Origin of the sequence: Methanolinea mesophila (assembly GCF_017873855.1) — an archaeon.
Lineage (GTDB): Archaea > Halobacteriota > Methanomicrobia > Methanomicrobiales > Methanospirillaceae > Methanolinea_B > Methanolinea_B mesophila.
Genome location: NZ_JAGGKR010000002.1, coordinates 1 through 115,343, shown reverse-complemented (window position 1 = coordinate 115,343; position 115,343 = coordinate 1). Strand labels below are relative to the sequence as shown.

Here is a 115,343-nt window from a genome sequence, read left to right as displayed (position 1 = left end):
GCACACGTTCCGTGGCCGAATATATTTCGATATATTGAAGTGTTCACTGCCGATTAGTACCTAGCAAGGGGATGAGGATGCACTGTTCAAAATGCGGGAAAGAGACTGAGGGTTCGGGGAAATATTGCCAGTGGTGCGGTGCCGAGCTGGTACGACCGCCGCGCCCGCTGCTGCACCATAAGGCCACGATTCAGACCGAGCGGTTCTCGGGACTGGGAAGGAGGTTCGTTGCGTTCATCGTGGACCTTCTGTTCCTCCTGCTGATCGACCTCTTTCTTATCGGAGTGCTCGGTCTTTCGGAGGGGATCAGGATGGTGTACCAGTATTCCCGCCACCTACCCATGACCGATCGTTACGGGGAGGTGGTCCATGCGGTCGTCCCGTTCCAGGTGATCGTGGCGTTCTTCATCCTGATCATCATCGTCCCCTGGATTTACTATGCGTATCTTGAAAGCTCGAGGAACCAGGCAACCCTCGGGAAGATGGCGCTCAGGATCGCGGTCACGGACGGCGAGGGGAACCGGATCACCTTCTCCCGGGCGACCCTGCGTCACTTCGCAAAAATCCTCGTCTTCCTGACCCTCTTTATCGGGTACATAATTCTCCAGTTCACAAAGTGCAAGCAGGCGCTCCAGGACATGGCGGCCGGAACGCTCATGTTCGTTCAGGAATAGAAAATCCGAAACCTTATTCTTTTTTTTCTATAAATCCTGTCGGCGCACAATTACCGGGTAAATCAGCAAAAAAAGAATGTTCGACGGGAGAACAGCGGGGTCTCTCCGGATTCCGTTATGGGAAAAGGTACCGGTGACTACTGGGAAGAAGAAAATCAGTCGTACTTCCCTTTAAGCCCGGCCCACCCGGAAAAGCCGCAGTAAATGCATCCGACTCCGTCGCAGTGCCTGCAACGGGTGGCCGGGGCCCGGACCAGCACGTGCCCGGTCTTATCACAGTAGAGACAGCCTGCTCCCTCGCAATGACAGCATTGTACCTTGACATACGAGGTCTCGTCCTTCGAGGTCATTGCTCAAGTGTGAGACCCGCTGAACGGTAAACCATTCTATTTGAACAGCTGCCCGCCAGGCAGAGTTAGTCCTTCCGGGGAGCTGTTCCGGGAGAACCGGGTCGATATTCTGACGTGGCTCTCCGAAGGGTACCGCGGGCAACGCTCCCTGCCCACTGCGATAATCCGCGGGGCCCTGATCGGGGCAGGGGTCTCCCCGCCGGGTTCAGCCAGAACAGGTTATTCCCCGCCGCTGGCATCGGGCGACGGGCCTGCAGAATCAAGTTCAGGGGCCGGATGCTTTTTGTCCCGCATCCGAAGGAGCCGTGATACGACAGACTACGGGACTCCAAGTGAGGCGGTCAATGTTTCCGCACGAGTTCACCGGAGGACCGCGCCATGATCCGCCTGGTCCACGGCTTCCCTGTATCGGGTCAGGACGCCCGACACCTGCCTCAGTTTCGGGACGAAGGTTTTTCTCCTCTTTTCGAGATCCGCGGGATCCACTTCGAGCATGAGGCTCTTGGCGAAAAGGTCCACACTGATCGGGTCCCCCTCCTTCACGAGCCCGAGAGGGCCGCCCACCGCCGCCTCGGGTGCGATGTGCCCGATACAGGGGCCGCGGGTTCCTCCCGAGAACCTCCCGTCGGTGAGGAGCACCACCTTCGAGTACCCGAGACCCATGAGGGCCGATGTCGGGGAGAGCATCTCGGGCATTCCGGGCGCTCCCTTCGGTCCCTCGAACCGGACGATCACCACGTCCCCCTCCCGGATATCCCGGGAAAGGATGGCGTTCATCGCCCCCTCTTCGCTATCAAAGACCCGTGCCGGCCCCTTGTGCCGCCACATATCCTTCGGTACCGCGGCGCACTTCACCACCGCACCGTCGGGGGCGAGGGACCCGCGGAGGATCTTCAACCCTCCTGCCGCGCTGACCGGTGAGTCGAGGGGCCGGATAACCTCGTCGTCCTGCACCCGGGATTCCGCAGCGATCTCCAGGATGTCCTTCCCGGATACCGTGACTGACGGTGAGAGCATCGGTTGTAACCGGGAGAGAACCGCCGGGATCCCGCCCGCCCTGTGGAGGGCGAGCATGGAATGGACCCCCGATGGCTGCATGTGGCTGAGATGGGGTACGGTGTCGCTTATCCTGTCGAAGGAGCCAAGGTTCAAAGGAACTTCCGCTTCGCGGGCAATCGCCATCAGGTGGAGGACGGTGTTGGTCGAGCCTCCCAGCGCCATGTCCACCCGAATCGCATTTTCGAGGCCGGGGAGAGTGATGATTCTCCGGGGGGTGATCCCGCCCCGTACCAGGTCCATCACCTTCTCCCCGGACTCCCGGGCGATGCGGAGTTTCGATGCGTCCACCGCGGGAGAGGCGGCGCACCCCGGGAGGGACATTCCCATTGCCTCGGTCATGCAGGCCATGGTGTTCGCGGTGTAAAGGCCCTGGCAGGACCCGCACCCGGGCATGGCGCAGGTTTCCAGGTCGCAGAGTTCCGCCTCGGTCATGGAACCCGCGGCTACTTTTCCTACCCCTTCGAAGACGTCGATCAGGGAGAGATCCTTTCCCTGCCGGAAGCCGGGAAGCATCGGGCCCCCGGTCACCACGATTGAGGGGATGTCCATCCTGGCTGCGGCCATCAGCATTCCCGGCACGATCTTGTCGCAGGTTCCCACGCAGACCATCCCGTCGAACCGGTGGGCCTGGACCATGAGCTCGATCGAATCGGCGATGTTCTCACGGGAGGGGAGCGAGTAACGCATCCCCTGGTGGCCCATCGCGATCCCGTCGCATATCCCGATCACCCCGAACTCGAACGGCACACCTCCCGCGGCGGCAATCCCCTCCCGGACCTTCTGCGAAAGGGCACGAAGGTGGATGTGCCCCGGCACGATATCGTTCCAGGCGTTCGCGATCCCTATGAACGGCCGCCCCATCTCCTGCTCGGTAACCCCGAGAGACCGGAGCAGCGACCTGTTCGGCGCTCTCTGGTATCCCTGTTTTGCCTCGTCGCTCCTCATAGGTTCACCATTAACATGTACAGTCACGCCTGTTCTTTATCATCTTGGCGCCCCGGCGCCCGTCCGGCGCTTCACATTTGCCGGGCATGTAGTAAGCAGGCTGGCGACCATTTTCTCCCTGTAAAGGAAGAGCGCGATGAGATTGACACGCATTCCCTGGTGCTTCCTCATTCGGTGACGATAGGCCTCCTGTGTTCCCCGGCTGCCGGCCGGGATGTGGAGGTACTTCACCGCGCATTCGAGAACATCCTCACCAGGCCCGGTAATATCCTCCACTCCACCCCCCCTTCCGGATCTCGTTCCTGACAGGAGAGCCGCCCGGATCAAATGCCGCGCTCGTCACGAGGGTGCTCGATCAGGGCAGTACAATCCCGCTCGCGACCCCGGGCGTGACAGGGAGATCGAGGCTCGGACTTATGATCGGCGGAAATCTTCTGCGGCGAGGATCAGCGAATGTGCGAACTCGGAAGAAAAGTAGGAGTGAGTGTAATTTCCCACGGAGCGGTGTTCGTACAACCCGTCCAGGCACCCGAAGATGCCTCTTCCGCGGGTGAGCCTGATAGAGAATCTTGCATCGGGGGAGGGGTGGATCCTGGAATAGTGGAACTCGTGTCCCTTCACCGGGAGACCGGCCGGGATGAACCCCGCACCGGTCCAGGTCCCCTCTGTGTATCCCAGTCCCTGGATCCCCTCCGTCATCTCTGCCGCTGCCGGAAGAATCCCTGTCATCCGGTGTGAGGTCCCCGGCCCTGCCACGAGCTCCTCGCACAGGTAGAGCAAACCTCCGCACTCGGCGTAGACAGGGAGACCGTCCGCGGCACGGGTGCGGATTTCCCTGGTGCAGGGTGCGCACGACAGCGCTCCGGCATGGAGCTCCGGATACCCTCCACCCAGGTACACCGCGTCGACCTCCGGGAGCGGGTCCCGGATCGGTGAGAAGAAGATCAGGTCCGCACCCGCAGCAGCAAGGCAGTCCAGGTTGTCCTGGTAGTAGAAGCAGAACGCCTCGTCCCGTGCGACTCCGATGCGGATCCTCTCCCCTTTTTTCATACCCCCGGGATACCGGATCCGGTTTCCCCCGGGTACAGGGGGGGCACTCCCCGCCAGCGCCAGGATACGGTCTAGATCGCAGCCTTCTCGCACGAGTGCCCCCACCCCGGTATGGTCCGTGACCTCGTGCGCCATCTTCAGCCCGAGGTGCCGGCTCTCCAGGTCAGCACGGCGGTCCCGGCGGACGAACCCCAGTGCGGTGGTCTCGAGCCCCGCTTCTATCAGCAACCGGTGGCGTGGGCTCCCTACACGGTTGAAGATCACTCCACCGAGTATAATGCCCGGGTCGTAGCTGAAGTACCCCCGGACCAGGGCGTGGGCGCTCCGCGACATGCCCTTCACATCTACCACCAGGGCGCCAGGTGCGGAAAGGAGCGCCATCACCTGGGCAGTGCTCGCGAATCCGGTCCCGTCCAGGCCGTCGAACATCCCCATGACCCCTTCGATCACCGCGATATCCGCCCCGGCGCATGCGCGGGCAAACGTTTTCCGGACACCGTTCTCCCCCATCATGAACGGGTCCAGGTTACGGGATACCCGCCCGCAGATCGCGGTGTGAAACCCGGGATCGATGAAGTCCGGGCCGACCTTGAAAGGCTGCACGGAAAGACCGCGTTCCACCAGGACCTGCATGAGGCCCCGGGCGATGGTGGTCTTCCCGCACCCGCTGTGGGTGCCGGCGATGACGATACGGGGGATGCGGTCGGGGGCGATCATGTATGATGATCAATCGTTTCCGGGGAGGTATAATGGTCTCTGCCATCCGGAGACCCGTCCTCCGATACACATTGCCTCCACATCCGCCTCGCGTGAAGGAATCCGACGCCAGGCCGCTACCGCCCGCCGATGCATATACCTGTCAGCCATCCCGAAAAAGACCTTGAAACAACGGCTACGTTCAGTCACTCAACGTCCATCGGATTTTTGGTACAGGCAGACGGATGCAGTGCCGGTGCCTCCGGTTCTGCCACGCCACCGGCACACAGGTGATCGAACGACAGGTGGGAACTTCCCGCCAGGGTTATTATACTGCACATACTCCATGGGATGGAGCAACGATGACGGGACAGAAACCTGTACCGGAAAGGGACCGGGTCGTCGAGGCGGTGATCCGCCTCTTTGTCGCAACGGACCGCAGAGACTGGAACGGCGTGCAGAATTGTTTTGCAGATGCTGTGTTCTTCGATATGACCTCGCTCGGCGGAGGCGTCCCTTCTACGGAGTCCCCCGGTGCAATCGCGGACGGTTGGAAAGAAGGGTTAAAAGACGTGCCCGCCCTCCATCACCAGGTCGGAAATTTCCTGGTGACTCTGGGGGAACGCGAGGCCAGGGTCTTTTGTTACGGGATCGCGATTCATTACCTGGCGGAAGGCAGCGGAGGAAAGGTGAGGACCTTTGTCGGCGAGTACGACTTTCAGCTCGAGGAGGCTGAAGGAGAATGGAAGATCACGCTCATGGTCTATCGCTCGAAATTCGTGATCGAGCCGTGAAATCTCCCCGGAACGTTTCCGGGATGCGGGGAGAAAGAGGCCCGTGTGACTACCCTGCGATGGCGTGCCGGGCTGCCGGATAGCACTTTCCATTGATCCCGTTTCGGTCTGACACGAAAAAAAAGCGACCCGGCAGGTAAATGCATCCTCACCCGCTCGCGGGGCAGAGGACCCCGACCCCGGGGACGTCCTGCCCCCACCCTTACTCTTCAAACCTGAAAATGCCGTGCCAGGTTCGATACGATACCGTCCGGGAGGAGAAACTACTGTGAAATTACTATCCCCTGTGGCATCTTCTCAATAAAAGGAGATCCGGTACCTACCCGATCCCCCACTGTGAAAGGGTGGTACGGGAGGGGTCGATGTCGGCCCACTCCCATCCCAGAGCTTCGATGATCCGGGTGATGGGCTGCTTGATCGTCTTGTCGAGCATCAGCTCCCAGTCGACCTGGAACTCCGCCGGGACCTGGTCGCCGTACTCGAAGCAGAGGACGTCCGTCTTGGGGTACTTCGAGGTGACATTCCGGATGTACACTCGTTTCGGCTTTGACCCTTTTGAAAATTCCATCCCCAGCTGGAGATTGGCATACTTCGCGCCCCGGATATGAGCGTCGTCCGTCTGGTAATCGTGGAGCTGCTTCCCGATGCCACCGGGAATGCCGATCTCGTCGAGGGAGAATTTCCCGGTGCGGTAACTCCTGATGATCTCTCCCAGGTACTCTTTCACCGGCGCATACCCCGCACCCTTCAGGATCATCTCGATCACCTTCTGCTGCACCTGCTTGGTGATCGGGGGGTAGTCGCTCCTTCGGAGTTCGAAGCCGACGATATCGATCTGGTCCACGTCGGCCCCCTCCTTCCAGACCAGGTGGCCGGCGTACCGCTTCTTCTTCCCGGCCTGGAAAAACCGGCGATAGACCTTCTCGAACTTGATGGAAAAGTAATGCGACCCGGCATTCAGCTCGTTCCGGGCGAAATCTCCGTAACTCTCGTTCAGTTGCGCCTCGATCGCCCGTGCGGTGGCGATGATCTCCGGCATAGGCCCCTCCGGTACGACCACCATGCATGAGTCGGTGTCCCCGTAAATGACGTGGTATCCGAGCCCCTCGATTACGTTCCGGGTATGCTCGATGATCGCCCTTCCCACCGAGGTGATCGCAGCCCCGATCTCCCGGTCGTAGAGCCGGAACCTCGCATAACCCGAGACCCCGTAGTAGGTGTTCATGATCACTTTCAGCACGTTCTGCTGCAGGTCGTAGAGCACGTACTCCTCGGACCCGAACGGGAATGTGTTACGGAGCGCCTTCTTCTGGTCCCGTTCCACCAGCAGCTCGGAAATAATGCTCCTGGTGAGTCCGTCGGGGTGTTGTCTGAACCGGACACCGTTCGGGGCACGGTACTCCCCCGAGGGGTCCTTTGTCTCCGGGGATGCGTTGATGGTCATCATTGCCATGGGATAGAGGGATTTTAAGTCCAGCACCACCACGTTCTCCTTCAACCCGAGGCTCGGGTCGAACACCGTGGCCCCCTCGAACTCGCTCCCCTGCGCAAAGCCTTTCGAAGGAAGGACAAAGTGCCCGTGTGCCTTCCGGAGGACAAAGATATCGATCACCGACGAGGAGTTCAGGGTCCGGTCGAGGGGGCAGCCCACGTACCGCGCAATCTCCCGGTAGAACTCGATGATCCTGTTTTTTTTGTTGATTGCGACGCAGAGTTCCACGTCTTTATAGTTGTATTCCACCAGGAGGCAGGGGTCCTCCCGCCAGAGGTCGCTGATCTTTCCCCGGTAGCGCACCTTCGAGTCCCCCACTTCTTTCTCCGCCACCGCGTCGAGGCGGTACGACTCCAGTTGCGAGCCGTGCATCTTCTTATACGCCTGGAGGAGATCGAAGAGCCCCCGGCCCCGGAGCGCGTTCCGTTCTGTCTGTCCCTCGAGACGGGAGAGCTGCACGGGAGAGAGGCCCAGCTGCTCCATCCTCCGGGTGATGTACGGGAGGTCGAAGTCGGTCAGGTTCCAGCCGCTGATTATGTCGGGATCCCGGGACCTGATGTACTCCGCGAACCCCTTCATCATCTCTTTCTCGGTGGTATAGGTGTGGATCGCGTGGGTCCCGGGCAGGAAACAGCCGTTCTTCTTCGGGGCCATCCCGGAAAAGACCGTGAGGTCGCAGTTCTCCCGGGGAGAATATATGAAGCTCGCGTAGTCGTCGCAGAACGAGTCGTGGGAGGTGATGCAGATGATCGCGTCGCGTTCGGGTTCCGGGAATCCCCGTTCGTCCTCGCACTCAATATCGATCATGCATATCCGGGCGGGATAATTCACCCCCGAGGGTTCCAGTTCACCGTACTCCGCGATGCTCCCCGGGGCCTTTACCCCCCCGGTGAGGCCGGTATCGATCATAAAGCGGGTTGCGAAAGGGATGTCCGCCTCGAAATGATGATACCGGTCCCGAACCTCGCGGACATCGGTGGGTCTGCCGGTATAGAGCCTGCGCAGCCTGTCGCCCCGGATGGAAAGATATTCCTTTACGGTCTCCACCTCCACCTGTGCCGGGTGCCGCATGGTGTCCGCCTGGGTGAGCGGGACATAAAAATAGGGGCGGAAGTCGGTGACCACGAGGTGATGCGCAGCGCCTTCGCGATCCCGGCCGAAGACATGAATTACCGGACCCTCGGGGGTATTCGAGTACTCCACCTGGTTTATGGCGATCTCGATCCCCGGTTCCCCGCATCCCGGAGCTCCGGTACCGGGCTCCTCACTTATGTCGTCCCCTGCATGCTTCCCGTCCATCAGTTCAGTGCCCGATATGTGCGGCAAGGTCCCGCACGAACCCCGCGGCAGCATCGAAGTGCTCCCGCTCCCATGTGTCCAGATCCCATTCCTTTATCGAGCAAATCCCTTCCCGCCCGATCTCCGCGGGTACGCCCAGCGAACATCCGGAGACGCCGTACTCTCCTTCAAGCACGCATGAACACGGGATAATCCGCCGCTCGTCGAGGATTATGCTTCTCATCAGCCCTGCGATATGGTACGCGGGCCCGAAGACCGTCCCGCCCTTGCCCTGGATCACTTCCATGCTCGCCCCACGCAGTCCTGCCAGGATCTCTTCCCTGACGGCAATGTCCACCGGCGCGTCCAGACGGGAGAAGAGTGGCACCTGATATTCCCCGTGGTCGCCGAGGACCCAGGGGTCCCCGGAAATGCCCTTCTTTTTCAGCGCGATCCCGAAACGGGCGCTGTCGAGCTGCCCGCCGAATCCGATGCACCGCGATGGTTCAAAGCCGTTCTTCCTGCACAGGTACAGGTTGTTCGCGTCCATGGGATTCGTGACCGTGATGAGGACCCCGGTGAACTTGTTCAATGCCAGACTGCATTCATCGGCGACCGGGATATTTGCTGAGAGAAGGTCGGCGCGGGTCTTGACCTCGGGCGTGCGGGGGATGCCTGCTGAAAAGACGCAGACGTCCGCATCGCGTGCAGCCCGCCAGTCCGTGCTTATCTCGATATCGAGCCCGGTATGCTGGATGTCGAGCACCTGGGCGCGAAGGAAAGGCTTTGCTGCATCATACATCACCATCCGGTCGATCAAGCCGGACATTGCTGCAAGGTACGCGACCTCCCCGCCGATCTTTCCGGTGCCGAGCACTGCGAGGGTAACCATATCACTACTATACGAGCGCACAGAATAAATAATTACAATTACGTCCATCTTTTTCTCGAATGGTGAGTCTTTTGCCTGGCCCGGTGCGGGCGGGCGGCGTGGACCTGAAGAACCACCTTATCCTGGCCGCCGGCGTGCTCGGTACTACGGGCGCATCCCTTCAGAGAGTGCTGTCGCTCGGGGCGGGCGGGGTGGTGACCAAGTCCATCGGGCCCTTCCCGAACGAGGGTCACGCAGGGCCGTGCCTGGTGGTAATGGAAGGAGGGATCCTGAACGCCATGGGGCTTCCGAACCCCTCGTCTGATTTCGTGGACGAGCTTGTCCCCCTGCAGGGCGAACCGGTGGTGGTGAGCGTGTACGGCGGGAGTCCTGAAGAGTTCGCCACGGTCGCAGGGTGGTTCGCCGGGAAGGCACGCGGGGTAGAACTGAACCTGAGCTGCCCGCACGCCGCGGGCTATGGGGCAGCCCTGGGGGCCGATCCTCGGCTGGTCGAAGCGTGCACCAGGGCGGTGGCGGACCTCGGCATACCGGTGTGGGTCAAGCTGACCCCGAACGTGACCGATATCACCGCGTGCGGAATTGCAGCGGAGCGCGGAGGTGCCCGGGCCCTGGTGGCCATCAATACCGTGAAAGCCATGAGGATCTCCACCGGGATGCGCCGCCCGGTCCTCGGCAACAGGTTCGGCGGGCTCTCGGGGAGGAGCATTTTCCCTATCGCGGTCAGGTGCGTATACGAGCTGTATGAGGCCTGTTCCATCCCCATTATCGGATGCGGGGGGGTTTCATCGGCCGGCGATGTGATAGAGATGATGATGGCCGGTGCTACCGCGGTCCAGATCGGGAGCGCAGTGCACTCGGACCTCAGGGTCTTCGAACGAATCGCGGGAGAACTCTATTCACCGGACGGCGAACCATCCGCGGAACTGGTGGGGTGCGCCCATGTCTGAACTGCTCCCCACGGTTACGGTAATCACCAGGGTTATCCGGGAGACGCCGGGGATTACCACCCTGGTATTCGACCGGGAGATGGTCTTTAACCCCGGCCAGTTCGTCATGGTCTGGGTTCCCGGCCGTGATGAGGTCCCCATGGCACTCTCCACGGGCACCTCCATAACCGTCCAGGAAGTCGGCGATGCAACGAGGGAGCTCTGTGCCCTCAGCGAAGGAGCGAAGATCGGAATCCGGGGCCCGTTCGGGAACGGGTTCTCCCCCCGGGGGAGAACGCTCGCGGTCGCAGGAGGAGTGGGTGCGGCACCCCTTCTCTCCTGTGCCCTGAAGGGAAAGGTCGAAACCTTCCTACTCGGAGCCCGCACCGCGAGCGAACTCCTCTTTTGCGACCGTCTCGAAGAGTGCACCGAACTCGCGACCGCCACCGACGACGGGAGCGCGGGTCATCACGGCCGGGTGGGGGATCTCATGGCCGGCCGTGACCTCCATGGTTACCAGTCGATACTCGTCTGCGGCCCGGAACGGATGATGGAGGCGGTATTTCACACGCTCAGGCAGGAAGGGATCTCAGCGAGAGGGCAGTTCTCCCTGCACCGTTATATGAAATGCGGGGTGGGGGTATGCGGCTCCTGCTGCATGGATCCCGGGGGTTTGCGCGTATGCAAAGACGGTCCTGTATTCCCCGGAGATCGGTTAAACGGAGGTGAATTCGGAAAATATGCGAGGGACGCTTCCGGAAGGAAGAAGAATGTCTGACGAAATCCGGGCTTTAAAATCATTCTCCTTATCCCTTCACTCATTGATTTTCTCTATAAATCAGTTATTATCCATATAAACCCCGAAAATCAATTAGAAAATTATTAATAACACCAGAAAGGATTTTAATTTTGAACCTATACGAAAAGTGAATTAATAGGTTACTGGTATAGGTCGGACATTTGAGAGAGGTGTGTAAAAAATGGTATTTCATCCTCCGGTCGCTATCGTCGCGAAAGCTGGCGATGCCGGAAAATACAAGGTAGGGCTTCCTGCCTGGAATATGCTCCTGCGTGGATTCATGGCCGGGGCGTACATCGCTATGGGAGGTGCACTTGCAACCGTCTGCAGTACCGGTATTCAGGCAGCTGATGCCACTCTGCGTTTCGGAACCGCAAGCGCAGGGTTCTCGCAGCTCATTACGGGAGCCGTCTTCCCCGTCGGGCTTATTATCATCGTGCTCACCGGAGCAGAACTCTTCACTGGTGACGCGATGCTTGCCCCGATGGCAGCGTTCATCCACAAGATCAGCTGGGCTTCAATCATCAACCTCTGGGTATGGGTATATATCGGAAACCTGATCGGGTCTATCGTCTACGCCTACATCATGGCCTACGGACCGTTCAGCACCTGGGATGCAGCCGGAGCCGTAACCGTATCGGCATTCGGAACAAGGGCGATCGCAATAGCCGGCGCAAAGGTCAGCTATGTGAGCCTTGCCGCTCAGTGGTCCGCATTCCTGAAGGCAATCGGGTGCAACTGGCTGGTTAACCTTGCAGTGCTTCTCGGTATCTGTGCCGACGACCTCATCGGTAAGTTCTTCGGGATCTGGTTCCCGATCATGGCCTTCGTTTCCTCGGGATTCGAGCACTGTGTCGCGAACATGTACTTCATTCCTGCCGGTCTCTTTACCCAGGCATTCATCACCGACCCGACCAAGATAAACGCCGGGCTGACCTGGGTCACGATGTGGACAAACAACATCATCGTTGTGACCATCGGCAACATCGTCGGCGGATTGCTCTTCGTGGGTGTCCTCTACTGGGTAGCCTTCCGGAAGGAAATCGCCGCACTCAAGTAACTGGGATTGAATGAGAATTGGAAAAGTCGAGGTAAAGGTCTCCATCGTCGCGGTTGCGGTGGTGGCGGTCTTCGCCATCTTTTTAGCATACGCATATTTCGTGAGCGGAGATTCCCGGATCCTGTTATGGGGTGTCCCGACGCTGGTTCTGCTCTTCGTGATACCGATCGGTCTCAATTACATGAGCCAGAGCGAATATGCCGCGGTAAGGCCCGAGTATGAACGTGAAGCACGGCCTGTCCGCATCAAGATGATCAATCTGAACATGGTCGGCGAACCCGTAAGGATCGAGGGTGTCGTCGAGAAGATCAGGTTCCAGTTCCTGAACAGGCCATCCTATATCGTCGCAGACCGGAGTGGCGAGATATCGGTGAAGTTATTCACCCAGCCCGAAGAGAAGATCAAGGTGGGCGATGTTGTGGAAGTCCTAGGAATGGTCATCAAGCGGTATATCGCGACAGGAGACGCGGTAGTAAACGGTGTCTCCATAAAAAAGATCAATAAAACGATCGAAACGAAAAAGAAAATACAGGGTGAAAAATAGTTTCCCCTGCATTATTCCCTTCGAATCCGGAAATCTGTTCTTTTTGCTGAAATTACCCGGAACATCGTACTCTTCCCGGATCTCCCGGAATTTTCAGGTGACTGCCCGGAACGCACCGGACGAGGGTTTCGCCAGGGGGTGTACAGTCATTTCACACAAAGTACGATATGCGATACCCGAAGTTTCTAGGAACGCCGGTAACGTGCCCGAAATTTCAGGAGTCATATTCGGACAGGGACTGTGCGGGCGTTACGATCGCTAACTCTTATACTCCGGTTGCGATATTAGTATGGTGAATTCATGTCGAAAAGGGCTGTAGATGCGGTATTTCAGGGTATGTTCCTCTTCACCGACCTCCGGGTCATGCTCCGGGAGACCGCCCCCGCTCACACGCTCGACCCTTCCGGACGGGAGAACGCGGAGAAGATCCTGGCAAAGATAGAGACCCAGGTCAGGATCCTCCGGGAGGAACTGCTCAAATGAAGTGTGCAGGACCGATCGATGTCCGGGATGTGGACGAGTCCTCCATCAATATCGATCCTATCCAGGTAGGCGGAAGGCTGACCGCCGAGGCAATGAAGGCTGTGATCGCCTATGGGGACGGGTATTCGGTTTGCGATAACTGCCGTAAACCGTTCCGCCTCGACCAGATAAAAACCCCCCCGGTCGACCAATTTCATAACGACCTGGCAGCATTCCTGAACATGGACGTCGCCCGGGTAGTCCCCGGGGCACGGAGGGGGTTCCAGGCGGTGGCCGGTACCTACGTGAAAAAAGGAGACCCTGTGCTGATCACCGCACTCTCGCACTATACCGAGGTTCTTGCGGTCGAGGGAAACGGCGGTGTGCTCCGGGAGATCCCGGGAAGAGAGAACATCATCACCGCGGACGCCGCGGCGTCCACCATAGAAGAAGTGAATAGAGAGTTCGGCCGGCCTCCGGTGCTGCTCTTCCTCGACCATTTCGATTACCAGTACGGCAACGAACACCAGGTGAAGGAGATCATCCGGGTTGCACACCGGTATGACATCCCGGTACTCTACAACGGGGCCTATACCGTGGGGATCATGCCTGTCGACGGGAAAGCGTTGGGTGCAGACTTTGTGGTGGGATCGGGGCACAAGAGTATGGCGGCTCCCGCCCCGTCAGGAGTCCTTGCGACCACCGGGGAGCGGGCAGAAGAGGTATTCCGCACCACGATGACGAAGACCGACAAGACCGGCCGTACGTTCGGGGTGAAGGAAGTGGAGATGATGGGCTGCACCCTGATGGGGGTCACCCTGATCGGGATGATGGCCTCATTCCCCCGTGTCCGGGAACGGGTCACAAGGTGGGAGCAGGAACTCGCCAACGGAAACCTGGTCGTAGAGGCGCTCCGTTCTATCAGGGGCACGAAGATCAGGTCGGAGTTCCCCCGGAAGCATACCCTGACCCGGGTGGACTCACTGGACTCTTTCGACAAGGTTGCACAGACTCACAAAAAGAGAGGGTTTTTCTTCTCCAGCGCCCTGAAAGACCGGGGTATCGCGGGGATTATCCCGGGAGCGACCAAAGTGTGGAAATACAATACATACGGGATGACCAGGGCCCAGGCCGAGTACCTCGCCAGGTCATTCACGGAGATCGCAGAAGAGAACGGGTTGACGGTCGGGTGAGCGGCCTTTCAGTCGGCCGGTCCGGAGAGAGAGACCCCGACGAACCGCTCCACGACCCATTCGTTCCGGACCTCGGGGTGGAACATCACTCCCCACCACGGTCGTTCCCTGGAGAGGAACGCCTGGATACAACACCCCGACCCTGCGAGTTCCGTGCATCCCGGCGGCAGGGTCACCCCGAAGTTGTGGAGTTCATAGGCAGGGAATATCCTTTCATCACCGAGAACCACGTCCTTTTGTGTGACCTTCACCTCCGTCATACCTATTTCCGGTGCCCGTACCACTTCTCCTCCGAGCAGGCGGGCAAGCACCTGCATCCCGGCGCAGATGCCGAGAACGGGGATGCGGGAGCGTTCGAGCCAGCAGAACCGATCCGGATGCTCCAGGTACGAATTGTCTTTCAACGCGGTACCACAGAGTATTATCCCTGAAATCCCGGTCGGGAGGGAATCCAGGTCTGAATAGTGGATTGTCTCCGCTTCACCCCCGCTTTTTTCCACTATCCGGCGGATCGGACTTACGAACTCAGGAAAGGAGAGGGATCCTTCCCGAAAGCAGAGGTCGAGGAGGAGGATCATGACCCCCCCCGGGCGGCCAGGGCACCATGGAACGAGGCGTTGCGGGGAGTATTCTCTCGCGATATTGAGGTTCCGGCCACACGGGTGAACGCACGGGGAAAACACGGGATATTCATTTATCCTCCAGCTCCGCCCGCGTCACCCGGATGACCCCATTGTGATTCGCATACTCGGGGGCGGCCTCGTAAATCCTGATCCTCTTTCTAAAGAAGGGAGCATCGAGGACCAGTGTCTCGAACTCTCCTCCTTCCCCGGTCAGCGAGACCCTCCATTTCCCGGAGATTGCACGCAGTTCGTCGATCACTTCCCGGGTAATCTCCCTCCCGAGCCATGTCTCGTCAAAAGGGGCTGCAAAGACCCCCGCTATGATCACCCGGAACCCTTCCGTAAAAAGCGATTCCATGTACTTCTCCTGGTCGGTATGCCAGAGCGGATTGAAGCACCAGAGGTCCAGGCTGTTGCAGATCTTCTGGACTCTTGTCGCCTGGTACACTGACAGGATGGCCCCCGTCACCACCCCCTCGATCCCGTACCGCTCCACTGCACACTCCAGAGCGCGTTCAAGATCCTCGAGCTCGTTTTCCTTCTCCCCGGCCGTCTCCACCTCGACCAGGGGAAGGCCGGCCGCTTCGGCCTGGAGCGGAACCAGGTGAACGTTCGGGGTGTGGAACATGTAACTCTCGGGGTTCGCCGACCGGATACTGATCAGGCATGCCACCTCCTCCTCCCTCATGGCACATCCGCAGGCGTAGAGCGAGTCCTTCCCTCCCGAGCAGAGCACCCCGAGTTTCATGCAGTCCTCACGCCTCATCTCCGGTTCGTATCCGCGCCTGCGGCACAGGAGTCAGGAATCCGGATCGCGAACTTCTCCTGCTCCCGCGGTGTCCGGCGATCCTGATGCGGTGCGAACCGGCGTGGTATACTACTTGTTCCCCGATGGTTATTTAAATACGGACCAATATCCTGATGAAGCAGGCCGGAAGGGCCCACCGCCCGCATCAGCTCCGGTTCTGCCGTTAAAAAAGAGGTTTGGGGTTATGGAAACGATCAAGGTCAGTTCAGGCGCATTCGAATCCGGTGAGCAGATCCCAGGCGAGTACACCTGCAGCGGGAAGAATATCTCGCCGCCCCTTTCCTGGTCGGACGTTCCGCCCGGGACGAAAAGCATCGTGATCATTCTTGAAGACCCGGATTCTTCCGGCGGGATCTTTTCACACTGGATACTCTACAATATCCCTCCGGATCACCGGGATCTCATGCCGGGGGTCGAGAGAAAGCCAGTGCTCATGGACGGCAGCCGGCACGGGCTGAACAACTATGGGAAGATGGAGTACGGCGGCCCCTGCCCTCCTCCCGGGAACCCGCACCGCTACTTCTTCCGGATCTTCGCGCTGGATACCGTGCTCGCCCTTCGGGCACCTGTGACCAGGAAGGTGATCGAAGATGCCATGGCAGGGCACGTGCTCGCGAAAGGTGAACTGATGGGGAAGTTCAGGAGATAGGATCATGACCGGAATATCCCAAGCACCCGGAGTTTCATGACAGAGATGAATCGCACCGAAACTGCGACATTCGCCGCGGGATGCTTCTGGGGCGTCGAAGCCTCGTTCCGCCAGATAAAGGGGGTTATCTCCACCCGGGTAGGGTATACGGGGGGGACAAAGGAGCATCCTACCTACGAGCAGGTGTGCTCGCATACTACGGGACACGCGGAAGCAGTGGAGATCGTGTTCGACCCGACGGTCGTCACCTACACCCGGCTGCTCGACGTGTTCTGGTCGATACATGACCCGACCCAGATGAACCGCCAGGGGCCGGATATCGGCAGCAATTACCGGTCGGCAATCTTCTATCACTCCGGGGAGCAGAAGGAGAAGGCCGGAGAGTCGCTGAAGAGGCAGCAGGACTCGCCGAGATTTGCGGGAAAGAAGATCGTGACCCAGATCGTCCCGGCCACCACCTTCTGGCCGGCGGAGGAATACCACCAGCAATTTTTCGAGAAGAGGGGTATGAAAGGTGGAGGGTGCCATATCTGAACCCCCTCTGACATGATTAATTTTGAAAAAATTACCGCGTGATCCCCCAGGACGCCCCGAATCACGTATATTCGTTCCTCTCACCGATTGTTTCCCGGCGCCGGACCGGAGCGAGGGCGGTCCTCCCTCCATTTTCAGTGTTCTCCCACGGTTCGGATCATCCGCCGGTTTACTTTCACGCTGCATTCGGCCCAGCCTGTTGAATCACTCAGTGCAATACCTGTGCATGGAACAGGACCCGCCCCCGGTCAGGTGCCCGTGCTGCGGCTCGGCATATACCTCGCCACAGAGAGGTTCTGATATGTGGGAGTGCCACCATGACCTCTGCCGGGCGGTCTTCCCGGTCCTTCCTCCATATCGGTACCGCGAAAGAGGTCAGATGGCGATCGTCGCCGAGGAAGAGCCGCCGTACTTCCCGGTAACCAGGCGTGTGGCTGATAAGCCCTGAATCAATATCCTGAAAATTTTTCCGCCGGCCTGTGGTGTGTGATCCGCACCTCCATTTGTATCGCGCCTTCGTGTGTCGCCGGCCTTCGATGAATTGGGCCCCTCATAACATCACAATCATGACCAGGACGAATATTCAGGCGGCCTATTTAAATTAGAAGAGAATCCGGGATATTTCAGACAATAATTTAAATACTTTTGCCCCAAATATTATATATCCCTCCAAAATCCTCTCTTCACTACTCAGGACTATGGCGGGAAGAGCCGGATCATCGTCCGGCACCCGGGCCGTGAATCTTCTCGCTGACCGGCCCGGTTTTTCATCGTGATTATGACCGTGTATCCGGGTCTGCATGCCGTTATGCCACGCCGCCATATCCTGTATACTCACGGCATTCATCCGAAACCTGAGGCAACCCCCCCTTGAAAGACCAGGAGGAGGGTCAGTTCAACGCTATGGGATGTATCGGGCCTTATGATGATCCAAGATAAAATAACGCACCTATACCGCTCACCCGCCCCTTCCCTCCTTTTTCGCGCACCAGAGGACAATACAGGTCCATGATATGTCCAGGATCTGATACGTCGATAGATGCTGAGCGATTCCAGCCGGGAGTCCACTTATTTTAAATATCGCGTTGTGAGTTGCCACAGCAGCGGGCAAATCCTTCCCAAACGTCACGATAAGAGGATTTCAGCAAACCAAAAAAATGTAAAAATTGTCGAGACGAATCAGGCGGCCACCATATAGGGTCGCATCATCTCGTTATCCTCGTGATCGAGGATGTGGCAGTGCCACACATATCCTGGTCCCGTCGTGGGATCGAACGGATACGCATTGCCGTCCTGCTGGGCCCACCGAATCCTGATTATGGTCACTTCACCGGGGTTCATCTGGACGGTATCCTTCCATCCTGTCTCGCTCGGGAGAGGCCCACTCGGACTTCCCTGCAGGTAGGGCGTAAGGTTGGGGACGTTGATCGTGGGGTGGCTGAGCGGTGGCTCCCCGTTGAGCGCAATCCAGTCGGTCTGGTAGGCATCGACGTTGAACGCCTGTCGGCTCACCAGCTGGAACTGCACCAGGTGGAGGTGGATGGGGTGGGTATCCATGGTCGGATTCACTATCATCCACTCTTCAGTGGTTCCCTGTACGGGGAGTTCGGAGACCGGGGCCATCCACTTCTGGCCGTCAAGGAGGATCTCCAGCGGGTTGTCGCCCGGATCGACGACTTCCTGGAGGGTCAGGATCCTGGTATTGACCGGGGACGGCAGATTGGGGAACGACCCCGTCAGAGTGGGGTTCAGTTCCGCCGGCAATACCGGCATCCCGGGCCCTGCGTTCGCGGTGACCGTGAACTGGATTATCTGTCCGGTCGTGGTAGGGTCTACAGGGTCCCCGGACGGATAGGGGGTACGGGCGTTATTCGTGAGAACCACGGTGGTTCCCGGGGCCAGGTTCGAGAAATCTATCAGGATGTCGGCACGTTCGCCAGGGGCAATCGTGAGTTCGGAGAGTTCTGCCGCGGTCTTGAGGTACCCGCCGTCGCTCCCAATCTGGGTGAAGTTCATCCCGTTCGAAAGGGAGAGCGTATAGAACCTGGCATTCGAGCCGTCGAGGAGGCGGAACCTGTATGCCGCACGGTCCACGTTCATGTTCGGCCATACCTTGCCGTTGACCATGATGGTATCACCGAAGAACTCGGGGTTCCAGTAGGGGTGCACGTCGGGAACGTTCCCCTCCGATGGGAAGAATATGGAACCGTCCGTGAGGAATGTCCGGTCCTGGATTGCAAGGGGCACCTCGTATTTACCCTGGGGCAGGATCGCCCCGACGGGGTCCGCCTCGTCCCGCAGCAGGTAGAACCCGGCAAGACCGGACATTACGTTGATGCGGGTGATGCCGAGTGCATGGTCATGGTACCAGAGCGTAGTTGGCTGCTGGCTGTCGGGATAGACGTATACCGCGGAATTTAGATCCGTCGGTTCCTCGGTCCGGTAGTCCATTCCGTGAATGCCGGTCGAGGTAAACCATTGTTCCGGCCCCCCGTCAGATGTGGACTGGACCTCGGCACCATGAAGGTGGGTTACCAGCGGGACCGGGTACTGGGCCTGCTCGTATCCTGGCGGGTAGAGATTAAACGGCGGGAGCGGGTGTGCCATCTGATTCGGGTTTGCCCAGTGGATCGTAGGGTCGACGGCGAACAGATGCGGCTCGGTAATCTGGTTTTCCCATTTTACCGTTATTGGGGAACCCTTTTCTGCTTCAAATGTCGGCCCCGGGGAGTTGCTGATAAACCCAAGGGACTGGCCTGTCACCGCATCCTTCGTCTGCCCGCCGTATCCCCAGACCTCGGAGGCGGGGAGCGGAGAAGGCAGGATCTGCTGGGTAAAACTCGACATGGTCACATCATATTTTCCATCCTCGCCCGGGACATAGACCGGTGGTGGACCATCGATCTGGTTCACCCATTTGGGAATGCTGTGGGGGTCGAGTGGTTGGGGAGGGACCGGTGCCGGGTTGATGACCTCGATAACCCGCGAGGCCGTATCAGTCCTGTCCGCCCCGGTCACGGTGAGGCTCACGGTAAAGTTCCCCGGTGTATTGTAGGTATGGACCACGTTCTTCTCGGCCGGGTTGGTGACCTCCTGGAACTGCCCGTCGCCGAAAATCCAGAACCAGCGTTCAGGTTCGCCTATGGTGTTGTCCGTGAACCGTACGGTGAGCGGGACCGTCCCCCGTTCGGGCATGGCGGTAAAGTGCGCTGCAAGCGGGCTGGTAACGACGATGGTCTTCGAGGTCGCACTGGTGCCCGAGAGCCCGGTCACGGTGAGGGTAACGGTGTAATTCCCAGCCACGGGGTAGTTGTGGATCGGGTTCCTGCTCGTGGAGATCGTACCGTCACCGAACTGCCATGTCCACCTGATAGGCCGGTCCGTTGACATATCGATGAATGCAACCGAGAGCGGTGCGGTGTTATCGGGGTTGCTGGTGGTGTAGGTGAATGCCGCCTGCAACCCTTCCTGCACGTTTATGTACCTGTTCTTGGTCTCGGTGCTCAGCCCAGACGGGTTGGCTGCAATCAACTGGACGCTGTAGGTCCCGGCCTGGGTATAGACATGGACCGGGTTCTGCTCGGTGGACATTCCTCCGTCACCGAAGCTCCAGGTCCAGTTGGTCGGGTCACCGGTGGACTGGTCCAGGAACTGGACGGCGAGCGGGGACATCCCCGCGGTGGTGTTGGCGGTAAACGCCGCGACCGGCAGCGACCTGACAGTTATCAGACCGTATTTGGTGAGCGTGTCGGTTCCCGCCGGATTGAGGACGGTCAGGCTGACATTATACACACCTGCCTTTGTGTAGAGGTGATAGGGGTTCTGCTGTATGGAGAAGCTGCCGTCACCGAACTTCCAGGTCCACTTGGTCGGGTTGCCGTCCGAGGTATCGGTGAAGTGGACCAGGAGCGGTGCCGTGCCATCGGTGGGCGCCGCGGTGAAGTTGGCAATCGGCCGGGTCACCACGGTGATGTAGTCGTACTTTGTAAGGGTATCGGAGCCGCCCGCGTTGAACACGGTGAGTGTGACGTTGTAGACTCCCGGTGCGTTGTAGGTGTGGATCGGGTTCTGCTCGTAGATACCTGCGAGCGTGCCGTCGCCGAAGTCCCAGACCCAGACCGTGGGGCCGTTCAGCGAGTCATCCGTAAACTGTACCGTGAGCGGCACCGTTCCCAGCGTGGGGTTCCCGGTGAACGCCGCCACCGGCGGGGGCGGGGTGATGGTGAACCCGTTGGGCAGGGATCCCGATTTGCCGTCGGTGTTGGTCACGACCACGTTCCACAACCCGGTCATCGCACCGGACAGGTCGACCGTGCAATTGATCAGGTTCGCACTCTGTACGGTGACGCCCGAGGCGACGATATCGGGCTGCCCGGTCCGGGTCAGTTTCACCGTCGCTCCGGGCAGGAACCCGGTACCCTGAAGGCTGCCGATGTCCACCGAGCGGTCGTTCGGACCCTTGTTCGGGGAGATCGAAGTCACCGTGGGCGCGGGGTTCTGCACCGTGAACCCGTTCGGCAGCGTGCCGGACTGGCCGTCATCGTTCCTGACCACGACGTCCCACGGGCCGGTCATGGCACCGGCGAGGTTGAAGGTGCAGGTGATCTTGCCCCGGTGGACCACGGTCACGTTGGTTGCGGTGATATCGGACTGGTTTGTCTTTTCCAGGGTAACCGTCGCACCGTTCCGGAACGCGGTTCCCGCGAGGTCGGTGATGAACACCGGGCCGTTATTGATCCCGGTCGGCGGGGTGATCGAGGTCACCGTGGGCGCCGGATATACCACCAAAAATCCATCATTAAGGGTTCCCAGCTGATCGTCGTCGTTGGTCACCACCACGGTCCACGGCCCTACAACCGCGCCGGTAAGGTCGAGGTCGCAGGTGATCTGGCTGCCGCTGACCCGGGTCACGTTGGTCGCAACGATCGTCGGTTCACCGGCTTTGGTGAGGTTTACCGTAACCCCCGGCTCGAACCCGCTTCCGGCGAGGTCGGTGATGGACACGGTCTGGAAGGTTATGCCCTGATCAGGGGTGATCGAGGTGATCGAAGGTGCCTGCGGGTAGTAGACAATAAATCCGTCGGGCAGGGTCGCCGACTTGCCGTCGGTGTTCTCCACCACCACGTCCCATGGCCCGACCTTCGCTCCGGTCAGGTCGAAGAAGCAGATGATCTTGGTGCTGGTGACCACCAGGCCCTGGCCAACAATATCAGATTCGCCTGTTTTGGTCAGCTTCGCCGTGATCCCCGGCAGGAACCCGGTCCCTGACAGGTTGAGGATCGGCACCAGCCCGTCGTTTGTCCCGTACGCGGGGTCGATGCCCGTAACTGTGGGCGCCGGGTTGGTCACGTTGAACCCGTTCGGCAGAGTACCGGTCAGACCGTCGGGGTTCTCCACCGTCACGTCCCAGGACCCGGTCGCCACGCCGGTGATGTCAAAGGTACAGGTGATCGAGGTCGGGTCGACCACAGTCAGGCCGGTGGCCACGATATCGGGCTGCCCGGTCATGGAGAGTTTCGCGGTCGCTCCGGGTAAAAATCCGGTTCCCGCGAGATCGCTGATATACACCGGTGCGGTGTTCACTCCCTCGGACGGGGTGAGCATGGTGACCGTTGGCGCAGGGTTGGTGATATTGAACCCGTCGACCAGGGTGGCCGACTGGGCGTCGGTATTCTCCACGGTCACGTTCCAGAGACCGGCAGCCGCATTGGTGATATCGAGGGTGCAGGTAATGGTCGTCGAATTCACCACGGTCACGCCGGTGGCGACGATGTCCGGCTCTCCCGTGCGGGTGAGCGTAACGGTCGCTCCGGTCACGAACCCTGTCCCTTCAAGGTCGGTAACCACCACGGGCCCGGTGTTTACCCCGGTATCAGGTGTTATTGAAACGAGCGTCGGCGGAGGGTTGGTCACGGTAAAAGCCGCCGGTAGGGTTCCGGACTGGCCGTCGTTATTGGTAACCACCACGTCCCACGCGCCGGTCGCAACGCCTGTAAGGTCGAAGGTCGCATTCACCTGCGTGCCGCTCATCCGGATCACGTCCGTTCCCGGGATGTCAGGCTGCCCGGTCATGGTGAGGGTGACCGTGAGGTTGTTCTCAAAGCCCGTGCCGCTGATGTCCGGAATGACGATGGGACCGTCGTTCACGCCGGTCGACGGCGTGATCCCGGTCACTACCGGGGCCTGCGGATAATAGATAGTAAACGCACCCGGCAACGTGCCGTTCTGGCCGTCGGGATTGTCCACCACCACGTCCCAGACACCCACCGGCTGGCCGGTAAGGTCAAAGAAACACAGGATCTTATTCGGTTGCACGATCGGGCCGTTGATCGTCGCGATCGGCGTCTCCCCGGTCTTGACCAGCGTAACGGTCGCACCGGTCATGAAGTTCGCACCAGCAAGGTCGGTGATGCCTATCACGCCGTTGTTAATGCCACTCGAGGGAGTTATGCTGGTAATCACCGGCGGAGGATACGTGACCCTGAACGCGTTCGGCAGCGTCACGCTCTGGCCGTCGGCATTGGTCAGCACCAGGTCGTACAGGCCTTCATTCCGGCCGTTGAGGTCGAAGGTGCAGACGATATCGGTCGCATTGCCCGAAACCCCGGTCCCCACGATTGTCCCGTAGGTGACGTTCGTCAGGTTTACCGACGGCGAGAAGAAGTTCGCTCCCGATATGGAAGCTCCTACGCTGCCCGTGTTGATCCCCGACGCGGGAACTATCCCGTAGAGATAGGGCGGCGGGTTCACGATCGTAAACCCGTTCGGCAGTACCGCACGGGTTACATTCGTGGGGTCGTTCACCACCACGTCCCAGGGGCCGTACCTTTTCCCGGTAAGATCCATTACACAGGTGATCCTGGTAGGATCGGCCACGGTCACATACATACCCGGGATGTCCGGGTATCCGCTACGGTTCAGGAGTACCGTCGCATCCATCGGGAAGTCGGTACCGGAAAGATTCGTTATGAACACAGTCCCGTTGTTTAGCCCTGTCCCGGGAGTTATGCCGTTCAGGCTGAGCGCAGCCGATACCGGCACCCCTACCAGCACCAGGAGCAATAAAGGAACCGCGTACCTTACACATCTTGAATGGCTCATAGGTCACCTTAGTTGCAACTACATTTTTCTTTGGCGAGATCTCGAAAGAGCCGGTATTTCGGCTCCAATCCCCCCTGATAAATGTATCTATCGTTACGTCTCTTGATAGATATATAAATCTTTCTCATATTTTTAATAGATATCCGGGCTCTTTTTGACATTATACGCACTCAAGGCAACTGGATCCGAGTACCCTTAACGTACCTCATTCAATATTCATTATGGAGATTATCATAGAGTTGAATTTAAAAATTTTCGCTATATTTTTGTAATTTTTTCTAAGTTCATGACAGCTTAACCTTAAATTTTTTTGAAAAGAAGACAATTCTTACTAATAGTAAAAAATAAAATTATTTTGCTCGCCGAATTACGATGTACCCTTAAAATGTCATTCGTTTAACCCAGAAAAAATACGCGACCAAAATGCGTTCCGACACCATTTTCAGAGATATCCAGGAATTCCCGATCGCATGCGAATCCGAAGATATCTTAACTTTCAAACTAGCAAATTCGGATCCGAAAAAAGGAGACAACAATGCAGAGAATAAGGAAAATTCAGGAAAGCATGGTCCTCAATACGAAAATCTGTCGCAGATCCTCGGTTTCCGTAGGACCTGACTGTCCGGAGGGTCTTTTCCGGCGTCCCATGCCTCGGACTTCCTGTAGTAGGCATCCCTTACCGTGGGCGTAAAAACCTGCACCATCAGGTCCTTATTAATATCCCACAACCACCGTGTCCTCACTATAATTCCTCCCCGGTGGAGTGCCTTCGCATAGTTCACCAATCCGCGGTTGAGAATTTCCTTAATCCCGGGTTACCCGGAAACCCCCCCTTGGGACGCGGATCTCAAACCGGGCTCCGTTCCCGGTCATCCCGGTCTCTGAAATGGTGATACCCGTGAGGGCAAGGATCTCCCGCGTGAGGAACAGCCCGAGGCCGGTATTTTTCCCGTATGCCTTATCGAAGATCTTCTCTTTCTCACCGGACGGGATCCCGGTACCGTTATCCTCGTACATGATGAGATACTCTTCTCCGGAGAACGTTCCCGTTATCCTTATCCGGGATACAAATCCCCCGTGACGAAGCGAGTTATCGACCAGATTGTAAAAGACCCTTCCGAACATGGGGTCCGCAAACACAACGACCTCAGTGAGCGCAGGGTCGATGGCGACTATGGTGCGGCTTTGCGCCGGCAGGTCCGCGGCTATCGTGGATCTGACATTCTGCCACCGTGCGGAATGAAGACCGAGCGTCTGGTAGTCCCGGGTAAACTCGATCTGCCCCTGGAGGACGTCGGCGTAACGTTCCGCGTCTTCCAGGTAACGGTCGCTCCTTTCCGGAAGGCCACTTGTTCGTGCGAGCTCGATCGATCCGACGAGCGCCGTGAGGGTATTCAGGACATCGTGGCGGATTATCGAGGTGAGGAGCTGGAGTTTCTCGTTCGATCGCCTGAGTCCCAGTTCGGTAAGGTGGCGTACGTTGCTGTCGTGGAGCATCAGGATAGTCCCCGCAGGGAGATTGTCGGGATCGTGAAGAGGGATGTGCCGCAGATCATAATGATACGGCGCTCCGTCCAGGGAAAGGGTAATTGTCATGGAGTCCTGGGGAACTGATCCGTCCCCGGCCTGCGCACCCTCCGGCAGGACCCGCCCTGCGGGCTGCCCGATAAGGTGCTCCCGCTCTTTCCCAAGGATTCTGGCAGCCGCCGGGTTCGCCTCGACGATCAGACCCTGAATGTTGAGGATGATCACCCCGTCGGTCATCCGGTTGATGAGCGTCGGATATGCGACAGGGGTAAGCGTGAGGAACTGATAGCGGGACGTCGCAATATATACCCCGGCAGCAGTGACGACGAAAGCGAGAAGGCTGAGCGCTATTGCGAAGGAAGACCCCGGCAGGAAGATGAGGCTTAAGTGAATGAAGAACGGCAGAATGAAGGCTGCCATGATCGCGGTGATCTGGATCCGGTATATCGGCGGAGAATTGAAGAACCTGCTCACGACCAGGGTCACTCCGGCAATGATCAGAACGGATGAGTAGATTACCTGGAGCCAGAAGACGGGGCCCGGTGTGAACGAAAAAAATATCCTGTCGTCAATCACGACCGGGACCAGATTCGAGGCAAAGAAGGGATGGAACGGCGAGGTCAGTGCAGTTGCGAATATCAGGAGGGGGACTGCGCTCGTCAATGCCAGGATGCGGAGGGTGATCTTCTGGATCTCGCCGATATAAAGGAGAATGAAGAAGAACGAAAGGATCGGCAGGAAGAGACGGAATGGCAACTCGAAAACAATCAATGCCAGGCTCGCAGCGGGATCGGTTATACCCAGGGAGAGGGTAAGCAGGAACGAGTAGATGGATGCGCATGCCAGTATCACCACTGCAACACGGCCGACGATCGTGGAACGGAACCGCCAGGACAGGATTCCGGTGAAAACAAGGATGACCGTGGCAATGAGGCCGGCATATACCAGTGGAGTAAAAGAAAAAAATGACATGGAACCGTCGCCTGCGCACCTGCAGTGATAATTAACCGGTGGGAACGGCTTCGGAATAATGATTGTGCTTTCTTTGGCGTGTGATGATTTTGGGATTCGCCTGCATGAAGAGGGATGTCGCCGGGGTCATCGGTGTCCCGGGGACGGCCGGCCGGAAAAATTGTTCCGGCCTGCACCTCATTCCGGATACGCAACGATCTGTTCCCTGATATCCGACGGCCCCTTCATGATCTGGGCGATGTTTTTCCATTCCGACCCGGACACGCCTCTTGTCACCTCTACAATGTTATACGATGCAAGTTCCCGGTCACCTGCCGTGTTTACCGTGAGATCCCCGCTGGCACCGGTGTAGGTATCCAGGTGGTGGACCAGCGAACGGGCGAGCTGGTCCCTGTCCGCCCCCCCCGGGGTCTCTTCCCGGACCTCCATAACGACCCAGAGAGTATCATAGAGTGCGATTGCGCTGCCGTCCGGTTCGCGCCCCAGCCGGGCCGTTATCCGGGTGACAACGTCGCTATCCCTCTCCAGGATCGGGATGCCCCAGATCATCCCGGTCATGTTCACCGAAGAGGCGAACCGGGCGGCGGGAGAATTTCCGGTGAGCGAGGGATCAAGAGTGTTCCCGTCGCTCCCGAACCAGCGGACCATGGAGAGATTCGGGGTTTCCGCCGCCGCTCCCATGATATCGCCGATCTCGTTGAAGGTGACGGCATAGATCCCGACCCGGTCAGCCCCATACTCTGCCATCGCTTCGCCGGTGATCACGTCCAGAGAGGAGACCGCGGCCTGATAATCCGTTGTCGACGGGTCGTAGCGGACTCCGTCGAGAGCGGTCCCTCCTCGGGCGGAGAAGGCGGAGCCCGTCAGGTTAGAGAGGCTGTCACCCCATACATCTCCCCGCCAGACGGGTATAACCACATCCACGCCTTCAGAGTCGAGATATGCCGCCATAAATTCTCCCTGGGCCGTATCGTCGGAGATCATCCGGTAGATTGAATCGTCCGGGATAGCGAGAGAAGGTGCGGTGCTCCCGGATGAGATGGCAATCATCCGGTTCGCATCGGTATAGTTCTTTATCGCAGATACCTCGGCACTTCCGAGGTACCCGATCACGAAGCTCCTGTTGACCGCATGGACCTGACCGGCCAGGGAAAGTGCGGTGGACGGGTCAGACCCTGCATCGTGGATGACGACCTGCACTCTTGCAGGCGAACCGATCCCGGCATAATAGCGGTTGATATCGTCCTGTGCGGTAAGCAGGGCCGCCTGCGATGACTCCCCAAGCGATGATCCCACACCGGTGAGGTCGAGGATGGCATCGACCTGGACTATACCCGGCCCCGAAGTTGCGGCCGGGGCCCCGGTATCATCCGGTGCAGTACCCGTGCAGCCGCAAAGGAGGACGGCTGTCAAAAAAATACACCCGATAAGGACAGGATAACGCATACAGTGAACATTCATTGAGGGATGTTAATAGTTTTCGAATTTCTATCTGTGCGGCCGGGTGTGGCCGGTGGTATTCCCGTTCATTTGCACTACGCATAAAACAGGAAGGATGTCTGGTTCATGCTCCAAAACAAATATCTCCCCGATCGGCTACGGTAGGGATATGAAGAGGGCCTTCATTCTTCTCCTCGTCGCCCTTGCAGGGATCACCCTCCTTTCGGGGTGCGTGAACAGCCCGCAGGGCGAGCCTGCTCCGGTCGTGACACCGCTTCCGCCGGAGGAAAAGCCCCATTATAATATCGGGATCGACGCCGATTATCCACCTTTTACCTACCGCGACAGCACGGGAAATTTTTCGGGTTTTGATATCGATTCCGCCCGCTGGATTGCCGAACGCGAAGGATTTACCGTGGAGTTTGTCCAGATCCCGTGGGATACCATCATTCCCACCCTCCAGGACGGCCGGATTGATATGATCTACTCCGGAATGGCTATCACTCCCGAGCGTCAGAAGGAAGTCAATTTCACGATACCATATTACACCGTCAACACGAGCATGGCGGTCCGTTCAGGCTCCAATATCACCCTGCAGGATCTGTATGACGGCAGGATACGTGTAGGCACCCAGTCAGGGTCGGCGGATGTGACCTGGGTCGAGAGCACCCTGATACGGACCGGGAAGATGCCTGCCGCATACCTTGTCCTCTACCCGGATCTCGTCACTCTCACCGGGGGTCTCCTCGAGGGACAGATCGATGCATCGCTTGCCGATACGCCGTCACAGGAGAGACTGATCGCGGGAAAAGACCTGGTGATCGTGGGAGAGATCCCCACAGACGACCGGTACGCAGTTGCCGTCCGGAAGACCGATCCGAAGCTCCTGTCCACGATGAACGACGGGCTTCGCCGGCTGATGGCTGACCCTCACTGGCAGGTGCTTCTTAATAACTACGGGCTTTCACCATAGGGCCGGGCACCCTTCTTCTCCGGGAGTATGCGGAAAACAGGTCGTGCGGTAGTGGACCGTTCCCAGATCCTTCAGCCTGAAGGTTTTTTCTCCTTCAGGGTATCTTTTCGCACGATTTTCATCTCGCAGTTGCGGTCTCCCATGCACATGCTTCGCACGAACCGGAGGGTATAGCCGGGGTTGAGTGCCTCCGTGGTGGTGATTGCAAAGGCAAGGCACCTGGAGAACAGATGTGCAGGTTCCCGGGTCATCTCCGTGTCGCGGGTAAGGAACGGGCACCGTTTTACCATGACCACCGCCCGCTCTCCCTCGAAGTACACCTGTTCGTCCTTTACCTCGGGCCCGAAAAACAGGGAAAATACCGTCATCATGCTAGACGCGATCTCCCGCGAGTTCCCTGCAGGGAGGGACAAAGATCGGGCTACCTGGGCTGCTTCGGCTCCGAGGTGCACCCAGATGTCCTGTTCAAGTCTGTCGTAGTCTTTCCCGAGGGCGGGACGGAATGCCATGTCATACATCACCGGGAACGAAGACGCTATCCTGGCTGCAATCTGCCATTTTACTCTGTCAGGAATATCAGGAGCGGCCATTCCTCATCAAGTTCTTTTTCGCCCGCGGGGGTTAAAATATTAGGTATCGGTCAATGCCGGGAAATAACGCTTCCCTCTTCTGAAGGAAAAGAGCGATCGAACCGCCGCCGTGAGCTCCCGGGTCACCATTACGCGGGAGGCGAGGCTTCATTGCTTGGAACGGTTTGCGCATAACAGGAAGGGGGCCACGCCAGGCTTATTCGCGGGATCTGCCGAGAATGGATTCTGTGTCCTGACCCTGAGCCCGTATCCTCGTGATATTCCTGGCGACCGCTGACGGAGACGCATTGGCGTAGCAGTAGGTGCAGAGATGGGGACATGTGCTGTACTGGCCGATGTCCTTCGCGACAATACACCCGCAACTGCTTCGCTGCCCGGGATCCTTTAATGCTCGCAATCCCCTGATGAGACCTTTTTCGGTGACGGGTGCGCTCAAAAAATCCATGAGCGGAGAGTCATGAGGGAATTCGGATATGATCTGATGGTAATTTATACACGATCCACCGGCTATCCCGAACCTGGTACAGTCCCAGGGTTCTCCACAGGCGGAGATGGTAAAGTTCCATCTCTGGTTCAGTTCTGCGAGTCCCCTGCAGAGTGTCTCGATCTCGTCGGCCGCAGGTTCGCGGACATCTGCGAACCCTGCAGATGCAAGATTCCGCCGGACCCGCGGATATCGTGCGATATCGATGAAACTGATGATCATTCTCCCGGTCGCCCCGCGGAGTGCATCCCCAGCATCCCCAATCCGGACAAGAATCTCCTCGGCGTCGATCGAACGGGACAGGAGAATCGGGTCGTATCTCCATACCATTCGCCCCTTCCCTATCCGGTCTGCGAGCTCTGTGAAGGATGCGATCCGTTCTTCCATATCCGGTACGCCTGGTTCAAGCCGTTCCTTTTCGTAGTCGTTCAGGGTATACTGGAAAAGATAGGAGAAACCGCCCGCATCGAGGTCGGGAAGATATTCGAAGAACGGTGCGGGGTTTTTCGTCCAGAAAACGATGAGCCGGGTTTTTTGGAACGAAACGTACTCGGTCTTCCCGGAAAACGGGTTGACACGGGCCGCGTACCCTTTCCTGAGACGTTCCGCAAACCAGTTGCCGTAAAACGCAGGGATATCAGTAGATCGGCTTGCGGACACGATCACCGGGGCAACCGCATCGCGGGACAATATTCCCCCGGGGGCTTTTATCTTCACCCGCTCCCACCCTTTCCTCCAGGCCATCCAAATGAAATGTGAGGTTCGGAGCTATAGATAGATCGCGATGGTGACCTCCCCAGCGGCCCGCCCTGGGGGTTCTCCAGCCTGATGCCGCACCCCGGAGCGAATAAATAAGCCGGGGACGAGGACAATTTCCACGGGTGGAAATAATTAAATAAATATATCCAAATCCAACGCCAAACATAATAGATATCAGAAATCCCCGACGTAAAGGAGTCCGCGGAATGGGTGTCAGGTTTTTCAGGGGACAGCGAACACGCTTTGAACATGAGTTCCGGCAGCAGAAAGAGATCGCACGGGTGCTCCGGAAAGAATTCCCGCACGAGCAGGTCTACCTGATCACCAATGTCCTGGTCGCGAACGGCCAGATAGACTGCATTATTCTCACCAGAAACGGCCCTGTCGTCCTCGACCTCAAGGCGTTCAAAGGAGAGATACGTGGCAGAGAGAACGGGAAATGGGAGGTGAGCGCAAAGGATGGGGATATCCCCCTCCCGAACCTTTTTTCACAGGCCCGGATGCACCGCCAGGATTTTATCGACGTGATGATCCCGATCACCCGGAAATATTTCCCGCACATCGGGGAGCAGAACCTGCGGAAGATCGGCTCCTGGCTCTATTTTTGTAAAGGGAGCACGTATCCCGAGGGACAGATCGATTTCCGCCGGGTGAAATGGTTCCGTATCGTCACCGCGGAAGACCTCACCGAAAAACTCCGCTTCATAGACTCTGGATATACGTTCCGCCCCGAGGATATGGACGCCATCGTGCACGAACTCCGGCTCCAGGAATATTCCCTCTGGACCGACAGGCCCGTGGTCCCTCAGGCCGCAAAACCCGCCGCAAAGAGTAAACTTCCCGCAAAGAAATGGATCGCGCTGATCGTCCTGTTACTTGCCCTGGCAGTCCTCGTCGGGGTTGTTCTGGTCGTTCCCGGGCTCAAGGTGGCGGCGATAAACCTGTTGCAGGGTGTCCTCTCCATGACGGGAGGGGTCGTGCAGTCGATCTCCAAGGATGCCCTCAAGTCGAATTCCACCCCCTACGATTCCCAGCAGGCGATCGTGTACCTCAACGGGATCCGGGTCAACAACGCGATGGCCCCGGTCCCCTTCGAACAGGCTGCTTACGACCTTGCCATGGCAAGAGCACAAGATATGAACGGGTTCGGGTACCTCGGATACACAAACCCGGATACCGGGGAATCCGCGCCCGGGCTCCAGGAATTGTACGGTATATCCCCTCCCGACGAGGTGCGGGAGAGTGTCTACGGGCAGTGGAACGGGTACACCTACGGGATTGAGATCCAGGCGATCGATTCGTGGCTCTCGGACAAGGGGAACCATGAGCGGCTTATGGAACCGTATCAGGGCGCCGCCATCGCCTGCTCCGGGGGATACTGCTCATTCATCGGGGTATTACCCGGTGTTCCGGATGATCCCGGACCCGGCGGGAACATTACCCCTGCAGAGTAGATCCCTGTCCGTTCCCGTCTTCGGCGATCTCCCCGTTCCGGGCGGTGACCTGCCTGCACCGGGAGAGCGCCCCGGCCACCAGGTCGTCCATACCCAGCCGTTTCTCCAGGCGTTCCAGTTCATCCGAGGTGGTCTTTGTCGCGGGCATTCCCGGGACTGCCCTGCATCCCAGGTCGCCCTGCCGCTCCTGACGGAACGTGCCGATCTTCCTGGCCATGGTGATGGTGTCGTTCTTGTCATTCGCGATCAGCGGGCGGAGGACCGGCACCCTGCCGGCCGCACCGGAGATCGCCGCCATATTGGGAAGTGTCTGGGACGCCACCTGGCCGAGGTTGTCGCCGGTCACCAGGGCCAGAGCCCCTCGCTGCTCGGCGAGGAGGCTTCCCACGCGGAACATAAACCTCTTGCAGAGCACGCACCGGTAACGGGGAGGAACTTTATCCACCAGTTCCCGGTAAAAAAATTCCGCATCGCAGACGTTGAGGATAAACGGATAGCCCCGGCACCATCCCGAAAGAGTCGCATGATGGCGGAGCGCCATGGACAATACATCCGATCCCGCAAAGGCCCCTCCGTCGAAATGGAGGTGTTCCACTATGCATCCCCTTTTCATCATCAGCCACGATGCGACCGGGGAATCGATCCCCGACGAGAGAAGGGAGATGACCGGACCCTGGGTTCCCCAGGGCAGCCCTCCCGGCGCCGGGACAGGGTGATCGTAGACCAGCCCGCCAAACTCCCTGAGTTCCACGAATACCTCATAGTCCGGGGAATCGAGGTTCACGCGGAGACCACCGATGGCATCATAGATCCGGGACCCCGTGATCGCCCCCAGCTCCTGGCTCGTTATTCCCTCCACGCCCTGCCTCCGGGCCCGGACCGCGAAGGTCATTCCCGGAGAGAGCCGTTCTGCCGCGAGACCAAGGGCGGCTTTTGCAATCTCTTCCGGGTCGGGAGGGGTGAGTACAGCGACCGCCACCTCCACGACCCCGAAGACCCGGGAGAGCACCGCGGCAATCCTTCCGGGGTCCGGGCCATGGACCAGGATCCTTCCCCGGTGCACCTCGCAGGTATACACGAGCCCTTCCGATTCCATTGCGGCACCCATATTGCGAAGCAATGCTCCCGTGAACTGTCGTTTGACCGGTTCGCTCTTCAGGAACAGCTCACCATACCGGACGAGCACGACGCCGGGGAATTCCGGGGGATTTCCTCTACCCATTATAAGTAATGTTTTCATTCCTTTCCTGATAAGTCATCCCCGGTGTTCCTGACACCGTAATCCGGCGCTTTTGTGTGCCCGTGTATGGGATTATATAAAGCAGACAATTTCTCCAGTATATTAAATTTGTCAATCCACTCGTAATTCCGGGTAATCTCCTGATAATCTTTAAGATTCAAGAGATCATGTGTAACATAATGGCAAAGAAGAAGGCACCGAAGGAGACCGAACAGCCCCTGAAACTTTTCTATATCTTCTATAACCAGGAGCGGTGGGACAACTGGATCGCGACCCTTCGTGAATCGAGCTTCGAGGCCGCGGACGACAGCGAGGAGATGCCGGAAGGCTACCGGGTGCTCTACAACTTTTCCATGGACATCACCCTGGCGGTATTGAAGATCGTCAGACTCTACCAGAACCAGAGGTTCTCAAAGGAAGAGGCGCTGGAAAAACTGAACCAGGTCGAGGCAATCGTCATGAGCGAAGTCGCAGAGGACGAGCTGGAAGAGTACCTCGAATCGATCCAGCTCTCTATGCTGGTTCTCTTCGCCAGTTGCCGGAAGTTCCTCGAGGGGGAATATCCCACCGATATCAAGTCCCTGGTAAAAGAAGGGAAGAAAGCGATCGATGCCGACATGGAGAACGCGCTCGATATCGCAGCGAGCATCGGCGCGAACGTGATAAACGGTGCGTCATGTTGTGGTAAATACGTGAAAGACACGTTGGATCAGCCGACCCTGTTCGACGAATGGCTGATCGAGATCGAGAGCATGAGCGAGGCGATGGGCTCGCTGAAGAACTTCGACGAGGTCGCGGGAGAAGATTAGTGATCTCCGAGAAAGCCCGTTTCAGGTATGCGAGAAAACTGGAACGTGTGGCCGGGTTCCGGATCCCGGATCTCGCGTTCCACGGTGCCACGCTGGACGCGATATGCACCAGGCTGGATTTCGACCATCTCGATCACACGATGAGGGATCAGGTCCTCGCCTTCTTCAATGCATTTCTCCGCTGCAAGTGCAGGGAGAGCCCTCATTGCGGGTGTCCCGAGCGTAAATTCGCCAGGGAGATCATCGAACTCAGGGAGACCGGGCTCGACCACCGCCAGATCGCCTCCTACCTCCTCGAGGAGTACGGGATCGATATTTACCCGGCCGACCTCCTCAGTTTCCTGGAGGATTCCGTCCACGCGCTGGAGGCTATCCGGGACATCGCGGCACTCCGGAACCGGGAGGTCCTCCTCGCCAATGCGGAGGAGCACATCGCGCTCATCGAACGGTAAATCCCCTGGAAATTTCACGTTTTTTGACTGATTTTGAATTATCCGTAAAATAACAGCGAGATGCCGCACATCTTTTTTTTACCAGTTCGAAGGTCGGCGATCCCCTCAAATAGATCTTCTCCCAAGGTTGATCCGATGGGAAGATCGGAACTGGTGGTCACATGGGAGCACAGCACCGGTGCACCCCGGCCGTGCTACTGGGCGTACGATACCGCCAAGCCGTTCTCACTCCTGCTTGATGAGATCGGACCCCTCATGGCCCGGGATGGCATCTCAATTACACACGGGGAGAGCCTCGTCCCCGGAACCGGGAGAACCCGGATCCTGCTCAACGGTCTCGCGCTCGAAGACCTCCTTTCAGGGGTGGGGGCCGCACAGGACTATTGCCGGGCATCCCGGTGCATGGCGACCGGGGAAACCTACCGCCATGTAGTCCGGAAGGACGGCACCCCCTGCGAGGAGGCTCCCGAGATCTACTTCAGGAAGGCGATCCTTTTCGCCCTCGAGGAGCCGGAAAAGGTAAACGGCGGTCAGGAATATCTCTAAATGCAACTCCACACTACGGCCCGTCCAACAGTCGGAAATCCTCCGGCGCCATCCCGCAGCATACATGAATGCGTTGCATCGGAGGGGGATACGGACTGGGGAGTATCTCGGATCAGTTCGGGAGAATTTCATGCCAGAGCTGCCTGAAGTCGAATCGTTCAGGAAATATTTTGAGACCACATCACTGCACGATCCGATCGCCGGGGTCGAGGTGAGCAGTCCCTCGGTCCTCGGAGACATCACCCCGGAAGAACTCCGCCGGCGGCTTATCGGGATGGAATTCACCGAAGTCTCCCGAAGAGGCAAGTATCTCTTTGCCGCTACCGGGGACGATAATTCCGGACTGATTCTCCACTTCGGAATGACGGGGTTTCTTGCCTATTTTCTGGATATGGACGATGAACCGGGTCATGAAAGGGTGCTGATTACGTTCCTGAGCGGGTACCACCTCGCATTCGACGACCAGCGGAAATTCGGCAGGGTCTCATTTACAGAGGATGCGGAGGAATTTTTCCGGATGAAAAATGTCGGCCCGGATGCACTCGAACTCTCTCTGGAGCAATTCCTCGACCTGACGAAAAGACCTCGGCGACATATCAAGCCCCTGCTGATGGACCAGTCGTTCGTCTCCGGCGTGGGGAACATTTACTCCGACGAGATCCTCTACCAGGCAGGCATCCACCCTCTTACCACCACCGACATGCTTGATCGTAAAGAGAAGGAGAACCTCTACCGTACCCTGCACAGGGTCCTTGAAACAGCGGTGGAATGTGATGCCGATATCGACCGGTATCCGGATGACTGGCTCCTGAAACACCGGTCGTCCGGGGCAAAATGTCCGCGGGGGGACTGTACGGTCGAAAAAATACGGGTTTCCGGGAGATCAACGTATCTGTGCCCCTGCCGGCAGAAACGTGTCGGGGACTGGATGAAGTGCCGGAAATCATGAAAAAAAATCGAAGATTCCCGCTACGAACGGAATGGTCCCTCTTCGGCCCGGAAATTTTTAAAATCCTTACTTAAGCACGTTCGTTTCAGAAAAGCAGGGAGGGGGTACCTTCTGGCTCCCGGGACGATCCGGATGGCGGGTGTGGAACGCTACCCCCCCACAATCCGAACAAAGGGTGTGTGGAACAATAATTCATTCTCATTTTCATGCAGGATTTTTCAGCATCAGGTACATTGAACCTTCACCTGCTGACTATCTTCGATGGTTAGCAACTCGATTCCCCGATCAGAATAGTCGGCTCTCATATCGAGATGGATGATCGAAGAAACCACTTTCACTCTCAATTCGCCGGAATCGCTGTATCTTCCCGAGATTATGCCTTCGGTGGTAACCGGCAGGTTCCTTCCGTCAACCTCCTTTCGGTAATTGAGCATAAATCTCCCGATCACGATCTGTGAACTGCCAATCCTGCTCCTGTCCAGGATCTGGACCTCTCCTCCCCTCAGATCAATACCGTAGGGAACGAGTCGTTCCTGGCAGTGTCGGATCAGTTCCTGAGAGGAGACGGGCGGATTCTCCCGGGCAGCGCATAGCATCCTTGCGAGCAACTCTCCTAACAGTGGTTTCCAGTTGTCTCTCATCTGTCCCTGCACCCTCCTTCCGGATGCGTCCCGGAATTTTAGGGGGAGATAATAATTTGCAGACCGGGAAGCCATCGGGTCCTATCAGGTCGCGGTTGAGAGGGGTGAAGATGGCTTCCGACGAGATACACCCTGCCTGCACTAAGAAGTACGCTCGTAACTCCATATTTATCACGGACTTTCAGATTAATCGCTGCGATTAACATTCATCATCGTGATGAATGTTATCGTTCGCGACCAGTAAAATTCCATGGAATCATTTGTCCATGAAGATTTCAGGAAACCCTGGTACTCCTGGTCGAAACTGTTAAATTCTTTTATTTCCAGGCCGGTTGCGTTCTTCGAGTTTTTGGTGTTCAGCTCCCTCTATCTGAGCATGGCCGCCGCAGGGATGGCCTGGTGTTCCTGTACCCTCCAGGGAATACCGTGTTCGGTTCCCATTGTGCTTGTGCTCTGCCTTGTGGTATTCTCGGTGTACAACCTGAACCGGAGGACTGACCAGGCCGAAGATGCACTGAACCACGAGCGCAGGTTCTCGTTCACCAGCCGTTTTGAGCGTCCGCTCTTCCTCGCGGCGCTGGCCAGTTATGCCCTCGCAGTTGGCATCGCACTGTATTCCGGTTCCTTCATCGGATGCGGGATCGCGATGATCCCCCTGTTCTGCGGGATACTCTATAGTGTCCCGATCATCCCCCGGGGGTGGGGTGTCCGCCGGCTGAAAGAGATTCCCCTGGTAAAGAACATCCTGGTGTCGTTCGCCTGGGGAGCAACATTTGCCCTTATTCCGGTCGCACTCTCCGGGCTTGCCCCTGGTGGGGCCTCTCTGCTCACCTTCGTATTTATCTTCTCCTGGACGTTCGTCGCATCGGTGCTTCCCGATATCAGGGATATGAAAGGTGATGCCCTTGTGGGGGTCGTGACCATACCGGTAGTGCTGGGAATCTCGCGATCGAGGGTGCTGCTTACCGTCATCAATCTGATCGCAGGCGCAGTCATACTGACATTGGGAATCCGAACCCAGCCGCTCGCTTCAACCGGTCTTCTGATATGTTCCCTCGCGTACTCCCAGGGGTGTATACTCGCCATCGGTCATGATCACTCGGCTGATTTCCTCTGCGACGTAATCTCCGACGGGCAGTTCCTTGTATTGGGAGCACTGTTCTTCGTTCTCACGTACGCGTATATGGCATTTACGGGTCTCGCGGTCCTCCAATAAATAAAATTTTATGAGACTTCGATTTCCCATGTCGAACCCCCTCCGGGTTTTCTCAAGGGATCTGGAGCGGCACCGGAGGGGTTTCGAATATAATATTTATATGGTCCGCCAATCTCCACTGAATGGATCCTCTCCAGATCTATGAACGACATCACAAGCTGATCCACTCGATCTACAGCTCCCGGCTCAAGGTCCAGATCCTCCTGACCCTCAACCAGGGTAATGCCTCGCTTGCGCACCTGAGAACGGTGACCGGAAGCACCTCCCAGGCCCTCATCCCCAAGATCCGGAACCTGGAGTCGCAGGTACTCATTGAAGCCTCGAATTACGAGTACCTCCTGACACCTCTCGGCAAAGTCGTCGCAGGAAACGTGCAGGACTACGTGGAGATGATGGGAGGCATAGGGCGTCATGCAAGGTTTTGGGCATCTCATGACCTCTCTGGCCTCCCCCCCGATTTTTTGCGAGCCATAGGAGACCTTCACGAGGGCGAGGTGAAAAGCGACACCACCACGGACATGTTTTTTGTCTATTCTCATTATCTGGAGATCCTGAAGGATGCGAAGTACATCCACGGCATCTCCTCGGTCGCAAGCCCGGGGTTGGCCACGTTCCTGGCGGAGAAGGTTGCCCTTGGGGTGCCGGTGGACCTGGTGGTGAACGACGAGGTCATCTCACTCCTTACCCAGGACCCGTATGCGAGCAACATGAAAGATCTCTCGGATTTCCCGAATTTCAGGATCTGGGTGACGAATGAACTGCTCTATTTAGGGCTCACGGTTACGGACCGGCACCTCTCCATGGGGTTGTACAATAAAGACCGGAAACTATACGATAGTGCATCCGATCTCTTCTCGGAGGACCCGGATGCGGTAGCGTGGGGGGAACGGCTGTTCCAGCATTATAAGTCCCGCGCGGAACACCTCAGTGTTTCCAGTATATTCGATGAATAATTCGGGGGATATGGACCGGTTCGGTATCCCCCCGGAAGCGTATAACACCTGCGCAGCCGGTCCTTGCGGCTCAGACCGGCAGGGGTCCGGACATCCCGGCCTTCTTTTATAGGGATCCCGTCAGAAAGTCCGGGAATCTACATGGAAGATTCATTGGCATGTACCAGGGTATTCGTGTGACGAACATCACTGACCCGGGAGAACGTTCCATTCCCGGCGGAGAGCCTGACCTTAAAACGGGTACATTTTCCGGACCCGCCCATGAGATCATTCAAGGTATTTTTCGGGCACCTCGACTTCCCGCGGTGCGCACCTCCGGATCCTTGCCCGGAGAACGACGGATCCGGCAAGCGACACGATCCCCGCAATGAAGATGAATATCCCCAGGATCTTCACGATACCTGCCGTCGTAAGGTCTGGATAGAGGAGGATGGCGACACCCAGCGCAGCGAGCGCAATCCCCCCCACTGTTATTGCGATCCGTCGTAAAATCGGACCGTTCTGTATTCCCCCGGTAAACGCTCCTCCCAACCCCGCAATGATGCACAAGGCCGCAATTATCACCGCGATAAATGTCCCGGCAACATTGGGATAGAGAAGTGCGAACACCCCGAGGATTATCACCAGCAGACCGATCAGTAATGGAATGAGAGCAAACGGGCTCCCTGATCTGGATATCGTCCAGGCGATAAACAGGAGGACGATGCCTATGAGGACCGCGATGGCACCGGTCAGGTAGATCAGGACCCGGAGCGCCTGCGAAGGAAAGAGAAAGAGCAGGCCTCCGAGGATTATCCCACACATCCCCAGCGCGAGGGGGGTTTTCCACGACCTTGTGGTGCAGAGGTGGCAATACGATACCATTGTTTCAGATTCGATACCTTCGCGTAAAAGGGTAAGGTTGTCAGGGACCGGGGCGCGTTCGATGTTATACAGGAACGGTTCCTGTGAGACCGGAGATTCGGCAGGAACCGGTTAAATGTCGGCCCGATACTAAATAGACCCGGCCGGGATGAGAGCATTCGCTCGAATAGGGTGATAAATAGGTAAAAATGAGGATTTTTAGAATTTAGTACCTGGGCTTCCGGTATTTCGGAAGGCACTCGTTACAGTAAACAGGTCTCCCCTCGGTGGGCTTGAAGGGAACCTCACACTCTTTTCCACAGTCAGAACAAACTGCCTTATGCATCTCGCGAGGGCCGAAATTTCTTCTCTGCCCACCGTAATTATTTCTTCCGTCCATTGTTTTAACTCATGCAGTTGAAGCTGCATATAATAATTGTTGAATAAGGTGATAAAGCTTGAATATAATACCCCCACCCCTTCCACCTCCATCCCCGTATCCGGGCCCCTTTTATCCCCCGGGTACGGGATGCCGGGGGTGGAGTCGCCGGAGGGAGGGGCCTGATCAAACGGGAACCGGGGGGTGCCATACGTGCATGTCCCGCGCGCTCCGGTCATTCCCGGACAAAGGAGTTCCGGGATACACCGCCCCGCACTTGTCCACCGTTGCGCCGGCGTCCCCGGATGACCCTGCGTAAATTATCTGATCCATCCCTGGTCGACCCAGAGGTTGTATTCATCGGGTCGGAATTTCCTGTTGCGCTTCACGATCTCCGTAAAAAATTCCCGGTTCTCGGAAATCCACTCTTCCTGCGACGGGTCGTGGAACGAGGTGGCGATCGATTCGTAGAGCGTTGCCCCAAGCAGTCGTGCATCGTTCAACGATGCGGACGGCAGGTCCGGCCGGTCGCCGAGGATGACGGAGAGGCTTCCGACGCTCACCGCCCCGAGATAGTTCACGAAATGGTTGAGATACCTGCAGACATCGTCCCCACCGGATTCCCAGGTAGTGGCAACCGAACAACCGTATTTTCCGGCGAGAATCTGGTAATGGATGGCATCTGCCATCCTGTCGACGAAGGCTTTCATCTGGGCGGACACATTGTCGACATACACCGGGGAGCCGAGGACCAGGCCGTCCGCGTCCCGGACCTGCTCGAGAACTCCGGAAAAATCATCGTTAACGTGGCATTTCCCGCTCTTCCCGCAGCTTTCACACGCGTCGCAGAATCCTACCGAGAGCGACCCGATATTTATCAACTCCACGAATGCCCCTTTCTCCCTGGCGCCATCGAGCACTGCCCTGACCAGTGCCAGGGTCCTGCTCTTCCTCCCTCTCGGGCTGGAACATATCCCTACGATCTTCATCCCTGGAACGCACCTCTGTCTCACCAGTATACGTTCCCTCCAAATTAGGTTTGGGGAAACGGGAAAGGCGGGAGGTGGTGGGAGATACTTGTGAAACTGTACCGGTCCCGGCCAGGAACGATCCAGTTATCTGCTGAAATTGTGCATATTGTGGAGATGGTTTCAACCGAACGCTGCATCAACAAGCTCCGGGCAGCGGTGGTAATGAAAGATACCACGGCAGAAGAGATCAATGAGTACATCCGCAAAAATTGCAGCGAATATTACGAAATACCTCCGAATTTCAGGTTCAAATGTATCACCGTGCTGCTTCAGGCCCCCATGCTGGTCGGATTCAAGATAAAGAAGAAAAAGATACTCCTGCCATTCGAGAAGATCTGTTTCGGACCGATACTTTACGAGATAAACGCGACCGATGAAGATTTTAATTTCATTCGAAACGCCACAAAGAATGAAGAGATCTCCGAATAACCGGGATTAAATTCCGTATGCTCCCGCGGAATTGCAGAGAATGCAGGTGGAATTTCGCAGAGGATCGGTGCTCTGGTATCGATCACCGGTTCCTGCTCGTTTACAAAAGTTCAATAGGACAAATGCCGGATATGGGGATGATGGTGAGTAAAAATCACGTCGAAGCAGGAGTCTCCATTGCTGCCGCATTCGTGGTGCTGTTCTCCGCGATGGTGAATCCCCTGGTTTCAGCGGGCATCGCATTTGCATTCCTGTTCGTGCTCGGGCTCTATCTTGCCCTGTTCCGTTCGTGACCTGATCACCCGGCCAGGAAGAGGGAGATTTACGTGCATCCCGGAAGATGGGTGATGTCGCTGCCCCGACTGAGCCCTCACCGAACCATCCGGCACCCCATTACCTGTTTCGGCATTGATCGGGAACGAAGTTCGCCGGCGGTACCTGCACAGGATCAGAAATGATCAGAAAAATAAACCTGGTGATCCGTTGGAAGGTATATCCGCGGCATCGGGTATCGGCGACGGATACTTCCCCCTGCATTTTCCTTATTCCGATAAACTACCGGATTTTTCCATGATTTTCGGGTCACCCGGGCAATCTGATATTTTTTATCGCGTGCCCCGGCCCCTGGCAATGAATAATTTAATTTGCAGAATTCGATTGGTCTAAATCTTACCGGCACAATAATTACCGGAAGTACATACCCGCTTGGTATCGAATCGACGTTCCAATCCGGCGGACCGGGGATTGTTCCCGGTAAGATCACAGGGGAAATTCGGGTGAAACAGGATAAAGACGGCCGTCAGAGAAAGAACATAGTACCGGGCACGACCGTAGGCGTCGTACAGAAGAAGGACCAGGCGAGCGGCAAAATCACCACCGGCACGGTGGGTGCGATCCTGACCGGTTCTTCCTTTCACCCCCACGGAATAAAAGTCCGGCTGACAAGCGGTATCGTGGGGAGAGTGCAGGAGATCGGGGAGAATATCAATCCCTGATCGCCGGATCAGGCGAACACTGTCGCGCCGACCCGGCAGTGATTAGTTTCACGTCATTTCCTGCGAAATGCGAACCTGCCGGCCGACCGGCACGCATAGCTCTTCGCACCCGGGAGTGCCTGGTTCTTCTTTTCTCCGATCAAAACCCATTTGGTAGTTCAGGTCGATTATCCAGGACAGATGATCCTTCGTCCCGTTGTCCTGGTCCACGGATGGAACAGCCACCCGGGGGTCTGGAACCGCCTCGTCCCCCTGCTTGAAGAGAGGGGTATCCCTGTATGGAATTTTTCGCACGATAAATGCGGAAACCGGGATCCCGGCGAGATCGCCTATCTCCTGCAGGACTACCTCAGAGAAAGGAGGGATGCCGCACGATACCAGGGCGAGATCGACCTGGTCTGCCATTCCATGGGGGGGTGTATCGCAAGGTATCTTATCGAGGTGATCGACGGGAAGGAACGGTCCGAACGTGTCCGCCAGCTCATCGGGCTTGCCCCCCCCAACAACGGTTCAGCCCTTGCCGAACTCTTTTTCGACCCCGATCAGGGTCCCGGGATCATCGAACGGCTCACGGGTTCCTTCGTCCCCCCGGGGTTCGAACCGGGCGAAGACAGGATAGTGAGGGAGTTCCGGTTTAAAAGCCGGACGATCGCCCGCTTAAAGGAGTCGGGTACCCGCGAGGATATCGCGTACCGTATGATCCTTTCTGAAAACCCGTGTTCGAAGCCGGAGTTTTTTCCCCCGTTCGAGGGCCGGACCTGGGAATACCTGCCCGGCAAGGGGTGGAACGAGACCTATTCCGGGGACGGGATCGTCCCTCACCGCGACTCCTGGCTCGCCGGTGCGGAGCACGTGATACTGCCGGCACACGCGGAACCGGCGGTTTCACCTCCCGATCGGTACTGCCATATCCACCTCCCCCGGAACGCGGAGGTCATCGCCCGGGTGATGGAGTACCTTACGACCCCGGATAACGGCTGCTAACCGGACAAACGTGGTTTTTTTTGGGAAACGATATCTGCAGGAGCGATCATCCTCCTGTGCGCGACCCGGCGATGGCACTCCTTCCCTGGGCCCTGTACCAAACGACGTCCACAACGTATATTCCTCTTTCCCCTCAATTTCCTCTTATTCGTGAACAGGAAACCCTGGCCTTGGCTCTTCCTGCCCGGTTGACAGCCGTGACACGGGTTGCCATATGTTATCAATGATCAGTGTCAGAACTTTCATCTCATGAAACGGGCGACGGAGCAGGGGATCGTGCTGGCGACCGCCACGATCGCCTCGTTCTTCGTCCCCTACCTCACCTCCTCCATCACCGTAGCGCTCCCCGCGATCGGAAAGGAGTTCTCGCTCGATGCGGTAGTCCTCGGATGGATCGTCTCCAGCTACGTCCTGGCCACCGCAATCTGCATCGTCCCGTTCGGGAGATTTGCGGATATCGTGGGCCGGAAAAAGCTCTTTCTTGCGGGGATCGCCCTGATGACGGTCTCCTGCCTCTTCGCAGCCCTGGCCTGGTCCCCTGAAGCTCTCATCGCATTCCGGGTCCTGCAGGGAGCGGGAGGTGCGCTGATCTTCACCACCTCCGTCGCCATCGTGGTCTCGGTGTTCCCCCCAGACAAGAGGGGCTGGGCGCTCGGCATCACCCTTGCGTCGGTCTATACCGGCCTCTCGCTCGGCCCGTTCATCGGGGGCGTCCTCACCGCATACCTCGGGTGGCGCAGCATCTTCCTGGTCATTGTTCCCATGGGGATCGCGGTCTTCTCCATCACCCGGACGCACGTGAAGAGCGAGTGGGCCGAGGCTCGCGGGGCCCGGTTCGACCTTCCGGGTTCCGCGTTTTATGCCCTCGCACTCTTCGGAATAATGTACGGCCTGACACTTGTTCCGGAACCCGGATCCGCCTTCTGGCTTGCAGTCGGGATCTCGCTCCTCGCGGGATTTCTCTGGTGGGAACACCGCAGCACGAGCCCCGTCCTCGACCTGAGCGTCTTCTCGGGAAATGTGACGTTCACCTTCTCCAACCTCGCGGCGATGATTAACTACGCGGCGACCTACGGTGTGACGTTCCTGCTCTCCCTCTACCTCCAGTATACCAGGGGTTTTTCTCCCGAGGCCGCAGGCCTGGTCCTGGTCGCCCAGCCCGTGGTTCAGGCGGTCTTCTCCCCCCTCGCAGGGAGGCTCTCGGACCGGATCGAACCCCGGACCGTTGCGAGCGCGGGAATGGCGCTTACCACCACAGGCCTGTTCCTTTTCATCTTCCTCACGGATAATGCCCCGCTCGTTTTTGTCGTCGGGGTGCTGATGCTGCTCGGGCTGGGATACGGATTGTTCTCGTCTCCCAATACCAATGCGATCATGTCCTCGGTGGACCGGAGACACTACGGCGTGGCGTCGAGCATGGTTGCGACCATGCGGGCGATAGGCCAGATGACCAGCATGGCTCTCGTGATGATGATCTTTTCCCTGGTTATGGGGCGGGTCGTAGTCACTCCCGAGGTCTACCCGCTCTTCCTGGAGAGCCTTCACCTGATATTCATCGTGATGACCGTGCTCTGCCTGTTCGGGGTCTTTGCAAGCATTGCCAGGGGTAATGTAAAGCATCCGGATGAGAACGGGTAGCGCCCGATCCCGTACGGGTCTGCATCTGTTTTTTTCCTCATATTAACGCTCCAGGGCCCTGTCAGGAGACCGTCGGGAAAAAACGGTTTCATTAAAATCAGGATTTCCTGTCTTTAGGGGAAATTCTCAGCGCAAAGGATCGGATTCTATAAAGGAGGATTGGATTATATCTTGATCTTCCTGAAGAAGAACGCCCCGATAACGGTCATCGCCACGGCGAACCCGCCAAGCACTGCGAGGCAGATCACCGGGTTGATCTGGGACACCCCGGTCAGCCCGTAGCGGATGCCTTCCACCCCGTAGGTCAGCGGGTCGAGAAGGGTTATCGGCTTGATGAACTCCGGGAGGCTGTCGATGGGGAAGAGCGCCCCGGACAGACCGAATATCGGGAAGACCACGAAGTTCATGATAAGCTGGAACCCGTGCATGTCCTCCATCCTTGAGGCGATGGCGATCCCGAATGCCGTGAAGGCGATCCCGATGAGGATCATGAACACGAACGCGAGCAGGAACCCGAACGCATCCTGGATGTTAATGCCCAGGAACAGGGAAAGGACCATGATGAACACTCCCTGGACAAACGCGGTCGATGCCCCCCCGACGGTCTGGCCGAGCATGATCTCCAGCCGTGAGACCGGGGCTACCAGGGTCTCTTTCAGGAATCCGAACTGCTTGTCCCAGATGATCTGGATGCCGGAGAAGACCGAGGTAAAGAGGACGCTCATGGCAATCATGCCCGGGATAAGGAACCCGATGTAGTCCTGTCCCATGCCCGGGATACTGACCACCGAGTTCAGCCCGAACCCAAGGAACAGGAGGAAGAACACCGGCATCGCGAGGCTGCCGACGATTCTGCTCTTCGAACGCAGGTACCGCTTCATGCTCCGGAGCCATATGGCGTGGATGATGTCCATGTTACCGCCTCGTAAATGCCCGGTGGATCATCCTCATCGCCTCTTTCGACCCCGCTTCTTCCGCCCGGATCGTCCGGCCCGTGAAGTGGAGGAACACGTCCTCCAGGGTCGGCTTCCTGATAGCGATCGACCGGATGGGTATCTTGTTGCCGGTGAGGATCGTCACCACCTCGGTGATGTGCTCCTCGGCGTTCTGCACACTGATGGTTACCGAGTCCTCGTGCTTCTCGATGTGCTGGACCCAGGGGGCCCGGATGCTCTGGCAGATACCCCCGGGTTCAGGTGACCTGACGGTGATGACCTCGCCGCCGATCTGTTCTTTCAACCGTGCCGGGGTGTCCATCGCGATGATCTTCCCGTGGTCGATGATGGCAACCCTCCGGCAGAGCCGGTCCGCCTCCTCCATGTAGTGGGTGGTGAGGATGATGGTGATCCCTTTCTCCCGGTTCAGCCGGTCGATATACTCCCAGAGGTGGTTCCGGGTCTGGGGGTCCAACCCCAGGGTGGGCTCGTCGAGGAAGAGGACCTTCGGCTCGTGGAGGAGCCCGCGGGCGATCTCCAGCCGCCGTCGCATCCCCCCGGAATACGTCTTCACCAGGTCGTCTTTCCGGTCATCCAGCCCAACCAGGCGGAGAAGGTTCATGATCTTCTCATCCCGGGTAGACTTCTCGATCCGGTAAAGCCTGGCGTGGAAGTCCATGTTCTCGTAGGCGGTCAGTTCCTCGTCGAGGCTCTGGTCCTGAAAGACTATCCCGATGGACCTCCTGACCCCGTCCTGATCCTTTTCAATGTCGAGCCCGTTTACGTTCGCGTGCCCCGAGGTCGGTTCCAGGATCGTGGAGAGCATGGAGATGGTGGTAGTCTTCCCCGCCCCGTTGGGGCCCAGAAGGCCGAAGGTCTCTCCCTCTTCTATACGGAACGATATGTGGTCGACCGCGACCAGGTCTCCGAATGACCGGGTGAGGTCCGTAACTTCTATTGCTGGCATAAATTCCTCTAAATATTCTTCAATCTGCTAATGCACTCTTCCATGACGGTTATTGCGTCGTGCTCCTTCTCCGGTGGCAGGTCGTGGATCAGGGCGTGAATCTCCATTCCGAGACTCATGAGGACTATCTTTTCCTGGCCGAAGATCTCGGCGAGCAGGGTCTGGTATACGACCAGTTTTTCTCCCGGCCCTCTCCGGTGCTCCTTGATGTGGGCAAGCGTTTTCCTTCCCTTCGGGGTCAGGACGTAGATATTCTTGGCCCGGGAACCGGTCTCGGAGAGTTCTATCAACCGCTCCTCCTCGAGCTGCTTTAAGACCGGGTAGAGGGTCCCCTTGCTCGGCACCCACTGTCCCCCGGTCTTTTCCTCGATCTCCTTCAGGAGATCGTACCCCGTGCCGGGACGCGTGTCCAGAGCATGGAGGATATACAGGGCTAAAAGACCCCTTTCTTTCCCTCCTTTACCCGCAAACTTCCAGATTCCTGTCATATCATGCCCGGAATACGATAGTCCGAATTCGAACCGTTCGGTTAAGTACTATAGCCTGGTGAACAGATATCAACCTTCTGGAACTCTCATTCAAGGCCTGGGCAGATTGCAGGATCTTCAGAGATTTTTATCGGTACAGCTGGAGATCGCGGCAGCAGGCCGGAACTGGGATCCCCTTGCAGGTCTGACCGGTGCGAAGTCGTCCCGGTGTTTCGCCATGAGAACCCGGATCATTCGAGAGAATTCGCGACTTCTCCTTTGGCCGGAAACATGGACAAAGGTATACATTTTGGAGATGCAGGTCGAGGTTCACCATGGCTGCATAGCGATCCGGTTCACAATCCGAAACGGGATTTATATGCGAAAAGAGGAAGTCAGGGCGCGGCAGAACCCCCCGATCCATCCATTTGCCTCCTATCCGTTCCTTAACGTCGTTTCATTGTATAACGTATTATAGGGAACGAGATGTGAGATCTCTCATGGCTGGCACATTCTCCAGGAGCTGGCAGCTCGTGAAAGAGAGCTGGAGCGTGCTCTCGAAGGACAAGGAGCTGCTCGTGTTCCCCCTGGTATCCGGTATCGCGGTGGTTCTCATCATCGCCTCGTTCATCCTCCCGCTCCTCTTCTCCGGGCTGCTGGGAAGCATCGTCGGCCCGGTGGCCTGGATCATGCTCCTCTTTGTATTCTATTTCTTGACCTACTTCGTGGTCATTTTCTTTAACACCGCCTTGATCGCTGCGGCGTACATCCGGCTTACCGGCGGGGATCCCACTATTCGTGACGGGCTTTCTCACGCGGGCGGGCACCTGGGCCAGATCGCGGCCTGGGCCCTCATCTCGGCAACGGTCGGTCTGGTCCTCTCGGCTCTCCGAAACCGGGGCGGGGTCGCAGGCTCCGTCGCTTCAGGGATCCTCGGGACCGCGTGGAGCCTGGTGACCTTCTTTGTGATCCCGGTGATGATCTTCGAGGAGAAAGGGGTCATCGATGCGATAAAGGAGTCCATGGGACTGTTCAAGCGGACGTGGGGTGAGAACATCGTAGGGAGTATCGGGCTCGGGCTCGTGTGGATCCCTGCGATCCTGGTGTTGTTCGTGACGATCTGGACGGCGATCGCGGCAAGTGCATTCATCATTCCCATGGCGGCGCTCTTCGTCCTGGTCCTTGCCGTTACCGGGGTGCTCTACTCTGCACTGAGAGGAATTTTTACCGCCGCTCTCTACGGGTATGCCAAGACCGGCAAGGTCCCGGAAGCATTTTCCGGGGAGCTGATCACGGGAGCCTTCCGGCCGAAAGGCGGGAATATTTAAAAAACTCCCTTTATCACAATTTCTCTATCCCTGATGCCTGGAGCCTCAACGGTGCCCCCGCGGCCTCGACCGGGACTACCATCCCCCGCACGATGACGTGGTCGCCGTTCGAGATGGCGCTGATATCAACGTTCGGGTTTTCCGACTCAGCGGAGGTCACCATGACCGAATACCATACCTCGACCGATGCTCCGCCCGACGTGAGGATAAAGCAGGGACAGTTCATTATTCCAAGGTCTGAAACTCTCCCGGTGACGTTGACCCGTGTTCCCGGGATCGGGTTGTCCAGGAATTCCCCGACCGTGATAAGGCCGGCAGGGAGACCCTCGCCGATAAGGACCTGGTTAACCTTCCCTTCCGAAATGGTGACTTCCACGGTCGTCCGGTCAATCACATCCGGATCTTTCATGGACACCATATCGAAGGTATAGCTGAACTGGTAGCAGGAGGGGCATTTGAGCGTGAGGTTTTCGACCAGCATGAGGTTTTTCCCGGAGTAATTGGTGTATTCGGGCATGTTCCGCACGTAATTATCCGCGATTGTTTGGCTTTCCTCCATAGAAACTGATCCGGGTCCGGTCGGGATCGGTGTCCCGGTGGCGGAGATCGAGGTCAGCAGGATAGGCATCCCCCATTGGACGGTAGTTGCCACATCCTTTTCGACGGTCCCGGTGAACGTGACCGGGAGGCCGTTGTGCCGGAGGTCCTCCGGCAGGTTCAGGGGATAATATTTCGTCCCGTCGGATGCGACGATCCCGTAGAAGCCCCCCTCGAGATCATTAAACACCACATTCCCCGTCCCCGATACAGTAGTCCCGGTTCCTGCAGGTGTGGTGCATCCGCACAGGAGCGCCGCTGCCAGCAGGGCTGCAAGAAAAGCTGCAAATGTTCCCTTTTTCATCTTTGTCTCCCATAGATGTTCTGGACCGGAACCACCATAAATGACTACGATAGAAAAGGATCATTCACCAAAATAATCCCATTTTACGTAAATCTTCCCACGATGTATCCTTGTGGTTCAACGTTTACCCACAGGGATCAGAATTTTTTTTGTAATAATAAAATCTCCCGATATACTGTTCCGGTGAACTATATGAAAATCCCTATCACTATTCTGTTCCTGTGCTGCGCCCTGGCCCTTGCCATTATTCCGTTCCAGGCCACAGCCTTCTCTGTCCAGGATAATCCCCACACGCTCGTGGCTGACGGAATTACATACCAATCCGCAAGTTCCTCCGGTCTTCTCCCGGCATATCCAGGTATCCAGCCTCCATCCGGCGTGGTCACCTCCGGGTGCCACGAGGGATGTCTTTGTTCAGTAGAGGAATTCGTATATACCGGGGATCCCCAGGCCGACGTCTCCCCGGCCACCTGGTCTGAAAAAATATTCCGGACATTTCAATCGGGGTCCTGGATCCCTGGACAGATTTGGGATCGCATTCACCCCTCGACCGTTTTACAATCCCGTTGCGGATGGTGAAATGACGACAGGAATATAACTATTTTTCAGGTTCTTGTACGTTCATCAGCGAAGATGGAACGCAGTTTTTTTCAGAGTACGCAAGATGATCTCCTTATTCAGGATGATAACAGGACGATTCGTTCTGGAGAATTTCAACAAAAAGGGCGTCTTCTCACCTCACTCCCAATCGGGAGGGGTGCCGGGCTTTACGTCATCCTTTCCGCACGTCCCCCGGAAGAAGCAGTTCCGGTAGATGATCGGGGTGATGATCGTGGTGAGCAGGCTCATCATCACGATGGCCACGAAGATGTCCTGCCCGATCAGGGCGAGGCTCAGCCCCAGCAGGGCCACTATCATCGCCACTTCGCCCCGCGGTGACATACCGAACCCCAGGATCAGGGAGTCCCGCGTGTTCATCCCGAGCAGCCTGGCCGGGAGTCCGCACCCGACCAGTTTGGTGATTACTGCCACCACGGTTAGGACAAGAAGGAAGATCAGGATCGGTCCGGTAAGTGCGTGGATATCTGCGAGTATCCCAAGCGAGATGAAGAAGATTGAGGCAAAAATGATATAGAGCGCCTCCGCGCTGTCGCGGATACTCCGCGAGTGCTCGAGTCCCACGCTCTTGAGCGAGACCCCGGCGATGAAGGCGCCTATAATCCCGGATATCCCCAGGATTTCAGCGACTGTAGCATACAGGAATGCGATCATAACCGCTGATATGAAGACGAACTCCGGGTAGAGTTGGGCGATATGAGTGTGGTCCACTCTCTCGAGCAGGGGGGCCAGGACGAAGAGCCCTATCGCCGCGGCTGCGACAATGAACACGATTTCTGTGACCAGCACAACCCCCACCGAAAAGATCGAGACCGAGCCGGTTGCCACGTCGGCGGTGACGGCAAGGACCATGAGTGAGAGGATATCGTCGATCACCGCGGTCCCTATAATCGCTTTCGCGACCTCGGTGTCCAGAACACCCATCTCCTTGAGCACATTCGCGGTAATGGCGATGCTGGTGGCGGTGAGCGCGGTACCTACAAAGATGGCGCTCGCCATATCGAACCCAAATGCGAGGGCCGTCGCGTAACCCCCGATCCAGGGAATGACAATCCCTACCGCCCCGATAACGACGTACTTTGCGTTCAACAGGTCTTTGAACTCGAACTCAAACCCGATCACGAAGAGAAGGATGATTGCCCCGATCCCCGCCAGCGTCTGGACGATATCGGTGTAGGTGATCCATCCGAGCACGCTGGGCCCGATGATCAAGCCTACAAGTATCTCTCCAACCACCGCCGACTGGTTGACCCGGGTTGCCAGGATGTACCCGGCGAGGGCGATGAAGAGGAGGAGCACCATCTGGAACTCCACCGTGGAAAAGATCTCGGAGGCCATATGTTGTTCTTTGTAAGGAGATGTCCTTAATAAATCGTAGGGTGGTTCAGACCCCGATAAAGTAGACTTTCCCGGCGTTCACGGATTTCACTCTCGTTGCCCGCACACTCTTCCCCATAAGACTGCCGGCAGAGGATTGAGGAAGAACTTCCCGGGAGAATATCGATTCCATCCCGCATTATGGGTCTTGATTCCCCTGCGAACCATTATCGGGAAATTCACCGGGGGATGAACTCCCCGAGATCGTGCTGGGTAAGGTACTCCTCGATCTTTTTCCGGGTCTTCCAGTTCGTGCGCATATCTTCGGGAAAATGGTGATGTTCCCGGAAATACTCCGAGAGAAACTGGAACGTCCTCCTGGTGGGATAGCCGGACCCGAAGTCCTCACCGTACTTCTCATAGAGCGATGCGACCAGTTCGTCCCTTTTCACTTTTGCATAGACCGATGCCGCGGCAACCACGGGATAGTTCCTGTCGGCGTGGTTTTCTGCGACAATAGGCACCTCTTTCTGTACCAGCGCCTCGATAAGGTGGCGGAAGTTCCGGATCCCAAGACCCGCCTCCACAACGCCCGGGCGGACACGTTCCACCGAATCTATGATCGCCAGGTCGGGCTCGAGAGTATTGATGATGGCCGCCATCCCCTTCGCTTCCAGCACATTCAACTGGTGCTTCCGGACACTCGCGTCAATTTCCTGCGGGGTAAGGACAATATAGAGCATGTCATCGATATGGCACCTCGCAGCCAGGCATACACGGGTCCGTTCGTCGGGCTTCAGGCATTTCGAGTCCCTTATCCCGGATGCGACCAGGTCATCCGTCCTGTCCTCCCGGCACACTATACCGCAGATAACCAGCGGGCCGATTACGGCTCCCCTGCCGGCTTCATCGATCCCGAGGACCCTCCGGACCTTACCGTTTGCCACACACTTCACAGGAGCGCCGGGGATAAATATTTCTCCTGCACTCCGGTCTCCACCCAATCCCTGTCCAGGTCCCCGGCCCGAATTTCACCGTTTCGGAAAGGCAGCTACGACTACAGGCCCTTCCCTGCCGGATGGGATATTCCCGATACGGATTGCCGCAGAAGAAGCGGTGTCCGGCTGGTAAAAAATTAAGATTCTTCGGATTATCCCAGCGGCGAGGCCAGGCGCGATATGGACTCCTTGAACTTTATCCTCCTCGAACGTTTCCGGTAGAGGTCCATGGTGATCTCGGTGCACTTCGGGAGATCTTCCTCGAAGGCCCGTTTCAGTGTTCCCGCGATATCCTCGTCGTAGAGGAACGAGTTCGCCTCGAAGTTCAGCTTGAAACTTCGCACGTCCCAGTTGGCGCTGCCTACCGAAGCGGCGATCCCGTCCACCACTATGGTCTTGGCATGAATGAACCCGTTGTCGTAGGTATACGCCTTGATCCCCGCATCGAGGAGATCCCCGATGAACGAATAGGTAGCCCAGTACACGAACGGATGGTCGGGCTTGCAGGGGATCATGATCCTGACGTCCACACCGGAGAGTGCCGCGATCCGGAGCGCATCTGAGACGCTCTCATCCGGGATGAAGTACGGGGTCTGGATGTAGAGCGTTTCTTTCGCGCTCGCCACCAGCTTCAGGTAGCCCTCCTTGACGGGGTTGTATCGGTTGTCTGGACCGCTTGAGACTACCTGCATGTGGCAATGACCGGGATACTCCACCTCGGGGAAATAGTCCCGGGTATAGGAGAGATCTTCTCCCGCGGCGTAGTTCCAGTCCATGAAAAAACGGGTCTGGAGCCCGAGCACTCCCGTCCCCTCCATCCTGAGGGCCGCATCCCGCCAGTACCCGAGAGGCCCCTTTCCAAGGTACTCGTCGCCTACGTTGTACCCGCCGATGAAACCGACCTTCCCGTCGATCACCACGATCTTCCGGTGGTTGCGGTAATTGAGTGTGAAGATCCTGGGAAAAAATGCGGCGTGCATGCCTCCTGCGGCTTCGAACTTCGCAAGACCTTTCTTTTTTATCTTCATCCCCATGGCGTCGTAGAGGAGCCGCACCTCCACGCCTTCCCCGGCCTTCGTGGTGAGGAGCTGTACGAGTTCTCTTCCAAGGGGGTCGTCTCTGATGATATAGTATTCAAGGTGGATATGATGGCGGGCATTCCTGATATCCTCGAAGAGCGCCTCGAATGTTGCGGTCCCGTCGGTAAAGACATTTACAGAATTGTCGTTGGTGAGGAACGCCCGGTTGTCCTCGAGGAACATCCTGACCATGGGGAGGAAGGTGCCGATCCTGGGATCCAGCCCCTTGAGGTCAAGGTTCTCCAGTTCTTTCTTCTGCGCCCGGATGGTATCCTGCAGGTCCATGTCGTCCGCTTCCTTGAGGGAGAAGAGTTTCTTCCTGGTGAAGTCCTGTCCGAAAAACAGGTAGAGGAACAGCCCCGCGACGGGGATCGCCACCAGGACCAGGACCCATCCCAGCGCAGAGTTCGGGTTTCTTCGCTCGTAAAAGATCACACCCAGGGCCAGGAGGTACTGGAGGATCAGGAAGGCATCGACGATGTCGATCTGGAATATGACGGCCATAGACGATACACGGGTCTTTCGCCGCGGGGGTGAAAATACTTTATGCAGAAATCCTGCGGGCGGACGGCAGACCGGAACCGAAGTAGATAGTTTCTAATTTCCTGTCGTTTGAAACGGTTCCTGCACTCACCGTGGGAATCGCACCGGGGACCGCCCACCGCCGGCCCGTCGTTCACCCCGGGCTGCAGGGGAATCCTCTCCAACATCCGCCCATCGCGGAGCTGATGACAAATTTATCCGAAGCCCGGTGTAGTGCCGGGATCTCCACCTTCCGAACTTTTTAAAGATCTGATAACTGCTCCGTGGGGAGATACTCGGTCCTTACCGGGGAGAAGATCTCGATCGCCGTTGAATCCCGGTGAACTTCGGCCAAATGCACGACATTCCCCGGTATGGCCCAGCTGTCGCCGGGAAACACCTCCCTCGCCTCGCCCGCGACGATGAGGGTAAGGTGCCCTTCGACGAGGTACCCTGTCTGCTCGTGGGGGTGCGAATGCGGGGGGAGTGTCGATCCTTCTTTTAGGATAAACTCGGTCATGAGTGTCTTTTCTCCCCAGACAAGAGTTTTTTGCCGGATTCCCGGCAGTGATTCGTGGTACCCTGACTGTGAATTTTTTCCGAACATCGGTTCCCTCCCTACGAGATGAGTTCCGTGCGATGAAGAAATATAACCCTCCGGATAACCCGTGCATCAGTACCAGGTTTGAAAAAGTGGAGGTGTTCCCGGATCAGGTTCCGGTCTGCACTCCGTTGGCGGGAAACCCCCTTATTTCCATCCGTTTATCCACGTTTCAATGCGCAGGTCATACAATGCGCCCCGCCGTACCCACCGGTGAGATTCTCAAGGGTAAAGGGATACGCGTCTATATCGTGCTGGTAAATCTCTTTTTTGTGGGGGAAAAACTGGCCCTCGTTCCTGAGATAACGGTAGTCCTGCTCAACCTGCGAGAGGAGCTTGCCGTACCGTCCGGGGTCGCGTCCGGCCTTTGCTTTCAGGTTCCCGATAACATCGGGGACGGTCCGGTCCACCTCGACGGCAAGAATCTGCCCCTCCCTGATGCAGAGGAAGTTGGACGCGTACGCCATCTGCTCGAGGGTGGTGATATCGATGATCTCAAACCCTTTCTCCCTTATATAATCGTGCAGGGTCGTCGTTCTGCCGGGATCGTTCGTGTATCGGCCCTCGCCCTCACGGTAGTAAACCCGCACTTCGGCCTGCCTGAGCAGGGTTTCCGATCCCACCGCCACCCCCGGGGATGCCACGTTGAAGTAGGTATCGAGGTGCATGTCGATCATGGGATCATCACGATCCCCGGAGATCAGAGGGTGCCGGGGCCGGCTGACCACCCCGACCTCGTCGAAACCGACACCATGTGCGAGGACCTGTGAAACTCCCTCTTCGTTCGTGCGGTCCCCTGTCCCGAGCAACGCGAACTCCCCCATGGGGATGAAATCGCCTCCCTCGAACGTCCCCGGCGCCTGAACCTCGTGCACCACCGGCAGCCCGAGAATCTCCCAGAGGAGTCCTGTGAGCTCGGGCTCCCTCCGACGTTGCGGCTTGGACATGGACCCGAGCACGATACCCCTGTCGGTTACCGCCTGCTGGTCCCGCATAAAATAGAGGTTGGAGAGGGGCTCCCGCTCGGTGATGTTGAGGTGTATGGCCCGCGTTCCTTCACCGGCCCGGATCTCGATACCCGGGGCTAGAAGGAGGATGTTGAAGAAGTGCCCGCTGTCCAGGAGGGGAATGTTCCGCTCCAGGTCCTTTCTCGCCAGGGCGGCGCCTTCCGTATCGCCTCCGAAACATATCGACTGTTCCGCACGTTCGACAAGACGGTCCCGGACCCGGCTGTTCCTGTCAGCCTGGTCAAGGATGGCCTGCTTTAAGTGGAGCACCTCGACGCCGAACTCGTACCGGAGAATGTACTCCAGGCGTTCGTGCTCCCTGCGGGCTCCGAAACGGGAGAACGCCCGCTCGTAGAGCGAAGCATAGGGCTCAAGCAGGCCGAAGAACATCTCGATTCCCGGGCGGTGGATAACTACTTTTCGAAGCGGATCCCACTCCGCCCTGATCTTCGCCGTCATCCGTCTTTCCTTCCCAAAGCCCGGTCGTCGTGCTTCATACCGCTCCTGGGATGAAATCGGTAAATATACATTTATTTCTATCCCATCCCGGTAAGGCTGCTTCAGGCACACACGAACCCCGGGTTCATGGGGGAGATCGCGACCTCCAGATAATTTTATGTGTGAATAGTTTACACAGTGAACTATTCCTGATACTCCGGGAGGGCTTGAGATGCCCTTCATTCTCACCCGAATTTCCCCGGATGTCCGGCGACCCCGGTGCGAGACCCCTCAACCGGGAAGATAATCATCGTGAAGGAAGGAGGAGCGCAGGACGTGATACTACCATGAAACACACGGGATTCCGGTTATCGAGGTCCGGAATATCCCTCATTCTGATTGTCCTCTGTTGTGCCGGGATCGTAGTGTTCCCGGCGACGGGAGGCGAGCGGTTCATATCCGGAAGTCCCGACCTTTCGGCAACGATCCGCGGGGCGAACGAGTTTTATCCGGCCACCGAGGTCAATGTACCGGTCAATATCCAGAACAGCGGGCTGATCCAGTACGTGATCAGCCAGCCGAACCTGCTCACCCCTGCGGACCTTCCGAACACCGCCAAGCTCATGACGGTGCAGCTCTTCGCCGGCGGTGCACCCCTTACCGTCCTCTCCGACCCCCAGATGGTGGGCGACCTTATGGGCGGGGACACCCTCCTGGTCAATTTCAAAGTCCGGACAAATCCGGACGCTCCGGCCGGGACCTACATCCTTCCGATGGCCGTACAGTATACTTACCTGGCCCACGCCGACCAGTACGGGCAGGACACGTTGCAGTACTTCTACGAGACCAGGAATGTCACACTGGAGTTCCCGCTGAAGATCAAGCCGGAGATCATTCTCCAGGTCGTCTCGGCCGAGCCGGAGGAGGTGAACGTAGGGACGGAGGGGTTCGTACACCTGGTCCTTGAAAACATCGGGAACGAAGACGGGACGGAGGCGGTGGTAGTGCTCTCGCCGGTAGGAAACAGTCCTGTCCAGCCCGTGGCCGGCAGCGTGTACGTTGGGGATTTCCCCATGAAGTCGGATATCGACCTCCGGTACAAGGTCTCGGTCTCGGGCAGCGCAGAGCCGGGGACTTACCCGGTCAATGTCAGCGTGAATTACAAGAACCAGGACGGGATCTTCGTGACCTCCGCACCTGCCGTGGTCGGAATCCCGGTGAAGGGGAAGATCCGGTTCAGCGTGGTGTCGCCCCCGAACCAGGTGTATCCGGGGACCCAGGATATCCTGGAGGTGACCTTCGAGAACACCGGGTCCGCTCCGGTTAACTCGGCCCAGGCACGGATTTATACGCAGGATCCGTTCACCACCCTCGATGACGTCTCATACCTCGGCGATATGGCCGTCGGGGAGACGAAAGTCGCCAGGTTCGAGGTGACTGTCGACCAGAAAGCCACGGTCAAGGAGTACGCCCTGGATTCCGAGGTCAGGTACCGCGATGCGCTCGACAACGACCAGGTCTCCGACCGTATCCCTGTCCCGGTGGATGTAATCGCCAGGACCGGGGTCATGGCGCTGCTCTATAACCCCTACTTTATCGTCCTCCTCGCAGTGGTGATCATCGTACTCGCGGTTCTTATCCGGAGGATGAGAAAACAGCGAAAAGGGTGAGTTCCTTTCGCGGAAGAGCCTGATATGCAATCCATAAACCGTATGGGCGATCTCGCGTCTCTTTCCCGCGGCGGTCCGACCCTGGCAGAAGAACGAGGTGAAAGATGACCGGTAACGTCCCTATAGATACCCTTGCGGAGAACCTCCTCTCCCTTTTCCCCCTTTTCCATGGAAAGATCTTCCGCCGGTATCCGGAGATCTCGGGGATGCAGCTTGCGGGGTATCGCGCACTCGGCACACTCACGAAATGCGGCCCGTTGCCCGCCTCCGAACTCGCCCGGAAACTCTACATATCCCGCCCCTATATCACCCGCCTCGTGGACAGCCTGATCACCGACCATCTGGTAGAACGGATGCCGGATGAAAAGGACCGGCGGATCACCAGGATCCGCATCACCGCGGAAGGGATACGAAGGCTGAAGAACATGGGCACGATCTTCCACGACGATGTCGTCGAGTTCCTCAAGGGTCTGGATGAGGAGGAACTCGCTGAACTGAACGAGTGCCTGAAGTGCGTGAACAGAATTCTCGTGAAACAGTAATTCCATTATGGTGCCCACCGACCCTCCGAAAAGAACCGGACTCCCGGAGAAATCCCCGCCGGAGAGCCCTGGCTATGGGCACGCGGAGCATCTGAAAGACGAGATCATCCGGATCGAACACATCTCCAAGATATTCTCCAATCACCAGAAGGTCGTTGCAGTGGACGATGTATCCTTTTCGGTTCGAAAAGGGGAGATTTTCGGGCTCCTCGGGCCTAACGGGGCCGGAAAAAGTACCCTGATCCGGATTCTCACCACACTGATGACACCCACCTCCGGCACTGCGTTCGTGGACACCTACGAGATCACCCGGGAGCCCGAGAAAGTAAGGAGCATCATAGGGGTCTGCCCACAGAACAGCACGCTCGACCTGGAACTGACCGCGTACGACAACCTCGATTTCTACGGGAGACTCCAGGACATCCCCGAGAATGCCCTCGAGCCCCGGATCCGGGAACTCCTCGAGATGGCAGGACTTTCAGGGAGGGCTGATGCCAAGGCGGGGACTTTTTCGGGGGGGATGCGGAGGAAACTCGAGATCGTCCGGGCGTTCATCCACCACCCCCTGATCCTCTTCCTCGACGAGCCTACGATCGGTCTCGACCCCGAGTCGCGCCGGGAGGTATGGAAGCAGATCTCGCTCCTGAACACCGAGCAGACCACCATAATCCTGACCACGCACTATATGGACGAGGCCGAGAAACTCTGCGACCGGCTGGCGTTTATGGAGGGGGGTGCGCTCATCGCCCTGGACACCCCGGAGAACCTTAAGCACGCCATGCCCCGGGGGGACCTGATCGAGATCGGGTACGAGACCCTCACCGACGAGGTGCTCGCCCGGGTGAGAGCGCACCCGGAGGTCACGGCGGTCGAGGTCCAGGACGGAAAAGTCCTCATCTCTGCACATCAGGGAAGCAGCCTGCTCCCGGCAATCCTCAGCGACTTCGAACGTTCCTCCGTCGGAGTGACCTCGATTACCATCCGGTCCCCTTCTCTCGAGGATGTGTTCATTTATCTCACCGGGAAGAACCTGGAGCAGCCCGGGAACAGGACGACCGAAGGCAGGCCGGGGGTACCCTGATGCTTCGCGGGGCCATCGCCATATTCCGGAGGGATTTCAAGAAATTCCTCAGCAACCCCCTCGTGATGTTCATGACCCTGGTCATGCCCATCATGTACCTGGTGGTCTTTGGCAACGCCATCGGGGGGACGATAACCGGGATCCCCATCGGTGCGGTCCAGGAAGAGCCGTATGTGAACTACACCCCGCTGTTCGCAGAAGGTGTCACCGCCCTGCAGGCCTATCACCAGCCGGGATACGCATCCCTTTTCGTGGTGACGGTCTATTCGAGCGAGGACATCGCCCGGCATGCGCTGGATACGGGCCAGATCATGGCGTATGTGGTGTTTCCCTCCGATATAGCCCCTAATCGCCCTGTGCGCCTGTACGTGGACAGTTCCGAGTATACCATACCGGCACTCATCGAGTCAGGGGTTGCTACGGTCCTTGTTGCGCTCAACGCCCCGAACCCTCTTTACGTGGACGACATTTACGGGACGATCCACTATATCCAGTTCTTCGGGGTGGGCGTGATCGTGCTCGCCATCTTCATGACCACCATGATGGGAGGGGGGATCGCCCTGATACGTGACCGGGAGCTGGGGATTATCGAGGGCTACCTGGTCACCCCGGTGAAACGATCGAGCATCATCCTGGGGACGATCGGGAGCGGGACCGTGAGGGCATTCCTGGCTGGGTTCATCATCTTCGTGGTGGACATCGTGATCGCGGGGGTCATGGTCCGGGGGGTTGAGAGTTTCCTGCTCGTCCTGCTGGTCCTGTTCATGACCAGTATCGGGGTGACCAGCCTGGTAGTCGCCATCTCATCCCGGTTCTCCAACCAGCAGGAGTATGCCTCCACTATCGCGTTCTTCTCGCTCATCCTCTTCATGACCAGCGGCGCATTTTACCCGGTGATAGGGATGCCTCCCTGGCTGAAATGGATCACCTACGTCAATCCCGAGGCCTACGCGGTCCACGCCCTCCGGTCGATCATCCTCCGGGGCCAGGGGATCGCCGTGATCGCTCCCGACCTGATCGCGCTGCTTATTTTCTCCCTGGGTGCCATTATGCTCGGCATCATGACCTACAGGAGGACCCTGGAGTGACGGGATTCCGGACGATATTCCGCAATATCACGTTCAGCCGTGATAGAAGAGCCTGAAGCGCGAATATTCTGCGCTCGCTCACCCCAGGGTCTTCTGGCCGGTGAGCGCCCTGATGTCATCCCGTCGGTTCTCCAGGGAGATCCCGTACTCCGGCATGCCGGCCATCGGGTCTTTTTTCCGGTCAAGCCGGATGAAAATGTTCCGGATGGTGTAGGAACCGGAGGTGATATCAGGGTCATTCAGTTCGTCCCAGTCGAGCGGGGCCGCTACAGGAGCTCCCGGCCTCGCCCTCACCGCATACGGAGGAACCGACGTCTGGGCATAGGCATTCCGCAAGGTATCGAGGAAGAGCCTGCCCTTCCTTTTTTCCTTCCGGATTTCCATGGTCAGGCGGGACGGGTGCCGCATCACCGCCACCATGGCGATCTCCTTCGCGATCTCCCGCACCGGGTCGAACTCCATCCCCTGGTCCAGCGGCACGACCACGTGAAGCCCCCGCGACCCCGTGGTCATTACGAACGAGCGGATCCGCAGTTCGTCGAGCACCTCCTTCATGGCGAATGCCGCCGTTCTCACGGGTTCGAAGTCCTCGCCGGGGGGATCGAGGTCAAAGATCATCTTGTCCGGCCGGTTGAGCCGGTCTGTCCGTGAAAGCCAGGTGTGAGGGGTGATACACCCCTGATCAGCGAGAAACGCGAGCGTGGCGATATTCCCGACTACCACCTGAGGCTGTGTCGTGCCGTCTTTCAACGATACCTCGGCACGCGGGATCCAGTCGGGGAAGTAATCGGGGACCTCTTTCTGGTAGAACCCTTCCTTCCCGATCCCGTCCGGGAACCGTTGCATGGAGATGGGCCTGTCACGGAGATGGGGGAGAATAGCCTCTCCGATCTTTACATAATAATCGATGAGATCCCCCTTGGTGATTCCACCCGGGAAGAATACCTTCTCTTCGTGGGACGTGTTCACCGTGTTCGGGCCGAACGTTCTCGTGGTCATGATCAGGCAGGCCTCTCCCGGACAACCTCGTGTGCATCCTTATCGGTCCGCAACCCGAGAAACCTGGGGTGGCGGAGCTTCCCGTCCCCGGTCCACTCGGTGAATCCCACCTCGCATACCAGGTCGGGGTCCACGAAATGTACCCCTTTCATGCTCCCGGTATCGTCACCGAACGGCGGGTCGCTCCGCTCCCTCCGGGTGAGTTCACGGTAAAGCGCGTCGAGGGTGCGATCATCGAACCCGGTGCCTACTTTCCCTGCATACCGCAGTCTCCCCTCCTCGTAGTAGCCGAGGAGGAGGGCTCCGAAACCGGTCCTGGAACCCTGCGGCTCCGAATATCCGCCGATCACGAACTCCTGCTCGTTCGTGCATTTGAACTTCAGCCAGTCCTGCGATCTCTTGTGGAGGTAACGGGATCCCGCCCGCTTGGCGATGACCCCTTCCCACCCTTTCCTGCATGCCTCACGGTAACATTCCAGCCCGGCGCCATCCCGGTGTGCGGAGCGCCTGAGAGGATCTTCGAACACGACGACATCCTCTAACAACGATTTCCTCGTGCGGAGCGGCAGGCTGCAGATATCGTATCCTTCCAGGTACATCAGGTCGAAAATGTAGTAATAGACCCGCACCGGGCTCCTCTCCGCTTCTTCCCGATCCCTGATCTGGAGCCTCTCCTGCAGGCGCGAAAAGCTGGTGGCGGTCCCTTCGAACGCCACGATCTCACCATCGAGCACGAAGTTGTCCGCCGCGAGGGCCCCCAGGGCATCGAAGATCTCCGGATAGGTCGAGTCAAGGGGCTTGTTATTCCTCGTCCGGAGCCGGGTCCGGTTGCCGTCACGAAACGAGATGCATCGTTCCCCGTCAAATTTCCGCTCGAATATCCAATCCGGGTGAGAAAAATAGTCCGCGGTAAGGGTCGCGAGCATCGGGTCCATCCAGTCGGGGAACGGACTCTTCTTTATAAGTCTCTTCTCCGCGTCCGGGAGTCGATCTGTCAGGGCCACTCCATCAGCTTCCTGTTAATTACACCCATACGCAACGTAAAAGATGAAAAAATCTTCCCTGACGGGAGATATCCGGCGGCGAGGCGGCATCGCGGTGCTGCGGGAATGCAAAGGACTTCTTTAAGGTCTCATCCCACGGAATTCTTGCGGTAAATTTTCCTCTTTTCCGAGATGTCCGACCTCCCGCGAATTCACCCGCCCGATCCGTTCGGGCGAGCACAGGTCCGGAGCAGGAATCTTGATTATTCCCGGAATGAAATGATGAAGATTACCACAATGGAACCGACGGCACTCTCGCTAGACGAGCTGAATTCCCTGAAACAAAAGACCGCCCGCCTCTCGGTTGCTTCCAACACCGTGCTGGTAATCTTAAAACTCATCGTGGGATTCGCAGTCGGTTCAGTGAGCATCATCTCCGAGGCCATCCATTCTGCAATGGACCTCCTGGCCGCGGTGATCGCATTCTTTTCCGTGAAGAAGTCGTCTGAACCACCCGATGAGGCCCATGAATTCGGACACGGAAAGTTCGAAGATTTTTCAGGGTTAATCGAGGCGCTCCTCATATTCGTCGCCGCAGCGCTGATCATTTGGGAGGCGGTGCGTAAACTCCTCGGCGAGGGGGAGGGGGACGAGATCTCCATGAACCTTCTTTTTATCGGGATGGGTGTCATGGCAGTTTCGGCCCTGCTGAACTGGTTCGTATCCCGGCGACTGATGAAGGTGGCGAAACAATCCGAGTCCATCGCACTCGAGAGCGACGCCTGGCACCTCAGGACTGATGTCTATACCTCGGTGGGGGTGCTCATAGGGCTTGTCCTTATCCGGGTAACCGGGATAGCCATGCTGGATTCGCTTTTTGCGATCGGAGTCGCGGTCGTGATCATCAAAGCGGCCTACGATCTCACCCGCCGGTCCGTGTCAGACCTTATCGACCAGAGCCTGCCCGACAAGGACGAGCAGAGGATCAAGGAGATACTGTGCGAACATGCAGGAGATTATGCCGGGTTCCACGGGCTGAAAACCCGGAGGTCCGGCCCGGAGATCTTTATCGATCTCCACCTTGTCATGCCCGGCGACGTCTCGGTGGAACAATCTCACGACCTCACGGATCACCTTGAGACGGACCTTAAGGTCGAATATCCCAGGTCCACGGTGACCATCCATGTTGAACCCTGCCACGAAGGGTGCAACGGTTGCAACCGGTGCGGGTCGTTCTGCACGTATCAACACGACAAAGAGGGGGGTCCCGGGGGCAGCAAATAAAAATTCTGGGAACTTCTGGACATTGAAACCCAATCGCTATATATCAAAGAGTTGAATTAGATTCCATGGACGAACCTACTGCCACTTCCAATACCGGCCTTCGGATAGCAGGTGCTGTCATCCTCGGGATCTTCGTCGGATTCTTTGTATTCTTTGGAATATCGCTTATCCTGGGCGTCTTTAACGACTCTATGGGAACGAACCTTACCCTGTCCATGGATATCGCGGAGAACATTTTCAGCGCCATCCTGCTCGCGGTCATCATCCTCATCTTCATCGTGCTGTTCGCCTGGCTCGCCTGGAGATCGCATCCCGGGGAATGGGAAGAGAAGGAATAAGGTAACTGGATACCATCCCCGTTTTCCGATATCCGGGGGTTCTTCGGCGTTACGAAATCGAGAGAATTATACCTTTTTTCCGGGGGAACCTGACGTCGTGCGGCATCTTCCACATCATTCCGTAAAACCGCACACAGACCGGTTAATCTTCCGCATTGCGCCTTCGGGACACGGGGACATGCGAATCCCTCTGTATTCCCGGCGGACAGGCGATTTTGCTGTGTTGCGCCGGGCGATTATCACGTAGCGATTTCGGCCATATCTGCACCGAAGAGTTATCATTCTCAGGGAGGAGGTCTTATACGGTGTGGATACCTGAGAAAACCCTTCGCTCCCAGTCCCGGAGACCCACAGGTGATGATACCGTTGAAGATGACCACTCGATTTAAGGAACTGCTGTATGCAGAGGAGATCCTCGCATTCCCCGTCTCGCACGACCCGCTCTGTGCAAAGATCGCAGAACTTTCCGGATTCGCAGCCGTCTCGGTGGGCGGGTATGCCTCGAGCGCCTCGATGCTGGCAAAACCCGACATCAACCTCCTTACCCTGACCGAGATGGCGGACGTCGTACGGAGGACGGTAAATGCCGTGAATATTCCCGTGTTCGCGGACGGAGATACCGGGCATGGGAACGTGAACAACGTGAAAAGGACAGTGGAACTGTTCGAACAGGCAGGAGCGGCGTCGCTCTTCATCGAGGACCAGGTCTCTCCCAAGCGGTGCGGGCACATGGCCGGCAAAGAGGTGATCCCGCCCCGCGAAATGGAAGCGAAGATCGAGGCCGCACTCGATGCCCGGAAGGACCCCGATCTTCTCATAATGGCCCGTACCGATGCTATCGCGGTCAACGGCATCGACGATGCCATCGCAAGGGCCGGCAGCTACCTCGATGCGGGTGCTGATTTCATCTTCATAGAGGCACCCGAGAACGTGCCCCAGATGCGGCGTATCACCAGGGAGATCGATGCTCCGAACCTGGCGAACATGCTTCCCGGGGGGAAGACCCCGCTCCTCACCGCCCCGGAGCTTCAGGAGATCGGTTTTGCCGCCGTAGCGTTTCCCACGGTCTGCACCCATACCATTGCGAAATCGGTGATGGGAGTGCTTCGGGACCTCCGTGCAACGGGAACACTCGCGGGACTGGAAGAGAGGATGCTCTCTTTCGACGAGTTCGGAGGACTTGTCGGGCTCGACCGGATCCGTTCCGAAGAACTCGCCTACTGCCGCGACTGCAGGTGAACAGAGCCCGGGACCCCCACCCCTCTCGATTATACTTCGCATTGCTCAACCGAACAGCGTCGTAAATGAGAAAACCTGCTTCGGCAATCCAGGTGAACTGCGGTTAACCCTTCTCACCCGACCTCCGGACCGAGGTATTTTTCCCTGCTATTGAGAAAATCCCGGTAGATGCGATAATAATCGGTATCTTCGTAGGCGATCTTCCGGATGGGGATCCCATCAAACGAGAAGATATCCGCTTTGGGATAGGCGAGCAGGATAGGGGAGTGCGTTGCGATGATGAACTGGGCATGCCCCATGGAGACGAACGTTCCAAGCAGTTTTAGGAGTTCGAGCTGCATCTTTGGCGAGAGCGCAGTCTCCGGTTCATCGAGGAGGTAGAGACCCGGGAGCCTGAACCTGTTCGCAAAATATGCCATGTGGGACTGCCCGTGCGACTTGTTCACCAGGGAAGAATCCCCGAAGTATTTCAGCATATCGGGGTCTGCTCTTGCCCATTCGTCAAGTATCTCTGCAAAATGCCGGAAAATCTCGGACGCGAAGAATGCACCGGGAACTTTTTCGCCCTTCCACTCAACGGTGATGTACCGGTAGAGCTCGTTTTCGTACGGGTTATGGCAAAACCTCATTCTTTCCGTCTCCTCCCAGAGTGCAATCCCGCAGTTGCGGGCTATCGCCTTGAGCAGCGTGGACTTGCCGGACCCGTTCTCTCCGATGATGAAGGTAACCGGTTGTGAAAATTCAATCTGGTCGGTGGCCCTGAACAGTTCCAGATTGAAGGGGTAATAATCATGTGTGGGAAAATCCCCGTGGAGAATGCGAAGCCGGGTGATATGCATCATCACTACTTCTGGCCCGGCGGGGATATATGCTTCACCAGGGTTCGCAGCCTGGCATCGTTCGCAAAGACCATCCGGGCGGGATCGTCATGAGTGGGGCCGTGCCCAGGAAAAAACGGCACCTTTTTGTTCCAGCCCTCAAATCCTAATCTCTTATATGCCGGATGTACCCCGGGTCTCTTCCGTTTCAGACCGCCGGATGGTGTATTCCATATTCCTGCTCGGGTTTTTCGCCATCTTCTCGACGACGATCTCGAAGAACCCGGTGCTGCCCCTGTTCTCCCAGGCCCTCGGCGCCGGCGATGCGGTCATCGGGCTGATCGCCGCGGTCTCCCCCCTGGCGGGAATCCTGTTCTCGTTCCCCGTGGGGGTACTCTCCGATCACATGGGGAGGAGAAGACTCCTTATTGCATCCGGGGCGATATTCCTCTCCGCGCCCCTGCTGTATCTCCTCATCTACGATCCGTTCTGGCTGATCCCGGTCCGCTTCTTCCACGGGATGGCGACCGCGATCCTGGGTCCGGTCGTCTCGGCGATGATCGCCGAAAGGTTCCCGGAAAGAAAGGGGGAGATGCTCGGCCAGTACTCTTCCGCAACACTGATCGGTCGGACGCTCGCACCACTCGTCGGCGGGGTCCTCATCTCGTTCTTCATCTTTTATCCCGGGCTCATCCCCTACAAGATGGTGTACCTGGCGGCGGCGATCGCGGCAATCCCGGTCCTCATCCTAACCCTCACGTACCGGGAGGAAGGCCATGGAAAACTGACTGTCCTGCCTTTTTCAACATTCAAAACAAGTTTTGTCACCTTTTTCACCAACTGGAAGCTCCGGGCGACGGCGTTCGTGGACATGGCGACCTACTTTGCATTCGGTGCGTTCGAGACCTTCCTTCCGCTCCTGCTCCTGTCCCGCGGAATCGACGCGTATCAGACGGGGATCATCTTTACCGTCCAGGTGCTGGTCATCGCCCTGACCAAACCGTTCTTCGGAAGGATCGCCGACCGTATAGATAAAAGAGTCCAGATTGTCATCGGTCTCCTCGTCCTCGGCGGTTCTGTCGCCGCCCTCCCGTTCGGATCCTCGTTCGGGTGGTTCCTGCTCGTCAGTTCCGTACTCGGCCTCGGCATGTCGCTCTCCACGGTCGCCACTACAGCGTATGTCGCGGATATTGCAGAGAAAGAAGAACTGGGAGCCTCGATGGGGGCTCTCTCCTCCATCATGGATATCGGACATTCGGCAGGCCCCCTGATCACGGGGATCCTTGTCGCGGCAGGCAGCTTTACCTCAGGGTTCCTGGCGAGTTTCGGTGTCGCCGCGGCAGTCTGTGTATTTTTCGGGGTGTCGGTATATGGCAGGAGGGGCTGAACGCGGTACGTGAACGTGCGGGGCCTGCAGCACTCATTATTCGTGCATGATACCGCAATTCACGGGTTCCTTCCCGGATATTTGAAAAGTTGCAACGCCGATCCAGTATCATTTCCCGCTTCGATGAAGAGAGGTACGGAAATTTGCAGCGGGGAGAATTCGTCGTCGGATACTGAGAATCCTGCCGGGACGGTTATACAATCGGGACCCTGGGTTGCCGTACGTGATGATCCTTCCCGGTCCGGTGTCGGGAAAAGCCCCGGGAAGGCAGAATCGTTCTCTGCCATGGAATCTGTTTTATTGTATTCATGGGTTACCTATCCGGTATGCAAGGTTCCCGCACCGACTCCTTCGCCCGTTCGCTCGATACCATCGGTGCCCTTCTGGCAGACGGGCCTTCCACTGAAAACATGGTGGATATTCTCGGAATTCTCGGAATTTCCGGTATCGACGCGCACTACCTGGAAAATATGGTGTTATACAGCGAATACCTTCCGAAATCGGCAGAAATGCCATTTTCCAGGGAACAACGGTACCTGCATTTCCTCTGGGACGCCTTCGACCGGACGCCGTATTCGCTGGCTGCAAACCTCGCCATTCCGATCCGCCGCATGATCGCCAGGAAATTGTTCTCCGGGTGCGGGAAGAACTTCTGCGCCGAGGCGAACATCCGGTTCAACTTCGGGCAGAACATCGACGCGGGGGATAACATATTCATCAACGCAGGCACATTCATCGACTCGAAGGGGGGTCTTACCATCGGGGATGCCGTGGGTATCGGGGAGTTCGTCCGGATATTCACCCATACGCATTCCGAGTCGGATCACGCGGAACGCACCTACGCCCCGGTACTCATATCCGATTACGCGAAGGTCTACGCAGGAGCGATGCTCTTCCCTGGCGTGACCATTGGGGAGCAGGCCATTGTGGCGGGCGGTGCGGTGGTCACGAAGGATGTCCCTCCGAATGCGGTCGTCGCCGGAGTACCTGCCAGGGTTATCCGGGAACGAAAGACCGGGGGGAGGACCCGTGAAGAACTGGACCATGTGTGGCTTTTCGAAGGGGCCTTCCAGGATGAAAAATGATTGGGGCGGGGAGAAAAACAAGTGCCGGAAAAAACCCTGCTTTCAGTGAAAATCATTAACCCGCGCTGATTCGCGAAAATGAAGGATCTTCCCTACGCTTGACGCATCGGATTTTATAGTTCCAATGCCGCATCGAGTTCATCGAGTGCATTATCAATCTTCTTCTGTTCATCTTTCATCGCATGCTCGCCTGCCGACTGGAGATCTTTCAGGCTCTTCTCAAGCGCTGCCCGCCTCCGTTCATAATCGGAAACCGCCTCATCGACCCTGGTCCCGGCATCGGCTCTCTTTTCTTTCGCTTCCGCCCTTTTGAGCCTGAACAATTCGTCATTAAATTCTTCAATTTTTTCCTCTGCCCGGGAGAGTGAGGGATCCACATCAGCCATGGCTGAAAGAACCTGTTAAAATTATAAGTATATTTCGGAATATCGATCCCGGCCGCTCGTTGCCCTGCGTCACTCGTTAAAAGTGAACTATATAAATAAGGCCCTACATGTATGGCTCAATTCATAACACATTTGCCTGCTTTTTCATGATCAGAATATCATGAGATGCATACAACATGAGGGATGCTATTCCGCCACCATGGCAGAAGATGACCAGAAAGAAGAGAACCACCACCGGCAGTACGGATTCATCATTCCTGCCGGAGCCCTTATCGGTCTTGGTGTGGGGCTGCTCGCGGATAACGGGGGTCTGGGCCTCCTTATCGGGCTTGGAGGAGGATTTCTCTGTTCGGGACTGGTTCCCCTTGTAAGGAACCGCGTTGAGAGAAAGAAACTGTATCCGGGAGGCTCGAACCTGTCGCTGGTTCTCATCGGGGCCTTCCTGCTCTTCCTCGCGACCGGTATTATGTTCATGCCGGCTGCAATCTGGCCGTATGCAATAGCCGGATTCCTCGTACTTATCGGCTTCTGGGTCCTCGTGAAGGGGTTGTACAACGTCTCCTGAAGACGGGGACATCAGTATGAATCCGGTGGAATGACATGATTGAGGCAGTTCTCGTTACAATCCTCCCCGTGGGTTTCCTGATTATCTTATTCGGCGGAGGGGCGGCCTTCCTGCGAAAAAATATCGAACAGGACGGGGAGACGCCGATCGACAGAACGCTGTTTTATACCAGCAAATACTCGGTAATTATCCTTTGGGGGGCCATGGTCCTCCAGAGCTGGGGGATCGGTCTGTCGTTCTTCGAAGTCCCGCTCTTTCTCCGGGTAACTGGTCTTATCGCCTGGTTTTTCGGATTCACATTTTTATACGTCGGAAGATTCGAAATGGGGAGTTCGTTCCGGCTGGGGACTCCCAAGGAACGTACCCTTCTCAGGGTCGACGGATTATTCGGATTGAGCAGAAATCCGATGTATGTCGGCATGTATGCGACAATATGCGCATCCGCACTCTACACGCTGAATCCCGCCGTGATCATACTCGGTTCATTCGTGATTGCGGTCCATCATTCCATCGTCCGGGCAGAGGAGCACTATATGCAGAAGGCGTATGGCCAGGAATATACCGATTATCGCAACCGGGTGGGACGCTATATCTAGGAGCCGGTGCGGCGGGCAAATGGGGACCGGCTCTCAATTTTTTATTACATTGCGTCCACCGGAAAGGAGCTGCCAGGGTATTCAGGCCCACTGTATCCTTACCCGAGGTATATCAAGATCAGTAGGAGCAGATTGACCACAACGGATTGCAGAAAAAACAGGATGCATAAAGGACGACCGTCCGGACCGTTCACGCGACCTGTTCGAGGATGTGCCCGATCAACCGTTTCTCCGCTTTATGGATGTGTTCAAGCAGCGTGCTCTTGTGCATCCCCATTTTTTCCGCAAGTTCACCGGCATTTATCCTCCTGGGGTGATCGAAATACCCCTGGCGGTAGGACTCGAGCAGGATGTCTTTCTGCTTGGGGGTAAGGATACCAAAAATTCCGTCCACCTGGGGATTGTAATCGCAGACCGAAAGGATCTCGAGCCCCCACCCTTTCTCCGCGGCATCGGTCACGAACGTATGGAAGTCCTCCGGAGTCCCGACCATGTTGAAGGTCAGGCAATCGTCCTGGAAGACGATCGGGTGCTCGAACTTGGATCCGTAGGTGCGGAGGAACCGGGTAATATCATCGGAAAACGTTCCCCTTGCAAGACAGGTATACTCCCGACCTTTGTGTTGAAGCACGATCAGGTTCGACACATAATTGCATTGTATCTGATCGACGGGGATCCCTTCCCTGATGGTAAACTTGCACACTTCGCTGTGCATGTCGTCAACCATGTTGAAGAGTGAGATAACCTCGAATCTCTCTATGACCTGGCCGTAGGATCTGCAGTAATCGAAGATATCCGCAGAGAGCCTGACCGTCATTTTCTTCATATGTAGCGATCTGGTGGAAGAGACATTATATAAATATGGCCCTGCATGGAGGTTCAGACCGCACCTTTCCCCCCCCACATCATTTCGGACGAGAATTCGACAACGAAGGTTCGGAATGGCAGGGTGCAATAAAATGCGAGGGGTGGGATTCGAACCCACGGACTCCTTCGAGAACGGATCTTAAGTCCGCCGCCTTTGGCCTGGCTTAGCTACCCTCGCGCCGGGAAAAGTTCCCATAATACTCTTCCCCCGGATTCATAAGATCGTCGCTTGGACGTTATTCAATCTCCCGGGATAATCGCTGTGATGTAGCGGACCTTTTCACAAATTCGCCTGTTTCCGGAATAAAAATTTCCAAACATTTTAAAAGCTAGCCCCGCTACGTTCTTCCATGACTCGCAAGTCAGAGAAATTCGGATCCATCGCTGCCGGAGGTATTCTGGCAGTCCTTCTTTTGGTATTCTGCACCGCTCCGGCACTCGCCCAGCCCCCGATCGGAGGAGACCAGGGATGGTTCCTTGTCCACTGCAATGTGGAAGGCGCCCAGGTATTTTTCGACGGGACGTATATGGGAGATATCACCAGCGGTCAGCTCTATGTGCCGGTATACACCACGGGCACCCCCTACACGACCTATACCGTGAGCAAAGAAGGGTATTCCACCTACACCGGTGACGTCGGGCCGTCGCCCGGGAAGGGTGAGACCTTCGACCTGTATGCAACCCTGAACCCGATCGCGACGACAGTGCCCACCCTCATCGGCGGTGACGTCGGATGGTTCACGGTCCACTGCAATGTTGACGGGGCGACCGTCATGCTCGACAACACTGTGGAAGGTACCATCAATCAGGGAACTCTCACCATCCAGGTGTATGTTACCGGAACCCCGTACAGGACCTTCACGGTGACCAAGGAAGGCTACCAGCCCTATACAGGATCCATCACTCAGTACCCGGGCAAGGGCGAGACAGTAGATCTCTACGCAACCCTCAACCCGACACCGACCCCCACCACCAAGGCGCCGATCGGAGCCGGGATTGCAGTGATTGCCCTCGCGGGAGCGGCAGTAGCCCTCCTCGCATCAAGGAAACACCTCTAAAAAATCTTTTTTGGTCGACTCTCCGGTGCATGACCGGAAAAAAATCGGGTTCGGGAATGCCGGTCTGCCGGGGCTCTGATTCATCCCAGCGTGATATCCCAGAACCCGTTGGTCCGGATATTGAAGAGGTAATATCCGTTCTCCGGGATGTACACCTCTTTCGTGCCCTCGCCCTGGGCGCACGGGTTGTCGAGGAACAGCCCTGAGAGACGTTCACCGGAGGGTTCGAAGACGAGCGCTCCGCTCTCGTTGTAGAACGACAGCTCGAATCCTTCAGGGGCCACGACCGAGTACTTCATGCTGTGGTTCCCCTGCTGCAACGGGATCAGGGGCGAGGTGGTATCCCCCATCCCGTGCATGGTCAGGGGAAGGGACACGGACGGATCCTTCAGGGGACGTTCGATCGTCACCGTCCAGTCGCCGAACCCGATGACCCGGAACGTGTAGATCCCCGCGTTGACCGAACCGAATGCCTGGCTGGAATTGTAGGGCCCGTGGCTGTTCGTCAGGATCTGGTAGAGGTCCCTGCTGGTGATATCGGCATAGAACGGAACGAAATCATCGCCGGGGCAGTCCATTCGTGCCACGAACAACTGGCCCGCCGGGAGGGTGATGTTCTTTTCCATAGTGCCGGTCCCGGTGACCTCAAGAGGAAATGTCCCCGTAACGGGAGTGGTCGACGGGGTGGGGGTGGCGGTCAACGTGGCATTCCCGGGGGCGGGAGTGGTACACCCCGCAAGGAGGAGGAGGCAGAGGAGCCCGGTAAAAAGGAGAGAGGCATTTTTCATGACGGAGTATAGGGCTCGCCATGAAAAAAAAAGCTATTCTTTCCTTGAGAATATTTATGCAATCACTTGATTTCCAAAATTTATCCCGGTTGCATAGCAGTGGGATGGGTTCAAAATGACATTGTCATATTCTCCAGAAGAAGGATTAGTTGGCTTCCATCCATTTCGTTGGGTTTCTACAATCCTGTATTGTTCGGCCGGAGAGAATTTCAGTCCGTTAAATACAAAGTCCCCGTTTCCGTTTGTGGTAGTAGTCTGTGATAAAACCCAGGACCCGCCAGGTTTGTTGTAACATTTTATTTCCCATCCACTCAATCCAGGCTCATTTGGATCTCTAACTCCATTCCCATTGAGATCATTATATTTCATACCTGATACTGAACCGCATTCTGATGGCTGTGTAGGCGTAGGTGAAGTGGTAACCATGGTCGTCGCTGTGGTGGTCACCGTCGTCGTTGCCGTAGTCGTTCCGGTCACGGTACCTGTTCCCGTTCCAGTCCCCCCGATCCCCTCGTTGGCGATGAGGATATGTGCAGTCTCGTCGACCAGGCGAAGGCTTAACGGCCCCCCGGGAAGCGGAAGCGTGCCGGTTATTCCGGTCAGGTCCCCGGTTGCATAGTATCCTGCCGGGGTGCGGTAGATGTAGAGGGTATCGCCCGGACCAAAGTATGTCAGCGATGGATCATATTTCACCATATCCGAACGTTCCGGCGTGTCGACGTAGAGGCCCAGCCTGTAGGCGGCCTGTGCGGAGGCATTCACCGAGGCCACATCACCTCCCCTGCTATAGAGGCTGATCGCCTGAACTCCGGAAACGTTCACCACCTTGATCTCAGGTGCGATATATGCAGATTTCCCGAGGAGATTGAAAAAACCCAGGAACTGCGAAGCCATAATGATCGCCACCGCGATCACCAGCACGATGATCAGGATGGTCCCTACAACCTCGCTCACTGCAACCTGCCCGTCCCTCATGATATCAAATGAGGGAATGACGCGTGAAGGTATGAATATTTCATTCCGGTGCGTATCTCCCGGTGATGACGGTTCCTGCCCGGCGCCTCCCGCTTAAGGCGGGTATTCGGACAGTAACCGATCTGGTTTTTCCGTTCTATCCCACCGGAGCCAGTATTTCGGTGAGGATCTCGTCCGGCCGCACTTCCCGGGGATCGTTGAGGTAGATCTCACGGATCGGCCCTTTGATCTTTCTGCCTTCAGATTCCAGCCACGCGAAGAGCTTCTCGTAGGTCCCGGTGCATTCCTGGTATGGCCCCTTGTGGAGCACCCTGGCCATCAATCCTCCCGGGAGCTCGTACGTGACGATATCCCCCTCAGGTCTGGTCCGGCCGGTCACCGGGAACGCGACCTCGATATCGGCGTCCCCCGATGCATCGGCCCGGTATGCATCCTCAACGGACTTTTCGTGCCACAGGTAGATCGGGGGGCCCGAGGGCCCGATCTCGCGTCTGACGATGAATTCCGCAAGCTCCCCGATCATGACGGGGATCTCTTGGTAAGAGCCTTTCCGCCGTATCCCGGCCACGAGGACCGGCGGCACTTCCACCAGGCTGATCTCTCCTGATTCCGACATGAATGAACAAGAGGAGAAGGATTCTTAAAAATCCTGCGGAGGGTGCGGGGCGAAAATGCGGTTGGCGGATTTCCCTGGAGGACGATCAGGAACGGAAGGACGCCCGTGACATCTCAGGGGAATCCTGAAAATCCGGGGCATTCGTCGCTACTGGTGCAGTACCACAGTGGCACGGACTCATCCGGAAACATTCCGAGATGATTATCCTGTTCCGCCTCATAGTAACAGTTCGCATACCATGTCACAGGCTGGCCCGGTTATCCTGATCCTCGGCGCAGGCGCGGTCGGACTCTCCCTCGCCGGTAAGCTCGCGGGTGTCGCGACCGTTTACACGGCATGCCGTCCACGCCACGCCGAGGCAATCAGGCAACGGGGACTTGAAATGCGCGGGATTTGGGGCGAGGGAACGGTCGCCGGCATCTCCTGCATCGCGGGGCCGGGAGGTGCTCCGGACTCTCCCGATTATGTGTTCATCACCGCCAAGGGGACCGATACCCTTGAGATTTGTGAAGAATATGCCGGTGTAATCCGGGACCGGCCGGTGGTAAGCCTCCAGAACGGCATCGGAAACGAAGAGATCATCTCTTCCTATTCAGCCCTCGTTATCGGGGGGACCATCACCACCAACTTTGCAATCGAAGGGCCCGGGTCGGTAAGGGTCCTTCGGGAGAGCGGGCCGGTGGCGCTCGGGATCTGGTCGGGTGAACCGGAACATGCGGTACTTGACCGCCTGATCGCGTTGCTGGGATCCGCCGGAGTGCCCGTAGCCGCATCTCCCGACATCAGGGCGGGTAAATGGACGAAGGCCCTCCTGAATATTGCGGTCAACCCGCTCACGGCCCTCCTTGGCGAACCGGTCGGGGCGGTTGAGAATGCGTATCTCAGGGAGATAGTCACCGGCCTGATCGAGGAGACGTTCGCGGTCATGGACGCCGAGGAGGTCCACCTCTCGTGGAAGACCGCCGGGGAATACCTGGATTACCTCTATTCCGTGCAGATTCCCGATTTCGCCCCGGTGCATACTTCGATGTACTTCGACCTCCGTGAAGGCAAACGAACCGAGATCGAACTCCTCAACGGGTACGTCGCCCGCCTCGGGACACGTCATTCCGTCCCGACCCCTTATAACCGGTGCATCGCAGACCTTATACGATCGAGAGAGCCGGAATAATCGTATTAAGCCTGTATTTCGTCTTACACCACGTAGGTTATACTCCTTGTCCCGCATATCCCGTCGCCCGGGAAAACTTCGGAATTCATTTATTCCCTAAAATGGTTTATATGTAGGAATCTATGACCGACAGCGAAGGAGGGGAGAAGAGGAAAAAAAAGATGGTAGTCCTCTCTGCCCTGTCGATTGTCCTGGTAGTGTTCCTCGGAATCTCGATATCAGGTTTCTTCCCGTTCATCGGGGCATCACAGACTGCCGGAGAGAATATTTCAATGACCGGCACCTCCCGGGCTCCCGTCCCGCTCTTCGAGGACACGTTTGACAACGGTCTTTCAGGCTGGCAACGATACGGCTATCCCCTCCCCGAGGTCAGGGCAGACATGGGCAACCCGCCGCCCAGCTTCGACTGCAGGGGCGACGATCTCTATGACAGCTTCGCCATTTCGCACGAGCGTTTCAACCTCTCGGGAGGGATCATTTACCAGGTCGACATGTACGCGAACGATACCCGGAGCGAAGGATGCTGGGTAGATGCATTTTTCCGCATTCCCCGCTACCCTGAAGGTGCGGACGCGCTCATCCAGATAGTGCTTCGGCCTATCGGCCCCGCATGCTGGGGTGAGGCTCCCCAGGAGATCGGTCACGGCGTGTACGACTTCTTCATCACCAACGAAAGCGATACCTACGAGCACCTCCAGGTCATCGGTGGACCGGCGGACGCTGACGTGGGAGCCTGGCACAGATACACCATCGTGGTCCTTCCCGACCGCCATGTAGAGTTTTATCGGGACGGCGAGCTCCTCCACAGGCCTGAGGGAACTCTTAGCGCGAACTATTCGGCCGTTCCCCTTCCGGTCTATATCGGTGCCCGGTCGTATATCGACTACGGCCCGTCACTTATCGACAACGTGCGGGTCTATCCCTATAGTCAGCTTGACATGGTGATGAACCAGTCCCTTCCCTGAAAAGGAGGACGACCGGAACCTCGTTTTCCCCGTAGAATGACCGGACAAGGGGAATGGACAACAATACCCTGATGGCCGATCAACACACAGTTTATGCTGTACGAGCAGAGCCGGGACAATGTCGCTTTTTATCCGCGGATGGGTCGAGGACGAGGGTCGGAGACTTACCGAAGGGGAGATCGAGGCCATCCTCTCGGACCAGCCGTCCCGGGTATCCCGTTTCGGCGGGGAGTTCTTCTTCTCTTCCGGAGTGTGTGAGGGCAGGGACCACCTCGGGATCATCCCGGGGCCGATCCCACCGGGGACGTTCCGTTGCGGGAATATGGAGACCAGGATCTCGCCCTGCGTGCCGGATCTCACGCTGGAAGAGGCCGTCGTGAAGGCGGTCTCGCTCCGGTCGGACGAAGGGGTCTGTGCGCTCTCCGGCGGTGTCGATTCTTCCCTGGTGGCGGCTCTCGCAGGCCTCCCCTGCCTGGTGGTAGGGACCGCTTCATCCCATGATATCGTCCGGGCAGGAGCGGTGGCCCGCGTACTTGGCCTTGAAATTACCGTGGCGGTGATTCCGCCCGGCCAGATTGAGGATGCCATACATTCCGTGCTCCCCGTAATTCCGGTTAATGGACCGGTCGACGTGGCAATTGCGGTGACCCAGTTCTTCATTGCCCGGGCAGCAAGGGAGCTCGGCCACTCCCGTATCCTGACCGGGCAGGGAGCCGACGAGCTTTTCGGCGGTTATGCCCGCTATCTTACGGTGGAGGACGTCGAGTCGCAGCTTGAGGCGGATTTCGGAAGCCTCGCCCTCCAGGGAGCCCGTGACCAGGCGGTGGCCGGCCTGCACGGGACTTCTCTCTCCATGCCCTATCTCGACCTCAGGGTGGTGAACGCCGCAAAAATGCTCCCCGATCGGGGGAAAGTAACAGGCGGTGTCAGGAAACGGGCGCTCCGGGAGCTCGCCGCACGGTTCATCCCCCCGGAAATCGCATGGTACGAGAAGAAGGCGATGCAGTACGGAAGCGGCATCGAGAAGGAGATTCGTGCCCTTGCCCGGAGGAAAGGGTTCCGGAACACCGGAGATTTCATCCGGAACCTCTCCTGACGGTCTGTTCCGGCCGGGTCTTTACTGTTTCGCAAAGCTCACGGCTGCCAATCCCGGGTAAGATATTCCGCCTGGTTCCGGGATTCTGAGTGAAACTTACCGGTATAGGGAACAGGGCCCCTTAACCGGGTGGAATGAGCACCAGATGGCGAATATGCTGCCCATCACTAATTCTACCAGGGGTCTCCTCATGCGCGCACCCGGGGGTCCCGCCTATAGTATAAGTGTGTCCGCCGGGAGTTACGAATTATCCCCGATAGGGAAATTACCGTAGTTCCGGAGGCGGGGAAACGCTTTTTCCCTTTTCCTCTCCCGGCGGCAACATTCTCCGTGCAATGAGAACGGTTATAAAAGACAGGTGCAACGGTACTTAATCTAGATGGGCAGCCATGGGAAGGCACGAGAATGATAGCAGAACGCGACGTCGAACACATTGCACAACTGGCCGATATTGCCATCTCCAGGGAAGAACTGGAGGAATTTACCCCCCAGGTCAATCAGATCCTCGATTATTTCGACCTCCTCGACCAGGTGGAAGGGACTTCCGGGGGGGAACAGGAACTGTTCAACGTATTCCGGGACGATACCGTAGAACCTTCCCTCCCCCGGGAAGACGTGATCGCAATCGCCCCTGATTCCGAGGACGGGTTTATCAAGGCGCCGAGGGTGATGTAGTGACGGGCGGTTCGGTTCATTTCGATCCCGGGGACACCTGCAGGGCATTCCTCACTACCCTCCGTGAAGCCCCCTATACCACGGGAACGCTCTCCGGGGTGGCGGTTGCAGTAAAAGACAATATCTCCACGATCGGCATTCCCACAACCTGCGGTTCGAAGATCCTGTCGGGATACGTGCCCCCGTACGACGCCCACGTCGTCTCCCGGTTAAAGGAGGAGGGCGCAGCAATCGTGGGAAAGACCAACATGGACGAGTTCGGGATGGGGACCACCACCGAGAACAGTGCGTTCGGCCCAACCCTGAACCCCCTCGACCATGAACGCGTTCCCGGCGGGTCCTCCGGAGGAAGTGCGGCTGCCGTGGCCTCAGGGATGGTCAGGATGGCACTCGGGACCGACACCGGGGGATCGATCCGCTGCCCTTCCGCGTTCTGCGGTATCGTCGGACTAAAGCCGACCTACGGCAGGGTCTCCCGGTACGGGCTCATCGCCTACGCCAACTCTCTCGAACAGATCGGACCTATGGCAGCCTCCGTCTCCGATGTATCGCTCCTCATGGGGGTCATTGCCGGATACGACGCACGCGATTCCACCTCCCGGGACGCTCCGTACTGCCACACCCCCGATATGGAGATCCGCGGGCTGAAGATCGGCGTCCCCGAGGAATTCTTCGGTGAAGGGGTCGACCCCCGGGTCGCGACCCGGGTCTGGGATGCGATATCCCTCCTCGAACAACTCGGTGCCGAGGTCATCTCCTGCCGTATGCCCAGCATGGCGTACGCCCTGGCTGCCTACTACGTGACCTGCACCAGCGAAGCGAGCTCGAACCTTGCCCGTTTCGACGGGGTCCGGTACGGCCCCGCCGCCGATACGAAGAAGACATGGCACGAGGCGTTCCAGGAGAGAAGGAAGGAAGGGTTTGGCAAAGAGGTCCGGCGCCGGATCATGCTCGGGACGTTCGCCCTCTCTTCGGGCTACTACGGCAAATATTATGCCAAGGCACAGGCCGCAAGGGAGGATGTCAGGCGGGATTTCGCGAGACTCTTCCGGGAAGTGGATGTCCTGGCGGGTCCCACCATGCCCACCATCGCCTTCAGGCTCGGCGAAAAGAGCGACCCGCTCTCAATGTACCTCTCGGATATCCTCACGGTGCCTGCAAACCTCGCAGGAGTGCCCGCGATCTCTGTACCTTGCGGGAAGGTGGATGGCATGCCGGTCGGGCTGCAGATCATGGGACAGCACATGGAAGACGAACGGGTGGTCGACGTTGCGTATGCCTACGAGCAGGGAGGGAACCAATGAGCGATGTCGGTGCCCGTTCTACTACGGGAACGGAGACGGTCCGGGGTCCTGCCGAAGAGGAAGAGGTGATCATCGGGCTCGAGGTCCACTGCCAGCTCGATACCAGGACCAAGCTCTTCTGCGGGTGTTCAACGGATTACCGGGACGACGGCCCGAACACCCATGTGTGTCCCATCTGCCTAGGACTTCCCGGGACCCTTCCCAGGGTGAACAGGACCGCGGTGGAATACGCCATCAGGGTGGCGAAAGCGCTTAACTGCGAAATCCTGGAAGAAAGCGAGTTTTCACGGAAGAACTACTTCTACCCCGACCTGAACAAAGGATACCAGATCACCCAGTATGACAAGCCGCTCGCCGTGGGAGGATGGCTGGAGATAGAGTCTGACGAAGGAGGCGAGAAACTGGTGAGGATCACCCGGGTGCACATGGAAGAAGACCCGGGAAGGCTGGTGCACAAAGGAGGCACCGACCGGCCGAAGTACACGCTTGTCGATTACAACCGGGCGGGGATCCCGCTGATCGAGATGGTCACCGAACCCGACCTCCGTTCCCCGAAAGAAGCCCGCAGGTTTTTGAACAAGCTCAGGGCTACCCTGGAATACCTGGGAGTCTTCGACTCCGAGAAGGAAGGATCGCTCCGGGTCGATGCCAACGTCTCCATCCAGCCGAAGGGCTATTTCTCAATACACGGGAAAGGAATGAAAGAGCGGGGCCGTGTGGAGATCAAGAATATCTCATCCTATAAAGGAGCGGAAAAAGCCCTCACCTTCGAGATCACCCGTCAGAAGAGCATGATCCGCCGCGGCCAGAAACTCGGGACCGAGACCCGGCACTTCGTCGAAGCGCGGGGGGTGACCACCGCGAGCCGGAGCAAGGAGATGGAGCAGGACTATCGCTATTTCCCCGAACCCGACCTCCGTCCGATGCAGATCCGTTCGTGGTGCGACAGGATTGTACTCCCCGAGCTCCCCGATGCCCGGAGGGCCCGGTTCATGGCCCAGTACGGGTGTTCCCTCAATCATGCCAGGACCCTGACCGGCGAGCTCAGGCTCGCCGAATTTTATGAGAGAGTGGCCCCCGTTGACGCGGCACTTGCCGCAACCTGGGTTGCGGACACTCTGCTCGGGGAGTTGAACTACCGGGACATGTCGGTCGCCACCGTGAGCCCCGACCTGTTCATCGCTCTCTTGACCATGCTCCGCGATCGGGTCATCACCGACAAGAGCGGCGTCGAGGTGCTTCGGAACCTGCTGGACCAGTTGAAGGATACCGGGTGCTGCGAAACACCCGATGAGTGCGTGAAGCGCCTGAACCTGACAAAGGCCGGTGGTGCGGGACTTTCCGGGGTCATCGAGGAGGTAATCTCCGAGCACCCCCGGGCGGTGGCGGACTTTGCCGAAGGGAAGAAGGAGGCGTTCAACTTCCTGATCGGCCAGGTAATGCGTAAAACGCGGGGACGCGTCGACCCGGTGGAACTGAACAGGGCATTACGGGAACGCCTGGAAGGAGTGTGACAGAGATGCACCTTATTGTTGCCGAAAAGAACATCTCCGCACGGAGGATAGCCCAGATCCTCGCCGGCAGCGCCAAACTCAAAGAAGATAAGGAGGGCGGTGTTTCGGTCTACCGGTTCGACAATACCGCCCTGATCGGGCTCCGTGGCCATGTGGTCGAGGTAGACTTCGTAGAGGGCTACTCGAACTGGAGAAGCGCCGAACGGACGCCTAGGAGCCTTATCGATGCGGAGACCGTGAAAGTCCCGACCGAGAAGAAAATCGTGAACCTCGTCCAGAAGCTGGCCAGGAAATCCGAACGGGTCACGATCGCCACCGACTTCGATACCGAGGGTGAGTTGATCGGGAAAGAAGCCTACGAACTGGTCCGGCAGGTTAACAAGGACGTTAACGTTGACCGGGCCCGGTTCTCCGCCATCACGCCCGAGGAGATCGGGCAGGCGTTTGCGCATCCTACCTCCATCGATTTTGCCCTTGCGGCCGCGGGTGAAGCCCGCCAGGTGATCGATCTCATGTGGGGCGCTTCCCTGACCCGCTTCATCAGCCTCGCAGCCCGGAGAGGGGGCAATAATATCCTCTCTGTCGGAAGGGTGCAGAGCCCTACGCTTGCGATGATCGTCGACCGGGAGAAAGAGATCGAGGCATTCGTCGCTCAGAAATACTGGCAGCTCGCACTCGATACCAGGAAGAACGGCGAGGTCATCGAGGCCCGTCACACCACTGCCCGTTTCTGCGACAGGGATCAGGCGGTCCAGGCGAAGGAGCGCACGCGGGAGCCCCTGCGTGTTGCGGAGGTGAAAGAAGGGACCAGGGTGGAACGTGCCCCCACCCCGTTCGACACCACCTCGTTCATCGTCGCCGCGGCACGGCTCGGCTTTTCGGCGGCGAACGCGATGCGGCTCGCGGAAGACCTCTATATGAACGGATTCATCTCGTACCCGAGGACTGACAATACGGTCTACCCACCCTCCCTGGACCTGAACGGCGTGCTGAAGGCCGTTCATCCCACCGAGTTTGGAAAGGACGTGGAATGGGTAATGGCCCACCGGAGGGCCGTACCCACCAGCGGGAAGAAATCGTCGACCGATCACCCTCCCATCCACCCCTCGTCCGCGGCAACCCGCGAACAACTCGGGGAAGACCGGTGGAAGGTCTATGCACTGGTAGTCCGGAGGTTCCTGGCGACGCTCTCCCCCGATGCCCGATGGCGGACCATGAAGGTCACCTTCAGGGCGGGAGGGGAGGAGTACGCGGCGACAGGGGGACAGCTCACGGAAAGAGGGTGGCGGACGGTCTACCCCTACAGCAGCGCCACCGAGTACGAACTCCCGCATCTCAGTGAAGGCGAGACCCTTCCCCTCCTCGAGGTCAGGATGGAAGAGAAGGAGACCCAGCCACCACCCCGCTACTCCCAGAGCAAACTCATCCAGAGCATGGAGGAGCTCGGCCTCGGGACGAAGAGCACGCGGCACGAGGTCATCCAGAAGCTGATCACCCGGAAATACATCGAGGGAAACCCGCTCCGTCCCACCCTGGTCGGAAGGGCGGTCATCCAGTCCCTCGAGGGGCACGCCGATACCATCACCCGCCCGGACATGACCCAGACCCTGGAAGAACACATGCAGCAGATCAAGGAACGAAAGCGCCCTCGTGAGGACGTAGTGAAAGAGTCCCGGCAGATGTTGCATCAGGTGTTCAACCAGCTCGAGGCGAATGAGCAGCAGATCGGGGAGGAGATCATGGACCAGACCGCCGAAGAGCTCAGGCTCGGCCCTTGTCCGGTCTGCGGCAGCGATCTCCGGATCCGCCATCTCCGGAGCCAGACCCAGTTTATCGGCTGCACAGGATACCCGGAATGCAGCTTCAATATCAGCCTCCCGATGGCGATGTGGGGGTACGCGGTGCGGACCGACGAGGTCTGTGCACGGCACGGGCTGCACTTTGTCCGGCTGATCAAGAAAGGAGCAAGGCCATGGGAAATAGGGTGCCCCCTCTGCCACCATATCGCCACGAACAAGGAGACCATGGATCTCCTCCCCTCCATGACCTCCGATCTCTATGAACGCATGCTCAAGGCGCATATCTACTCGGTGTATGACCTCACCACCCTCACCCCTGCAGACCTGGAGGAGACACTGGGAATCGGAAAAGAGCGTGCGGTCAGGATCACGGATGAGGCCAGGGAGGTGTTCGAGCTTATCCGGAAACGATCGGACTGCCGTAAATTCGTCAGGAAACACCTCCCTCCACGAAGAGGCCGCAGCCATGCAACCATCATGAAGAAGCTGCACGAGCTCGGGGTCGACGACATCGAGGCACTGGGCACTGTCGAACCTGCCGTGCTCAGGAATGCGGGAATCGGCGAGAAAGAAACGGAGATGCTCCAGGGCGAAGCGAGGAAGGTCGCCGGGGAACGGGAGCTTCGCGGGCTGGGGATCCCCCCGGTGAGCCTGAAGAAATATCTCGCCGCAGGGTTCCTTTCGGCCGATGATCTCCTGGAATACAACCCCGTGTATGTCGCATACCGGACCGGAATCAGCCCGGACACCGTGTTCAAACATATCGAGCTGGTCGCATCCGCGCGGGGAAAGACCGTCCCGAAGAAGGTCCCGAAAGCCCAGGTCGAGCGGGGGCGCGAAGAGCTCCTCGCGGTACCGGGTGTAGGGGAGTCCACCCTCGAGAAACTCTACCGGGCGGGGGTATTTGACGTGAAACGACTCGGGGAGATGGACCCCCGGGATATCGCAAAGAAATCCGGCATCCCGGAGGAAAAGGTCCGGGAGCTGCAAAAAATGATAAGGGCACCGAAAGAGAGATCCTAAAGACAAAACTCCTCTCTGGCAGTTATTTTTCGGATGGCGATAATGCAGGCGAAATGGCGGAACTGGGTTCACGTGACAAAACTGGACCCGGATAAATTCATCACCCCCCAGGCGGTGGAGGAGGTGGCGACCAGCGGTACCGATGCCCTGATGCTCTCGGGAACCCTGAACGTGACGAAAGACAACATGGGCCGGCTCCGGGAGCAGGTTGCATCCTATGGGCTTCCCCTGGTGGTCGAACCGGCAGGGCCCGAAGCGGTGATCTTCGACGGGATCGATTACCTCTTCGTGCCTTCGGTGATGAACACTACCGATGTGCAGTGGCTGGTGGGAAAGCACCGGGACTGGGTCATGCACCAGCGGGTAGAATGGGAAAAGGTCGTCCCCGAGGCCTATATCGTGCTGAACCCCGACAGCGCAGTAGGAAGGGTCACCAAAGCCGTATGCAGCCTCGGCGAGAAGGAGGTTTCGGCGCTCGCCAGCGTGGCGGACCGTTACTTCAGGTTCCCCATCGTGTACATCGAGTACAGCGGTATGTACGGGGATCCGAAGATTGTGAAGGCCGCGTCCGAATCCGTGGAACATGCCTCGCTCTTCTACGGGGGAGGGATCGACTCTCCGGAACGCGCAGCCGAGATGGCACGTTTCGCTGATACCATCGTGGTCGGCAATGCGGTCTACGATGCAGGAGTCGCCGTGCTCAGGGCGACGGTCAAGGCGGTCCAGTAATCTTCCGGAATGTGATGCCCCAGATCGATATCGTACTCATAAGCCCTATCTACGAGGGGAATGTAGGGTTCACCGCCCGGGTGATGAAGAACTTCGGTTTTTCCCGGCTCGTGCTGGTCGATCCCTGCCCGCTCGGGGACGAGGCGAAGGCCCGCGCCTCCCACGCACAGGACGTACTGAAGAGCGCGGAAGTGTGCACCATTGAGCAGGTCTTCTCCCGGAGCCACCTCACGGTTGCGACGACCGGAGAGGTTTCCAAGTCCATCTGCAACCCGATGCGGATGCCCTATTTTTCTCCGCGCGAACTCGCGGGACTGCTCCCCAAGGTAAAGGGGAGGATCTCGATCCTTTTCGGAAGGGAGAACTGGGGACTGAACAACGAGGAGATCGGGAGGAGCGATATCATATGTTCCATCCCCACTTCCCCGGAATACCCCATCCTCAACCTGTCCCACGCAGTGGGGGTGATCTGCTACGAACTTGCGGGCCTCCCGCGCGGCGAATACCTGCTCGCGTCCCCCCTTGAAATGGAGCACCTCTATGCACACATGGACCGGTACCTCGACCGGATAGAACACCCCCGGTTCAAACGGGCAAACACCCTCCTGATGATGCGACGCATCCTGGGCAGGGCACAGCTCACCGCCCGGGAGGCGAGCACCCTGCACGGCCTGATGCGACGCTCGGAGTGGCACATCCGGGAGCACGAAGAGGAATAGTTCCCGAACCGTGGCACTGGAAAGGCCGCGGATAAAGAATCCGATATATTCCGGTGTTTTTTATCCGGTGCATGAGCCCCCGGTCCCGCATTTACGCGACAAGTACCGTTGCCACGGGGTGTATTCCCGGCGGCAGTCGGGACAGTCCCCCCGGTCTCAATGAAAATTATCATAGCTGCGGACCAGGCAATTCAGGATTTGAGGATGATTGTTCCATTTTCCTGAATAATTATTGCATCCGGCGATCGACGGAGATAAAACCCAATCCTCCGATGTGATCTTAATGCCCTTTCGCACCCCATAGATGATCCAATGATCCTTGTCGACTGGCAGATCCTGGACCGGGTGGCCCGGGGCTTTATCCGCATCGACCCCTTTGATCCCGTTCTCGTCCAGCCAAACTCCCTCGATATCCGGCTGGGGGACCACTTTGCGTGGTACGAGCCGGGACCCGAGGTCATCGATCCCTATAACAGCGAAACGATCCATGAAAAGACCGGGCAGTGCACCGCAGATTCCATCGTACTCCACCCGGGAAAATTCCTGCTCGCGGAGACCATGGAGGTGATCGAACTCCCCGACAATATCGTGGCGAGCATCGAAGGAAAGAGCAGTATCGCCCGACTCGGGGTGGAGCTCCACCAGACCGGGGGATGGATCGACGCGGGCTTCCGCGGTTCGATCACCCTCGAGATGTGCAATGTGAACCAGCGGCCCGTGAGGATTTATGCCGGGATGCCTATCGGGCAGCTGGTCTTTTACACCACCGAGCGGGCCGTGACCCCCTACAACAAAAAATGTGATGCGAAATATATGGATCAGCGGCAGGCCACCCTCTCCCGGTACCACAAGAACCCCCGGGAGTAGCGGTATGGGTATATACCCATACATCCCATTTTATAAGGAAGAATGCTTTTTAACCGGAGATGAATCATGCGACTTCTGCTGATACATTCTGATTTTATCGAATATGAGGCCAAGAAAAAGACCGGGATGGCAGAAGATGCCAGGATACTGAAGGACTCCCAGGAAGAAGCCCTCACCGTCTTTTCCGCTGTGGAATCCGTGGACGAGGATGACATCGAGGGCGTGGTGTCCCAGGCGGTGGAGGAGATCTCCCGCACGGCCGACCAGCTCTCTGTGGAGAACATCGTTATCTATCCCTACGCCCACCTCTCGAGCGACCTCGCCCGGCCCGATGCCGCGGTTGCGGCCCTGAAACTGATGGAGACCGCGCTGCAGGACGTAGGCTACAACGTGAAACGTGCCCCGTTCGGGTGGTACAAGTCCTTCCGTATCTCCTGCAAGGGTCACCCGCTCTCGGAGCTCTCAAAGACCATCGTCCCGTCCGAGGAGGCGGCCAAGAAGGAGAAGAAAGAGGTTACCCATACGTTCTTCGTACTCACCCCGGACGGCGCCCGGCACGAGGTGGACGGGTTCATCGACGACTCGCCGTTCGGGTGCCTCCTGAAGAAAGAGCTCGGCGTCGCTGAAGGCGCGGGCGGAGAGCCCCTCCACGTGGAACTCATGCGGTCAAAGGAGCTCGTCGATTACGAGCCGGTGAGCGACGTGGGCCACCTGCGGTGGATGCCCCGGGGGAAGCTGGTCCGGGACCTCCTCGCGGATTACGTGCTCTGCAAGGTGCTCCCTTACGGGGCCACCCCGGTGGAGACCCCGGTGATGTACGACCTCGCGGACCAGGCAATCTACGAACATGCCGACAAGTTCGGGGAACGGCAGTACCGGTTCAAGAGCGGAAACAGGAACATGATGCTCCGGTTCGCCGCCTGTTTCGGGATGTTCTCCATCATGCGGGACATGCACATCTCGCCGAACACCCTGCCCATGAAAATGTATGAACTCTCCACCTACTCCTTCCGTCACGAGCAGAAAGGTGAGGTCATCGGGCTGAAGCGCCTTCGGGCGTTCACCATGCCGGACATGCACAGCCTGTGCAGGGACATGGACGAGGCGCTCGGGTGCTTCGAGGAGCAGCTGCAGATGGGATGGGAGACCGGGAGGGACTTCGGCACCCGTCTTGTCGGGGTCTTCCGCTGCACCCAGGAGTTCTACGACCAGTACCAGGACTGGATCAAAAAGATCGTGGCCGATTCCGGAGTTCCCCTTTTGATAGAGGTTCTCTCCGACCGGGTTCACTACTGGATCGCCAAGGTGGACCTCGCCGCCATCGATGGACAGGGAAGGCCCATCGAGAACCCCACGGTTCAGATTGACGTTGAATCCTCCACCCGTTTCGATATCAAGTACCACATGGACGGGCAGGAGGTGCACCCGCCGATCCTCCACTGCTCCCCGACCGGGAGTGTGGAACGTGTCATATGTGCCATCCTTGAAAATACCGGGAACATGCCGGTTCCATCCTTCCCCACCTGGCTCTCCCCCACTCAGGTCAGGGTAATCCCTGTCACCGAAAGACACCTCGAGTACGCCGAGCAACTCGCCCGCAGGCTGAATACCGAGCAGATCAGGACCGACCTCGACGACCGGGACGAGAGCGTCGGTAAAAAAGTCAGGGAAGCAGGGATGGACTGGGTGCCCTTCGTGGTGGTGGTCGGCGATGCCGAGGTCGATACCGGCAAGCTTACCGTGACCATCCGGGGAAAATCCCAGCCGAACAAGCCCCACAAAGAGACCATGGAACTTCCTGAACTCATCGGCACGGTTAAGGGGGAACTCGAAGGAATGCCGTTCCGCCCGCTGTACACCCCGATGAAACTCTCCAGGAAAGCGCGGTATATCTGAATTCAACCCTTTTCTTTTCGACATCTTACTCTCCCAACTACTCCTGGTGAACGGCGCGGGATGCCTGGCGTTTTTCCGGATTGAGCATGATGCGTAGATTTTTCCGGATACCATTAATGCTCCCTATTTCAATTCATTGAACATGAAACGGATAACCGCGAACGTATCCGGCAGGGTCCAGGGAGTAGGATACCGGTATTTCGTCACCGATCGTGCCTGCGAGATCGGGGTGAAGGGGTATGCAAAAAACCTGGCCGACGGTTCGGTGGAGGTCGTTGCCGAGGGGACCGAATCGCGACTCCGGGAATTCGCCGGCACACTGTCAGCGAAGGATGATTCGGTCATCAGGGTCGAGGGCATTGAGATCGAATGGTCGGATGCGACCGGTGAATTTGCCGGGTTTGGTATTCGCCGTTGAACGGTCGATTTCCAGGTCATATTCCAGGAATGACGCTCTTCAACGTCAGGGCAGGCGGGGGTTGCGGGAAATATGAACCCGGAATGAATAACAGCGGGGGCGTACCGAAACGGTAAAAAGAGTTCAAGGCCCGGGCAGCTGACCGCTGGAAAAGGGTGCTCTCGTACGGACACGCTCCGGAGAAGTTTCATATCCTGGCAATACATGCTCTATTAATGAAGACCTGCATTATTTTTCACTCGTATACGGGGATAACCCGGGGGGTCGCGGAACAAGTTCAGGCTGCCTGCGGGGGCGATATGATCGAAGTGAAGCCCAGACAGAAGTACAGCACCCTTACCGCGTATACCGTCGGATGTCTCCGCGCCAGGAACGAAGAGGCCGAACCGATCGAGCCCGCATATATCGATGTGGCGGGGTACGATCTCCTGGTAATCGGAACCCCGGTCTGGGCGTTCAAGTCTACCCCGGCGGTCAATGGGGCCATCAATGCCCTCGAACACTGCGACGGCAAAAAGGGAATTATTTTTGCAACCTGCGGGGGGAAGGCGGGTGACACGACTGCCATCCTGAAACGGGCACTTACAGAAAAGGGTGTTGACGTGATGCGGGAGTTCGTGTTCGACCGGAAGGATCTCAGTGATGACACGAAGGTGAAGGCACTGATCGAAGCCGTTCGAACGGTTGGAAATGCAGGATAAATCCTATTTTCCTCGATTTTATGGTCATTTAAGATCTACAGAGCGTAACATTTCACACGAATTCTTCGATTCGGGTGCACCTTTGTCCCATGTTGCCGGAAAGTGAACTGGAAACCGTTCGCTCTGTTATCAAAACGAGTTCTCCGGAAATTCGTCTCTCGTTACTATTATCTGATCACGATCCCACTATCGGCTTATGATACGAACCGTACTCCTTGTAACGGCCTTTGTTCTTCTGGTTATGGGGGTGCTTATCGCGGGATGCAGTAGTCCGGCTTTGCATTCACCGCCGGGCGCATCCGGGGGCAACTCGGGATCTCTTGAGATACAGGTGGGCTCCCTCCACCCGGGATCCGCCCTACCTGTTGAGTATACCTGTGCCGGAGCCGGCATCTCACCCGCGATATCCTGGACGGGGGTCCCTCCCGGCACAAGGTCGCTTGTCCTTATCCTGCATGACCCGGACGCTCCGCTGGCGGGTGGTTTCACCCACTGGATAGTCTACAATATCCCTCCCGATTCGCCGGGAATTCCAGGAAATGTTACATCCGCCCGTGAATTACCCGGAGGAGGATTTCAGGGCCAGAACAGCAGGGGGAGCAGCGGATATATCCCCCCATGCCCGCCGGAGGGGAGCGCCCCCCACCATTACGTGTTTTCGATCTATGCTCTCGATACCGCGATCGAAAATCCCAACCCCAACCGATCGGCGATCCTCGCAGATATCACGGGGCACACGATCGGTGAGGCCGAGGTCATCGTGATATACGGACAATAATTTTTTTTCATCGTTGCGGTGGTTCCCCGACTGCCCGGTTTCATACTATCACTTCAGACCTTACAATCGGGGTGTTTCTCACCGGCAATGCTGTATTGGCAGTGCCCCGGCACGGGACGCAGGCACGTGAAGGGGATCCCGGCGTGCTGAGACCCCATGGGGGAACTCCCTGGAGGTCCTGGCCGTATCGCGCTTCAACCCCGTTTGTACCCGAATGTTCTCAGCAGCGCGGTACGTTCGGAGATCTCTTCCGGACCTTCGATCCCCTTCGGGCAGGCCCCGTCGATTACTCCGAGGATCCCCCTTCCCTGAAAAGATTGAGCGAGAATAACCTGGACAGGGTTGGAAGTGGCACAATAAATGGAACACACTTCCTGGAGGCCCTTTATGGCATTGAGCACATTGATCGGATAGCAGTCCCGCATGAAGAGAATGAACGAGTGTCCGGCGCCGAGTGCCATCGCATTTATTTTTGCCAGTTCCACCAGGCCTTCGTCGTTTCCCTCCAGGCGGACCAGGCAGTCCCCCGATGCCTCGCAGAATGCCAACCCGAATTTCGCCTTCGGTACGGCTCCCGCCATCACCTCGTAGAGGTCTTCCACCGTCTTTATGAAGTGGGAATGTCCCAGGATAAAGTTCAGCGATTCCGGGTTCTCGATCTGCTTCAGGACAAGCTCGAACGGCACCGACATATCTGATCATGGTCAGATGGATGTCAGAAAATTAATAATTTCGGGAAGGGTCACGGGATATTACCATAAGGTGGCGGGAAAATCGGGGAAGGCCGGGGGGGGCGATGCCCTCCTGATATTCTTCCCTTATTACCGCGAATTCCCTGCCGGACGGGGGAAACTGTTCGTCATATCGGATCCGCGGGCGGCCGCTTCATGGGGGCGACGTTTGCCCCTTCCATCTCACCCTGGGCCCAGGCATACCGTTCCCGGATGGTATCGGGGAGTTCGTACTCGGGTATGAGTAAAAAGCCATAATGCCCGTAAAAACCCGTGAGAGTAGCCACGGAATGCATGTACATCGTGTCGTGCCCGCAGGCCTCCACGAGCCCCCATACCGCCGCATTGGCATATCCGTGCCCCCTGAGTTCATCGGGCGTGAACACCCCGTCGAGCTCCATACCATCCGTATGACGCTTGCAGCGGGCGACCGAAACCACCCGGTTGTCCGAAAATGCCGCAAATATGCGGTCCGTGGCGGGGTTTCCTTTGGTCTGGTGGTAGTCGATCTAGAGTTCCTCGGCAAGAGCGAACTCGGCGGAGGTTAACTCCCGGACCCTGGTCCCGGATTTGTGGAGTGCACCCCGGTTTACCGCAGGAGCGGGATCGGAAGAGAGCGGGAACGGCGGGGCGTCGTCGGAGGACCCCTCGACCCGGTAATTCTCCGCCGGGATATGAAGTACGAACTTCGCTCCCTTCCCTTCTTTCCCCTCTTCGGTGATCGATATCCCGGTAATATCCAGGATCTGGCGACAGATGAACAGCCCCAGGCCCGCATGGCCCCCCGAATCGTACTCGAAGATCTTTTCTTTCATCCCTGCGGGAATCCCTGCCCCGTCGTCCTGGATGATCAGGTCAAGCCCATCCCCGGTACGGTGATAGGTCACCACCAGGTTTTTCAAGGTCACTCCGTGGCGTACCGAGTTCTCAAGGATATGGAGGAGCACGTCCCGGAAGAGCGGGTCGGCATACACCTCCAGGCGCTCGGTCCAGAACCTCATTGAGATCCCAGGATCCGGATTCGTCCGGGCGAATCCTTCGAGCACCCGCTGGACCGCGATCCAGTCCGGGGGCCGGGCTCCAAGGTCCTTGTAGGTCTCCGAAAGGAATATCTGACGGGCGAGGTTCAGGGCCAGGACCCGTACCCGGTTCAGGAAGGCTCCCGCCACGGAATCGGTGCTCTTTATCCTTGCCTCGTCCACGGTCTCGATGATCTCGTTCGCCGTCCGGTGGAGATGATCCGTGGAGATGCGGGAGAGGAGGTTGAGTTTATCATTCGCACGCTGCAGAGATTCTTCCGCATTCACCCTCCGCGTAATCTCTACGAATGTGAGAACCGCCTGCCGGTCGGGAACTTTTGCGAGCGAGAGGAGGACGATCTCCGTACTCCCGTCCGGTGTGGAGAATGTGTTCTCGGACGAGTAGACCTTGCCTTCCCCGGCCAGCCGGGAAAATAACACGTTCATTTCTTCCGCGTTCCAGAAGACCGTGAGCGGTTTGTCCCGGAGTTCATCCCTCTCACGGCGGAGGAGGGCAAGTGCGTTCTCGTTTGCCTCGACAATCCTCCAGCCCTCACCGGTTTCCCGGACGAGAATGCTGCCGGCGGCCGAATGATCGAACAACCCACGGTAGAGGTTTTCCTGTTCGTAAAGCCGTCTGGTAATAAACGCAATAAGCCCGCCTATCACGACCAGCATAATTCCCCGGATCACCGCTTCCACGATGACCCCCGGGACCGGCCCGATGATGACCCCCACCATCAGGATATACACCATCGCGATCCCTAGTGAGAAAATGAGTCCCCTGCGGGGGTACCGGTAGGCCGCGAGTACCACCGGAAGGTAGAGAAGGTGCGGAAATACCGCCGTAATCCCCTGGAAGAGACCGTAACTGTTCACCAGGAGGACCGCGACCGTGCTGATGCTGATGGCCGCATTCCAGATTCCTGTTTCTCCGCGAAAGAGGGACGAGATCTTCAAGAGAGATCACCGCCCTTGCCCGGACCTTGTGCGTCTCCTCTCATCCCGCGGTTTTCTGCCGACCGGTACCCATGACTCGTGTCCATTATCCAACCATTCCAGGTCGTGATCTTGGCATAAATACATATAAGTGTCCCGATATGAAATGAAGGTCCATTTTTTTAGGGCCGGGAGCTGTTCCAGGGATTAAAAGATATAATTTACATGATATTCGTAAAACAGGGTAAAAGGAACATTCATATCCCTGAATCTTAAAAAAGGTGAGGGTTTTCAGGCCATACAATACTGTTTTTTAACGCTGCGAAGAGCAAACCCGGCAATAATTCCCAGGATCCCATAGATGACGAAATATATTCCCACGATGACCCCGAACAGGGCAACCGCTCCCGCGGCAGGATAAACCCAGAAGAGGACGGCCACGATGATGGAAAGGATACCAAGGATAAAGAGAAGCCACCGGTGAGGATATGCTTTTTCGCCGACGGCGATTGCGATATCGACGATTCCGATCATAAAGAGGACGATCCCAATAATAATGACCAGAAGTGCTCCTATCACGATCGGGGCAAGAACTGCAATTATTCCCACTATAAATCCTACTATAGCTCCCAGGAGGAGGAGCGTCGCCCTGCCGCCCGTACTCATCAGTGCGAGAATTAATGCCAGGAACGCGAGAATCAACACAATGATCCCGAAGAGCACGACCACGACGGCCGCGGTAATTCCGGGATACAACAACAGGATTATGCCGAAGATAAGAGAGAGAACCCCGAGAAGCGCAAGGGTCCCCCACTTCACATCGCATAGCCGTTCTTCATGCATCATTTCAGCCATAATTACCATCCAGTTGCTCGATATTCAAATATATATGTCTTATGCAGGGAAATCGATCTCCCGGGACCCGTTCTCTTCATCGGCATCTCCCCCGGGCGAGCCGGGTACGGACCGATCATACCTCCTCCCGTATCAGCGGTGAATTCCGGCAGCACCGGGGTTGACCTCTCGCCGGGACACGGGAATGTTATCCAGGGAAACGGTTATCCCAAATGACTCTTACGTTCCGAGGTATTCGGATATTATCTTTCATCGTCCGTCTTTTAAGTCGGTACCCGGAAAATCATCCGCATCTCGCATCTCCTACTTCCGTGAGATATTCGGATTTCCCTTCAGGTAAAAACGAAGCGGCTTATCGGCGGCCTTCACGATCCCGATCCGGGTGGTCCGCACGATCTCGGGCTTCAACGCGGGATTTGGCCCGGTAGTATTTTCCCGGGTGCGGATCTGGAGAGGTCCGTTCACAAAGGAAACCCCGTTGCACTCGCGGGTGATCCCCATCGCACGAGTGAGTTTTCCCGGGCCGCTGCAGAGACGGGACAGCGTAGGGGTTCCCCGCCGCCCGATCATGACAGGGATCCCAATCACCGGCTCAAGGGCCCTGACGAGCACGGCTTCTCCCGAACCTTCCTCCCCTGTCACAACATTGATGCAATAGTGCATTCCGTAGATGAGGTAAACGTATGCATGTCCTACCGGACCGAAGAGTACTTCATTCCTGTTTGTCCTGCCGATATACGAATGAGCGGCGGGATCACCGGAAAGGTAGGCCTCGGTCTCAACGATAATCCCCGCAGTAGTCTTTCTGCCCTCCGGGTGAACCAGGCAGCACCCGAGAAGATCCTGCGCGACCTCGACAGTGTCCCTCCCGTAGAAGTCCCGGGGCAGTATCATGGATCACACTGGGAGCCCTTGAGAGAAAGAGATGACAGATCGGGTCCGGCCTTTTCAGGAGAGACGGTTCTGATAGTTTAATTCCTTCCGGGAGAGGATATACTACCATGAGATCCGGGAAGACCGCCGGGAATGCAGTCCGCATATCAGTCAGGACCAAGATCCTGCTGGTCTTCCTCGCACTCTCCGTTTCTGCGCTCCTGGTCACCGGGTTACTCGCATTCGTGCAGATGGGAGACGTAAGCCGTTTCGCCATGGACCGGAGCGACGAACTCGGCTCACGGGCAATGAACGACAGCACCGCGGCCCTCGAACAGGATGCGAGGGACTCACTCCTCAGGCTCGCGAAAGACCAGGCATACATCAGCAATATCGTCTTCGAACAGGTGAACGGAGAGATCGACACCATGGCGTACTACGCAGGGGAGCTTCAGACCGACCCCTCGATGGTCAGGGAGCGACACTTCTACCTCCAGGACGAGCCCCCGGACGATATCTACAGCACGACAGTGCTCTTCCTCGCTCCGGGCGCAGAAGCGGACATCCCGTTAGCCGAACGCAATGCGGCGGGCATGATGGACGATATCTTCATCCCGGTCTATCATGCCGACCCGCATCTCGCCGGGGTGTACGTAGGAACGGAGAGCGGGATGTCCATGATCTATCCCTGGGTGACAGGACTAAACGCATCGTTCGACCCCAGGATGAGAGGGTGGTTCACGCAGGCAAAAGAATCGGGTTCGGTCACCTGGTCCGAGCCGTACGTCGACCTCCTCGGGCACGGGCTGATGGTCACCTGTTCGAAACCTGTGAACGATCCCGAATCCGGATGGTTCTGGGTGATCGGGGCCGATGTCACCATCGAGACCATCAACCAGAATATCATCGGCACCCAGGTCGGAAACAGGGGCTATGCGATGCTCATCGACCAGCACGGCAACGTGATCACCCGCCCGGGGCTTTCGTCCGGGGACATGAGGTGGGACGAGTCCTTTGTCACCGAAAACCTCCTCGATTCCGCAAATCCCGGATTGGTGGCGGTAACCCGGGAGATGATAAATGGCAGGACCGGAATTGCGAGGGTGATGTTCGAGGACGGGGAGCGGTTCATCGCCTACGCCCCGGTGGAGAGCGTCAACTGGTCGGTGGCGGTGGTGATGCCGGTAGAAGAGGTTATCGCCCCGGCACTCTCCACCAGGGAGAGCATCCTCGCTGCATCGGAAGATACCGCATCCCATATCGGCAGCCAGCAGGAGATGATGCGTACCATATTTTCCGCCATGTTCCTCGTCCTCCTCGCAGTCGTGGGGGTCCTCACCCTCATTTTCAGCCGGTATCTCACCCGCCCTCTCGAAGACCTCAAAAGAGGTTCCGAGGCGATCGGGCGGGGCGATCTCGAATATACGGTGGAAGTACATACCGGTGACGAGTTCGAGGACCTTGCCGACTCTTTCAACCACATGGCGGCGGATTTAAGGGAACACGTGGCCACCCTCCGCAGGACAACTGCGGAGAAAGAGCGTATATTAAAAGAGCTGGAGATTGCGAAGGGCATCCAGCAGAGTTTCCTGCCGGATGCCGCCCCGGTACTCCCCGGGATCGATCTGCAGGGGTTCAATCTCCCGGCCGCCGAGGTCGGGGGTGACTTCTATGACTTCATCCCTGTGGGAGAGGAGCACTGGGGATTGGTGATCGCGGATGTATCCGGAAAGGGAGTGCCTGCCGCGCTCTTCATGGCGCTCTCCAGGACGCTTATCAGGGCCAGTGCCGCCCATAATCCGGACCCTGCGGAATCGATCCGGGAGGCGAACAGGAATATCTACCTCGATTCAAAGACCAGCATGTTCGTCACGCTCTTTTACGCGATCCTCGACCCCCGCGAAAAAAGCCTCACATTCGTGAATGCGGGGCATAATCCCCCGCTCCTGTTCGGGACCGGGAATGAAAGGATAACCCTCCTCAAGGCAAAAGGAATCGCACTGGGAGTTCTCGATGAGATAGAACTCGAATCTGTCGAGGTAAATCTTAAACCAGGGGATATTGCGGTGCTCTATACCGACGGGGTGACCGAGGCCGCGAATGAACAGGACGAGGAGTACGGAGTCGCCCGGCTCGAGAAGATCGTCGAGCTATCCCGACACCTCTCATCGAGGGGGATCATCGACGCGGTCGTGCAGGATGTACGGGCTTTTGCAGGCAACCGACCGCAATTCGACGATATCACCCTGATGGTCCTGAAAATCGAATAATCCGTTTATTTTCAATCCCCGTGCGGTGCAGGGTAAACCTCACCCCGGGAATTTTTTACGGGACGTTCGGCGAAACGAATCGCCTCATTGTATTCTCTCATGTCGGAAAGCCCGATATCGTAAGGAGAAAAAATCCGGATAATTTGGAATAGGTTATATACGACCGGCTGAAAGGCTAATTGATATTATGGTGGAATCCGCTTCACGGAATAAAATGTCGCCTGCTGAGCTTTTAATCGTGCTCGTGATATCGCTCGGTTCATTTATGGCAGGGCTCGATGCCACCATTGTGAATATCGCCCTGCCCACTATCGCGAAAGCATTCCGGATCACCACCGTGACCAGTTCATGGGTGCTTAACGCCTACCTCATCGTCCTCGTGAGTCTGCTTCTTGTTTCGGCACGGCTGGGGGACATGAAGGGATACCGCCGGGTATTCCTCTCGGGTTTCGCCGTATTCACCGTAGGATCGGCACTATGCGGCTTTTCCCCCTCGATAGACCTCCTCATTCTCGCGCGGATTCTTCAGGCGGTGGGAGGAGCAATCATATCGGCACTCGGGGCGGTTATGGTGACTTCGTACCTCCCCGCGGCCCTGCGTGGCCAGGCGCTCGGGATAGTTGCCATGTTCACCATGCTGGGTGCGGCGATGGGGCCGGTGATCGGTGGATTCCTCACCAGCGCCCTTTCCTGGCAGTTTATCTTTTTTGTCAACGTTCCGGTGGGAATAATAGCAGTCCTCCTTGGCCTTCGGGTCCTGCCCCGCACCGCGCCTGTAGCGCCGGACTCAAACCTCGATATCCCGGGTGTGGTGCTGATAATCATCGCCCTTTCCACGCTGATCTACGGGCTGACCACAATCAGCGGGCCTGGAATGTTCGCAGGGATAATTTCTCTCATCATCGCGGTGATATTCTGGCCATTGTTTATCCTCCGGGAGAAGCGCTCAAAAATGCCGCTTGTGAACATGAGATTATTCGCAAATCGATCGTTTACCATTCAAAACTTCGATGTGATGATAATCCAGATGGGGATGGCGGGAGTCATGATCCTCATGCCGTTCTACCTGGAACTGGTGAAACACCTCCCCACGGATAACGCCGGAACGGTACTGCTCGCACTTCCCATCGGGATGATCCTCACCTCCCCCCTCGCCGGGAGAATATCGGACGTCATAGGAACTAAAAAACCAATAATCGCAGGATTTATTATCGCCGTACTTGGTCTGCTGCTTCTCTCCACACTCTCTCCCCACAGCAACGTCGGACATTCCGCCATATACCTCTTCATTCTCGGGGCGGGGACAGGGATCGCCTATGCACCCCTGAACAGCGCGATAATGGGGCAGACTCCTCCGAAAGACCGTGGGGCCGCCTCCGGGCTTATCAAGATGATGACCAACCTCGGATCCTCGCTTGGTGTGGCGCTCGTGATGCTGGTGGCCACTGCAGCGCTCGGCCCGAAACTCGCGGAGGTATCGGCCCATACAATTCCCATGGAAGAACTCGCGATCGCGTTCGATGCGGCGTTCCTGTTCCTTATGGTGCTGGAGATCATCGGAATCGTGCTCATGCTCATTGTAAAAGAGACGGATACCGGCTACAGCACCGAGGGGGAGCCGGTCACCGCATTTTAATTAACTTTTTATTTTTCCGTACTCTCAGAGGTCTTCCCTTTCCCGGTAAACGCGGAGACCGACGGTTCGGGAGATATTGGCGACGGTCCTTCATGGACCCATACGCGGTTTTTATCGGAGGACGGAGTGTACGAGATGGAATTTCTTCATACGGCTCATACGGTTCGGGATTCTGGAACACAGTGCTTATTTCCTGCCGGACCTTTACCCCGGGCGTACCTCAATCTTCATCCTGGAAATCTCGCGGTATACTCCGGCTTCCTTGGATTTGGACCATCGATCGAACACCAGCGACTGGAAGGGCTGCCATATCACTACCCATGTAAAGATCACCATGATATTCTGCACGATCAGGATGAGTGGCTCCCGGGTGAAGTGAGAAGTAAGACCGATTATCATAAGCGCCGGGATCGTCACCCCGACGGTGAGCCATATCTCCCGTAATCCCACCCTCTGGACCAGCTTTTTGTCCCTTTCTATCTCAAGGGCACGGGATGCAAAATGTGCCCTGACCGCATCGGGGATGTTCTTCCCACGATCAGGAGTGAGCTCCGGCGCAGGGATGGTAATCTCCAGCATTGCATCACGGCTCGCATGATCCGGGTCGGGCCCGGTCGCTACTTCATGGAATATCAGTTCTTCCGCCCGATCGGTGAGTTCCCTGCAGTTCTCCGGGGAGGGATCATCCGGATCGTAAAAATGTGCGACGGTCCTGAACGATACCCTTACAGGTTTCAAATCCGTGGAAAGATCGTGTCGATTCATTGACAATCACCGCGTTCCGTACGATGGCTGCACTGAAGATAAGGTGGATACTGATCGATGATTAAGAGGCTGGAGGCATAAATAGAAGGCTGCACCCTCCCAAAACCTCATAATAAAATAACTTCCAAATTCTTCTCATGCGAAGAGATATCCTCATTCTCATCGTTGTCGTGGTGATCATTGCCGCAGCGGTACTGGTGGTAGTTCCGCTTCTCTTCGGACCTGCCAGCGCAGAGATCACATCGGTCTCCACGGACCGCGACCTCTATCACTCGAACGAGGTGATGCATATCATGATCGGGGTAAACGCTGCAGGGAACCTGGAGAACACGACCATGAGTATCTCTGGTATCGTGGACTCACACGGCAACAACCGGCTTTCTCACGAGATGGCAGTGCCGCTCTCGCCGGGCCCCGCCGTCCTGACGTACGATTACCAGCTCCCTCCGTGTTCCCACTGCGCGGGACTGGATCCCGGACCCTACGAGTTTAATGTCACCCTCCTTCATGACGGGATCGAGATATCGCGAATGGCTCATTCCGTGGATATCGAGCAGTAACGGAGACTCATCGATTTTTTCAAATGGACCGGACTGCCAAACGCGGCGGTCACCAGACAAAAAGAAGAGGGAACGAGAAGACCGGTGTCCGGAAGCCCGGGCATGAACCCGGCTCTTTTTCGGCCGGGACTTGCCGAATCTTTCCTGTGACCCGGATACCCGGACGGGTCAGGGGATCTTCTATTCCTGTCTATTCTTTATACTGTTTTCCGGTAGTGAAGGCATCCGCATACGCATCGCCCACACGGTAATATTTACCCCTGATGTACACGATCGGGTCTATCCTCACCGGATCGGGATTGTTATCGGGCGCACAATCCTGGTCCGCGAATACTCCCTCCACCTTTCCGATGTAGAGCACGTGGCTGCCCAGGTCAACCGTCGTATGGAGCCCGCATTCCACGTTGAAGGGGCATTCCCTTGCCATAGGCACTTTAAGCCTGCCATAGAACGGCGTGAACACCCCGGATTTATCGGTCTTATTCCCCGATGCAATTCCGCAGAAATCTGTCTCCACCACCTGCCGGGTTGCCGGTACGTTGATCGAGAACGCATTCTGTTCCTTTATTCCGAGCGTCGTATGACGGATATGGTTGATAGCGACCGCAATCATAGGCGGGGAAGCGCAGGCCGGGCTGCACCAGGCCGCGGTCATGTAATTCGGCCTTCCCTCAACGACGGTTCCCACCAGCACGGTGGGCATGGGGAACATAAACGCGTGGGACATGGTAGTATCGAGGGCTTTTTTTTCCATGAGAGAACTCCGGATTAAAGTAATTTCCAACCGGCATTAAGGTTATCACCATAAGGCCGGATATGGAAACACTCACTCCCGCCCGGGGTTATGTGGGGGCAGGAGAACAGAAAAACATTCATCGAAACACGGGAGGGTGTGCAGAAATAACGCAGGGGGGGGTTCGCACACCATACCCGTGTTCATTTGAGAGGGTGTTGGTACTCAATCGTCGTTGAAGTGGTCCGATCACTTCCGGACCTACTTACTGAACCTTACATTCATTCAATACATATAAATCCTTTCATGGATCGGGGCTCCCATCCTCAGTGAGATCCTTCGCATGAGCCCCGGGAAATAAATGAACCTGTGTCGGTTTCCATGGGCCCGGACTCCCTGATATGGCCTTTGCGGTGATCCGGTTTTGAAGGATCGTTTCTCCCTGAAGTGCTGCACCCTCACTTTCCCTGTTCCAGCATCTGCCGGATCATCTTGTAGGTCTCGACCTTGAACTGCATATGCTGGATAAAAGCTTCCTTCATTTTGATCTTCTCGTCCATCATGCGGAGAACGATCTTCTTCTTCTGTTCCTCGGTGAGGTGGTCCCATACCAGTTCCTTGAGTACAGGTCCCTGTTGATGCATTATAGGCCCGCCGCCCATATGCCCCATCATTCCGGCTCCGTGTCCCATCATTTTTTCATCATTGTCCTGTCCGATTCGAACCGGGCAGTCTGCCCCTATAACCCGGACCCTATTAATGGTTTCCGTTACATAAAAAGAAACAAATAGTGGAAAACCTCCCTTTTTCAAAAAAAATCTCCCGGGAAAATCCATCCTCCGGGGAGTGCGACGATACAACGAAGTGACCTGGTTGTTCCCTGAACCGATTCCCGGCGGATGCTGTATAACGAGACGAAGCGAGTTCTGCGGCATTGAGAGATCGTATCATCTGTCATGGCGATACGGCCCAATTTGGAAAGCCTTCCCGATGTCCCTGCCAGTGTCTTTACCGCATAGTCACCTGAATATGATCCTTCCCTAATCCTCCTCGAAGACATGGTCGCCCCGCTCGCACGTGCAGAGCAGTCTCCTGCGGGGTGGATCCCGATCCCCCTCCCATATCAACAGGAGATTTTCATTGAAACTTCCTTCTTCCTCTGCTTTTTTAGCCCTCATTTCTTCGAGGGCTTCCCACGAGACACCGCGGATCGCGGCGAGGACCTTGATCCGCTCGAGCATATCAACGAAATTACCCACGTCTTTGGAATCGAGATATCGCTCCAGATCTTCAATCAGGGAGTATTCAAGACGCACCGCGAACTCCCCGGGAGGCAACGCCCGGGTGATGCATCTTCTTCCCCGGCCACGGATCTTTTCCGGCATGAGATCTCTTACCGGCTCAAAGTCATTCCCGGCCATGAACCCATCTCCACCAGTCCAAATCCCCTGCCCGGCCCTTAATGGTTGCGGAAATGACCCTGAAGGCCTGTCATACCGCGTCCGGAAAATTCAGGCGGTCGGTTCGTGTCTACGGTCCGGCCTTGTCCAGGGAAAAAGGCCGGAATTTTTTATCGGATGAAATTCTGCCGTTCCGGATCTGGTGGATTCCGACAAATCCTGATACTCCCGGGATTCCGGGCGAGTTCCCCGGGGCCGCGGCTTCCGGCAACACCTGTTTTCCGGATATCAGCCGGTGAGTGCCCGGAACGAAATAAGGTAAAAAACTCCGAAGCCTATCAGGAATATGCCGCAAATGCCGAGTATCGCCCTGTAGCCTCTTTTTCCCAGGAGAAATTTCCCTTTATGCATGCTTGCGGCAACGACAGTGTACCAGATGAGGTCCGCGGCCCAATGACCGGCAATGAACGCAAGGACACTCGCGATACCTCCGGCGAGCGCTCCGATAAGAAGTGCGCTCCCGACGGTAAGCCACCATATCCAGAAATAGGGATTCGAAATACTCGTAACCACTCCTGCGAGTACCGGACTCCCGGATCTTTTCGGTGATTCCGTCTCCGGCACTTCCGCATGGCGGCTTTCGAGGAGGGTGAGAATCCCGAACACCAGCAACGCTCCGCCCCCCACAATTGCAATTATCCAGGAATACTGGCCGATGAATACTGAAAGGCCCCCGATGACCAGGAGCACCATCAATATCTCAACGAGTACGTGTCCGAAGGTAACCCCGGGGCCAACCACCCACCCTCCTTTCACGGCCCCGTGAATGGTCGCGATCAGTGTCGGACCGGGTGCTATCGCACCGGTGAACCCGATCATCAGGCCGAGGATGAACAACCCGAAGAGATCTATCATGGCGGGCCGTCCGGTTGAAAAAGAATCATCTTTATCCAGTTATCGATTTTTTTCGGGTTAAATATTCTCCCGATAAATATATTCCGGCAGGGAACCGAATCCCCGCAGGGCTCCCGGATAATCCCTCCCACTGGTTTTTCCTGCGATTCTGACCCCTGGAAGAATGTCCGGAGGCCTGGACATGATGATTTGCGAACATCCCGGATCAGGGAAGTGAGTCCGAATCACTGACTATTTTGCCTGTCACTTCCAATACTTGAGGATGGTTTCAGAGAAGAGTTCCGACCCCTTAAAGACCCGCGAGGAACAGGACATAACAGAGCACTATTTCGAGCGGGCGCTCTGGAGTTCGCGCCTCATCGTTCTCCTCGCCGTGATCTTCGGCACGTTCAGCTCGATAATCCTGTTCGTTTCCGGCTCCCTGGAAGTGATTAACACCCTTATCGCTTCCATATCCATTTCCCACATGGAGGTCGATCATACCGAGATCCTGATCGGGATAATCGGAGCGGTGGACTTCTACCTGATCGGGATGGTCCTCCTCATCTTCAGTTTCGGCATCTACGAACTGTTCATTTCGAAGATAGATATCGCAAGGGCCACCGGAGCGTTCCATACAATCCTCGAGATCACCAATCTCGACGACCTGAAGAACAAGATCATCAAGGTCATCATCATGGTGCTCATCGTGAGTTTCTTCCAGCGGGTGCTCGCCATTAAACTGGTTACCGGGATCGACATGCTCTACATGGCACTCTCGATAGCGGCGATATGTATCGGAGTCTATTTCCTGCAAAAACTAAAAATTTAATCTCTTGAAGGAGTCCGGACACACTTCGCGTCACTCCCGGGAACAAAGGAGGTTTCGGGTCCCCTGTTCTTTCCTCCTCGATATCAGGTGCTTTCAGGACCAGAGACTCTATGGTCATCACCTCCGGAAGCGTGATGACCTCGAAATCTCCGGGCGGCCAGCGGATGGGCCCGATCTTCCTGAGATATCCGGGAGTGGATATAGTATGCCGTCCCCTTCGTCGCCTCCCCTCCGGTGAATACCCGCGCCCCATACACCCCGGGCATCGTCTTCATAGACCGTTCCCGGGAGGTGATCCCGTTCGAAGCGCTGCACCCCTGATACGAATATAAGTACCCCACGAGGAATCGTCTGATAATTCATATAATGCCATATTCTTTCCCCTTGTTGTCCACAAACCGCCGGAAAAAATGCACGGATTTCACCGGGCACCCTTATACGAACCACCGGTTGATTTTTCATGAATCGTCCCTGTTTTAAGTCAGGGGAACTCAATTTCCGGGCGATGTGACCGAGGGTGATCGGGGGACTGGTGCGGCCGGAGAATCGCCAGTAAAAAAGGGTTACCAGGAAAGCGCAATTGCGACCAGGGCCGAAAGTCCGCGGGAAATAAGGATTTCGTGGAGTAACTGGGATTTCAACTCGGTTCCGGATCCGGATAACCTGGCGTTAAGGATATCCGCAGGAGCCGTGGGAGATACTCCATAATTCCCTGATCTCGCATCGATCAGTTCAGCCGCGTTGAGCTGACTGTTGGTACGGATCCCGGTCATGCCAATTCCTGACGCGTCGAAGGCCCCCGATGCCCTGCTGCTGAGCAGGCTACCGGCATTGACCTGCGGCTGCACCGTGGTATTCACGATCGTGACATTTCCACAGTTCTGTACATTTATCGTCTTTACAAGGAGCTGTCCGACCCACACCCCGTCATTCCTGATGAGTCCCCAGTCAGGGTGATACACCCCCGGCGTGCACGGAGCCATCAGCTGGAAGTCGAACGTATAGGTATCATTCGGTCCGATATACCTCCCCAGCGGGATCTTTGTGGGAGAGAACATCATGGCGTCGGTGTTGTTCGCCGCAAGCGAGATATCCGTGGGCAGCCACCCGGTCGTCCCCGTGTTCTGGACGGTGACCTGGACCGAATAGTTCTGGCATGCGCACATCGTGTCGGGGAGGGTGTTATTCACCATCCGGGCGTCCCAGAACAGGCCGGGGGGTACCGGGAACGGCGGGACAGGCGGGTAGGGCGGGATCGGCGGGATCGGCGGGTGGTATATGCCGCCCAGCGGGAGGAAGTCGGTATTATTCGCGTTCATCACGAACGGGAAGATTACGAACCCGCTTGCATTGCCCGGCTGGGTCTGCGACCAGCCTGTTCCGGCAGGTGTCGCCCAGTAATTGCCTCCGAGGTACGGCCCGCCAATGATATTCGTCCCGGGGGTCTGCGCGATATTCCACGTGTTGTGGAGCGGCGTCCCGTTGAACACGACGTTGTTGTTGTTGTTGAAGTAATTGTTGTAGAACAGGTTCTCTGCCGAATTGTCGAGGTACACTCCTGCCTGCGTGCTGAACTGTATATGACTGCTCATCACGGTGTTGTTGTCGGAATTCACGAGGGAAGTCCCGTTTGTATTGAAATTCAGCGTGCTGGTGCTCACCAGGTTATTCGATGAGTTGTAAAGCAGGACCCCGCTCATCCCGTTGCTGTTGGCGGTGCTCCCCGTGATGGTGTTGTTATAGGACTCGTTGATCACGAACCCGTTCTCGATATTGTTGTTGGCTACGCTGTTACTGATGGTGTTGTTGTTCGACGGGTCGAGATAGAATCCATTGAGGTTTGCGTTCGCGGTTGAGGTCGTGATCGTGTTGAAATTGGAGTCTTCCAGAAGCACTCCGTCGTTTGCGTTGTTGCTCGCAGTGCACCCGGTGAGCGTGTTGTAATCCGAGGACTGCAGGTAGATCCCGTTTCCGCCATTCATATTCGCGGTTGTTCCGGACATGCTGTTCAGGTCAGACGCGATGAAACTGACTCCGTTCCCACTATTGAATAAGGCCCTGTTGTTGACCAGCGTATTCCAGTCCGAATTGAACAGGTAAATTCCGTCCTGGGCATTGTAGCTTCCATTGTTCGCGGTGAACGTGCTGTTGTAGGCATTTGTCACGGTAATACCGGTAATGTTGTTATTCCAGGCAGCGTTGTTGGAGACGACGGAACTCTCCAGATTCACTATCGCAATACCGTTCAATGTGTTGTTCCAGGCATTGTTCCCTGAAATCGTGCCATTATAGAAGTTGGTAATTTCTATGCCGCTCATGTTGTTGAACGAAGCACTGTTCCCGGATACGGTACTTGCTTCTGAGTTCAACAGCTGGATGCCTCTCTGGGCGTTCCCGGTTGCGGTATTACCCGAAACAAGGGAGTTCCCGATGTTCACGACAACCATACCGCTCATATTGTTGTAGTTCGCGTTGTTCCCCGAAATGGTGCCGTTATAGAAATTATTGATCTGAATTCCGCTCCAGTTGTTGAACAGGGCATTGTTTCCTGATACCGTGTCAGACTCGGAATTGACGATGTACAACCCTTGCATCCCGTTGCTGCTGGCGTTATTTCCGTTAATCGTTGAATTTGCCGAATTGACCACGACTATCCCCGACTGCAGATTGTTCAGAGCGATATTCTGCGAGACCGTGGCGTTGTCAGGGTTTGAAACATAAATCCCGGTCTGGTTGTTCCAGGACGCATTGTTCCCCGTCACCACGAGGTCATTGTTATTGAGCACGTTTATCCCGGTGTGGTTGTTGAAGAAGGCCAGGTTTCCGGTCACTGTGTTATTGACGCCGTTCACGACATCGATCCCGTCAAGGTCGTTGAATGATGCGTTGTTCCCGGACAGGATCAGATTATTCGAGTTCTGGGCAAGAATGCCGCTCCAGTTGTTGAACAGGGCATTGTTCCCGCTCATCAGGGTCCCGTTGGAACCCTGGTTGTTGATTCCGGTAAAGTTGTTGTTGAGGACATTATTGCCGGAAAGGACATTGTTGTCAGAGAATACCAGGTTGATCCCGTGGGCGTCGTTGAAGCTCGCGTTGTTCCCCGAGAGCGTGTTGGAATCGGATCCCTGCAACAGGTCGATTCCGTTCAGCCGGTTGAACAGGGCATCGTTCCCGGCCAGGGTGTTGCTGCTGGAGTTCATCAGGAGGATCCCGTCGAGACCGTTCGAGCTCGCATTGTTTGCGGAGAGCAGGTTGTGGGTTGAATTCACCAGGTAGAAGCCGTTCAGGCTGTTGGCGAACGCGGTGTTCATGGTGAAATTGTTATAGTGGGAGTCGATCGCGGTGAACCCGTTCTGCTGGTTGAACATGGCGTTATTCCCGTTCAGGACATTGCTGCTGGAATTCTCCAGGTGAATCCCGTCGAAGACGTTCGAACTCGCGTTATTCCCGGAGAGCAGGTTGTGGGTCGAATTGAGAAGGTAGAATCCACTCTGCTGGTTTTCATTCGCCGTGTTCATCGTAAAGTTGTTGTAATGAGAATCGATGACGGTGAATCCGTCAAGCATGTTGTTGTTGGCCGTGTTGTTGAAGAACGTCCCGTAGCTCGTGTTGATGATGGTAAATCCTTCGAGCATGTTCCCGCTCGCATTGTTCCCGGAGATGCTGTTGTTCATTGAATTGGTGATGTTGAACCCGTCGAGCAGGTTCCCGCTTGCGGTATTACCATTCAGGATGTTATTACTCGAGTTCTCCAGGTAGAACCCGTTCAGGCCGTTGTTGATCGCACTATTGTTTGTCAGGTTGTTGTAATCGGAATTCAGCAGCGTGAAGCCGTCAAGGCCGTTGTCCAGGGCGATATTATCGAATAACGTGTTATAGTTCGAATTCTGGAGCGTGAATCCTTCGAAAAGGTTCAGGGTCGCGTTGTTGCCGAACAGGCTGTTGTGATCGGAGCCGGTGAGGTTGAACCCGTCGTAGTGGTTCATGAGCGCAAAGTTGCCGGTCAGGTTGTTGTTGCCGGACCCGCCCAGGTAGAACCCGTTCCGGGTGTTGTTGAGCGCCGTGTTGTTGAACAGCGTGTTGTTGTCTGCACCGTAGAGCCCGAAGCCGTTCCACCCGTTCTCCGTTGCATTGTTATCGAACAGGTTGTTGTAACTCGAATTGGTGACATTGAACCCGTCGAACGCGTTGCCCATCGCGAGGTTCCCGGTGATGTTGTTGTAATCGGAAGGATCGAGATAGAACCCGTTCTGCTGGTTGTTTAATGCCTGGTTCGCGGTCAGGTTGTTGTTCCCGGAGTCGAACAATGCAAAGCCATTGTACGTGTTGTTGATCGCGGTGTTGTTATAGAGGGTATTGTTGTCCGCACCGTAGAGCCCGAATCCGTTCCACCCATTCTCCGTGGCATTATTGTCAAAGAGGTCGTTGAACTCTGAAGTGTCAAGGGCAAACCCATCATTTCCGTTGCCTCCCGCCATGTTCCCGGTGAGGTTGTTGTAGTCCGAGCCGACTAACAGGAATCCGTCTTCCTGATTTGAAAGCGCATTGTTGCCCGTAATGTTGTTGTTCGCGGAGCCGACTATACGGAACCCGACCAGGCCGTTTTCACTGGCATTGTTGCCGTATAGTGTGTTGTTTTCGGAGAACAACAGGTAGATTCCGTCCTGTTCGTTGAAATTCGCGATATTGTCCGCGAGCAGGTTGTTATGGGAGTTGACCAGGTCGATCCCGTCTACGACGACGTTTGCACTGGCATTGTTCGCGGTCAGGTTGTTGTAGCTCGAGTTGTCCAGGTAAATGCCCCAGCCATTCCTGACCGCCGTGTTGTTAAACAGGGTGTTGTTGTTGCTTTCAATCAGGAGGAACCCAACGCTGGAGATGTTCGGGTCGTACGTGACGGTGTTGTTGTAGGCGATATTATCGTAGAAATTGTTCCAGTTGCTCGCGACGACCGAGAACCCGTTCAGGCCGTTGAAGTTCGCAAGATTGCCGGTGAAGTTGTTGTAGGTGCTCTCCTCCATGAACACCCCGTTCTCCTGGTTATAGCTGATGTTATTCCCTGCGAAGTTGTTGTTGCCGGAGGTGTTCAGCCATACGCCCCTTCCGTTGAAGGTTACGTTGTTGTCAGTCGCGGTGTTGTTATCCGAGCCGAACATCTTGATGCCGGTGTTGGAATTGAAGGTCACTTCGTTCCCGGTAATGGAATTGAAGGTAGAGTTCAGCAACGAAATTCCATGGAGTCCGTTGACCGAGACATTGTTTGTGGTGATGTTGTTCAGGCTGGAGTTCTCGAGGAAGATCCCGTCAACCAGGTTAAGTGTGATCGTGTTGCTACTGAGGTTGTTCTCATTGGAGTCTGCCAGGTGGACCCCATGGACAGTGTTGTTGTATACCGTGTTGTTGAAGAGGGTGTTGACGTTCGAGCCGTCGAGTTTTATACCGTTGAACCCGTTGAACGCGACGTAATTGTCAAGGATTGAGTTGTTGTCGGAGGAGAAGAGCTGGATACCGTTCTCCTCGTTTCCGACGGCGGTGTTGTTCACGATGTTGTTCCAGGCCGAGTTCGTGAGAGAGATCCCCTGCCTCGAACCGTACAACGCACCGAACCCGTTTGCACTCGCGTTGTTATCGGTGACGTTGTTGTAATTGGACCCCGTGGCTCCCGCAAGGAGGATGCCGCCGCCGTTCGCGACGACGTAGTTCCTGGCGATATTGTTGTTGTTCGAGTCATACAGCGCTATCCCGTTGTCTGCGTTCCCCACCGCGTTATTGTCGACAAGGGTATTGTTGTCGGATAACTGGAGCACGAATCCGCCGCTCGTGTAACTGTAGGAAGCATTGTTCCCAACCAGTTCGTTCCATTGGTTATCTCCCGCGGGTGCAGACGGTTCTCCTAATTGGATCCCCGCGAAGTTCCTTAACGCCTCGTTCCCGGTGAGGTTGTTATGGCTCGAGTTCGTGACCAGCCAGATCCCGATATTGTAGTTGTCGTCCGCGGCGTTGCCGGTAAGGTTGTTGTACCACGAGTTGTTCAGAGCGATACCGTTGCTGGTGAGGCTCCCGTTCGCAGAGTTGTCCATCAGGATGTTGTACGAGGAATTCGCAAGAAGGATGTTCGCCTGGATGTCTCCCGACCCGTAGCCCGAGTTCGCGTCCGCGACGTTGTTCTCCAGCGTATTTCCGTTCGAGTTCAGCAGCGAGATCCCGGAGAACGAGTTGTCGTGCACGTAATTGCCGTCAAGCAGGTTCTGGTTCGAGTTGTTTAACAGGATCCCCGCATCCGATCCGACGGACCCGAAACTGTTGCCGGTGACTTCGTTCCCAGTCAGGTTGTTCTGGTTCGAGTTGAGGAGGGAGATTCCCGAGAGGTAATTATCGTGCACGTAATTGGAATCGAGCGTGTTCTGATCCGAGCCGTTCAGCAGGATACCTGCGTCTGTCCCGGATGAATAGAAGCTCGAGCCGGAAACCTCGTTGCCGGTCAGGTTGTTCTGGCTCGAGAGCGTGAGGACAATACCGTTGTAATTGTTGTCGTACACCGTGTTCCCGGTCAGGTTATTGAACGTCGAGCCCGACAGCGAGATCCCGTTCGTCTGGTTGAAGACCGACGCATCGTATACGTTCGATGCGTTGTTCATCACGATCTCGTTGAAATGCGAGTTCGTCAGGTTAATTCCGTCGTAGTAGTTCTCGATCGCGGTATTGGCGGTCAGGTTGTTGTAACTCGAGTTTTCCAGGTAGATCCCGTTGTAGGTATTACCCACCGCGGTGTTGTTTACCAGCGTGGTGTTGGTGGCATTATACAACCCGTACCCATTCCACCCGTTGATCGCCGCATAGTTGTCCGTCAGGTTGTTGAAGATCGAGTCCGTCACGTTGAACCCGTCGTACATGTTCGCAATCGCGAAATTCCCGGTGACATTGTTGTAGTTCGACGGGTCGAGGAAGAACCCGTTCTGCTGGTTCCCCTCTGCATAGTTCCCGGAAAGCATGCTGTAGCTCGTATTCTGCAGGTAGAACCCGTTCGCCTGGTTCCCGTTCGCGGTATCCATTATCAGGCTGATGCTGGTGGAATTGATGACGGTAAACCCGTCCTGCATGTTGAAATTGGCGGTATCGTTGAACAGGGTGACATTGTCCGCTCCGTTGAGCGTGAACCCTTCGAACATGTTCCCGTTCGAGCTGCTGTTGATGATGGTGTTGTTCGTCGAATTTGTCAGGTTGAATCCGTCGAACAGGTTCCCGATCGCGATGTTTCCTTCCAGGATGTTGTTATCCGAGTTCTCCAGATAGAACCCGTTCTGGCTGTTGTTGATGGCCATATTGTTTGTCAGGACATTGAAATCGGAGTTCAGCAGCGTGAACCCGTCAAGGCTGTTGTTCAGGGCGATATTGTCAGTTAAGGTGTTATAGTTCGAATTCTGGAGCGTGAATCCTTCGAAGAGGTTCAGGGTAGCGTTGTTCGAGACCAGGTTGTTGTGATCCGAACCGGTCAGGTTGAACCCGTCGTACTGATTCATGAGGGCGAGGTTTGAGGACAGATCATTGTAACCCGATCCTTCGAGGTAAAACCCGTTCCTGGTATTGTTGAATGCGGTGTTGTTCACCAGCGTCGTGTTGGATGCATTATACAGACCATACCCGTTCCACCCGTTGATCGCCGCGTAGTTGTCGGTCAGGTTGTTGAAGATCGAGTCCGTTACGTTGAACCCGTCGTACATGTTCCCGATCGCGAAATTCCCGGTGACGTTGTTGTAGTTCGACGGGTCGAGGAAGAACCCGTTCTGCTGGTTCTCCTGGGCGAGGTTGCCTGAAAGCAGGTTGTTGTCCGAGCTGAACAGGTCATACCCGTTCCCGGCGTTCTGGTTCGCGACGTTGTTGGTGATGGTGTTGAACGTCGAGTAGCTCAACGCGATACCGTTCTTCGAACCGCTGCCGCCGAGATACCCGTTCCCGCTCGCGTTGTTGTCCGCGATCAGGTTGTAGTTCGACCCAACAGACCCGGACAGGTAGATACCGCCGTCGTTCCCTACCACGGTGTTCCCGGTCAGGTTGTTGGTGTTCGCGTCATACAGCTCCATCCCGTTCGCCACGTTCCCGGTCGCCGTGTTCCCGAAGAGCGTGTTGTTGTCCGAGAGCTGGACCACGAACCCGGCGCCGGCCGTGCTGAACGATGCGTTGTTTCCTACCAGCTCGTTCCAGTCGTTGCCGCCCGCAGGCGCCACAGGTTCGCCGAGCACGATCCCCGCGAAGTTCCGCAGCGCCTCGTTCCCGGTGAGGTTGTTGTAGCTCGAGTTCGTGACCAGCCAGATCCCGGCATTATAATTGTCGTCCGCGGCGTTCGCGGTCAGGTTGTTGTACCAGCTGTTGTTCAGCACAAACCCGTTGCTCGTCAGGCTCCCGTTCGCGGAGTTGTTCACGAGCGCGTTGTACGACGAGCCCGCGAGCATGATGTTCGCCTGGATGTCCCCCGACCCGTAGCCCGAGTTCGCGTCCGCAACGTTGTTCTGTAACGTGTTCCCGGTCGAGTTCACCAGCGAGATCCCGGAGAAGTAGTTGTCGTGCACGTAGTTCCCGTCAAGCAGGTTCCCGTCCGACCCGTTCAGCAGGATGCCCGCGTCCGACCCAGATGACAGGAACGAGGACCCCGATACTTCGTTCCCGGTCAGGTTGTTCGAGTCCGAACCGGTGAGAATGATCCCGTTGTAGTTGTTGTCCACGGCCGTGTTCCCGGTCAGGTTGTTGAAATTCGAGCCCAGCAGCGAGATCCCGTTCGTCTGGTTGTATACGCCGTCGTTCGAGGCCGTGTTCCCCACGATCTCGTTGTAGCTCGACCCGGTCAGGTTGATCCCGTCGTAGTAGTTCTCTATCGCGAAGTTCCCGGTGAGGTTGTTGTAGCCCGAGCCCTCCAGGTAGAACCCGTTGTACGTGTTCCCCACGGCGGTGTTGTTCACCAGCGTCGTGTTGGATGCATTATACAGACCATACCCGTTCCACCCGTTGATCGCCGCGTAGTTGTCGGTCAGGTTGTTGAAGATCGAGTCCGTTACGTTGAACCCGTCGTACATGTTCCCGATCGCGAAATTCCCGGTGACGTTGTTGTAGTTCGACGGGTCGAGGAAGAACCCGTTCTGCTGGTTCTCCTGGGCGAGGTTGCCTGAAAGCAGGTTGTTGTCCGAGCTGAACAGGTCATACCCGTTCCCGGCGTTCTGGTTCGCGACGTTGTTGGTGATGGTGTTGAACGTCGAGTAGCTCAACGCGATACCGTTCTTCGAACCGCTGCCGCCGAGATACCCGTTCCCGCTCGCGTTGTTGTCCGCGATCAGGTTGTAGTTCGACCCAACAGACCCGGACAGGTAGATACCGCCGTCGTTCCCTACCACGGTGTTCCCGGTCAGGTTGTTGGTGTTCGCGTCATACAGCTCCATCCCGTTCGCCACGTTCCCGGTCGCCGTGTTCCCGAAGAGCGTGTTGTTGTCCGAGAGCTGGACCACGAACCCGGCGCCGGCCGTGCTGAACGATGCGTTGTTTCCTACCAGCTCGTTCCAGTCGTTGCCGCCCGCAGGCGCCACAGGTTCGCCGAGCACGATCCCCGCGAAGTTCCGCAGCGCCTCGTTCCCGGTGAGGTTGTTGTAGCTCGAGTTCGTGACCAGCCAGATCCCGGCATTATAATTGTCGTCCGCGGCGTTCGCGGTCAGGTTGTTGTACCAGCTGTTGTTCAGCACAAACCCGTTGCTCGTCAGGCTCCCGTTCGCGGAGTTGTTCACGAGCGCGTTGTACGACGAGCCCGCGAGCATGATGTTCGCCTGGATGTCCCCCGACCCGTAGCCCGAGTTCGCGTCCGCAACGTTGTTCTGTAACGTGTTCCCGGTCGAGTTCACCAGCGAGATCCCGGAGAAGTAGTTGTCGTGCACGTAGTTCCCGTCAAGCAGGTTCCCGTCCGACCCGTTCAGCAGGATGCCCGCGTCCGACCCAGATGACAGGAACGAGGACCCCGATACTTCGTTCCCGGTCAGGTTGTTCGAGTCCGAACCGGTGAGGATGATCCCGTTGTAGTTGTTGTCCACGGCCGTGTTCCCGGTCAGGTTGTTGAAATTCGAATTTAATAGCGTGATGCCGTTCAACTGGTTGTATATCCCGTCGTTCGAAGCATGGTTGCCGATAAGATCGTTATAACTCGAAAAATTCAGATTGATTCCGTCGAATAAATTTTCTATTGCATAATTGCCCGTGAGCGTGTTATAACTTGAATTCTCAAGATAAATCCCGGCGAGCGTATTCTGTATACCGACATTATTGTAAAGTGAGGAATACCAGGACGAGAGGATGCCAATCCCCTGCATCCCGTTCATACTGGCATTATTCTGCTCGAGCTGCAGGTTGTGTGAGTTCATCGATACGATACCGTAGTAGGTGTTTCCGGTAACCGTATTATTGAAAATAAAAGAATTATTGGAAGAATCGAACCAGATCCCGTAATCCTGGCTCCCACCGTTGAATGCACCCGCGGTATTGTTCGCAACGGTCATGTTTGTGGATCCTTCGACATCGATACCTCTCCGGGTATTATTATTCACCTGGTTATTCCGAAGAGTGACATTGTCGCTATTGCGAACCCTTATTCCGAACTCGTTTCCGAATAACACGACATCGTGCACGATATTATCGACGGGAGCTGCATAACCTCCAGTTCCAAGATCCCCGCCGTTCGTATTTGTCGCGTTATAGCTTACGGTATCGAGGATAACCCCATAGATCATCTGGGTTATGGTGAAATTGCTGATCTGGACATTCTCGCTCCCTGGAGCTACCAGGATACCGACCTGATCCAGGACTGCACCACCTGCACCCTGAATGATAAGCCCCATCCCATCCAGGACGACATTCGAGGCATCTATGAAAATGGCCCAGGGGTTGGAAGTGGTAAGAGTCCCTCCGGTAAAGTTCCCGAGATCGTTGAACCAGTCGACCGGGTAATACCCTGATTCTGTGATATTCCAGTAATTGCTCCCCGGGCTTCCAAGGAGATTCGTGCCGTTCAACGGGGGATCATGCAGACCGTATGGAGTGGAATTATCCGAAAGAGTTGTATTTTCCTCATTCACCGATATCAGGCTCTGTCCGGACTGGCCGGCGGTCTGGTTCACATCGCCGAGACTTCCTGCGACCGTCTCATTCAACTGCAGATCAGCCGGAAGAGTGTCATTGAGGTAGAGAAGATCGTTCTCATTGTCAATGATAGAGGGCATTTCCTCGGCTGCAGGGGTTTCCTCGGCCGCAGGGGTTTCCTCAGCTACAGGGGTTTCCTCAGCTGCAGGGGTTTCCTCGGCTGCAGGGGTTTCCTCGGCTGCAGGGGTTTCCTCGGCTGCAGGGGTTTCCTCGGCTGCAGGGGTTTCCTCGGCTGC

Annotated in this window: 103 protein-coding genes and 1 tRNA gene; 55 read left to right on the top strand and 49 right to left on the bottom strand. The window is 57.0% G+C overall.

What is annotated here, in order from left to right:
* Nucleotides 1-77 precede the first annotated feature (77 nt).
* A complete protein-coding gene (locus tag J2741_RS12000; RefSeq protein WP_209675896.1) occupies nt 78-674 on the top strand; it encodes an RDD family protein in 597 nt (198 codons plus the stop codon).
* 155 nt (nt 675-829) lie between these two features.
* Here J2741_RS12000 and J2741_RS11995 read toward each other — a convergent pair whose 3' ends face one another.
* From J2741_RS11995 to J2741_RS11980, 4 genes are all read right to left on the bottom strand, one after another.
* Nucleotides 830-1,024 (bottom strand): hypothetical protein, encoded by a 195-nt coding sequence (locus tag J2741_RS11995; protein WP_209675894.1) that lies wholly within the window; start codon nt 1,022-1,024, stop codon nt 830-832.
* Nucleotides 1,025-1,384: 360 nt separating this feature from the next.
* Nucleotides 1,385-3,028 carry a dihydroxy-acid dehydratase gene (ilvD, locus tag J2741_RS11990; protein ID WP_209675892.1) on the bottom strand — a complete coding sequence of 548 codons (1,644 nt, stop codon included), beginning with the start codon at nt 3,026-3,028 and terminating at the stop codon, nt 1,385-1,387.
* A 39-nt stretch (nt 3,029-3,067) separates the two neighbouring features.
* A complete protein-coding gene (locus tag J2741_RS11985) occupies nt 3,068-3,304 on the bottom strand; it encodes a hypothetical protein (RefSeq protein ID WP_209675890.1) in 237 nt (78 codons plus the stop codon).
* A gap of 138 nt (nt 3,305-3,442) precedes the next feature.
* Complete coding sequence (locus J2741_RS11980) at nt 3,443-4,795, bottom strand: cobyrinate a,c-diamide synthase (protein WP_209675888.1); 1,353 nt, start codon at nt 4,793-4,795, stop codon at nt 3,443-3,445.
* Nucleotides 4,796-5,136: 341 nt separating this feature from the next.
* On the opposite strand from J2741_RS11980, the gene J2741_RS11975 reads away from it, so the two are divergent.
* Nucleotides 5,137-5,568, top strand: a complete 432-nt coding sequence (locus J2741_RS11975; protein ID WP_209675885.1) for a nuclear transport factor 2 family protein — start codon at nt 5,137-5,139, stop codon at nt 5,566-5,568.
* A gap of 319 nt (nt 5,569-5,887) precedes the next feature.
* Here the strand turns inward: J2741_RS11975 and J2741_RS11970 are convergent, their stop codons facing one another.
* Together J2741_RS11970 and J2741_RS11965 are read right to left on the bottom strand one after the other, a co-directional pair.
* Nucleotides 5,888-8,413, bottom strand: coding sequence for a DNA-directed DNA polymerase (locus tag J2741_RS11970; RefSeq protein ID WP_245249797.1), 2,526 nt, complete (start codon nt 8,411-8,413; stop codon nt 5,888-5,890).
* Nucleotides 8,364-9,230, bottom strand: a complete 867-nt coding sequence (locus J2741_RS11965) for a malate dehydrogenase (protein WP_209675883.1) — start codon at nt 9,228-9,230, stop codon at nt 8,364-8,366. Before J2741_RS11965 ends, J2741_RS11970 begins: the two co-directional genes overlap by 50 nt.
* 59 nt (nt 9,231-9,289) lie before the next feature.
* On the opposite strand from J2741_RS11965, the gene J2741_RS11960 reads away from it, so the two are divergent.
* The 6 genes from J2741_RS11960 (at nt 9,290) to pscS (ending at nt 14,214) form a co-directional block, all read left to right on the top strand.
* On the top strand, nt 9,290-10,177 hold the full coding sequence (locus tag J2741_RS11960; RefSeq protein ID WP_209675881.1) for a dihydroorotate dehydrogenase: 888 nt from the start codon (nt 9,290-9,292) through the stop codon (nt 10,175-10,177).
* Nucleotides 10,170-10,934 (top strand): dihydroorotate dehydrogenase electron transfer subunit, encoded by a 765-nt coding sequence (locus J2741_RS11955; RefSeq protein WP_209675879.1) that lies wholly within the window; start codon nt 10,170-10,172, stop codon nt 10,932-10,934. The genes J2741_RS11960 and J2741_RS11955 overlap by 8 nt, the downstream gene beginning before the upstream one ends.
* 202 nt (nt 10,935-11,136) lie before the next feature.
* Entirely contained in the window at nt 11,137-12,015 is an 879-nt protein-coding gene (locus J2741_RS11950; protein WP_209675877.1) for a formate/nitrite transporter family protein, read from the top strand.
* A 10-nt stretch (nt 12,016-12,025) separates the two neighbouring features.
* Nucleotides 12,026-12,559, top strand: coding sequence for a nucleotide-binding protein (locus J2741_RS11945; protein ID WP_209675874.1), 534 nt, complete (start codon nt 12,026-12,028; stop codon nt 12,557-12,559).
* 300 nt (nt 12,560-12,859) lie between these two features.
* On the top strand, nt 12,860-13,042 hold the full coding sequence (locus tag J2741_RS11940) for a hypothetical protein (RefSeq protein ID WP_209675872.1): 183 nt from the start codon (nt 12,860-12,862) through the stop codon (nt 13,040-13,042).
* A complete protein-coding gene (gene pscS, locus J2741_RS11935) occupies nt 13,039-14,214 on the top strand; it encodes an O-phospho-L-seryl-tRNA:Cys-tRNA synthase (RefSeq protein WP_209675870.1) in 1,176 nt (391 codons plus the stop codon). Before J2741_RS11940 ends, pscS begins: the two co-directional genes overlap by 4 nt.
* A gap of 8 nt (nt 14,215-14,222) precedes the next feature.
* Here the strand turns inward: pscS and J2741_RS11930 are convergent, their stop codons facing one another.
* Nucleotides 14,223-14,792, bottom strand: coding sequence for a type 1 glutamine amidotransferase (locus J2741_RS11930; protein WP_209675868.1), 570 nt, complete (start codon nt 14,790-14,792; stop codon nt 14,223-14,225).
* Between the two features lie 112 nt (nt 14,793-14,904).
* Nucleotides 14,905-15,585 carry a diphthine--ammonia ligase gene (locus J2741_RS11925; RefSeq protein ID WP_209676368.1) on the bottom strand — a complete coding sequence of 227 codons (681 nt, stop codon included), beginning with the start codon at nt 15,583-15,585 and terminating at the stop codon, nt 14,905-14,907.
* A gap of 244 nt (nt 15,586-15,829) precedes the next feature.
* On the opposite strand from J2741_RS11925, the gene J2741_RS11920 reads away from it, so the two are divergent.
* The 3 genes from J2741_RS11920 to J2741_RS11910 all read left to right on the top strand — a co-directional run bounded on the left by J2741_RS11920 (nt 15,830) and on the right by J2741_RS11910 (nt 17,276).
* The gene (locus tag J2741_RS11920) at nt 15,830-16,294 is read left to right on the top strand and encodes a YbhB/YbcL family Raf kinase inhibitor-like protein (RefSeq protein ID WP_209675866.1); all 465 of its coding nucleotides are present in this window, start codon (nt 15,830-15,832) and stop codon (nt 16,292-16,294) included.
* Nucleotides 16,295-16,330: 36 nt separating this feature from the next.
* Complete coding sequence (gene msrA / locus J2741_RS11915; RefSeq protein WP_394357426.1) at nt 16,331-16,828, top strand: peptide-methionine (S)-S-oxide reductase MsrA; 498 nt, start codon at nt 16,331-16,333, stop codon at nt 16,826-16,828.
* A 301-nt stretch (nt 16,829-17,129) separates the two neighbouring features.
* Nucleotides 17,130-17,276, top strand: a complete 147-nt coding sequence (locus tag J2741_RS11910) for a hypothetical protein (RefSeq protein WP_209675864.1) — start codon at nt 17,130-17,132, stop codon at nt 17,274-17,276.
* A 153-nt stretch (nt 17,277-17,429) separates the two neighbouring features.
* On the opposite strand, the gene J2741_RS11905 is transcribed toward J2741_RS11910, so the two are convergent.
* From J2741_RS11905 to J2741_RS11890, 4 genes are all read right to left on the bottom strand, one after another.
* On the bottom strand, nt 17,430-17,675 hold the full coding sequence (locus tag J2741_RS11905) for a hypothetical protein (RefSeq protein WP_209675862.1): 246 nt from the start codon (nt 17,673-17,675) through the stop codon (nt 17,430-17,432).
* Between the two features lie 332 nt (nt 17,676-18,007).
* Nucleotides 18,008-23,929, bottom strand: a complete 5,922-nt coding sequence (locus tag J2741_RS11900; RefSeq protein WP_209675860.1) for a PKD domain-containing protein — start codon at nt 23,927-23,929, stop codon at nt 18,008-18,010.
* Nucleotides 23,930-24,733: 804 nt separating this feature from the next.
* The gene (locus J2741_RS11895) at nt 24,734-26,428 is read right to left on the bottom strand and encodes a histidine kinase N-terminal 7TM domain-containing protein (protein WP_209675850.1); all 1,695 of its coding nucleotides are present in this window, start codon (nt 26,426-26,428) and stop codon (nt 24,734-24,736) included.
* A 177-nt stretch (nt 26,429-26,605) separates the two neighbouring features.
* Nucleotides 26,606-27,874, bottom strand: a complete 1,269-nt coding sequence (locus J2741_RS11890; RefSeq protein WP_209675849.1) for an ABC transporter substrate-binding protein — start codon at nt 27,872-27,874, stop codon at nt 26,606-26,608.
* Between the two features lie 163 nt (nt 27,875-28,037).
* On the opposite strand from J2741_RS11890, the gene J2741_RS11885 reads away from it, so the two are divergent.
* On the top strand, nt 28,038-28,841 hold the full coding sequence (locus tag J2741_RS11885) for an ABC transporter substrate-binding protein (RefSeq protein WP_209675846.1): 804 nt from the start codon (nt 28,038-28,040) through the stop codon (nt 28,839-28,841).
* Nucleotides 28,842-28,912: 71 nt separating this feature from the next.
* Here the strand turns inward: J2741_RS11885 and J2741_RS11880 are convergent, their stop codons facing one another.
* Nucleotides 28,913-29,350, bottom strand: coding sequence for a hypothetical protein (locus J2741_RS11880; RefSeq protein WP_209675844.1), 438 nt, complete (start codon nt 29,348-29,350; stop codon nt 28,913-28,915).
* A gap of 277 nt (nt 29,351-29,627) precedes the next feature.
* Nucleotides 29,628-30,659, bottom strand: a complete 1,032-nt coding sequence (locus J2741_RS11875) for a DUF1848 domain-containing protein (protein WP_209675842.1) — start codon at nt 30,657-30,659, stop codon at nt 29,628-29,630.
* A gap of 221 nt (nt 30,660-30,880) precedes the next feature.
* Here J2741_RS11875 and J2741_RS11870 point away from each other — a divergent pair, with 221 nt between their 5' ends.
* A complete protein-coding gene (locus tag J2741_RS11870) occupies nt 30,881-32,128 on the top strand; it encodes an NERD domain-containing protein (RefSeq protein WP_209675841.1) in 1,248 nt (415 codons plus the stop codon).
* Here J2741_RS11870 and J2741_RS11865 read toward each other — a convergent pair.
* Entirely contained in the window at nt 32,112-33,350 is a 1,239-nt protein-coding gene (locus J2741_RS11865) for a tRNA sulfurtransferase (RefSeq protein WP_209675840.1), read from the bottom strand. The genes J2741_RS11870 and J2741_RS11865 overlap by 17 nt on opposite strands.
* A gap of 197 nt (nt 33,351-33,547) precedes the next feature.
* On the opposite strand from J2741_RS11865, the gene J2741_RS11860 reads away from it, so the two are divergent.
* The 4 genes from J2741_RS11860 to J2741_RS11845 all read left to right on the top strand — a co-directional run bounded on the left by J2741_RS11860 (nt 33,548) and on the right by J2741_RS11845 (nt 36,124).
* Nucleotides 33,548-34,177, top strand: a complete 630-nt coding sequence (locus tag J2741_RS11860) for a DUF2150 family protein (protein WP_209675839.1) — start codon at nt 33,548-33,550, stop codon at nt 34,175-34,177.
* Nucleotides 34,177-34,629 carry a DUF5814 domain-containing protein gene (locus tag J2741_RS11855; protein WP_209675838.1) on the top strand — a complete coding sequence of 151 codons (453 nt, stop codon included), beginning with the start codon at nt 34,177-34,179 and terminating at the stop codon, nt 34,627-34,629. The genes J2741_RS11860 and J2741_RS11855 overlap by 1 nt, the downstream gene beginning before the upstream one ends.
* 135 nt (nt 34,630-34,764) lie before the next feature.
* Nucleotides 34,765-35,175 (top strand): DUF2703 domain-containing protein, encoded by a 411-nt coding sequence (locus J2741_RS11850; protein WP_209675837.1) that lies wholly within the window; start codon nt 34,765-34,767, stop codon nt 35,173-35,175.
* Nucleotides 35,176-35,305: 130 nt separating this feature from the next.
* A complete protein-coding gene (locus J2741_RS11845; protein WP_209675836.1) occupies nt 35,306-36,124 on the top strand; it encodes an Fpg/Nei family DNA glycosylase in 819 nt (272 codons plus the stop codon).
* A 224-nt stretch (nt 36,125-36,348) separates the two neighbouring features.
* Here J2741_RS11845 and J2741_RS11840 read toward each other — a convergent pair whose 3' ends face one another.
* Nucleotides 36,349-36,765 carry a hypothetical protein gene (locus tag J2741_RS11840; RefSeq protein WP_209675835.1) on the bottom strand — a complete coding sequence of 139 codons (417 nt, stop codon included), beginning with the start codon at nt 36,763-36,765 and terminating at the stop codon, nt 36,349-36,351.
* A gap of 250 nt (nt 36,766-37,015) precedes the next feature.
* On the opposite strand from J2741_RS11840, the gene J2741_RS11835 reads away from it, so the two are divergent.
* Nucleotides 37,016-37,981 carry a UbiA family prenyltransferase gene (locus J2741_RS11835; RefSeq protein WP_209675832.1) on the top strand — a complete coding sequence of 322 codons (966 nt, stop codon included), beginning with the start codon at nt 37,016-37,018 and terminating at the stop codon, nt 37,979-37,981.
* 122 nt (nt 37,982-38,103) lie between these two features.
* The gene (locus J2741_RS11830; RefSeq protein WP_209675830.1) at nt 38,104-38,934 is read left to right on the top strand and encodes a helix-turn-helix transcriptional regulator; all 831 of its coding nucleotides are present in this window, start codon (nt 38,104-38,106) and stop codon (nt 38,932-38,934) included.
* 267 nt (nt 38,935-39,201) lie between these two features.
* On the opposite strand, the gene J2741_RS11825 is transcribed toward J2741_RS11830, so the two are convergent.
* The 3 genes from J2741_RS11825 to J2741_RS11815 form a co-directional block, all read right to left on the bottom strand.
* A complete protein-coding gene (locus J2741_RS11825; RefSeq protein WP_209675827.1) occupies nt 39,202-39,798 on the bottom strand; it encodes a DUF308 domain-containing protein in 597 nt (198 codons plus the stop codon).
* 205 nt (nt 39,799-40,003) lie between these two features.
* Complete coding sequence (locus J2741_RS11820; RefSeq protein ID WP_209675825.1) at nt 40,004-40,177, bottom strand: CxxC-x17-CxxC domain-containing protein; 174 nt, start codon at nt 40,175-40,177, stop codon at nt 40,004-40,006.
* A gap of 299 nt (nt 40,178-40,476) precedes the next feature.
* Nucleotides 40,477-41,145, bottom strand: coding sequence for a flavodoxin family protein (locus J2741_RS11815; protein WP_209675823.1), 669 nt, complete (start codon nt 41,143-41,145; stop codon nt 40,477-40,479).
* Nucleotides 41,146-41,301: 156 nt separating this feature from the next.
* Here J2741_RS11815 and J2741_RS11810 point away from each other — a divergent pair, with 156 nt between their 5' ends.
* From J2741_RS11810 to J2741_RS11790, 5 genes are all read left to right on the top strand, one after another.
* On the top strand, nt 41,302-41,616 hold the full coding sequence (locus tag J2741_RS11810) for a DUF1894 domain-containing protein (protein ID WP_209675821.1): 315 nt from the start codon (nt 41,302-41,304) through the stop codon (nt 41,614-41,616).
* Nucleotides 41,617-41,738: 122 nt separating this feature from the next.
* On the top strand, nt 41,739-41,909 hold the full coding sequence (locus J2741_RS11805) for a hypothetical protein (RefSeq protein WP_209675819.1): 171 nt from the start codon (nt 41,739-41,741) through the stop codon (nt 41,907-41,909).
* Nucleotides 41,910-42,392: 483 nt separating this feature from the next.
* A complete protein-coding gene (locus J2741_RS11800; RefSeq protein ID WP_209675817.1) occupies nt 42,393-42,611 on the top strand; it encodes a YwbE family protein in 219 nt (72 codons plus the stop codon).
* A gap of 180 nt (nt 42,612-42,791) precedes the next feature.
* Complete coding sequence (locus J2741_RS11795; RefSeq protein WP_209675815.1) at nt 42,792-43,595, top strand: esterase/lipase family protein; 804 nt, start codon at nt 42,792-42,794, stop codon at nt 43,593-43,595.
* A 249-nt stretch (nt 43,596-43,844) separates the two neighbouring features.
* Nucleotides 43,845-45,233 carry an MFS transporter gene (locus J2741_RS11790; protein ID WP_209675813.1) on the top strand — a complete coding sequence of 463 codons (1,389 nt, stop codon included), beginning with the start codon at nt 43,845-43,847 and terminating at the stop codon, nt 45,231-45,233.
* A gap of 164 nt (nt 45,234-45,397) precedes the next feature.
* Here the strand turns inward: J2741_RS11790 and J2741_RS11785 are convergent, their stop codons facing one another.
* The 3 genes from J2741_RS11785 to J2741_RS11775 are packed head-to-tail and all read right to left on the bottom strand — an operon-like array spanning nt 45,398 to nt 47,623.
* Entirely contained in the window at nt 45,398-46,147 is a 750-nt protein-coding gene (locus J2741_RS11785; protein ID WP_209675810.1) for an ABC transporter permease, read from the bottom strand.
* A 1-nt stretch (nt 46,148) separates the two neighbouring features.
* The gene (locus J2741_RS11780) at nt 46,149-47,135 is read right to left on the bottom strand and encodes an ATP-binding cassette domain-containing protein (protein ID WP_209675808.1); all 987 of its coding nucleotides are present in this window, start codon (nt 47,133-47,135) and stop codon (nt 46,149-46,151) included.
* Nucleotides 47,136-47,143: 8 nt separating this feature from the next.
* Entirely contained in the window at nt 47,144-47,623 is a 480-nt protein-coding gene (locus J2741_RS11775; RefSeq protein WP_209675806.1) for a PadR family transcriptional regulator, read from the bottom strand.
* Between the two features lie 479 nt (nt 47,624-48,102).
* Here J2741_RS11775 and J2741_RS11770 point away from each other — a divergent pair, with 479 nt between their 5' ends.
* Nucleotides 48,103-48,930, top strand: coding sequence for a DUF6159 family protein (locus tag J2741_RS11770; RefSeq protein WP_209675803.1), 828 nt, complete (start codon nt 48,103-48,105; stop codon nt 48,928-48,930).
* Nucleotides 48,931-48,943: 13 nt separating this feature from the next.
* Here the strand turns inward: J2741_RS11770 and J2741_RS11765 are convergent, their stop codons facing one another.
* From J2741_RS11765 to J2741_RS11735, 7 genes are all read right to left on the bottom strand, one after another.
* Nucleotides 48,944-49,831 (bottom strand): hypothetical protein, encoded by an 888-nt coding sequence (locus J2741_RS11765; protein WP_209675802.1) that lies wholly within the window; start codon nt 49,829-49,831, stop codon nt 48,944-48,946.
* Between the two features lie 188 nt (nt 49,832-50,019).
* Nucleotides 50,020-50,301 (bottom strand): hypothetical protein, encoded by a 282-nt coding sequence (locus J2741_RS11760; RefSeq protein ID WP_209675800.1) that lies wholly within the window; start codon nt 50,299-50,301, stop codon nt 50,020-50,022.
* 268 nt (nt 50,302-50,569) lie between these two features.
* Nucleotides 50,570-51,787 (bottom strand): cation:proton antiporter, encoded by a 1,218-nt coding sequence (locus J2741_RS11755; protein ID WP_209675798.1) that lies wholly within the window; start codon nt 51,785-51,787, stop codon nt 50,570-50,572.
* Between the two features lie 218 nt (nt 51,788-52,005).
* Complete coding sequence (rnhB, locus tag J2741_RS11750; RefSeq protein ID WP_209675796.1) at nt 52,006-52,722, bottom strand: ribonuclease HII; 717 nt, start codon at nt 52,720-52,722, stop codon at nt 52,006-52,008.
* Nucleotides 52,723-52,916: 194 nt separating this feature from the next.
* Nucleotides 52,917-54,347, bottom strand: a complete 1,431-nt coding sequence (gene cls / locus J2741_RS11745) for a cardiolipin synthase (RefSeq protein WP_209675794.1) — start codon at nt 54,345-54,347, stop codon at nt 52,917-52,919.
* Between the two features lie 280 nt (nt 54,348-54,627).
* The gene (locus J2741_RS11740; RefSeq protein WP_209675792.1) at nt 54,628-54,885 is read right to left on the bottom strand and encodes a cupin domain-containing protein; all 258 of its coding nucleotides are present in this window, start codon (nt 54,883-54,885) and stop codon (nt 54,628-54,630) included.
* A gap of 242 nt (nt 54,886-55,127) precedes the next feature.
* Nucleotides 55,128-56,432: an arginine deiminase family protein gene (locus J2741_RS11735; protein ID WP_209675790.1), complete on the bottom strand. Its 1,305-nt coding sequence runs from the start codon at nt 56,430-56,432 to the stop codon at nt 55,128-55,130.
* A 326-nt stretch (nt 56,433-56,758) separates the two neighbouring features.
* On the opposite strand from J2741_RS11735, the gene J2741_RS11730 reads away from it, so the two are divergent.
* The 4 genes from J2741_RS11730 to J2741_RS11715 all read left to right on the top strand — a co-directional run bounded on the left by J2741_RS11730 (nt 56,759) and on the right by J2741_RS11715 (nt 60,792).
* Nucleotides 56,759-58,081 (top strand): COG1361 S-layer family protein, encoded by a 1,323-nt coding sequence (locus J2741_RS11730; protein WP_209675788.1) that lies wholly within the window; start codon nt 56,759-56,761, stop codon nt 58,079-58,081.
* Between the two features lie 104 nt (nt 58,082-58,185).
* Nucleotides 58,186-58,623, top strand: coding sequence for a MarR family winged helix-turn-helix transcriptional regulator (locus J2741_RS11725; protein WP_209675786.1), 438 nt, complete (start codon nt 58,186-58,188; stop codon nt 58,621-58,623).
* Nucleotides 58,624-58,630: 7 nt separating this feature from the next.
* Nucleotides 58,631-59,704, top strand: a complete 1,074-nt coding sequence (locus J2741_RS11720) for an ATP-binding cassette domain-containing protein (protein ID WP_209675784.1) — start codon at nt 58,631-58,633, stop codon at nt 59,702-59,704.
* Nucleotides 59,704-60,792, top strand: a complete 1,089-nt coding sequence (locus J2741_RS11715) for an ABC transporter permease (RefSeq protein ID WP_209675782.1) — start codon at nt 59,704-59,706, stop codon at nt 60,790-60,792. Before J2741_RS11720 ends, J2741_RS11715 begins: the two co-directional genes overlap by 1 nt.
* Nucleotides 60,793-60,870: 78 nt before the next feature.
* Here J2741_RS11715 and ligD (J2741_RS11710) read toward each other — a convergent pair whose 3' ends face one another.
* Nucleotides 60,871-61,791, bottom strand: coding sequence for a non-homologous end-joining DNA ligase (gene ligD / locus J2741_RS11710; protein WP_209675780.1), 921 nt, complete (start codon nt 61,789-61,791; stop codon nt 60,871-60,873).
* Between the two features lie 2 nt (nt 61,792-61,793).
* Nucleotides 61,794-62,726 carry a non-homologous end-joining DNA ligase gene (ligD, locus tag J2741_RS11705; RefSeq protein WP_209675778.1) on the bottom strand — a complete coding sequence of 311 codons (933 nt, stop codon included), beginning with the start codon at nt 62,724-62,726 and terminating at the stop codon, nt 61,794-61,796.
* A gap of 327 nt (nt 62,727-63,053) precedes the next feature.
* On the opposite strand from ligD (J2741_RS11705), the gene J2741_RS11700 reads away from it, so the two are divergent.
* From J2741_RS11700 to J2741_RS11690, 3 genes are all read left to right on the top strand, one after another.
* On the top strand, nt 63,054-64,058 hold the full coding sequence (locus tag J2741_RS11700) for a cation diffusion facilitator family transporter (RefSeq protein ID WP_245249791.1): 1,005 nt from the start codon (nt 63,054-63,056) through the stop codon (nt 64,056-64,058).
* 65 nt (nt 64,059-64,123) lie between these two features.
* Complete coding sequence (locus J2741_RS11695) at nt 64,124-64,396, top strand: hypothetical protein (protein ID WP_209675776.1); 273 nt, start codon at nt 64,124-64,126, stop codon at nt 64,394-64,396.
* A 372-nt stretch (nt 64,397-64,768) separates the two neighbouring features.
* Nucleotides 64,769-65,635 (top strand): isocitrate lyase/PEP mutase family protein, encoded by an 867-nt coding sequence (locus J2741_RS11690; RefSeq protein ID WP_209675774.1) that lies wholly within the window; start codon nt 64,769-64,771, stop codon nt 65,633-65,635.
* A gap of 113 nt (nt 65,636-65,748) precedes the next feature.
* On the opposite strand, the gene J2741_RS11685 is transcribed toward J2741_RS11690, so the two are convergent.
* Nucleotides 65,749-66,477, bottom strand: a complete 729-nt coding sequence (locus J2741_RS11685) for an AAA family ATPase (RefSeq protein WP_209675772.1) — start codon at nt 66,475-66,477, stop codon at nt 65,749-65,751.
* A 154-nt stretch (nt 66,478-66,631) separates the two neighbouring features.
* On the opposite strand from J2741_RS11685, the gene J2741_RS11680 reads away from it, so the two are divergent.
* Together J2741_RS11680 and J2741_RS13055 are read left to right on the top strand one after the other, a co-directional pair.
* Nucleotides 66,632-67,840 (top strand): MFS transporter, encoded by a 1,209-nt coding sequence (locus J2741_RS11680; RefSeq protein WP_209675770.1) that lies wholly within the window; start codon nt 66,632-66,634, stop codon nt 67,838-67,840.
* Nucleotides 67,841-68,166: 326 nt separating this feature from the next.
* Nucleotides 68,167-68,925, top strand: a complete 759-nt coding sequence (locus tag J2741_RS13055; RefSeq protein WP_209675768.1) for an acyltransferase — start codon at nt 68,167-68,169, stop codon at nt 68,923-68,925.
* A gap of 113 nt (nt 68,926-69,038) precedes the next feature.
* On the opposite strand, the gene J2741_RS11670 is transcribed toward J2741_RS13055, so the two are convergent.
* A complete protein-coding gene (locus J2741_RS11670; RefSeq protein ID WP_209675758.1) occupies nt 69,039-69,311 on the bottom strand; it encodes a hypothetical protein in 273 nt (90 codons plus the stop codon).
* Nucleotides 69,312-69,471: 160 nt separating this feature from the next.
* On the opposite strand from J2741_RS11670, the gene J2741_RS11665 reads away from it, so the two are divergent.
* A complete protein-coding gene (locus tag J2741_RS11665) occupies nt 69,472-69,876 on the top strand; it encodes a hypothetical protein (RefSeq protein WP_209675756.1) in 405 nt (134 codons plus the stop codon).
* 35 nt (nt 69,877-69,911) lie between these two features.
* The gene (locus J2741_RS11660; protein ID WP_209675754.1) at nt 69,912-70,472 is read left to right on the top strand and encodes a methyltransferase family protein; all 561 of its coding nucleotides are present in this window, start codon (nt 69,912-69,914) and stop codon (nt 70,470-70,472) included.
* 190 nt (nt 70,473-70,662) lie between these two features.
* Here the strand turns inward: J2741_RS11660 and J2741_RS11655 are convergent, their stop codons facing one another.
* Both J2741_RS11655 and J2741_RS11650 read right to left on the bottom strand, forming a co-directional pair.
* On the bottom strand, nt 70,663-71,298 hold the full coding sequence (locus J2741_RS11655) for a helix-turn-helix domain-containing protein (RefSeq protein ID WP_209675752.1): 636 nt from the start codon (nt 71,296-71,298) through the stop codon (nt 70,663-70,665).
* Nucleotides 71,299-71,432: 134 nt separating this feature from the next.
* Nucleotides 71,433-71,517 (bottom strand) — tRNA-Leu (locus J2741_RS11650).
* A gap of 172 nt (nt 71,518-71,689) precedes the next feature.
* Here J2741_RS11650 and J2741_RS11645 point away from each other — a divergent pair.
* The gene (locus J2741_RS11645; protein ID WP_209675750.1) at nt 71,690-72,397 is read left to right on the top strand and encodes a hypothetical protein; all 708 of its coding nucleotides are present in this window, start codon (nt 71,690-71,692) and stop codon (nt 72,395-72,397) included.
* 80 nt (nt 72,398-72,477) lie between these two features.
* On the opposite strand, the gene J2741_RS11640 is transcribed toward J2741_RS11645, so the two are convergent.
* The 3 genes from J2741_RS11640 to J2741_RS11630 form a co-directional block, all read right to left on the bottom strand.
* Nucleotides 72,478-73,185 carry a hypothetical protein gene (locus J2741_RS11640; RefSeq protein WP_209675748.1) on the bottom strand — a complete coding sequence of 236 codons (708 nt, stop codon included), beginning with the start codon at nt 73,183-73,185 and terminating at the stop codon, nt 72,478-72,480.
* A gap of 54 nt (nt 73,186-73,239) precedes the next feature.
* Nucleotides 73,240-74,160, bottom strand: coding sequence for an SdrD B-like domain-containing protein (locus J2741_RS11635; protein ID WP_209675747.1), 921 nt, complete (start codon nt 74,158-74,160; stop codon nt 73,240-73,242).
* Nucleotides 74,161-74,296: 136 nt separating this feature from the next.
* The gene (locus J2741_RS11630) at nt 74,297-74,776 is read right to left on the bottom strand and encodes a GyrI-like domain-containing protein (RefSeq protein ID WP_209675745.1); all 480 of its coding nucleotides are present in this window, start codon (nt 74,774-74,776) and stop codon (nt 74,297-74,299) included.
* 238 nt (nt 74,777-75,014) lie between these two features.
* Between J2741_RS11630 and J2741_RS11625 the strand changes: the two genes are divergently transcribed.
* From J2741_RS11625 to J2741_RS11560, 14 genes are all read left to right on the top strand, one after another.
* Nucleotides 75,015-75,947: a ketopantoate reductase family protein gene (locus J2741_RS11625; RefSeq protein WP_209675743.1), complete on the top strand. Its 933-nt coding sequence runs from the start codon at nt 75,015-75,017 to the stop codon at nt 75,945-75,947.
* A gap of 122 nt (nt 75,948-76,069) precedes the next feature.
* Entirely contained in the window at nt 76,070-76,912 is an 843-nt protein-coding gene (locus J2741_RS11620) for a hypothetical protein (protein ID WP_209675741.1), read from the top strand.
* A gap of 118 nt (nt 76,913-77,030) precedes the next feature.
* A complete protein-coding gene (locus J2741_RS11615; RefSeq protein ID WP_209675739.1) occupies nt 77,031-78,008 on the top strand; it encodes an asparagine synthase C-terminal domain-containing protein in 978 nt (325 codons plus the stop codon).
* 405 nt (nt 78,009-78,413) lie between these two features.
* The gene (gene gatC / locus J2741_RS11610; RefSeq protein ID WP_209675737.1) at nt 78,414-78,683 is read left to right on the top strand and encodes an Asp-tRNA(Asn)/Glu-tRNA(Gln) amidotransferase subunit GatC; all 270 of its coding nucleotides are present in this window, start codon (nt 78,414-78,416) and stop codon (nt 78,681-78,683) included.
* Nucleotides 78,683-79,987 carry an Asp-tRNA(Asn)/Glu-tRNA(Gln) amidotransferase subunit GatA gene (gene gatA, locus J2741_RS11605; protein ID WP_209675735.1) on the top strand — a complete coding sequence of 435 codons (1,305 nt, stop codon included), beginning with the start codon at nt 78,683-78,685 and terminating at the stop codon, nt 79,985-79,987. The genes gatC and gatA overlap by 1 nt, the downstream gene beginning before the upstream one ends.
* The gene (gene gatB, locus J2741_RS11600) at nt 79,984-81,501 is read left to right on the top strand and encodes an Asp-tRNA(Asn)/Glu-tRNA(Gln) amidotransferase subunit GatB (protein ID WP_209675733.1); all 1,518 of its coding nucleotides are present in this window, start codon (nt 79,984-79,986) and stop codon (nt 81,499-81,501) included. The genes gatA and gatB overlap by 4 nt, the downstream gene beginning before the upstream one ends.
* Before the next feature lie 5 nt (nt 81,502-81,506).
* Nucleotides 81,507-84,323 (top strand): DNA topoisomerase I, encoded by a 2,817-nt coding sequence (locus tag J2741_RS11595; protein WP_209676363.1) that lies wholly within the window; start codon nt 81,507-81,509, stop codon nt 84,321-84,323.
* Nucleotides 84,324-84,365: 42 nt separating this feature from the next.
* A complete protein-coding gene (locus J2741_RS11590; protein WP_209675731.1) occupies nt 84,366-85,052 on the top strand; it encodes a phosphoglycerol geranylgeranyltransferase in 687 nt (228 codons plus the stop codon).
* Nucleotides 85,053-85,066: 14 nt separating this feature from the next.
* Nucleotides 85,067-85,771, top strand: coding sequence for an RNA methyltransferase (locus tag J2741_RS11585; protein WP_209675729.1), 705 nt, complete (start codon nt 85,067-85,069; stop codon nt 85,769-85,771).
* A gap of 312 nt (nt 85,772-86,083) precedes the next feature.
* Complete coding sequence (gene dcd, locus J2741_RS11580; protein WP_209675727.1) at nt 86,084-86,638, top strand: dCTP deaminase; 555 nt, start codon at nt 86,084-86,086, stop codon at nt 86,636-86,638.
* A gap of 66 nt (nt 86,639-86,704) precedes the next feature.
* The gene (locus J2741_RS11575; protein ID WP_209675725.1) at nt 86,705-88,534 is read left to right on the top strand and encodes a threonine--tRNA ligase; all 1,830 of its coding nucleotides are present in this window, start codon (nt 86,705-86,707) and stop codon (nt 88,532-88,534) included.
* Between the two features lie 142 nt (nt 88,535-88,676).
* A complete protein-coding gene (locus J2741_RS11570) occupies nt 88,677-88,952 on the top strand; it encodes an acylphosphatase (RefSeq protein WP_209675723.1) in 276 nt (91 codons plus the stop codon).
* A 215-nt stretch (nt 88,953-89,167) separates the two neighbouring features.
* Complete coding sequence (locus J2741_RS11565) at nt 89,168-89,653, top strand: flavodoxin family protein (protein ID WP_209675721.1); 486 nt, start codon at nt 89,168-89,170, stop codon at nt 89,651-89,653.
* A gap of 196 nt (nt 89,654-89,849) precedes the next feature.
* Nucleotides 89,850-90,431 (top strand): YbhB/YbcL family Raf kinase inhibitor-like protein, encoded by a 582-nt coding sequence (locus J2741_RS11560; RefSeq protein WP_209675720.1) that lies wholly within the window; start codon nt 89,850-89,852, stop codon nt 90,429-90,431.
* A 194-nt stretch (nt 90,432-90,625) separates the two neighbouring features.
* Here the strand turns inward: J2741_RS11560 and J2741_RS11555 are convergent, their stop codons facing one another.
* From J2741_RS11555 to J2741_RS11535, 5 genes are all read right to left on the bottom strand, one after another.
* Nucleotides 90,626-91,123 (bottom strand): adenosine-specific kinase, encoded by a 498-nt coding sequence (locus J2741_RS11555; protein ID WP_209675719.1) that lies wholly within the window; start codon nt 91,121-91,123, stop codon nt 90,626-90,628.
* A 167-nt stretch (nt 91,124-91,290) separates the two neighbouring features.
* Nucleotides 91,291-91,629, bottom strand: a complete 339-nt coding sequence (locus J2741_RS11550; protein WP_342452279.1) for an N-acetyltransferase — start codon at nt 91,627-91,629, stop codon at nt 91,291-91,293.
* Between the two features lie 42 nt (nt 91,630-91,671).
* Nucleotides 91,672-93,141: an ATP-binding protein gene (locus J2741_RS11545; RefSeq protein ID WP_209675718.1), complete on the bottom strand. Its 1,470-nt coding sequence runs from the start codon at nt 93,139-93,141 to the stop codon at nt 91,672-91,674.
* Between the two features lie 270 nt (nt 93,142-93,411).
* On the bottom strand, nt 93,412-93,975 hold the full coding sequence (locus J2741_RS11540) for an HdeD family acid-resistance protein (RefSeq protein WP_209675717.1): 564 nt from the start codon (nt 93,973-93,975) through the stop codon (nt 93,412-93,414).
* Nucleotides 93,976-94,278: 303 nt separating this feature from the next.
* A complete protein-coding gene (locus tag J2741_RS11535) occupies nt 94,279-94,869 on the bottom strand; it encodes a DNA-3-methyladenine glycosylase (protein WP_209675716.1) in 591 nt (196 codons plus the stop codon).
* Nucleotides 94,870-94,976: 107 nt separating this feature from the next.
* Between J2741_RS11535 and J2741_RS11530 the strand changes: the two genes are divergently transcribed.
* Together J2741_RS11530 and J2741_RS11525 are read left to right on the top strand one after the other, a co-directional pair.
* Nucleotides 94,977-97,118, top strand: coding sequence for a SpoIIE family protein phosphatase (locus J2741_RS11530; protein ID WP_209675715.1), 2,142 nt, complete (start codon nt 94,977-94,979; stop codon nt 97,116-97,118).
* 214 nt (nt 97,119-97,332) lie between these two features.
* Nucleotides 97,333-98,754: a DHA2 family efflux MFS transporter permease subunit gene (locus tag J2741_RS11525; RefSeq protein WP_245249787.1), complete on the top strand. Its 1,422-nt coding sequence runs from the start codon at nt 97,333-97,335 to the stop codon at nt 98,752-98,754.
* 204 nt (nt 98,755-98,958) lie between these two features.
* On the opposite strand, the gene J2741_RS11520 is transcribed toward J2741_RS11525, so the two are convergent.
* Complete coding sequence (locus J2741_RS11520) at nt 98,959-99,492, bottom strand: hypothetical protein (RefSeq protein ID WP_245249786.1); 534 nt, start codon at nt 99,490-99,492, stop codon at nt 98,959-98,961.
* A 164-nt stretch (nt 99,493-99,656) separates the two neighbouring features.
* On the opposite strand from J2741_RS11520, the gene J2741_RS11515 reads away from it, so the two are divergent.
* Entirely contained in the window at nt 99,657-100,079 is a 423-nt protein-coding gene (locus J2741_RS11515) for a hypothetical protein (RefSeq protein WP_209675709.1), read from the top strand.
* Nucleotides 100,080-100,269: 190 nt separating this feature from the next.
* Here J2741_RS11515 and J2741_RS11510 read toward each other — a convergent pair whose 3' ends face one another.
* The 4 genes from J2741_RS11510 to J2741_RS11495 form a co-directional block, all read right to left on the bottom strand.
* Nucleotides 100,270-100,833, bottom strand: coding sequence for a flavin reductase family protein (locus tag J2741_RS11510; RefSeq protein WP_245249784.1), 564 nt, complete (start codon nt 100,831-100,833; stop codon nt 100,270-100,272).
* A gap of 437 nt (nt 100,834-101,270) precedes the next feature.
* On the bottom strand, nt 101,271-101,486 hold the full coding sequence (locus tag J2741_RS11505) for a hypothetical protein (RefSeq protein ID WP_209675707.1): 216 nt from the start codon (nt 101,484-101,486) through the stop codon (nt 101,271-101,273).
* Between the two features lie 366 nt (nt 101,487-101,852).
* A complete protein-coding gene (locus tag J2741_RS11500) occupies nt 101,853-102,233 on the bottom strand; it encodes a nucleoside triphosphate pyrophosphohydrolase (RefSeq protein ID WP_209675705.1) in 381 nt (126 codons plus the stop codon).
* Nucleotides 102,234-102,500: 267 nt separating this feature from the next.
* Nucleotides 102,501-103,127, bottom strand: a complete 627-nt coding sequence (locus tag J2741_RS11495) for a LysE family transporter (protein ID WP_209675703.1) — start codon at nt 103,125-103,127, stop codon at nt 102,501-102,503.
* A gap of 262 nt (nt 103,128-103,389) precedes the next feature.
* Here J2741_RS11495 and J2741_RS11490 point away from each other — a divergent pair, with 262 nt between their 5' ends.
* Nucleotides 103,390-103,938, top strand: a complete 549-nt coding sequence (locus J2741_RS11490) for a YqhA family protein (protein ID WP_209675701.1) — start codon at nt 103,390-103,392, stop codon at nt 103,936-103,938.
* A gap of 563 nt (nt 103,939-104,501) precedes the next feature.
* On the opposite strand, the gene J2741_RS11485 is transcribed toward J2741_RS11490, so the two are convergent.
* Entirely contained in the window at nt 104,502-115,187 is a 10,686-nt protein-coding gene (locus J2741_RS11485; RefSeq protein WP_209675699.1) for a NosD domain-containing protein, read from the bottom strand.
* Between the last annotated feature and the right edge of the window lie 156 nt (nt 115,188-115,343).

What these genes read in the sequence shown, in the direction of transcription:
- J2741_RS12000 (WP_209675896.1), top strand. Translation starts at nt 78, where the DNA reads ATGCACTGTTCAAAATGCGGGAAAGAGACTGAGGGTTCGGGGAAATAT.
- J2741_RS11995 (WP_209675894.1), bottom strand. Translation starts at nt 1,024, where the DNA reads ATGACCTCGAAGGACGAGACCTCGTATGTCAAGGTACAATGCTGTCAT.
- ilvD (WP_209675892.1), bottom strand. Translation starts at nt 3,028, where the DNA reads ATGAGGAGCGACGAGGCAAAACAGGGATACCAGAGAGCGCCGAACAGG.
- J2741_RS11980 (WP_209675888.1), bottom strand. Translation starts at nt 4,795, where the DNA reads ATGATCGCCCCCGACCGCATCCCCCGTATCGTCATCGCCGGCACCCAC.
- J2741_RS11975 (WP_209675885.1), top strand. Translation starts at nt 5,137, where the DNA reads ATGACGGGACAGAAACCTGTACCGGAAAGGGACCGGGTCGTCGAGGCG.
- J2741_RS11970 (WP_245249797.1), bottom strand. Translation starts at nt 8,413, where the DNA reads ATGCTGCCGCGGGGTTCGTGCGGGACCTTGCCGCACATATCGGGCACT.
- J2741_RS11965 (WP_209675883.1), bottom strand. Translation starts at nt 9,230, where the DNA reads ATGGTTACCCTCGCAGTGCTCGGCACCGGAAAGATCGGCGGGGAGGTC.
- J2741_RS11960 (WP_209675881.1), top strand. Translation starts at nt 9,290, where the DNA reads ATGGTGAGTCTTTTGCCTGGCCCGGTGCGGGCGGGCGGCGTGGACCTG.
- J2741_RS11955 (WP_209675879.1), top strand. Translation starts at nt 10,170, where the DNA reads ATGTCTGAACTGCTCCCCACGGTTACGGTAATCACCAGGGTTATCCGG.
- J2741_RS11950 (WP_209675877.1), top strand. Translation starts at nt 11,137, where the DNA reads ATGGTATTTCATCCTCCGGTCGCTATCGTCGCGAAAGCTGGCGATGCC.
- J2741_RS11945 (WP_209675874.1), top strand. Translation starts at nt 12,026, where the DNA reads ATGAGAATTGGAAAAGTCGAGGTAAAGGTCTCCATCGTCGCGGTTGCG.
- J2741_RS11940 (WP_209675872.1), top strand. Translation starts at nt 12,860, where the DNA reads ATGTCGAAAAGGGCTGTAGATGCGGTATTTCAGGGTATGTTCCTCTTC.
- pscS (WP_209675870.1), top strand. Translation starts at nt 13,039, where the DNA reads ATGAAGTGTGCAGGACCGATCGATGTCCGGGATGTGGACGAGTCCTCC.
- J2741_RS11930 (WP_209675868.1), bottom strand. Translation starts at nt 14,792, where the DNA reads ATGATCCTCCTCCTCGACCTCTGCTTTCGGGAAGGATCCCTCTCCTTT.
- J2741_RS11925 (WP_209676368.1), bottom strand. Translation starts at nt 15,585, where the DNA reads ATGAAACTCGGGGTGCTCTGCTCGGGAGGGAAGGACTCGCTCTACGCC.
- J2741_RS11920 (WP_209675866.1), top strand. Translation starts at nt 15,830, where the DNA reads ATGGAAACGATCAAGGTCAGTTCAGGCGCATTCGAATCCGGTGAGCAG.
- msrA (WP_394357426.1), top strand. Translation starts at nt 16,331, where the DNA reads ATGACAGAGATGAATCGCACCGAAACTGCGACATTCGCCGCGGGATGC.
- J2741_RS11910 (WP_209675864.1), top strand. Translation starts at nt 17,130, where the DNA reads ATGTGGGAGTGCCACCATGACCTCTGCCGGGCGGTCTTCCCGGTCCTT.
- J2741_RS11905 (WP_209675862.1), bottom strand. Translation starts at nt 17,675, where the DNA reads ATGAATGCCGTGAGTATACAGGATATGGCGGCGTGGCATAACGGCATG.
- J2741_RS11900 (WP_209675860.1), bottom strand. Translation starts at nt 23,929, where the DNA reads ATGAGCCATTCAAGATGTGTAAGGTACGCGGTTCCTTTATTGCTCCTG.
- J2741_RS11895 (WP_209675850.1), bottom strand. Translation starts at nt 26,428, where the DNA reads ATGTCATTTTTTTCTTTTACTCCACTGGTATATGCCGGCCTCATTGCC.
- J2741_RS11890 (WP_209675849.1), bottom strand. Translation starts at nt 27,874, where the DNA reads ATGCGTTATCCTGTCCTTATCGGGTGTATTTTTTTGACAGCCGTCCTC.
- J2741_RS11885 (WP_209675846.1), top strand. Translation starts at nt 28,038, where the DNA reads ATGAAGAGGGCCTTCATTCTTCTCCTCGTCGCCCTTGCAGGGATCACC.
- J2741_RS11880 (WP_209675844.1), bottom strand. Translation starts at nt 29,350, where the DNA reads ATGGCATTCCGTCCCGCCCTCGGGAAAGACTACGACAGACTTGAACAG.
- J2741_RS11875 (WP_209675842.1), bottom strand. Translation starts at nt 30,659, where the DNA reads ATGGCCTGGAGGAAAGGGTGGGAGCGGGTGAAGATAAAAGCCCCCGGG.
- J2741_RS11870 (WP_209675841.1), top strand. Translation starts at nt 30,881, where the DNA reads ATGGGTGTCAGGTTTTTCAGGGGACAGCGAACACGCTTTGAACATGAG.
- J2741_RS11865 (WP_209675840.1), bottom strand. Translation starts at nt 33,350, where the DNA reads ATGGGTAGAGGAAATCCCCCGGAATTCCCCGGCGTCGTGCTCGTCCGG.
- J2741_RS11860 (WP_209675839.1), top strand. Translation starts at nt 33,548, where the DNA reads ATGGCAAAGAAGAAGGCACCGAAGGAGACCGAACAGCCCCTGAAACTT.
- J2741_RS11850 (WP_209675837.1), top strand. Translation starts at nt 34,765, where the DNA reads ATGGGAAGATCGGAACTGGTGGTCACATGGGAGCACAGCACCGGTGCA.
- J2741_RS11845 (WP_209675836.1), top strand. Translation starts at nt 35,306, where the DNA reads ATGCCAGAGCTGCCTGAAGTCGAATCGTTCAGGAAATATTTTGAGACC.
- J2741_RS11840 (WP_209675835.1), bottom strand. Translation starts at nt 36,765, where the DNA reads ATGAGAGACAACTGGAAACCACTGTTAGGAGAGTTGCTCGCAAGGATG.
- J2741_RS11835 (WP_209675832.1), top strand. Translation starts at nt 37,016, where the DNA reads ATGGAATCATTTGTCCATGAAGATTTCAGGAAACCCTGGTACTCCTGG.
- J2741_RS11830 (WP_209675830.1), top strand. Translation starts at nt 38,104, where the DNA reads ATGGATCCTCTCCAGATCTATGAACGACATCACAAGCTGATCCACTCG.
- J2741_RS11825 (WP_209675827.1), bottom strand. Translation starts at nt 39,798, where the DNA reads ATGGTATCGTATTGCCACCTCTGCACCACAAGGTCGTGGAAAACCCCC.
- J2741_RS11820 (WP_209675825.1), bottom strand. Translation starts at nt 40,177, where the DNA reads ATGGACGGAAGAAATAATTACGGTGGGCAGAGAAGAAATTTCGGCCCT.
- J2741_RS11815 (WP_209675823.1), bottom strand. Translation starts at nt 41,145, where the DNA reads ATGAAGATCGTAGGGATATGTTCCAGCCCGAGAGGGAGGAAGAGCAGG.
- J2741_RS11810 (WP_209675821.1), top strand. Translation starts at nt 41,302, where the DNA reads ATGGTTTCAACCGAACGCTGCATCAACAAGCTCCGGGCAGCGGTGGTA.
- J2741_RS11805 (WP_209675819.1), top strand. Translation starts at nt 41,739, where the DNA reads ATGCCGGATATGGGGATGATGGTGAGTAAAAATCACGTCGAAGCAGGA.
- J2741_RS11795 (WP_209675815.1), top strand. Translation starts at nt 42,792, where the DNA reads ATGATCCTTCGTCCCGTTGTCCTGGTCCACGGATGGAACAGCCACCCG.
- J2741_RS11790 (WP_209675813.1), top strand. Translation starts at nt 43,845, where the DNA reads ATGAAACGGGCGACGGAGCAGGGGATCGTGCTGGCGACCGCCACGATC.
- J2741_RS11785 (WP_209675810.1), bottom strand. Translation starts at nt 46,147, where the DNA reads ATGGACATCATCCACGCCATATGGCTCCGGAGCATGAAGCGGTACCTG.
- J2741_RS11780 (WP_209675808.1), bottom strand. Translation starts at nt 47,135, where the DNA reads ATGCCAGCAATAGAAGTTACGGACCTCACCCGGTCATTCGGAGACCTG.
- J2741_RS11775 (WP_209675806.1), bottom strand. Translation starts at nt 47,623, where the DNA reads ATGACAGGAATCTGGAAGTTTGCGGGTAAAGGAGGGAAAGAAAGGGGT.
- J2741_RS11770 (WP_209675803.1), top strand. Translation starts at nt 48,103, where the DNA reads ATGGCTGGCACATTCTCCAGGAGCTGGCAGCTCGTGAAAGAGAGCTGG.
- J2741_RS11765 (WP_209675802.1), bottom strand. Translation starts at nt 49,831, where the DNA reads ATGAAAAAGGGAACATTTGCAGCTTTTCTTGCAGCCCTGCTGGCAGCG.
- J2741_RS11755 (WP_209675798.1), bottom strand. Translation starts at nt 51,787, where the DNA reads ATGGCCTCCGAGATCTTTTCCACGGTGGAGTTCCAGATGGTGCTCCTC.
- cls (WP_209675794.1), bottom strand. Translation starts at nt 54,347, where the DNA reads ATGGCCGTCATATTCCAGATCGACATCGTCGATGCCTTCCTGATCCTC.
- J2741_RS11740 (WP_209675792.1), bottom strand. Translation starts at nt 54,885, where the DNA reads ATGACCGAGTTTATCCTAAAAGAAGGATCGACACTCCCCCCGCATTCG.
- J2741_RS11735 (WP_209675790.1), bottom strand. Translation starts at nt 56,432, where the DNA reads ATGACGGCGAAGATCAGGGCGGAGTGGGATCCGCTTCGAAAAGTAGTT.
- J2741_RS11730 (WP_209675788.1), top strand. Translation starts at nt 56,759, where the DNA reads ATGAAACACACGGGATTCCGGTTATCGAGGTCCGGAATATCCCTCATT.
- J2741_RS11725 (WP_209675786.1), top strand. Translation starts at nt 58,186, where the DNA reads ATGACCGGTAACGTCCCTATAGATACCCTTGCGGAGAACCTCCTCTCC.
- J2741_RS11720 (WP_209675784.1), top strand. Translation starts at nt 58,631, where the DNA reads ATGGTGCCCACCGACCCTCCGAAAAGAACCGGACTCCCGGAGAAATCC.
- J2741_RS11715 (WP_209675782.1), top strand. Translation starts at nt 59,704, where the DNA reads ATGCTTCGCGGGGCCATCGCCATATTCCGGAGGGATTTCAAGAAATTC.
- ligD (WP_209675780.1), bottom strand. Translation starts at nt 61,791, where the DNA reads ATGACCACGAGAACGTTCGGCCCGAACACGGTGAACACGTCCCACGAA.
- ligD (WP_209675778.1), bottom strand. Translation starts at nt 62,726, where the DNA reads ATGGACCCGATGCTCGCGACCCTTACCGCGGACTATTTTTCTCACCCG.
- J2741_RS11700 (WP_245249791.1), top strand. Translation starts at nt 63,054, where the DNA reads ATGATGAAGATTACCACAATGGAACCGACGGCACTCTCGCTAGACGAG.
- J2741_RS11695 (WP_209675776.1), top strand. Translation starts at nt 64,124, where the DNA reads ATGGACGAACCTACTGCCACTTCCAATACCGGCCTTCGGATAGCAGGT.
- J2741_RS11690 (WP_209675774.1), top strand. Translation starts at nt 64,769, where the DNA reads ATGACCACTCGATTTAAGGAACTGCTGTATGCAGAGGAGATCCTCGCA.
- J2741_RS11685 (WP_209675772.1), bottom strand. Translation starts at nt 66,477, where the DNA reads ATGATGCATATCACCCGGCTTCGCATTCTCCACGGGGATTTTCCCACA.
- J2741_RS11680 (WP_209675770.1), top strand. Translation starts at nt 66,632, where the DNA reads ATGCCGGATGTACCCCGGGTCTCTTCCGTTTCAGACCGCCGGATGGTG.
- J2741_RS13055 (WP_209675768.1), top strand. Translation starts at nt 68,167, where the DNA reads ATGCAAGGTTCCCGCACCGACTCCTTCGCCCGTTCGCTCGATACCATC.
- J2741_RS11670 (WP_209675758.1), bottom strand. Translation starts at nt 69,311, where the DNA reads ATGGCTGATGTGGATCCCTCACTCTCCCGGGCAGAGGAAAAAATTGAA.
- J2741_RS11665 (WP_209675756.1), top strand. Translation starts at nt 69,472, where the DNA reads ATGAGATGCATACAACATGAGGGATGCTATTCCGCCACCATGGCAGAA.
- J2741_RS11660 (WP_209675754.1), top strand. Translation starts at nt 69,912, where the DNA reads ATGATTGAGGCAGTTCTCGTTACAATCCTCCCCGTGGGTTTCCTGATT.
- J2741_RS11655 (WP_209675752.1), bottom strand. Translation starts at nt 71,298, where the DNA reads ATGAAGAAAATGACGGTCAGGCTCTCTGCGGATATCTTCGATTACTGC.
- J2741_RS11645 (WP_209675750.1), top strand. Translation starts at nt 71,690, where the DNA reads ATGACTCGCAAGTCAGAGAAATTCGGATCCATCGCTGCCGGAGGTATT.
- J2741_RS11640 (WP_209675748.1), bottom strand. Translation starts at nt 73,185, where the DNA reads ATGAAAAATGCCTCTCTCCTTTTTACCGGGCTCCTCTGCCTCCTCCTC.
- J2741_RS11635 (WP_209675747.1), bottom strand. Translation starts at nt 74,160, where the DNA reads ATGAGGGACGGGCAGGTTGCAGTGAGCGAGGTTGTAGGGACCATCCTG.
- J2741_RS11630 (WP_209675745.1), bottom strand. Translation starts at nt 74,776, where the DNA reads ATGTCGGAATCAGGAGAGATCAGCCTGGTGGAAGTGCCGCCGGTCCTC.
- J2741_RS11625 (WP_209675743.1), top strand. Translation starts at nt 75,015, where the DNA reads ATGTCACAGGCTGGCCCGGTTATCCTGATCCTCGGCGCAGGCGCGGTC.
- J2741_RS11620 (WP_209675741.1), top strand. Translation starts at nt 76,070, where the DNA reads ATGACCGACAGCGAAGGAGGGGAGAAGAGGAAAAAAAAGATGGTAGTC.
- J2741_RS11615 (WP_209675739.1), top strand. Translation starts at nt 77,031, where the DNA reads ATGTCGCTTTTTATCCGCGGATGGGTCGAGGACGAGGGTCGGAGACTT.
- gatC (WP_209675737.1), top strand. Translation starts at nt 78,414, where the DNA reads ATGATAGCAGAACGCGACGTCGAACACATTGCACAACTGGCCGATATT.
- gatB (WP_209675733.1), top strand. Translation starts at nt 79,984, where the DNA reads ATGAGCGATGTCGGTGCCCGTTCTACTACGGGAACGGAGACGGTCCGG.
- J2741_RS11595 (WP_209676363.1), top strand. Translation starts at nt 81,507, where the DNA reads ATGCACCTTATTGTTGCCGAAAAGAACATCTCCGCACGGAGGATAGCC.
- J2741_RS11590 (WP_209675731.1), top strand. Translation starts at nt 84,366, where the DNA reads ATGCAGGCGAAATGGCGGAACTGGGTTCACGTGACAAAACTGGACCCG.
- J2741_RS11585 (WP_209675729.1), top strand. Translation starts at nt 85,067, where the DNA reads ATGCCCCAGATCGATATCGTACTCATAAGCCCTATCTACGAGGGGAAT.
- dcd (WP_209675727.1), top strand. Translation starts at nt 86,084, where the DNA reads ATGATCCTTGTCGACTGGCAGATCCTGGACCGGGTGGCCCGGGGCTTT.
- J2741_RS11575 (WP_209675725.1), top strand. Translation starts at nt 86,705, where the DNA reads ATGCGACTTCTGCTGATACATTCTGATTTTATCGAATATGAGGCCAAG.
- J2741_RS11570 (WP_209675723.1), top strand. Translation starts at nt 88,677, where the DNA reads ATGAAACGGATAACCGCGAACGTATCCGGCAGGGTCCAGGGAGTAGGA.
- J2741_RS11565 (WP_209675721.1), top strand. Translation starts at nt 89,168, where the DNA reads ATGAAGACCTGCATTATTTTTCACTCGTATACGGGGATAACCCGGGGG.
- J2741_RS11560 (WP_209675720.1), top strand. Translation starts at nt 89,850, where the DNA reads ATGATACGAACCGTACTCCTTGTAACGGCCTTTGTTCTTCTGGTTATG.
- J2741_RS11555 (WP_209675719.1), bottom strand. Translation starts at nt 91,123, where the DNA reads ATGTCGGTGCCGTTCGAGCTTGTCCTGAAGCAGATCGAGAACCCGGAA.
- J2741_RS11540 (WP_209675717.1), bottom strand. Translation starts at nt 93,975, where the DNA reads ATGGCTGAAATGATGCATGAAGAACGGCTATGCGATGTGAAGTGGGGG.
- J2741_RS11535 (WP_209675716.1), bottom strand. Translation starts at nt 94,869, where the DNA reads ATGATACTGCCCCGGGACTTCTACGGGAGGGACACTGTCGAGGTCGCG.
- J2741_RS11530 (WP_209675715.1), top strand. Translation starts at nt 94,977, where the DNA reads ATGAGATCCGGGAAGACCGCCGGGAATGCAGTCCGCATATCAGTCAGG.
- J2741_RS11525 (WP_245249787.1), top strand. Translation starts at nt 97,333, where the DNA reads ATGTCGCCTGCTGAGCTTTTAATCGTGCTCGTGATATCGCTCGGTTCA.
- J2741_RS11515 (WP_209675709.1), top strand. Translation starts at nt 99,657, where the DNA reads ATGCGAAGAGATATCCTCATTCTCATCGTTGTCGTGGTGATCATTGCC.
- J2741_RS11510 (WP_245249784.1), bottom strand. Translation starts at nt 100,833, where the DNA reads ATGGAAAAAAAAGCCCTCGATACTACCATGTCCCACGCGTTTATGTTC.
- J2741_RS11505 (WP_209675707.1), bottom strand. Translation starts at nt 101,486, where the DNA reads ATGATGGGGCATATGGGCGGCGGGCCTATAATGCATCAACAGGGACCT.
- J2741_RS11500 (WP_209675705.1), bottom strand. Translation starts at nt 102,233, where the DNA reads ATGGCCGGGAATGACTTTGAGCCGGTAAGAGATCTCATGCCGGAAAAG.
- J2741_RS11495 (WP_209675703.1), bottom strand. Translation starts at nt 103,127, where the DNA reads ATGATAGATCTCTTCGGGTTGTTCATCCTCGGCCTGATGATCGGGTTC.
- J2741_RS11490 (WP_209675701.1), top strand. Translation starts at nt 103,390, where the DNA reads ATGGTTTCAGAGAAGAGTTCCGACCCCTTAAAGACCCGCGAGGAACAG.
- J2741_RS11485 (WP_209675699.1), bottom strand. Translation starts at nt 115,187, where the DNA reads ATGCCCTCTATCATTGACAATGAGAACGATCTTCTCTACCTCAATGAC.